Genomic DNA, 84,974 nt, shown 5'->3' with positions numbered 1-84,974 from the left:
ATCAAACTCTCCAATAAAGTTAGTTTGTCTAGCATCTAAAAATAAAAATTGACGTTTCACGTTGTTTGTTTCGTTCAGTTTTCAAAGAACTAAAAGCGGGTGAAGAGAATCGAACTCTCGACCAGAGCTTGGAAGGCTCTTGTTTTACCACTAAACTACACCCGCGTGGTCGGGAAGACAGGATTTGAACCTGCGACCCCCTGGTCCCAAACCAGGTGCTCTACCAAGCTGAGCCACTTCCCGTTATGGCGCGCCCGAGAGGAGTCGAACCCCTAACCTCTTGATCCGTAGTCAAACGCTCTATCCAATTGAGCTACGGGCGCTTATTCATGATGTTTTTTCGTCGTTGTATTTTGGCGACTCAATTATCTTATCATACTACATTTTTAAATGCAAGTATTTTTTTAAGATTTTTTTTTTGATGCGGCCGAGAGGACTTGAACCTCCACGGGGTTTCCCCCACTAGGCCCTCAACCTAGCGCGTCTGCCGTTCCGCCACGACCGCGCGGAAAAAACAAAGAGTGAGCCATGAAGGATTCGAACCTTCGACCCTCTGATTAAAAGTCAGATGCTCTACCAACTGAGCTAATGGCTCGTAAATGGCTGGGCTAGCTGGATTCGAACCAGCGCATGACGGAGTCAAAGTCCGTTGCCTTACCGCTTGGCTATAGCCCATCGAAATAGTTATGTTCTTTTCAAAGACAAATGTTATTGTACCATAATGACCAATAAAAAACAACTGCTATACAGCAGAAGTTAAAATGGCGGTCCCGACCGGGGTCGAACCGGCGATCTCCTGCGTGACAGGCAGGCATGTTAACCACTACACCACGGGACCATTTGGTTGCGGGGACAGGATTTGAACCTGCGACCTTCGGGTTATGAGCCCGACGAGCTACCGTACTGCTCCACCCCGCGACAATATTATTCATATAATTTATATGGTGGAGGATGACGGGATCGAACCGCCGACCCCCTGCTTGTAAGGCAGGTGCTCTCCCAGCTGAGCTAATCCTCCGAAGTGGTGACCCGTACGGGATTCGAACCCGTGTTACCGCCGTGAAAGGGCGGTGTCTTAACCACTTGACCAACGGGCCAATATGTATGGCAGAGAAGAAGGGATTCGAACCCTCGCACCGCGTTAGCGATCTACTCCCTTAGCAGGGGAGCCCCTTGAGCCACTTGGGTACTTCTCTGTATGGCTCCGCAGGTAGGACTCGAACCTACGACCGATCGGTTAACAGCCGATAGCTCTACCACTGAGCTACTGCGGAATAATAAAGACAATTTGTATCTTATAAAATTTCTCATCGTAAGTCAAGAAGTTTTTTCACACCATCTTGCGCAAACGTGACATGTTTATAATATACTGGATTGCGTTTTTACTGTCAAGATGTTTTCGTTATCGGTTTTAGTTTCCCTTTACACTTTCCACAGACATATCTTTTTGTATTTATTTGACGTCTTCTTACATATCGAAGTGAACACTCCATACATTCATACGTATAAACTTTTGTTTCCTTCCCTCCATTAATCATTCGTTTACAAAAACGCGGTGCACCTACCTTCTTTAGCAACTCACGAAAGTCTCTATCTCGGTGCTTATATCCCCTTCCTTTGATATGCAAATGATAATGGCAAAGCTCATGCTTAATAATCCCTACTAACTCTTCTTTACCATACATTTCATAATATCGATAATTCAGTTCTATATTATGACTCTTCAATAGATAGCGTCCACCGGTTGTACGCAATCTATTATTAAACATCGCTTCATGTAAGAAGGACGTCCCAAAGTATTGTAACGACACTTCTTCAACTAACCGTTGAATTTCTCGCTCATCCATTCTCATTCCTCCTAAACTAAAAAATAATTTTACACTTTTCTCCCTTCTTATACATATAGTAAATAGTACATATACCCATCCTCATTCAAGAAGCGTGATTTCTAAAAATGCAGCATTGATAGAAATCCACTCACCAACCTCTCATCAAAGTTACCTTAACTAAAAGGAACTACTTTTTTGAGAGCAGGATTAAACAAGGAGGGATTCCTATGCCCACGTGGCTAAAAAAGCAAATGCAACGTGCATATTTTGAGAAAAACCGGTATCAAATCAAATTGTTAAATGAATGCTGGTTTTATTATAGCAAAATACATCAAAGCTCATAATCAATTAAACTTTCCAGTTCATAAAAAAAGAGCAGTTTCATCTGCTCTCTTTTCTTACTATTCAATCGGTAACATTGATAATGCAACACGACCTTTTTTTGTATCAATATCATCTACCCATACCTTTACAATTTGTCCCACGGATACGATATCTAATGGATGCTTTACAAATTGTTTGCTTAGTTTAGAAATATGTACTAAACCATCTTGCTTCACACCAATATCAACAAAGGCACCGAAATCAACAACATTGCGAATCGTTCCCTCTAATTCCATACCACGCTTTAAATCTTCTAATTTTAAAATCCCCTTTTTCAAAAGTGGCTTTGGCAACTCATCCCTCAAATCTCGTTCTGGGCTAATTAAAGCATCCATAATATCAACTAATGTCGGCTCACCAATCTCCGTCTCTTGAGATAATTTAGAAATATCTACTCCTTCTAAACTCTTTTGCAAGTTTGGTTTCCCCACATCACTCTTCGATAACCCTAAGCTCTTTAATAGCAATTCAACATTTTTATATTGTTCTGGATGAATCCCTGTGCGATCTAACGGATTCGCTCCTTCTAATATACGTAAGAATCCGATACATTGTTCATATGTTTTTGCACCTAAACGCGGGATTTTCTTTAACTCAGTTCGCTTCGTGAATTTTCCATCTTCCTCACGCTTAGCTACAATATTTTTCGCAACTGTTTTCGATAACCCCGAAACATATTGCAGCAGCGCAACTGAAGCTGTATTTACATTAACACCAACTCGGTTAACTGCTGTCTCTACCACAAATGTTAATGATTCATTTAATCTCTTTTGAGATACATCATGTTGATATTGTCCAACCCCAACAGATTTAGGGTCAATTTTCACAAGCTCTGCAAGTGGATCCTGTAGACGTCTCCCAATTGAAACAGCACTTCTTTCTTCAACCTGTAAATTCGGAAACTCCTCTCGAGCTACATCCGATGCGGAGTACACACTAGCACCCGCTTCATTTACAATAATATAAAATACATCTCGTTCTACATTTTGTAATACATCTACTATAAATTCTTCCGTTTCCCTCGAAGCTGTACCATTTCCAATCGCTATCATTTCAACTTCATATTTATCTATAATTGAGAGGATTTTCGTTTTTGCATCCTCATATTTACGAACAGGGGGATGTGGATAAATAACATCTATGTGAAGAACTTTTCCTGTATCATCTACTACTGCTAATTTACAACCAGTTCTATACGCTGGGTCTACCGCTAACACAACTTTCCCTTTCATCGGAGGTTGTAATAATAAATTACGTAAATTCTCAGAGAAAATATGAATCGCTTGTTCTTCCGCTGTTTCCATTAACTCTTTACGAATTTCTCTTTCTATTGAAGGTTGAATTAATCGCTTATATCCATCTTCCATCGCTAATTGTACATAATGCGCACTTTTAGAAGCTTCATCAAGAATCATTTTTTTATGTAAAAACTGAAGAATTTCTTCAATTGGCGTGATAATAGAAACTCTTAATACATCTTCCTTTTCACCACGGTTCATTGCTAGTACACGATGTGGCACTACTTTTTGCAACGGTTCTTCATAGCCATAATACATTTCGTATATATTCTTTTCATCTTTTTCTTTATCTTTTACAGATGAAGACATAATCCCTTTTCGGAAAGTAGTATTACGAATCCAGCTACGATATGCCGCATTATCCGAAACAAGTTCCGCAATAATATCTTGTGCACCTTGCAACGCATCTTCTGCAGATGCTACTTCTTTTTCCACACTAACAAATTCCATGGCCTTCTCTGCTGGATTTTCTTTTTTATATAATAATAGCCACTCAGCTAACGGTTCCAATCCCTTTTCTTTAGCGATTGTCGCTTTCGTTCTTCTTTTTTCTTTGTAAGGACGATATAAATCTTCTACTTCCTGTAGTTTGGTTGCAGCAACAATATGACGACGCAACTCTTCGGTTAGTTTGCCCTTTTCACCAATAAGACGAAGAACCTCTTCTTTCCTATCTTCAAGTTGCATCATATATTGCCATCTTTCTAAGATTGCACGAATTTGCACCTCATCTAAAGAGCCTGTCCATTCTTTTCGGTAACGAGCAATAAATGGAACTGTGTTACCTTCTTCTGTTAAATGAATCACATGACGAACTTGCTTTTCGGTAAAGCCTAATTCTTTCACTAACATTTTCATTAACGCTTGTCGATTATCTACCATTTCCATATCCAACCGTAACCTCCTCTATAATAAAAAAAAGTTGCCCTTTAAAGAGAGCAACTTAAACTGCCGATTTAAAAATCTATTAGTCCTAAACTAATTTGTAACGCTACATCTACACGACTCATCATCACTTCATCCAAATGAGTGATTTTGTCCGTTAAGCGTTGCTTATCGATTGTTCGAATCTGCTCAAGTAAAATAACAGAATCTCTCTCAAAACCGTACTTTTTCGCATCAATTTCCACATGAGTGGGTAATTTCGCTTTTTGAATCTGTGCAGTAATAGCCGCTACAATCACAGTCGGACTAAAACGATTTCCGATGTCATTTTGAATGACAAGAACCGGACGAACGCCTCCTTGCTCAGAACCAACAACTGGGGAAAGGTCTGCAAAATACACGTCGCCGCGTTTTACAATCAAAATATTACCCCCCGCTAACTAAGCGTTCTACTGTATGAGCTGCTTCATACTCTGCTAAGAAAGCTTCAGATGCAATACCAAGATTAATTTTTCCCATTTCAATATACCCACGTCGCATTGATTCATGTTGGTAGCGTTTCTTCGTCTTATGTTGACGCAATAACAGTTGTGTTGCCTGGCAAATTAGTTCATGGCGATTCTTATTCTCTTGTTTTCCAATTCCGTCCAATTCCGTTACCATTTGCTTTGGCAACCGAACCACGATTTCAGTAGTTACACTTGATTCGGACACAAAAATACACCTCCACCGTCAACTACACACCCAAATATATATATGACACCTATTGTAATAATACCATTGTATGGAGCCCGTTGCAAAGACTTCCTTATTCCATGCTTATGTTTTCCAATTCATAAACAAAACATTCATCTTCTTTTACTTTTTGTCTCTTTCAAACAAGAATTAACGGAATCTTTCCCGCAACATGTAATTGTAACTTATGTTAAAAACGATTATAAAAAGATGCTTCTCATCGAGAAAAGAGCTTATTCTCTACCAGGGAAAAGTCCCCTCAAATGACAAGAAGCGAATAATAATACCTTCTATATATTGTTTAAATAATTTATTACTTCTACAACTTTACCGTGTCGTATAAATATTCTCGGCACACGGAAGCTTATCGTTGCGATAATTTCATAATTAATAGTTCCGGAATATTCAGCAACCTCAGTAGCGCTAATATACTCATCACCTTGTCTCCCAATGAGTGTAACTTTCGTACCAAGTGGCACTTCCCAAGGAAGAAGTATCATGAATTGATCCATCGTTACTCGCCCTACAATCGGTACCCTCTCTCCATTTACAAGCACTTTAAATCCTTGCAATCTTCTAAGCCAACCATCTGCATATCCAATCGCAACTGTTGCAATCCATTCTTCAGTTCTCGTTCGGTAAGTGACATTATAACTAATCCCATCCCCTTTAATCATTTGCTTAATATGAGCAACCTTCGTATGAAGCGACAACGCTGGCTCCAATTTAAACGGTAAAAACGGCCGTATTTCTACAGACGGCGTTAATCCATACATCGCAATACCAATTCGTACTGCATTGAATGTAATCCCTTGAAACCTTAACGTTGCAGCACTATTGGCTGTATGGACAAATTTAGGGTTCACTCCAAACTCTTTCAACCAACTTAACTGCTGCAAAAACGTGTTGTATTGCTTATCAAAGTAAGAAGTCTCAACCTCATCTGCTGTCGCAAAATGTGTATACACCCCTTCAAGTTCTAAAAATGGCGCACCTTCTAAACTCTTTAAGAATCCTTTTAATTCTTTACGCTCGCGTATTCCAATCCTCCCCATACCACTATCAAAATTAATATGGAATTTCATTATAAACGAACCATCCCAGAGTTTTATCGCTTCGTCCACCCATTCCTTTTGAAAAACGGTTAATGCTACATCATTTTCAGCAGCAACATTTACATCACGGGGCGGGGACGGACCCAATACTAAAATCGGCACAGTAATACCAGCCCTTCGAAGTACTAAAGCTTCATCTAAAAAAGCAACTGCTAATCTTGTTGCTCCTGCTTCTAATGCAGTTTTAGCCACCGGTACATAATCGTGCCCATATGCATTCGCTTTAACTACAGCAAAAATCTCTACATCACTTGGAATGGACTCTTTAATATGCGTAATATTATTATAGATCGCGTCTAAATCCACTTCCACCCAAGTGTCACGGTAAAATGGTGCTTCTTCCATAAATACACTTCCTTATAAACGATATGCGAAGCTTATTCTTTTATATGCTTCTTTTATGAAATCTACCCCTCAAACTAAGAAAAGACGTGGTGCACATATACCACCACGTCTAAGAAGTTTACTTTACTTGCTTCGCTGTAACTGAACGAGCGACCATTAACAACTCATTCGGCTCTAAACCTTTAGACACGAGCATATACTCTACTCCGTTATGCGACCACGTTAAAGAGTCTTTCGTCAATGCACCAATCGTGAAACCGAGATCAACTAACTCACCACTTACACTTACCGCTGACGAAGCCTCTGCAACTTTCGCCTTTTCTTGTATTAAAGTAAAGGATTTCTTACTTCCAGTGTATGTGAGTATCGCACGCTTGCCACTGTCTGTCTTCAACTCCTTTTCGTCTTTCAAAGTCATACCTTGCGGCGTATCACTTGGATACAAAATAGCAAACGGTTTGTCTTCTTTCGCTGCCGTCTGAACATCCACTTGTGCTCTAGACATATTTTGTTTCGTATCAAATGCACCTTTATCAAACTTTGCATCGAACTTTACTTTAGTGAAATCTACTTTTACAAGGACATTTTGATCATTATCCATCAGTTTCACAGAAACTGGTGTTAAATCACTTTTATTCAGCTTAATTTCTTGTTTCGGCAACATATTTTGATGTTGATAATTTGTTTTTGTTTTAAATACATAATACTTATCTGTTTTCTCGAAAGAGAGATTTTTCTTGTCTTGCAAAATATCCCTTACAAGTGATTCATATAAATAAGCCTGACTACTATTTTGCGGCCAATCGCTTTGAAAACGGAAACTCTTATTAAGCGCCGGTGTTAATACAAATACACCTTCATCATTTCTTAAAATAATTTGACTCTGATCCTTTTTCGCATTCTGCAAATTCACACGATAATACGAAGGTTCTTTATGCCAAATCTCTACGTTGTACTCCTGAGGCTCATTTCCTGTTTTAATAGATAATTTCGCTTCAGCTTGATAACTCTTCATGCTTTTAACTTTCGATTCTAAATCTCTCACAACATCTTCCTGTTTCTTTTCCATACAACCCGCCAACACAAAAACGGTCAATAAACCGATAAGAACTAAAAACAGACGCCTTTTCATCACTTCAGCCCCTTTGCCCCTATAAATGAATGGAAGATATGCCTTCCTTATCGCTACCTCAAATATATGAGACAAAGATATAAAATATGCAGACTAGCGTGACGAGCTTTCCAAAACAACTTGAGCAACGGCAAATTCTTTACTATGACTAATTGATAAATGAACAATATGCTCTGTATTTGTAATGATAATCGGCTTACCTCTATCATCATTCCTTACTTCAATATCTAAAAAACTCACTTCTTTCCCGATACCGGTCCCTACTGCTTTAGAATACGCCTCTTTTGCTGCAAATCTTCCAGCTACGAATTCTGTAAGACGACTTCCTTTCAGCCCCTCGGCAACACCACGTTCTCTTTCAGTTAAAATACGGTCCATAAATTTAAGCTTTCCATCTAGCATTTTTTCAATTCGATTTAACTCAATAATATCGATTCCAATCCCTACAATCATTTCAAAATCCCCTTCTTCTATTTAGCTTTCTTCATTCATATTGTAAGAATAACAGAGAATCTTTCTGATGCAAAAGGAGTGATACTAACAACATGCTAATACCATCCACTCGCATTTCCTTACAACCGATCATCATCTCTTTACTTCTTATACAATTAGTCATGATTATGTTAGGCGACTTTTCTCTCTTTCCCATGGCAGCCTCTAATGAATATATCGCTAAAGGAGAATGGTGGCGTGTCATAACTTCCCTACTTGTACACGTAGATTTACAACATTTTCTTTCTAATAGTATTTGTTTATTTGTGCTTGGTTCTTCTATTGAAAAACAACTAGGGCACTTTCCTTTCATTATTATTTTTTTCCTTTCTGGCATTCTCGGAAATATTTCTTCTTATATTATTATGCCCCTTGAATATATTCACGCCGGATCATCTGGCGGTATTTTCGGATTACTAGGTGCCCAATTATTTTTATTGTATAGTCGATATCGTTCTTCAAAACCAAGAGACATTACTATTTTTTCAATAATGATACTTATATTACTACTATTTACTTTCTTTAACCCCTCTGCCAATCCTATAAGCCATTTAACAGGATTGATAATTGGCGGCATTTGCACACCTCTTTTAACAAAAAAATTCGATGGTGCAGAGCTTATTTAATATAGAAGCTCGCACCATCGACAATTTCCACATCTGTTTGTTTACTTAAATCTCTCATTAGTTGAAATAAAGACTCATCCTTCTTCTTCGCCTCAATCATACAATCAATTTGCGGAACACTCCCCTTTATCTTTTTCAAAAAAGATAAGAAGCTATCTACATCAATAAAATCTGCATGCGCTCTCGGGTCTTTTCCATCTCTAGGACTAGAGATGTGCATTTTAACTGGTAACAAAGACGATTCCCACGTATGGACAACACGCGCCCAATCTTCATGCCAATCTTCTCGATCATTATTCATCATATGATGATGCAAATCAAACACGACGGGAATGTCTAATTTCTCACCTAAATACAATGTTTCTTCTAAAGAAAAGGTCGTGTCATCATTTTCTAATATAATCATCTCTTGAATACCCCTTGGAACACTTGACCAATTTTCGATAAAACGCTCTAATGCGAGCTCTTTATCTTTATATCCCCCGCCCACATGTAGTACACACCGTTGCTTATGTTCAATCCCCATACCCTTTAACAACTTTTTATGCATCTGCAATGTCTTTACAGATTGTTTAAAAATACTCTCTTCAGGTGAATTTAGTACAACAAAGTGATCTGGATGGAAATCAATTCGCATATTCATACGAATTGCATACTCACCTAACACTTTTAAATTTTCTTTTAACGGGCGAATATAGTTCCACTCTAACAACTCCTCATGATTCGCTAAAGGAATAAGCTTGGAACTAAGCCGAAAGAAAGATATATCATGCCCTTTATTATGCTTTAATAACCGTAAGCAATTTTCCAAATTCGAATTAGCAATTCTCTCGAGTTTACGAATCGCAGCCTCTCGATCATCAATTCGCTGAAACTGTGCATATGTCATCGTTTGAGATGGAGATGCATTCTTCAAATGTACGCTCATCGCAACATACCCAAGTCTTACAAGCATATAGCACCTCTTTTCTATACAAGTTATTATGTAGTATGCACAATTACAGAAATAAAAAAAGAGAATGCCCACAAAGGGGCATTCTCTTTTTTTATTAAGCTTGTGGACGGCTATGATGTTTTCTTTCGCCGCGTCCGTTTGAAGATCCTGGGCGACCTTGACCTTCACCTCTACGACCACGGTTACCATCACGGCTACCACCATCACGATTACGATCACGGTTACCGTCACGATTACGACCATCACGGTTACGGTCACGGTTACGACCATCGCCGCCACCGCGTCCATCACGACTACGATTACGGTTACCATCACGGTATCCGCCTCCGTTACCACCGCGTTTTTTAGAACCGCCACCTCTTGAAACAACTGGTGGTTCTGATGTTAAAGCGATTGGAGTTGTATCCGGCTCTTTTGTCATCATTTTTAAAGCAGCAGCTACTACTGTTACAGAGTCATTCTCTTCTAACATTTCTTCTGCAATACGCTTGTAGTATGATAAGTTTTCATTTTGGATTGTGCTTTGAAGCTTTTCTGCGATTAAACGTTGTTGACCTTCTAATGCCTCGTCAAGTGTCGGTGCTTCCATACGATCAACCTTACGTTTTGTTGTACGCTCGATATTTTTTAATTGTCCTGATTCACGTGGTGTTACAAATAACATTGCAATACCTTTTTTACCTGCACGGCCAGTACGACCGATACGGTGAACGTATGATTCTGGATCTTGTGGAATATCGAAGTTGTATACGTGTGTTACGCCTGAAATATCAAGACCACGTGCAGCAACGTCCGTTGCAACAAGAACTTCAATAGCACCTTCTTTAAATTTACGTAATACAGACATACGCTTCGCTTGTGTTAAGTCACCATGAATACCTTCTGCTGCATAACCACGTAAGTTTAATGCTTCTGATAATTCATCAACACGACGCTTTGTGCGACCGAATACGATTGCAAGCTCTGGAGATTGAATATCTAGCAAGCGTGTTAACACGTCAAACTTTTTCTTTTCTTGCACTTCTAAATAGAACTGCTGAATGTTTGGCATTGTTACTTCTTTTGCTTTTACTTTAATGTGTTGAGGCTCAGTCATGAAACGCTCAGCAATACGACGGATTGGATCTGGCATTGTCGCTGAGAATAATAATGTTTGATGTGTTTCTGGCACATCTGTTAAAATCGCTTCAATATCTTCAATGAAGCCCATGTTTAACATTTCATCCGCTTCGTCAAGAACAACCGTCTCTACGTTTTGTAAGCGAAGTGTTTTACGGTTAATATGATCTAAAATACGACCCGGCGTACCAACAATAATGTGTGGGTGTTTTTTTAGAGCACGAATTTGGCGGTTAATATCTTGACCACCATAAATTGGTAGAATACGAACACGTTTATGTTTACCAATTTTGTATAGCTCTTCTCCAACTTGAATTGCTAATTCACGCGTTGGCGCGATAACAATACCTTGAACTGCTTCTTTATTTGTATCCACTTTATCTAATAGTGGTAATCCGAATGCTGCTGTTTTCCCTGTACCTGTTTGCGCTTGCCCAATAATATCCTTACCTTGCAATGCATGTGGAATTGTTTCAGCTTGAATCGGCGTAGCCTCTTCAAAGCCCATACTTTCAACAGATTGCAGTAAAGACTCACTTAATCCTAATTCTCGAAATGTTGTCAATGTTACTTCTCCTTTTCTATCCTATACTTATCATTTAAAAAAAGGCGTTTTCCGAACTTGCGGAAAAGCCCTTTTCCTGAATGCTCACGTATATAACCGGGCGTATATTCTTCACGAAAATACTTCTAAACGTTATTACACTTTATCAATTATAAGTTTTGTATGTGTAAAAAGCAAACCCCAACTGTTACCTTATTTCATATTCAGAGCTTTTTTCTTTACTTTTATTTTTTTATCATTTGCTGTAAGCGCTTATTATAAGTTTCCACTATTTTCGTGGCTATCATCCCTATTTATATACACCAATTATTTCAACATCGCTATAACTTCTTCTAATTTCATACCGCGAGACGCTTTTACTAACACAACATCTTTCGCATCAACTACTGTTTGTAAGTCTTTTACAAGTTCTTCTTTATCATCATACGCTTTAACACGTTCTTTAGGGAAATTAATTTTTGCTCCTTCAGCAATTTGAGCCCCTAATCTACCATACGTGAATACATATGAGATTTTTGCTGGATCAATTAATTTACCTACTTCATAATGAAATTGCACTTCTTGATTTCCAAGTTCTAACATATCACCAAGCACAACAATTTTTTTTGCAAATCCATCTAAACCATTCATTAGGTGGAACGCAGCTTCCATAGCCGTTGGACTTGCATTATAAGCATCATTGATAATTGTTAAACCACTATCTGTTTTTACAATTTCCATACGCATGCCTGTCATTTGAAGCGTTACTAAACCTTTTTTCATTTCTTCCCACGTTACACCAAAATGTTTCGCAATTGCCATTGAAGCAAGTGTATTATATACATTATGCTTTCCTAGTACCGGCAGATAGAATGCCAAAGTTTCATCCCTGTTCATCTTAAAGTGTGTTCCAGTTGCCTGTAATGTTACAGTAGTTGGATAATAATCATTTGCTCTCGCATCACCAAATGTAACTGTTTCAGCTGCTAAATTCATTTCTGGAACACGATTCGTTAATAGCGGCTCATCTCCATTATATACGAACACTCCACCTTCTTGTAAACCTGCAACAATTTCTAACTTCGCTTCAGCAATCGCCTCACGAGAGCCTAAATCCATTAAGTGTGCCTCACCAATGTTCGTGATAATAGCCGCATCAGGACGGGCTAACTTAGATAGAAATTCAATTTCACCCTGGCTTGACATACCCATTTCCAATACAGCTACTTCTGTATTTTCTTCTAGGTTTAAAATAGTAAGAGGTAAACCGATATGATTGTTGAAATTACCTTCTGTTTTTTGAACTTTAAATTTAGTCGCAAGAATACTTGTTACAATATCTTTCGTAGATGTTTTACCATTACTACCCGTTACACCAACAACTTTTACATCCAATTGATCACGATAGTTTTTCGCTAACATTTGTAAGGCCGATAGCGTATCTTCTACAAAAATAACAGGAAGATTTGCAGGTGGATTCGCTACATCTTTCATCCATAATGTGGCAATAGCCCCATTTTCAACAGCTTTATCTACAAAAGCATGTCCATCGAAACGTTCACCTTGAATCGGAACATATAAATTCCCTTTTTCAATTTTTCTCGTATCAATAGACACTCCTTGTATAGTAATTCCCTCATACTGCTCTGCTAATCCCGTACCATTTATCATCTGTTCTACTTGTTTTAACGTTCGATTTATCATGAAAACACTCCTTACATAGAGGAAGCACTATTCCCTCGAATAGTGCTTCCTCCTTTTTTGTTAGATTGTATATTTAATTTTTTGTTTTTCTTCGTGACGCTCAATCGCTAAGCGAATTAGCTCTTCAATTAATTCTGGATACGGTAATCCAGTATGTTGCCATAATAGAGGGAACATACTAAACGGCGTGAATCCTGGCATTGTGTTTACTTCGTTAATATACACTTCTCCATCTTTCGTTAAGAAGAAATCAGCTCGTGTTAAGCCAGAACCATCTAATGATTGGAATGCAATAATTGCATCTCGCTTAATTACATTAGACTCTTCTTCTGTCATTTCAGCTGGAATAATTAACGCTGTATCACCATCGATGTATTTCGATTTGTAATCATAAAAATCTTTTTTCGGTACAATTTCGCCTACAACTGAACATTTCGGCTCATCATTACCTAATACACCAACTTCTACTTCACGACCTACAATATTTTCTTCAACAATAATTTTACGGTCAAATTGGAACGCCTCTTCGAATGCATTCTCAAGCTCTTCACGATCTTTACACTTATTAATACCAACACTTGAACCAAGGTTTGCTGGTTTTACGAAGCAAGGATAGCCTAACACTTCTTCTACTTTTTCATACGCTGTTTCACGATCTTTTTCCCATGCACTACGAATGAAAGATGCATATTTCGCTTGTTTCAATCCAGCTTCTGCAAAGATATTTTTCATAACAACTTTATCCATACCAGCAGCTGATGCTAATACACCGTTACCCACATATGGAATGTTCATTAATTCTAATAATCCTTGTACTGTTCCATCTTCACCATTTGGTCCATGTAATAATGGGAAAATAACATCAATTGCATCTTCTTGCTTAGAATTTGCAGTTGGGATAATTTCTGCACTTAATGATACAGGAGAAATTGCATTTTCTTCTCCACTCATTTGTAATGCTTCAACCGTCGTTACTTCACCTTCAATACGCTCACCGCGCATCCACTGACCTTGCTCTGTAATATAAATTGGATGAATCTCGAATTTATCTTGATTTAATGCTTTAATAGCAGCAAGAGCCGTTTGTAACGAAACTTGATGCTCAGCTGATTTTCCACCATATAGTAAACCTAATTTAATTTTTGTCAATGAAATCACCCTAACCAATTGTTTTCATTTTTCTATTTTAGCACTTTTTATAAAAATAGGTAGTTCCTATTTGAAATAAAATGTAACTTCCACAAATAATTAAAAGACACCACTTATTGGTTTTCTACACTTTTCCTACCTAATTTTCTACATGACTAAACAAAATTAAACTTTAAAGTAAGAATGCAATCTGATCTAGTTATGTACCTAAAATATGTAGAAATCCACTTTTTTGTGTATGTCATCTATATTATCCCACCATTTGTGGAGGATGAAAAAATACTGATTAAAGTTTCACTTCATCAAGAAGACTGTTTTGTAAGCGTATCTTTTTGCCTCTGCTCAACAAGACGGTCTAAAGAAACGTATACAAAACCTGCAACTACACACCCTACACCTAAAATTGTAAATAAGAAATGACCAAGCAAACGATCCAATAGAAAACCACCAAGAAGTGGGCCAAATGCATTTCCTGTAATCCACTGTAAACTTGCCGCTCCCATGTAAGTCCCTCGTAAATGTTCTGGAGCTAAATTTGCTACAAACGTCATTTGTACGGGGGACATAATCATCTCACCTAACGTATATATTGCGTAAACAAGCAGTAACGTTATTAAAATCATCGTAGCATTGGTGTCTAATCCTCCAAACCACTTCGGTAACCATCCTATAAAAAATAAACCAATTCCGAACAAACACGCTCCGTACAACATTGTCTTTCCAACAGGTTTATCTGTTGCCCATTTTGAAATTTGAAATTGAAACAAAACAACTAATAGACCATTTAATGCCATTAAATATGGGTATGGATTGTTAGCTCCAAAAATATTCTTCATTTCGTTATCAAAGTGAAGCGGTAACATACCTTCTGTTTGAGAAAAACCCATAGAAATAATAATACCCGCTAACAAATAAATCATTAACGCCTTATCTCTCATTAAAATTTTCCAAACTGCTCCGGATTCCTTCTCTTTATTTCTTTCCGTTACTTCCGTAATTTTCGGCATTGTTTCTTTAATAAGTACTAACATAAGTAGTGCATAAAACAGCATAGCAGACGAAGCAATAATAAACACGAGGTTCTTCGATAAAACAACTACCGATGCTCCCATTATCGGCCCAATTGCAGCTCCAATATTGTGTCCCATTCGTAATAAACCATATGCTTCTGTTCTTTTTTCTGGCGCAGTTACATCCGCAACCATTGCTGATGCCGCTGGATGAAATAGAGAATTACTTAACCCTAAAAAAATAGATAAAATGGCGTACGGGATAAATCCTTCTATAAATAAAAAACCGAGCATTAATAATGCATTACTTGCCATCGAAAATATCATAATCGGCTTTCTTCCATATATATCCGCAATTCTTCCTCCTATAAGCGAGCCAAAGCTTGCGGCAATTGGAGAAAGCGCCATAATAACACCAACTTGCAGTAAAGAATCTACCTTATCTTTTAAATATAATGCAAAAAACGGCATCAACATCATCATCGCAATTCCATTCAATGTCTCACCGATAAATCGAATCCATACGTTACGATCCATCTCCCTTAGCTCACGCCAAGTGTTTTTCATATTTCCACCCCTTTAATTTGCCAACAATTATCTTATAACATATTCAGAAAAATGTAAATTTTCAAAACAAAAAATCCATTCTAATAGAATTAGAATGGATTTTTCCACTTATAAATTTGCTACATCTTCTTCTTTATTATCATTATTTAAAGCGCTATGCTTTCGGCTATATAAAAAGTAAACTGCTATACCAATAACCATCCATACTCCAAAACTAATCCATGCTGTTCCGGATAACTGAAGCATTAAGTATAAACAAAAAATTACCGTTAACGCTGGTAAAAATGGTACGAGCGGCGCCTTAAATGCCCTTGGTAAATCAGGGTGAGTTCTTCTCATGACAATAACTGCAACTGCTACAAGTGCAAAGGCTGACAATGTCCCCATATTTACAAGGTGTGCTAAAACATTTAAATCTATTAATCCTGAAATAAGTGCTGCAATAATTCCAGTTGTCCATGTATTTAAAAATGGTGTTTTAAATTTCGGATGGACTTTAGCAAGGCGCTTTGGCAACAGCCCATCTCGGCTCATCGCATAGGAAACACGAACTTGCCCATACATCATAACTAGCATTACAGTTGTAATTCCTGTGATTGCTCCTACTGAAATTACTCCCGCTAAACTATCTTGTCCAATAAATTGAAGTGCAAAGGCAACTGGATCTGATATATTTAGCTGTCCGTATGGAACAATCCCTGTCAAAATAAGTGAAACAACGATATAAAGAACTGTACAAATTAATAACGATGCGATAATGCCGATTGGTAAATCACGTTGTGGCCGTTTCACTTCTTCTGCAGCTGTTGAAACTGCATCAAACCCTATGAATGCGAAGAATACTGTAGCAGCTCCAGCCATTACACCATCTAAACCAAATGGCATAAAAGGTGTCCAGTTTTCAGGTTTTACGTAATTAAAACCAGCAAAAATAAAGATAAGAACAACCGCTATTTTAATAAACACCATAATATTATTTACGCGTGCACTTTCACGAACGCCTCTAGATAAAAGAACTGTCATAACTAAAATAATTAGAACTGCAGGTAGATCAATTATTCCACCCTTTCCTGTACCAGGGGCCGAGGAGAGAATGGTCGGAATATGAATTCCAAATCCCTTTAATAAAGATTGAAAATAAGCGGACCATCCGTTTGCTACTGCGGATGTAGCAAGTAAATATTCAAGCATTAAGTCCCATCCAATTAAAAAAGCGAACACTTCCCCCATCGTCGCGTACGTATACGTATACACACTGCCCGAGACAGGAACTGAAGAAGCAAATTCAGCATAACAAAATGCAGCAAATGCACAAGCTAGCGCGGCTATCGCAAATGATAATATAATAGCTGGTCCAGAATGTTTTGCTGCTACCACGCCTGTTAGAACAAAAATACCAGTTCCAACAATTGCCCCAATGCCAAGCATCGTTAAATCCAATGCGCCCAATGTTCTTGCTAATGTCTTTTGCTTACTTTCTTGCATTAACTTTGCAATAGGCTTCTTTTGAAAAATTTGCTTCATAGCATGCTCCTCCAAGTTTTAAATTTTCTGAAAATTTTTAATTCGCATTTTCATTTTACTCATAACGCTTTTTACAGTCAATACTTTTGTCGAAATAAGCGGAAATATTTCAGAATATGCAATTAATTATTTTTGTCATTCTTTCTAAATAGAAGACTATCGTCTATTACAAAGAAAAATTCGACAAATATAAAAAAAACACGAGATCACATCTATATATCTTTTCATATTTTTTTTTGGTATTATTATACATGTCGATTCCAAAAAAGAGGCATGCTCCTTTATTGAGCATGCCTCTTTTTACTTATTTCACAGTATATGAACCTTCTTCAATCCAGCTATACATGTACTTTTCATCTTCCGTCTCATGTGCTTGTTTTACAATACGAAGCGGACGGAATGTATCTATCATAACAGCCAGTTCAAGTGTCTCTTTCTTCCCTATACTCGCTTCTGTTTTCCCTGGATGTGGCCCATGCGGAATCCCGCTTGGATGAAGCGTAATAGAACCTTCCTCTACACCTTTTCGGCTCATAAAGTTACCTTCTACATAATAAAGTACTTCATCACTATTCACATTACTATGATAATATGGTGCCGGAATTGATTCAGGATGATAATCATATAAACGTGGTACGAAAGAGCAAATAACAAAATTATGTCCTTCGAACGTTTGATGTACTGGCGGCGGTTGATGAATACGACCTGTAATTGGTTCAAAATCCTCTACATTAAAGACCCACGGATATAAATATCCATCCCATCCAACAACATCTAACGGGTGGTGCCCTAAAACATGCTTATGCATATATCCTCTGGACTTTGTCATTACGACAAACTCACCTTTTTCATCATATGTCTCCAATTTCTCCGGACCACGAATATCTCTTTCACAAAACGGACTATGTTCTAACAATTGCCCATATTCATTGCGGTAGCGATGTGGTGTTGTAATTTGGCTATTTGCCTCTACAACAAGAAACTTAGTCTCTCCTTCATCTGGAATGACACGATAAATTGTTCCAATTGGAATCGTTACATAATCACCTTTTCTATAGTGAATCGTTCCAAACATCGTCTCAATTTTCCCTGTTCCATAATGAACGAATAACATTTCATCGCCATCACCATTACGGTAGAAATAATCCATTTTTTCCGTTGGACTTACTACTCCAATTAACAAGTCTTCATTCCCAAGTATGAAATTTCTCCCACTTATTGCATCGCCAGTTTTTTTATTTTCTTTCGTGCGAAAATGACGATGAGCAAGAGCAACATCCTCTTCATACTGTAACTGACAAGAATGGGATAATGCTGCATGTCCTACTTCTGTTGGCATATAATGATGATACAAAATAGACTGCGTACCAGAAAAACCTTTTGTCCCCATTACCTGCTCACGATAAAGTGATCCATCTTTTTTACAAAATTGTACATGTCGTTTATGAGGTAGCTCCCCCATGTGACGATAATACATGCCCATCACCTGCTTCCATTTCTTTTTTTACCGTATTACGTAATGTACCTAAACCAGTAATCGTAAGTTCTACAACATCACCATCTTGCAGCCACTCTTCCGTACCAAGCTCTAAAATACAGCCCGTTCCTACTGTTCCAGACCCGATAACATCTCCTGGATATAACGTAACATCTTCCGAAGCACGTTCAATCATTTCAGCAAATGTATAGTAAATATCTTGGAAATTCCCCTTTGATAACAGCTGTCCATTTACATGAGCAGTCATCTCTAAATCATAACGATCACCGTTACGATAAACGTCTAATTCCTCTTTCGTAACGAGATACGCTCCTAATGAAGTTGCAAAGTCTTTCCCTTTCGCTGGACCGAGCCCCACTTTCATCTCTGTCGCTTGTAAGTCTCTTGCACTCCAGTCGTTCATAATACAATAACCAAAAATATATTCCTCCGCTTTCTCACGAGAAATATTGCGTCCTTCTTTTCCAATTACACAAGCAATCTCTAACTCGTAATCAAGCTTTTGAGACTTCTTTGGACCAGTAACAAAATCATCTGGTCCAATAACAGCACGGTGGTTAGTAAAATAAAAAACCGGGATATCATACCATTCAGGTATAACATCTAACCCTCTTCTCCCGCGGGCTGTTTTTACATGCTGTTCAAAGGCATAAAAATCTCGAATGCTACTCGGATTAGGAATCACCGCTGCCAGTTGTACTTCCTCTAAAGGATATATACCCTTTTCTGGATTTCTAATATTACGCACTACTTCTACATACGCATCCGCTTTCTCTAAAAAGGCGAACATAGAGGAAGGTAATTTCCCATCACTAGCAAGATTCATATCGATTACTTTGTCACCTTCAAGCCAGCCAGCTCGCATTTCTTTCGAAGGGAGACGAAATGTAACAAATTTCATCATGATTCCTCCCTATGAAAAATGAAATTTCCACCAACAAAGGAATTCTTGCTGGTGGATATAAATTTTATAAATTCCCGCGACGCTCTTGTTCTCTTTCAATTGATTCGAATAAAGCTTTAAAGTTCCCTTCACCAAATCCACGAGAACCTTTACGTTGGATGATTTCAATAAATAAAGTTGGACGATCTACAATTGGTTTCGTAAAGATTTGTAATAAATAACCTTCTTCATCACGGTCTACTAAAATCTTCAATTCTTTTAATTTATCAATTTCTTCATCAATTTTCCCAACACGTGCTGTTAACTCATCGTAATACGTATCTGGCGTATCTAAAAACTCCACGCCATTTGCACGAAGCACTTCAATTGTTTTTACAATGTCACTTGTTAATAAAGCAAGATGCTGTACACCCGCTCCGTTATAGAACTCTAGATATTCTTGAATTTGTGATTTTCTTTTTCCGTCTGCTGGTTCATTAATCGGAAACTTAATACGGCTTCCATTCGTCATAACTTTTGACATTAATGCCGAATACTCTGTGCTAATATCGTCATCATCAAAGTGAATCATTTGTTTAAATCCCATGACGTTCTCGTAATAGCTAACCCATTCTTCCATTTTTTCAACATTACCAACGACATGGTCTACAGCAATTAAACCTGACTCTTCAAATGGAAGATTAAACTCTACCTTTTGGAATCCCGGCATAAATGTTCCTTTATAATTTTTACGCTCTACAAGCGTATGAATTGTATCACCATACGTACCAATAACTGCTTTTTTCAATGTACCTTCCTCATCTGTTAACTCTTCAGGAGGAGCAATTGCAACAGCACCACGTTTTACCGCTTCAGAGTACGCTTTATCAACATCATCAACAAGAAGGGCCACATCCTTTACTCCATCACCATGGGTCTTTACAAACTCTGCAATGCGATTATCGCTACTTAAAGCTCCAGACACAACAAAACGCATGTTTTTTTGCACAAGAACATAAGATACCTTTTCACGGTTTCCTGTTTCTAATCCCGAATAAGCTACAATTTTGAATCCAAATGCTCTCGCAAGATAATAGCTCGATTGCTTTGCATTTCCTACGTAAAATTCAATATGATCTACATCACGTACCGGAAAAAAATCCTCCATTTGTGCAGCTAGCGTATCCATAGATTTTTGTTTCATAAATTCCTCATCCCCCTATAAATAGATTAAATGGTCCATACTTAAACCTAACCGAAAACGCTTCCAACATTAATTGATAGAAATTAGTTAGCAAGCTAACGAATTCTGACTTTTAAAATTTTCTATCTTTTCTGTCAAATTCCTCTTTTTTTCTTACATATAAAATTCGACTTTTTTCTCTTTAAAATAAAATGAAACTTTAGTCAGTCGGGGTTTTGTTCATTCCCCACTGATTATTAGCCCACACCAATCGGGCTTTTACGGGCAGTTAATGCGGGATAAGGGGATAATATCAATACTTGAGAGGATATATGGGAGGAAAATAAAAAAGACCCCAACATATTAACTATTTACTAATATGCTAGAGTCTTTATTTTTTTAGAATAATGGTACGTAAGGTGTATAAAAACTTATTGTTATCAATATTCATCATACTAATACATTTGTAAGGAATACAATAAACGCTGTCAATACGGCTGCTCCACTTGCTGATCCTAAAACATCCCTTTTTGTTACCTGTAATACTTGTTCCTTGTTCATATTCCTCATTCTCCCTTCTCTTGTTTTTGTTACAAAACTTTTATTATACTAATACGCTTGATAGAAATACGATTAATGCTGTTAATACTACCGCTCCGCTTGCCGATCCTAAGAAGTCACCTTTTGTTACGTTTAATACTTGCTCGTTGTTCATAATTTTCATTCTCCCTTCTCTTATTTTTATTACAAAACTTCTATTATACTAATACGCTTGATAGAAATACGATTAATGCTGTTAATACTACTGCTCCGCTTGCTGATCCTAAGAAGTCACCTTTTGTTACGTTTAATACTTGCTCGTTGTTCATAATTTTCATTCTCCCTTCTCTTACTTTTATTACAAAACTTCTATTATACTAATACGCTTGATAGAAATACGATTAATGCTGTTAATACTACCGCTCCGCTTGCTGATCCTAAGAAGTCACCTTTTGTTACATTTAATACTTGCTCGTTGTTCATAATTTTCATTCTCCCTTCTCTTATTTCGTTATAAAACTTCGATTATACTAATACGCTTGATAGAAATACGATTAATGCTGTTAATACTACCGCTCCGCTTGCTGATCCTAAGAAGTCACCTTTTGTTACATTTAATACTTGCTCGTTGTTCATATTATTCATTCTCCTTTTTTATAAGTTATCTATATGTAATTTCTAAGAAATGATTAGTTCATAGTTTTTATGTTAACGTTACATTAAAATTAATTACGTAACGTTTGTAACATTAATGTAACATAACTATTATTACGTTGCAATATAATTACGTAATTTTTATTACATTTTTTTTACGTTTTTTATCAACACATCCTAAAAACCTTTATTTATAGCGTTTTTCAACACTTACATGTTTGTAATATTAATGTAACATTACAGTTACAAATGGAAATATAGCATTATATCTACTTAGTTTTGTTACAAAATCATTCTTAACTATATAAATAGGAAAATTTACTCAAGCCGTGTATATATGTTTCCTTTTCATAACTATGTATAATGAAAACAAAGAGGTGGTCATTTTGAAATTAATCGCACTAGATATGGATGGTACATTATTATCATCTAATCTTGAAATCTCCAAAGAGAACTTACAAGCTATCCAAACTGCAAAAGAAGCCGGTCATATTGTAATGATTTGTTCTGGTCGTGCAAAAGAGGATGCTTTAAAACTATTGGAAGAATATCAACTCTCTCTTCCAGTTGGGGCAAGCAATGGGGCAATTGTTTATGTGGATGGAAAGGTAATTAACTCGCGTTGTTTACAAAACGATAAAGTGTACAAGCTTGCAAAGTTACTAGAATCTGAAGGATTTCCATATAAGTTGTACACAAATAAAGGGGTTTATTCTCCTTATACATGGCAAGACCAAGTGATGCAAGCGTTCGAAGAAAACAAGCATACACTAGATGTTACACTTGAGGATCTTGAAAGAATTACAGAAAAACAAAAGAAATCAAACCTAATTACCGACTTCCAAAAAATAGAAGATGTCGTAAATAATCCAGAATTAGAAATATCTAAATTCTTCATTTTAACATTTAATGCTGCCCATCGTTCGCAGCTATTGCAAACTTTACAAGAAGATACGGACATTTCAGTTACGGCATCGGCCCCTACTAATGTAGAAATTATGGATAAGCATGGTCATAAAGGAAACGGACTACAAGAAATGGCAGCTTATTTCAATATACCAATTGAAGATACTGTTGCAATCGGTGATAACTTTAATGATGTGCCAATGTTACAAGTAGCTGGCTTATCAGTTGCAATGGGTAACGCTGAAGAGGACGTAAAAAAATTATGTGACGTTGTTACATTAACGAATAATGAAAACGGTGTTGCTCACGCAATTGAGCAATTTGTATTGAAACAAACTTCATCAAGTAAATAAAAAAAGGGCTCTTTCACATTTTGAAAGAGTCCTTTTCTTTTACACATGATGACAAGCAACAAAATGATTTTCACCAACATTACGAAATTCCGGTACAGCTTTTTTACAAACCTCTGTTGCAAATGGGCAGCGTGTATGAAAACGGCAACCTGAAGGTGGATTCGCTGGACTTGGAATATCCCCCTCTAAAATAATTCGCTCTCGTTTCACCGTTGGATCTGGTATTGGTACAGCTGATAACAATGCTTTTGTATACGGATGAAGTGGATTTGCAAATAATTCATCACGAGGCGCTGTTTCCACAATCGTTCCTAAATACATAATCCCAATTTTCGTACATAAATGCTCCACAACACTTAAATCATGCGAAATGAATAAATAGGATAATCCCTTTTTCTCCTGTAATTCACTAAACAAATTAATGATTTGTGCTTGAATAGATACATCTAATGCCGCAACAGGTTCATCAGCTACAATAAATTCTGGATCTAATACCATTGCCCTTGCAATAACGATACGTTGACGTTGTCCTCCAGAAAATTCGTGCGGATATCGGTCAATATGATACGGAGCTAAACCACATAACTCCAGTACCTCTATCACCTTTTCACGGACATTTTCTTTCGTTGCTAGTCCGTGGGCCAACATCGGTTCCCCAAGTGCTTCTCCAATTCTCATTCTTGGATTTAATGAACTAAATGGGTCTTGGAAGACAAGTTGCATATTAGGACGATGCTTTCTTAGTTCCTCTTTTGATAAACTATGAACATCTTGACCTTTAAATTTCACTTCACCTTCTGTTTTTTGAACGAGACGGAGAATTGTTTTCCCTATCGTCGTTTTCCCACTTCCAGATTCCCCTACGAGGCCAAACACTTCTCCTTTATCGATTGTAAAGCTTACTCCATCTACCGCTTTCACATGTCCAATCGTTCTACTAAATACGCCGCCTTTAATCGGAAAATATGTCTTTAAATTTTTCACTTCTAATAATGGTTCACTCATTATTCCGCACGCTCCTCATATAACCAGCAAGCCACTTTATGATTCTCATCATGTACATTCAGATTTGGTGCTTCGTTTTTGCATATTTCCATGCAATGCTCACAACGACCGCTAAAGTAACAAAACTCATCTAAGCCAACTAAATTCGGAACTTGCCCTGGAATAGAATAAAGTTTATCTGTTCGTTTCCCCATTACTGGTTTTGATTTTAGCAACCCTTTCGTATATGGATGTTTAGGATTTTGAAATAGCTCTACTACTGGCGCTTCTTCAATGACTTTACCACCATACATAACAACAACGTAATCGGCCATTTCCGCTACAACACCTAGATCATGTGTAATTAATAAGATAGACGTTTTAAATTCCTCTTTTACTTGTCTTAATAAGTCTAATATTTGTGCTTGAATCGTAACATCAAGAGCTGTTGTCGGTTCATCTGCAATTAATAACTTTGGATTACAACTAAGCGCAACAGCAATCATAATACGTTGTAACATTCCACCGCTCAGTTCGTGAGGATAAGAATGTACAATTTCATCAGCACGAGCTATACCGACTTTACGAATTAATTCAATTGCTTTTTTGTATGCTTCGTTTTTGCTAAGTAGTTCATGCTCCCTTAACGTCTCAACAATTTGCTCTCCGACAGTGAAGACTGGATTAAGCGATGTCATCGGTTCTTGGAAAATCATCGCGATATCATTTCCTCTTAAACTACGAAGTTCTTTCTCTTTCATTCCTAAAAGGCTCTTTCCTTCATAAAGAATATCGCCACCAACGATGCCACCAGATTCAGCAATAAGTCCCATAATAGATAAGGCCGTTACACTTTTCCCGCAACCTGATTCGCCTACTACACAAACTGTTTCACCTTCTCGAACTGAAAAGCTAACATGATTGACAGCCTTTACTGTACCTTCTTCCGTCTGAAAGTGTGTTTGTAAATCCTTTAGCTCTACTACTGCTTTACTCATGCTTCCTCACCTACCGCTTCATCTTTGGATCTAATGCATCACGAAGTGCATCGCCAAGTAAATTAATTGATACGACTGTTATAAAGATTGCAAAACCAGGCGGAATCCATAACCACGGACGTTTTTGGAAATCGATTAATGAGTTTGCTGCACTAATCATATTTCCCCACGATGGTGTAGGTGGAACGACACCAAGGCCTAGGTAGCTTAGTGCAGACTCCCCTAAAATAGAACCCGCAACACCTAATGTTGATACAACAATTAATATTGGCAAAACATTTGGGATTAAATGATATACGATTTTCCGGTAATCTTTTATCCCGAGCACGTCAGCAGCTTGCATATACGATTGTTCTCGAAGCGATAAAATTTGACCTCGTACGAGACGGGCAAGTCCTGGCCAACCTACTAAACTTAAAATAATCATAATGACATAAAGACGATAATCAGATGGTACTTTCCATTCTGATAAAATAGCCCCCATTATAATAAGTAACGGTAATCCTGGCATCGACATTAAAATATCGGCAAGACGCATTATAATATTGTCGACGATACCACGGTAAAAACCTGCAATAGCTCCTAATAAAGCACCTAGTATAACTGATAAAACCATTGAGGCTAAGCCAATTGTTAACGAAATCCGCCCCGCTTGCATAAGCCTCGTTAAAATATCCCTTCCTAATTGATCTGTACCAAGCCAATGAGAAAAACTAGGTGGTTTGTTAATTAGCGTAACTTGTATTTTTCCTGATGCATACGGTGAAAAGAATGGACCGATAAAACAAAATAAAAACATAAAAATTAATGCATAAAACCCTATAAGTGCCATTTTATTTTTCTTTATCCTTTTAAAAGCTTGTCTCCACGGCGATGATTCATTCCGTCTTTTCTTTTTTGCTTTTTTCTCTGTAATTGCTGTAACAGTTTCCATCTCTCTCCCCCCTTACTTCAACCGAATACGTGGATCAACAACGGCATATACAACATCCGCTAAAAAGTTTGAAACAATTGTCAAACAAGAAAGAAACATCGTAAATGCCATTAATACTGTATAATCACGGAAATTAAGTGCTTCCAATTGAATATTACCGATACCTGGCCAGTTGAAAATTTGTTCAATAATAATTGCCCCTGAAAACAACCCTGGTAACTCAAATGCAAGCAATGTAATAGCCGGTAAAATTGCATTTTTTAATGCATGTTTATAAATAACGGTCTTCTCCTTTAAACCTTTTGCTCTAGCCGTCCGAATGTAATCTTGTCTCACAACCTCTAACATACTCGTTCTAAAATAACGAGTTAATGAACCCACTCCAAGAAGAGTTAAAATAAACACTGGTAAAACCATATGCTTTGCAACTTCTATTACGTAAGTAATCCCAGTTGAGTTACTCCCAACATCAATCATTCCGCCTATCGGTAATAACTTAAAGTCAACCGCGAACACTTTAATTAAAAACAAACCGATAAAGAATGAAGGGAATGACATCGCTGCAAAGACACCAATTGTTACAAGCTTATCAAATAAGGAATGTTGCTTTGTCGCGGAAAATACACCGATAATAAGTGCAATTAGCCAAATAAAGAACAATGCAATAACCGCTACAATAAAAGAATTCCAAATAAATTTATTTAATAATGACGTTACAGGTTCTTGATATTGAAGCGAAAAACCAAAATCCCCTTGCAATGCATTACCTAACCAATGAAAATAACGCTCAACGATTGGCTTATTTAATCCATATAATTCCCTAAGTTCAGCTGCCCTTTCTGGTGTAATCTTTGGATTTGAATCAATATAATCCCCTGGAAGAAGCGCGAACAAAAAAAAGATAATAACTGACGTACCCAACAGTGTAGGAATCATTTGTAACAACCTACGAACGATATATGTTTTCACCCTTTTTCTCTCCAATCTTATGCCTAAAATAGAAGAACATTTTTTCAAAGCGGTACATTACTAACCGAATGAAAAAATGTCTTCTACTTATACATTCTTATCGTTATTTTTCAATAGATAATACTGGTAAGTTTGCACTAATACTATTGTATTTTTCAGGGTCAATTCCTTTTATATTCCCGTTGTATCCAGTAATTGTTCTACGATAGTTTAATAGAATTACTGGTGGATCATCACTTAACTCTTTATATAATTCTTTATAAATCGGTTTACGTTTTTCAATATCAACTGTCTCAATACCTTTTTTAATTAGCTCATCTACTTTCGCATTTTTATAACCAAGACTCTTCTCATTGACACCAGATAAATATTCACCAGCTGTTTCACTTGGATCACTTGTAATCGGTGTCGAAACAGAAGCCAAATCATAATCACCTTTGTTTACCTTCGAAAGCATAGTATTAAAGTCCATAAATTCAGGATTAAACTCTACACCTATCTCTTTATAATTCTCTTTCGCAATTGGAATTAATAAATCACTATCTTTAGCCGAACTTGGACCGAAATAAGAAAGCTTTAATTTTTGACCATCTTTTTCACGCACTCCATCCGAACCAACTTTCCATCCTGCTTCATCTAATAATTTTTTCGCTTTTTCTTTGTCGTATTCATATTTATTAACCCCTTCTTCCGTATAGGCCCAAGAAGTTGGATGAATTGGTACATTAGCTACCGTACCGTATCCTTTTAATGCTGTATCAACATACTTTTTACGATCTAATCCGTAAATAAGTGCTTGGCGAACCTTTTTATCCTTTAAATACGGCTTATTATTATTCATATAAATATAACTAAATGATGCCGCCGTTTCGATTTGAATGTTCGCGAATTGTAAACCTTTCGCCTGCTCAAGAATTTCATCACCAGTACCTAGGCCAGTGTAGTCAACTTCGCCTGTTTGGAACAATTGTAGTTTCGTATCACCAGCAGTAATTTTATAAATGAAGTTTGGAATTTTCGGTTTACCTGCATAATAATTTTCATTTGCTACAAATCGAACTTCTTGGCCTGGAATATACTTTTCGAATTTATATGGGCCCGCAGCTATCGGTTTTCCATATAACTCTTTTAAATAGTCTAAACTTGTATTTTGTTTATAGTCTTTTCCATAATAAGCTTTTGATAACACTGGACCACCTAAAGCAGTTAGTGTTTGAGAGTTAACTTTTTCAGTCGTAATTTTAATTGTCTGTGGATCTATAACTTGAAGGCCTTCAATAGAAGTTGCTTTTCCTTCTTTATATTCTTTACCACCTTTAACCGCATATTGAGAAATGTCTATTTCACCTTCATATGCCTTATCATGTAAAAGCGTCAATGTGAACGCTACATCATCTGCTGTTAATGGCGAACCATCACTAAATTTTAAATCTTTACGTAAATGGAATGTATATGTTAACTGATCAGAGGAAACATCCCACTTCTCAGCTAATTCTGGAATTGGTTTTCCTTGTTTATCTGTTGATACAAGAGATGCAAAAATAACAGACGTTACGTTTCCATCCCAACCATTTTGCTGGAAGTATGGTAAAAAGACACCACCTGGTTTATTAATTCCAACAACTAACGTGTCTTTTCGATTTTTTGCTTTATCAGGTACTTTCGTCTTATCTGTAGCAGCAATCTTTTCGATTTTTATATTCTTTAAATCTTGCTGTTTAACTGGTTCTGTAGAAGCCGTATCTTCCTGTCCCCCACAAGCAGATAACACAAACGAACTACTCAGTAATACTGAAAATACACCAGCCCATTTTTTTGTCTTTGTCTTCATTGTCCCCACCCTAACTTTTTTTAATAATTACACTTTATGAACTGCTTGCCTTATGTATGCCTCCCACAGCAACATTTTATAGCCAATCGGAAAAGTCGGTTTTAAACGTAAAAAAACAGATGTTTTTGAGGGGTAACAATCTTATTCCGACCTTTCCGGTAGACTTTATGGTTATTAGCTTATATCGTTCACTATATTTTGTCAATTCTTTCTATATAAATATTTTTAAGAATTTTTTTAAAATTATTGATCAATCTTTAATTTAGGTAAACTTAGCAAAAAATTCATTCTATTATCTACTAGCCCAGCATAGAATAATAACAATTAACTACCAAAAAGGGGGCGAAAATATAGACAACCTATTCCAATATGTCCTGCACTATGTGTTATTAACAATCATGATAGTCGGGGCATTATTACTATTCCCGTTCTTCCCAAAGTTCGTCCTCTTTTTAGCTTTTTTCGTTATGTTAGGGATCGCAATTATTATCTCTATGAAAGAAGACGATACACAAAAAGAAAGCAGAGTTCAGCGCTTAAAGCTGTAACTCTGCTTTCTTTTTTTCAGTCGTAACGTATTCTCGTTAAACCAATTACGAAAAATACTCCTGCAAATAAACTGAGTATACCAATATATCCTCCTATATCTGCTAATGTGCCTCCCCTTACAATTAGCTCCGTAAAGCCACGCATCGCCCACGTTTGCGGAACAAAATTTGCCGCCGCCTGCATCCATGCCGGCTCAATTTCGATTGGCCAATAAAGACCACTAATCATACATGTTGAAATTACAACGATATTACCTAGTGCGGACTGCTGTTCTGTTGTTTTTACGATACTTGCCAATAATAAAGCTAGACCAATGACGGCTAATAACAATACTGAAACGAGTGTAATAACCCCTAATAAATTTCCCCACTGCACATCAAATAATGAATGCGTTAATATCATTAAAACACCAAATTGAATCCACCCTATTAAAAAGAAGGAAAGGATATATCCTGCTAGTATTTGAACTTTTGAAACTGGCACTCCTAATAAACGAGACCAAACACCAAGTTGTCTAGCTTTCAAAATAGTTCCCGTCGCACTTAACATGACAATCATGACGAATAGAATTGAAAAACCTGCAGCTCGCCCTGTAACGTTATTTAACTTTTGATCATCATGTAAAATCGATTCTTTTTGAATCGAAACAGGATCTACTTTTGTATAAATTGTTTCATACATCGTTTCCCACGAAGTGTTACTTTTCTTCTCAAAATCTCTTGCTGCACTAACTTCTATCTCCATCTTTTTTAATGCACTTGCTAATACTTGCTCTACAGAAGTTCCACCAGTAAAATCAGCACTAGCTTGAAATTGAATATTTTCTACCTTTCTATCTAGCATACTCTTTTGAAAATCCTTCGGGATGATGATTATACCAGATGATTTCTTGTTTTCGATCCTCTGTTTCCCTTCCTCATACGTTACCTTTTCTATAGAAATTAAATCACTTTTCTTTATTTCCTCGTAATACTTGCTAGATAATACAGAACCATCTTTATCTACTAAACTAATATTTACTTTCGCATTCCCACTTCCACCTAAAAGCCCGCCGAAAATGAGTGTGAAAATAATAGGCATTCCAAACATGAGTATATAACTTTGTGGCCTAATTAAAATTTGTTTTAATTCTAGCCAACAAAGTGCCCAAACCTTCTTCATCATTTCCCCTCCTATCTCGTACGTAAACGTAACGTTCCAATCATAACGGAGATAATTCCTGCACTACATAAACTTAAAATAACAGGAAGTAGCACATCCCAAGATGTTCCCGACATAATATTTAAGAAGCTCGTAAGCGCCCATTTATTCGGAGCAATATTCGCAACTGTTTGAAGTGTATCGGGAAATACGTAAATCGGTAACATTGATCCCCCTAATATAGCTAGTATTTGAATACCCATTCCCCCCATTAAATCTGCCGTTTTTTCCTCACGAATAAAGGCCGCAATTAACATAGATAAACCAGAAACACAAATTGCATAAGAAATTCCCAACACTACTATTTGAGACACGTCTTCGCCCCATTCCACATGAAACATAAAGTGTGTAGCAACTATAAATATTCCAAATTGTATACAGGCAAATAGTAATGTACCTAAAAACTTCCCGAATAAAATTGAAAATGAGCTCGTCGGTGTACTAAACAAACGCGCCAACGTTTCAGTTCGTTGTTCTGTTACAACTGACTTTGCACCTACTGTTATGTTATATAGTAAAAACATGACTAACATCGCTGCTGCATAATATTGCATCGCCGCAACTGTTTTTTTACCTATCGTTCCTCTTTCGATGTTATCCGCACTTGTAGTTGCTATCGTCTGTAGACTTCCACTTACCTCTTTTGCAACTTGTGCTACATCACCCTGCTGAGATTTTGCTAATTCTGTTACAACACTTTTAGTAGATACTGCGACTGTTTGAACACGTTCTGAAAAAGAGTGGATCATTGACTCGGCAATTTTTGCTTGTATATCTTTTGATGGGTCTATAAGCACCTTTGGTTCTTTTAATTTTCCATCTTGTACTTGTTCGCTCCATTTATTTGGGATGACAATTCCTACATCGATTTTCTTTTCCTTTAACATATCTTCAAGCTCTACCTGGGAGTTAACTACCTTTACTTTCACATCATCTTTTATTTCCTTAGACTGCAATACATCTTTTTGAAAGACATCTGCAAACTCATCCGTTCCCTCTTGATAATAGCCAATTACTGTTTTCGGTAGTCCACCACTATCAAATACATTACTTAACGCTGAACCTAAAATCGCTGTTAATAAAAGCGGCATAAGTATCATCATCATAAATCCGCGGCGATCAATTAAACGGATTTTTAAATCTTTCCATGCAATAATGAAACTTTTCATCTCGCACTAACCTCCTTAATCACGCAGTGAACGTCCTGTTAATTGTAAAAAGAGTACCTCTAAATTCGGTTCTTGCACTTCAAGTTTTAAAATTTGAGCGTTGTTCTCAACAACTACTGACACAACCGTGCCAATTGCCTCTCCACCGTTTAGTCCAATGTCAATCGTGCTATTATCTTCGTCAAAAATAATACGCTCAACAACAGGTAGTGCTTTCAACTTTTGTAGCAGTTCCGTACTATAGCGATTTAATTGCAATTTCACTATAAACCCATCTGTCAGACGATTGCATAACTCTCTTTTCGTTCCTAGTGCAATTACCTTTCCGTGATCAACGATGGCAATTCGCTCACATAAATACTCAACTTCTTCCATGTAATGACTCGTATAAATGACCGTCATACCTTTTTCATTTAATTTTTTAACCGTCTCTAAAATATGATTTCTCGATTGTGGATCAATTCCGACTGTCGGTTCATCCATAATTAATAACTCTGGTTCGTGCATAAGTGCTGCACCAATATTAATACGCCTTTTCATTCCACCTGAAAATGTTTCAATTTTATCTTTTCCCCGATCCTGTAAACCGACGTACGCTAACACTTCCTCTGCCCGCTCCTTTGCAGCTTTTCCATTTAAACCGTACATCTTTCCCCAAAAAATCAAATTTTCCTTTGCTGAAAGTGTCGGATACAGCGCAATGTCTTGCGGGACAATACCGATTTTCTTTTTTGCTTCTAATGGATACTCTTTTACAGATTTCCCACCAACTTTTATATCACCACTATCGTATGGAATTAACCCGCAAATCATTGATATCGTCGTTGACTTCCCCGCTCCATTTGGACCAAGCAATCCAAATGTTTCACCCTTTTTCACTTCAAAAGAAACACTCTTTACAACTTCCTTCTTGCCAAATGATTTCGTAATATGATCAATGACTAACATATTGATTCAGCCCCTTTGCATTCATCTACACTTTCATTGTAGAAAAATTTCTTCTTCTCTCCATCAGTCTTGAGATAGAAATACAAAATAAAAAAAGCAGCAAATTTTGCTGCTTTTTCACACTTATATATGCCAAAAGTCATGTGTATGTCGTAACACCATATCTTACTGCGTATATTGCTGCTTGTGTTCGATCTCTCAGTTCGAGCTTACTAATTAAATTAGAAACGTGATTTTTTACAGTTCCCTCTGTAATGAATAACTTTTCAGCAATCTCTTTATTATTTAAGCCAAGCCCAATTTCCCTTAAAACATCTACTTCACGCTCAGTTAATTGTTCTAGTTGTTCTGGTGGGGGGCACTCTACTGCTACTTTTGTCTTTTTTAATTCCTTTACAATTTGCGCTGTTATATCTTGAGGAAGCACAGCGCCTCCACCGTGTACCGTTAAAATAGCTTGAACGATTGCATCCGTCTCCATGTCCTTCAATAAATATCCGCTCGCTCCTTGCTCTAATGCTTCAAAAATAAGCTCACTATCACTAAAAGTCGTTAACATAAGAACCTTTATATGAGGAAACTTTTCTCTAACTAAACGAGTTCCTTCAACACCATTCATACGAGGCATCCGAATATCCATCAAAATAATTTCAGGCTGTAATTGTTTCACCTTTTGTACGACTTCATCCCCATCACTAGCCGTCCCCACCACTTCCAGTTCCGGACGTAAATTTAATATCATTGCCAATCCATCACGAATCAGTGATTGATCATCAACAATCATAATTCGAATCATAACGCTCCCCCTATTATCCATGTTTTTTCTCGGAGCGGGAATTCGATTTTTAGGCGAAAACCTTTTTCTATTTCACTCTCAAATTGAATGATTCCACCATGCTCCTCTACACGTTCTTTCATATTAAGTAACCCAAACCCAGGGCTTACTTCATTGACTCCCATACCATTATCCGAAATACATAACTTAACTTGTTCCACTGAACAAACTAAACTTACTTCACATAAACTAGCTTTCCCGTGACGTTTTGCATTCGTTAAAGACTCTTGCATAATACGAAGTAACGTAGGCTGTAGTGACAACGGAATCACAACCGGATCCCCTTGTAATTGAAAAGATACTTGTACTTTCGTCGCTTTAGAATATCCATGTAACATTTCACGCATATTCTCTATTATGTTCCCTAGTTTACTTTCCTCTTTTAAGGCATGCACAGAAGTTCTCACTTCTTGAAGTGATTTTCTAGCTAACCCATGACATGTATGTAAAACCTCTTCCGTAGCGTCCGATTTTTGTTTCCATAAAGCCTCCGCTAGTTGTAACTGAACAAGTAAAGCTGTCATATTATGACCAACGGTATCATGAATTTCTCGGGCAATATCATTCCGCTCCCGAACGGCAGTCAATTCTTCCACCTCTTTAGCATATAGCCGTAATTGTTCATGTGCTTCTTTTAAAGCTGTATGAGATAATGCTAATTTCCCATATTGCTCATCTACCATTTGCCGAGCAGCTGTAAGTTTTTTTATTAAGTTTCCAGCTAAAGCACTGAAAACGATGAACATAAAGTTAATTGCATTACTCTCCAATTCCAGACTCCCTGTATGTTGGTACGTATGCATTATATTTATAAACCAACAAAGAAAGAAAAAAGCGATAAAAAAATAAGTCGTACTTTTACGCCAATCATGAATAAATAATCCTATTGCATCAATTCCAAATATAATTAAATACAAACATGTCTCGGGAAATAAAAATCCTAATAACGCTGTGACAATACCGTTTGCGATCAAGGTATAAAAAACGAGTTTCCTACCCCCTTTTTCTTTTACAAGTAAAATATGATTCACAATATAAATGAAAAGTGCAATGCCAACAAAAATTTGTAAATTTGCTGTTTCACGTGAAACATGATTTGCGTAAACTAAACAAATCATGACGATTGTAGCAATCCGCGCGTATCCTAACATAAAATTCTCCTCACGTTTCCGTAGCATAAAGCTCATTTTCTTATCATCGCGATAAGAAAATTATACCAATTTTTATCTCTTCGTTATACAAAAAAAAGAGCAAGCCCTCCCTCAAAATATGAGAAAACAACTTGCTCTTTTTCATTCTATTTTCTTTACTCCACAATATTCTCTAACTCATTATATAAATCTGCTCGTAACAACTCTTTTTTCGTTTTTTCTTCATACAATTGTTCAAGCATTTCAACATCAACTACATTTGCCATTTTACATTCAAGTGCATATATATCTTCTTCTATATGCATTAACTCGTTTTCAACTTTCTCTAAATTTCTAGACTCCTGCTTTTTTATAGGTATCATTTCTAACGCTTTACTCCCTTGCTGCTTCTGTTTCACTACTTGTTTCTCAATTCTTTCTTCCCACTTTTGACGAGCCCATGCATAATTCCCTGCAAACTCAAATAATTTGTGCTCATCAATCCAATATGTCTTTTCAAATAATTTATTTAAGAAATAACGATCATGTGAAACAGCTAAAATCGTCCCATTATATTGTTCAAGTGCTTCCTCTAAAACTTCCCTTGATTCAATATCAAGATGGTTTGTCGGCTCATCTAAAATTAAAAAATTGATGTCTTGATACATAAGTTGCGCGAGCCTTAACCTCATTTTTTCTCCACCACTAAGTTGCGTGACTTTCTTAAAAACAGCTGGACCATAAAATAAAAATCGAGCTAATATGTGTCTTGCTTCTCCCTCTGTTACAGCTACACACTCTCTGAAAGCTTCCAGTACATTGTTCTTCATATTCCCATACGCGTGCTGCGATAAATAACCGATTTTCACACTACTACCAATCCGAATTTCTCCAGCATCTTGCTGTATTTCTTCTAGTAGTAATTTTAATAACGTAGTCTTTCCTGTACCATTACGTCCAACGATAGCTGCGCGCTCCTGAAAACGAATATGCAAGTTTGCTTTCTCGAATAAAGCTCTGTCAGCAAATCCTTTACTAACTTCTTTCATTACAACGACATCTTTTCCGCTTCTCTCTTGCCCTTCAAACTGAAGTCCCATCTGTTTTCGTTCTAAAATCGGTCTCTTTAATTTCTCTATACGCTCTAATGCACGTTCCATATTTCTCGCTCTCTTATGCAATCCTTCATTCGGAGGATTCGCTTGATTTGCCCATTCACGTAGACGCTTAATTGCTTCTTTCATTTTCTTTATTTTCTTTTGTTGTTCTTGATAAGCTTGAAATTCCTGAAGCAACCTTTCTTCTTTTTCCTCAATAAACTGTGAATAGTTCGTATGATATACGTGAATTTCTCCATCCTCTAAATCTAAAATTTTCGTTACAACTTCATCAAGAAAATACCGATCATGCGAAATGACCATGACCGTCCCAACATATTCTTTTAAAAACTGCTCTAACCATTCAACTGCAAATAAATCTAGATGATTTGTTGGTTCATCTAATAAAAGTAAATCTGGTTTCTGCAATAGCATATACGCAAGACTTACCTTTGTCTGTTCACCACCGCTTAATTCCGTAAATAATCGAGAGCATAGTTCCGTCACTTGTAGGCCATTTGCTACCTTCATAATATTTGCTTCTATTTCGTAACCACCGAGAAATGCGAATCTTTCTTGAATTATTCCGTATCTCTCCATTAATTTTTCTAAAGCAAATGGTTCCAGCTCTTCCGCCATATTCTTTTCTAAAGCATGCATTTCCCTTTCTAATTCCTTTTCTGCTTTAAAAGCAGAACTTAATACATCATATACGGTTATTCCATCATCAAACTTTGGAATTTGTGCCACATGACCAATACGTGTTCCTTTCTTCATATGGATAGCTCCTACATCCACATTCTCCATCCCTGTTAGAAGCTGAAAGATCGTCGTCTTCCCACTTCCGTTACGACCAACTAAACCAACACGTTCACCATTCTTTATTTCAAGCGATATATTTTCAAATATGATGTTTCCACCAAAGGATTTCGTTATATTGTTCACGCTACAAATTGTCATTTTCCGTACTCCTTTCAATATAAAAAACCATGGGAAAGAAACGTTCCCCATGGTTTTTGGCATAGAAAAAGGAAGCTAAATAGCTCCCTTTTCACACGTTTTATCAAAAATGGGTGAAGAGATTTCTATCGTTCAATAGCTACTATGCAATTGTTAAAAAAGGGCATACGTATCCCGTTAACAACTACATCATGAAAAATCGCACGACAAATATAGATATAATCTAAAAATTTTGCGCGCGTAGCTAAAGAACATTTCATCTCATTCACTCCTTTCGTACGGAATTTAATACTTACTTCTTTATTATACTTTCCCATTTCATGTTTGAATAGTCATTTTTCTGAAAATAATGAAGATAGACTAAACATTTCAATAAGTGACATCAAATCTTACAAAACTGTTATGTTCACGTAATGGAAAGCGATAGTACGAAAAGATGCCTCCCTATACAATAAAGATGTAAACAAGAGAGACAAATAAAGGAGGAAACAATCATGATGAAAGAAATCGTAAAAGCAATCTTTGAGGTATTAGTGAACGGACAAGCAGTTGTAAAAGAACTAAACGAACTATAAAAAGGAGTGAAGAGATATGATGAACATGGTAAAAATGATCTTGCATGCTTTAGTTGATGCGAAAGCAGTTAGCCAAGAATTAAATGAACAATAAAAAGGGGTATATGAATATGAAGAAAGCCATTATTGTAATCGCAAGTACAGCAATTGCTTTATACACAATGAAAAATAGAAAAAAGAAACAAAATGAAAATACTCCATATTATCCATACACATTATTAAAGAAAAAATAAAAGACAAGGTACCCTATTGTAATGAGGATATCTTGTCTTTTATTTTTTGCTCTGTTTCCTTTAAAGGATTTCCCCCTCCCTTTCCCGAATGTATTAGACGGCAGTTTTACACACATTTTAAAGGGGTATAGAGAAATGGATACACAACAACTTTATTTTTTGAATGATATCGGCAAACAAAAACCAGAAAGCATTCGTAACAGAAGCGCTGCTTGTCCTTTTTGCGACAGAGAAAATTTAACTGATATTTTAGCAACCGAGGGCTCTATTATTTGGTTAAAAAATAAATTCCCTACATTAAAAGATACATTTCAAACTGTGCTAATCGAAACCGATAATTGTGATGATCATATCGCAACATATACAGAAGAACATATGAGATCACTAATTCGTTTCTCCATTAAACATTGGTTAGACTTACAGGAAAGTAATGAATTCACATCCGTTATTTTATATAAAAATCACGGCCCATTTTCAGGCGGAAGTTTGCATCATGCACATATGCAAATCATCGGAATGAAATATGTAGACTATCTAGAAAACGTAGAAAAGAAAAATTTCCAAGGGGTAATTGTACAAAAAAACGAGCGCATTGAACTTAATATTTCAGAGCGTCCCATTATCGGTTTTACTGAATTTAACATCATCATTGAAGATATTTCATTTATAGATGAAATGGCAAATTACATTCAGCAAACTGTATGTTACATATTAACAGATTTCCATAAAGGGTGTAGTAGTTATAATTTATTCTTCTATCACCTGAATGGAAAAATCATTTGTAAAGTTGTTCCCAGGTTTGTAGTTTCACCATTGTATGTAGGATATAAAATACCGCAAGTTTCTACAAAACTTGAAAATGTGAAAATACAACTATCGCAGTATTTCACAAGACAAAAGGATTAAACTATTCAAAAAAAACAGAGTAGGTATAGAAAACCTACTCTTTTATTACGCCTTTATTTCGATAGTATACATCCTCTAATCCGACGTTATACTTCATATTGTTATCCGTCCACTCTGGTCCTAAATTCCCTGGCCATCCAGATGTATTCGCTATATATTTTAGTAATGCAAAATCAGTCAAACCTTTTTGCACCCCACGTTTGTACCCTTTCATTAAATGCGGCATTGCAATTTGTGCATTTGTACGTGGATCTTTCAACTCTTCATCTGTTAAATGATCTGGCGCAAGCCCACCACCGCGATGTAATTGAAACAACCCGAATGAAGTCCCGTTATCTCCAACGCTTCTTGGATTTAACCTACTTTCATGTTCGGCAATTGTAAGAGGTATCCATTCCGGGAGATTTACTTTCTTTGCTTCCTCTATAATGATCTGTTTCATCTGTTTTGCTTCTTCTGAATCAACATAGCTTGTCTCATTCATTAGCTTATCCATTCCTTCAGACTTACCTTGGAAATATAAATACACTCCAAGAACAACTAAAAATCCTACAAAGAATTTCTTCACTACCTCTACCTCTTTCTCCGCTGAAATTTGTCCCCTTTCAGCCTTCCCTTTACAATTACCACACTCTATCACTCTCTTACTCTTTAATCATAGCAAATAATTGTACATATTATCATCATGCTTTAGACCGATTTTGTGAAAAAACATATGATAAATACGTGCAAAAATGTAACTTACATAGACTACAATTATTTTTTTGTATATAATTGTAAATTGAATTACATATATAGAATAGGAGCATACAACATGAAAAAATGCCTAATATTCTTGTTCAGCATTTTACTACTCATCCCTATACACACCTCTGCACAAACGTCATCAAAACCAAAAGTACTTATTTTGTATAGTACAGAAGACGATAAAATTACAAATAATATACAAATCCTTAATACTCAGTTAGGACATTTTACAAATGATATAACAGTAAAAAGTTTGAAGGAAGTAAAGGAAGGTACCGAATCATCACCTTATACACATATTGTTTATATCGGAGAGAAAAAAGAAGATTTTTCTATTGCAGCAAAACAATTTCTAGAAAATTTCTCAGGTCCAGTATTAGTTTTAGGACAAAATGTTGAACAATTATCTAATCGTTTTTCTTTCATTACATTGAGAAATGATGATATACGAGTTAATAAAATTGAATATCCAGCACATAAGCTGAAAAACATATTAGAAGAAGAACGGTTAATTCAAACGCTTGATACAAATGGAACAGTTCTTGCTAATGCTTTCAGTTCAAATGGAACCCACCCATTAATCATTCAGCAAGGAACATCTTATTATGTTGCAACTCCAAACCTTTTTGATTGGATGTCCCATTACGTCGGTGAAATGTTATTTTCTTATTTCGGACAAAAACCTAAAACAAATAAAACTTCAGCTTATTTACGTCTTGAAGACGTTCATCCAGCTGCAGATGTAAAGCAATTAAAAGAAATCGCTGAATTACTAAAAGAGAAAAAGCTTCCTTATATGATTACTGTTATCCCTGTTTACAAAGATCCAGACACAGGAAAAACAGTACATTTAAATGATAACTCTGAATTAATTGATGTTTTACAATTTATGCAAGATAATGGTGGCTCTATCGTTATGCATGGTTACACCCATCAATTTTATGATAGTGAAACTGGAGAAGGTTTTGAATTTTGGGATGTAAAAACTGATCAACCAATTCGGCAACCGAACCATGAAAAGCCAAAAACAAAAGACGATTTTCAATCTACAGAGGACTATAATAAATACGTGGAAAACGGAAAAGCTTTTGAAGAAAAGTATATTAAAGAGCATATTGAAAAAGGGATTACAGAGCTTGTAGAAGCTAAATTGTATCCAGTTGCTTTTGAAGCTCCACACTATACAATGTCTCAAAAAGGATACGAGATACTTTCTCAATATTTCTCTACTTATGTGGGACAACTACAACTAAACGATACAACTTGGAAATCTATGCATTCACCAGCTTATACGAGTACACCATCATTTTTACATGGGATGAAATTAATGCCTGAAACGGTTGGATTTATTGAAGAAGGTAAGCCACAAGATATTGATAAAATGAAAGAACGTGCTTTATCTATTACTAAACTATCCGATGGAATTATCGGCGCATTCTATCATCCTTACTTAGGCGTTCAACCATTAAAAGAAGTATTAAAGGAACTTGAAAGCATTCCAAACGTAGAGTGGATTAATTTACAAAAAGAAACGAATGAAGTAAAAATGAAGGATATTCATATTACTACTAATAAAGACGGTATTCACGTCGACAAGCCAACCACTACGGATGACGTAATTGATTATGTAAAAAAATATGGATTCTTCCTTATACTTGGGTTCATTATCATTGTCTTTCTATTGTTATTAAGACGTGCGAAAAAATTAGAATCCTAAAATAAAACCACCAAGCAAAATGCTTGGTGGTTTTTTTAGCTTAAACCAAAACGTGGCATTTTATTAATAACCCATTGATTATTTTCATAAATAAATTCAACTTCTACTTTTTCCGTTACATTATCATAGTCATTATACGTTTCTACCTGCGCTTTTATTTTTCCATCCTTTAGCTCGGCAGAAATAATTTTTGTAAATTTAGTTCCTGCTCTTGACCCTGGGTCTCCAATAACATAGTGCATTTTCCCATTTAATTCTTTAAGGTACTTACTCTTCATATACTCTGCTATAAATGGTTTTGAGAAGTACGTAGATAGCGTGGTCTCTAAAGTGTCCTTTGTATTATAAGCAGGATTCACTAATTCCCCGTACGAAAAATCCCCTACTCGTTTTGGGTTTCCTGTTAGTGCAGCCATTTGAATATTAGTAAGTTCCTTCTGTGCATTCCATACTTTCTGTAACATAACTTCATCTGCTAGCTTCTTATCTTGTACTTCATTTGATTTCTTTGTATCTAGATTTAAGATAGTTCCATTATCCGTATAAAGATACATATCTCCTGCTACAAAATATAAATAGGATTTAGTTGGTTCAACCGCTTTATTATAAATTACTTTTTCATTTCCACCATTAATTTTCTTCTTATACACTCCGTCCTTTTTTAAATAATAAAAAGTATCCCCTTTCACATTCATCTGCAAGGCATCCTTTACCAATAACTTTTCGTTATTTTGTTGAATGTCTATTTCATATATGCCATGCTCAGCTTGATTTGTTTCAAAAGGTAACGAAAAGTCAACAACAGCATATAATTTTTCATTATTATAAGTAGCGCTAGATATTGTTGCATAACCTTCTTTTGACCAAGTTTTATTATCTTTTGTTACTTGTGTTCCACGATTTTTATTCCAATGTAGAATACTATCGTCTATCGTCCTGGACCAACCAGAATTTTTAAATGCCGCTTCTTCTTCCTGTCCCGTTTTTAAATCCATTTTTACAATCCCTACAATATCAAAACCACCATGCTCTGAATATTTTTTCGGATAAAATAAAGTTTGGTCTTTTATATAAACATAATTTGTATCTGCTTTTAATGTATCTAGCTTTTTGCTAGGTATATCATACTTCATTAAAGAAGATAATCCCGCATTCTTCTCTTCATCCGTATGAATAAAATATAAAGATTTGTTTTTTATATTTATGTAAGAAGCATTCACACCTTTTACTACAACCTCTGATGTTTGAAATTGATCTTTCGTACGATAAATGCCTCCTGTATTTTTATCACCATTCACCGCATAATAAACCCATCCATCACTTTCTGCCATTTTCCCCTTGTTAGAACTGTTTCCAACCGTATTCCCTTTTTTCTCATTTTCTTTCATCTGTTTTTCAACTTCTGGATTAATTTGTTCTTCCTTTTTTTCTTGTGCTACGTTTGTATTAGTCACTTTTTTTTCAGGTTCACATCCAAACACTGCAAATGAAAGCGCCCCAGCCATAATCGTAATAGCTATTTTTTTATATACTTGCCCCATTTTCTCCCCTACTTCCCTCATCAAATTAAGCATATGATAAATTATAGAAAATATTAGAAAAAATATCCATAATAAAAAGGATAAGAGTGACTCTCCTATCCTTTCAGATAAAATTGAATTGTATTTTCATATATTGTTTCCGCAACCTTATCAACGGATATATTTTTTATGACACTGATTTCTTCTAGTACCTCTCGAATTATCCTTGGGTGCGTCATAACATCTTTTTGAAATTCCCACGGTCCATCTGTTTCTACCATCATATATTCAAGCGGATAATACGAAACGATTTTTCTAATTTTTTCCTTATGCAAAACATCCGGTGTGATAGAAATATAATAACCATTCCTCATCATCCGTTTCATTGTCGCTTCACTTCCCTTAAACCAATGGAAATGTGCACGTGAAACTTTATATTCTTCAAGTAAGTCACATACAATGTCAGCATCTTCATAAACTGCGTGTAATACAATCGGCAAATCATACTCACTAGCTAGTTCTATAAATCTTTTCAATACTGATATGTATGAATGTATAGTAATACCCTCATCTTCTTGCCTTAAATAATACGGTAGTCCCACTTCGCCAATCGCAACGATTTCCTCAACATGAGCTTCAATTAATTTAAATATACGCTCACATTCTTCTTTATGAATCGGTTGCTCCGGATGAAATCCTATCGCTGGGTGTATAAAGGGATATTTCTTTGCTAATGATAAAATTTCCTTACATGATTGATAATTCATAGATACTGCAACAAGCCCCTTTATCTCTTTACTATTCTCCACATCTTTAAGTAATCTGCTTTTCTCTCCATCTTTGTATTGATCAACATGTATATGACTATCAATCCATTTCATCTTTATGCCCCCATAAAAAAAACAAGAAAGGATCTCCCTTCTTGTTTTTCATCTATATTATTTAACAACTAAGTTTGTTATTATATCAAATAATCCAATACACACTACGGCAACAGTAAAGTAGCTACAGAAATCTTTAATTGGAAACTTCACTACTTCTTCTTTACGCATCCCTTTCTTCTCCCTTCTTACTATATCCCTAATTATTTTATCTATTTGTATCTATTATGCAAAAAATATGACAAAATTACTATCGAATTAACTTACGTAAACCTTACAATATTGTAAGGTTTAAAAAAAGGGCCTCATCTTAAGCTAAGATGAAGGCTATTCAAAGTTAGTTGGTTTTTCGTTCTTCATTAACATTACAAAACAGAAAGTAAAAAATTAAAACTTTATATTTACATTATATTTAGTTTACTAACATCTAACTATCGAATTACATTACAGGAGGCTTACATGTTTGTAAGATATGTGTAATGTAATTCGATAGTTCTTCTTACGTATATTTCGTAAAATAAAGTTAGAAAGCGAACCAAATAAGAAGAGCACTCACATAACCAAATTACATTGCTAGTAGCCTACTCTTCTTATATCTTTCACTTATGCTACTTCAGTGTGTCCCCTTCCCCTTTATATAAAAAATGCCCTAGTTTATATGAACTAGGGCATTTTTTTATGCACAACAAAATACCCCCACCTAGTATTTTACCTTTCGACAAAAAATAGATGGGGGTATATTTTGCTATCTCATCACCAAAAGTTTGCTCTTCGCATTTATTGGAATGCTTGCAGTCTCAATCTCTTCAATCGACTCACCATAGCGGCCTTTTGCAAAAACTCTTAACGCCTCGTCTGTCTTTAACATATGTTTCACTGTTTTCTTTATTTTTTGTTCTCTTCCACGTTCATCAAATGCAATAAATTCATATTCATACCATTCATCACCAACGTGCTGACCAATCGTATTTACAATTGTATAGTACTCTTTCGTCGTATAAAGCGGATTATATTTATCAATAACTGGTCCAAGTTTCGTAGGTAATAACAATACCACTATCGCTATCATCGCTATTACAGTAGTAATCATTTTTTTCTTCATAATATTGATCTTCCTCCTCTGCAGGATACTTATACATCCATTCTAAAGAGCAGGAAATGAGTCTATCATTCAATCCCCTTACATTTTTGTAAGAATAAAAAAAGATGAACGAATTTTCTCGCTCATCTTCTAACTCGCTTTAAAGCCACCGCCAAGTACATCGCGTACATCGTGAATGACAACGAAGGCATCTTCATCGACTCGACTAATAACTTGCTTTAACTTAACAAGCTCTTGCTTATTAATAACAACATATAACACTTCTTTATTTTTACCAGTATATCCGCCGCGCCCTTCCAATACAGTAACGCCGCGTGTCATGTTGTTCGTAATGGTCTCGCGAATTAAATCTGGTTGATTCGAAATAATCGTAACAGCCGTTTTTGTATCCATACCTTCTACAATGAAATCAATCACTTTCGCTCCGATGAATACAGCAACAAGTGTATACATTGCCTTTTCTTGTCCTATTATAAATACAGAACCAACAATTACAACGATATCAATAATAAGCACACCTTTACCAACGCTCCAACCTAAATATTGGTTTGCTAACCGTGCTAAAATTGCTGATCCTCCTGATGTACCTCCAGCTTTGAACATACATCCTAATCCGATACCTACAAATACACCAGCAAATAAAGCTGCTAATAATGTATCACCATTCACTTGATACTGAATGTGCTCTGTAACATATAAAAACAAAGATGTTTCCACAATACCTATAATTGTGTAAACCATCGTTTTCTTATCAAAAAATTTATAACCTACAGCTAATAAAATTGCATTCAAACCAAAATTCACAATTCCTGGTGACCAATCAAATAAATAATAAGTAACAACCGTTAGACCGATGATTCCGCCTTCTGATAAACGGTTTGGAATTGCGAAGTAATTAATACCAATTGCAAATAGTAATGAACCGATTGTAATTAATGCGATTTCCTTCACACGTTGATTAACCATAGTTCATACCTCCCCCCATTTGACATTGTATCACTATCTCCTAGAGGTTTAGAAGTGGTTTTTATTACGCGTTTTTTCTCATAATGACCACGACATTATGTTTAAACAAGGGGGTGATTAATTATTCATATTTACTCTAACTGTACGAACAAATCGCTCCACGTTCCCCTTCTGAATATACTTAGCTCTAACCATTTCATGATTACAAGTAAATTCGAAACATGGACGGAAATCTATGTCATCTATATGCAAATACGAATACTCTTCAATTATTGCAGGATAGCACGAAAATTTCCCGTAAAAAAGGAGACGTCTAGTAGTGGCTGCGAAAATCCCATGTCGGTAAGCTAAAGTGAAATCATCCTTCTCAAATATCCCTACCACAAAAGCTAAAATCTTTTCGTCATCCTCTACATATTTTTTCATACTCGATAAAAGCTCATTCATGCATATTCCTCCAAATTCTATTCATTGTTTTAAACACTTGAAAAGAATCCATGGATTATTACAGACCGGTTTAACTCTTTTATAAAGTATGAAACGCGTTTCCTGTCAAAGGCATTTCAAAAAAATAATCCGTTATGCGATTATACACATAACGGATTCCAGCTAAACGGTTGAGCGTTCCACAAGTTCATACGGAATTTCCACCTTTTCTTGTTTAGAACTCTCGTCGCTCACTTGCCGATAAAACATTTCAAAAGCTGTTTTACCTATCTCCTTTAAATTTTGATCAATAGTTGTTAATTGTAGCACTTGTGAGATCGGCTGATTATCAAAGCCAATAATCGCTAAATCTTCAGGAACTTTTATACCTAACTTTTCAACTTCTGTCATGATTCCAATAGCAACTTCATCTCCTGCTACTATTAATGCTTCAGGGCGACTCTTCATCTCCTTTAACCTATAAGCCACTCTTACACCATCTTCCAATGTAAAGCATTCTGTAAAAATCCATTCTTCAATGACTTCCTCATCTATGGATTGCAATTGCTGTTTATAAACATCAAAACGCTTTTGACTACTCGGCCCTAACTTTCTTCCCGTGCAATAACCAATTTTTTTATAACTTTTCTCAATAAGATAATCCATTCCTAATTGAAAAGCTGCCGAATGATTTGTATATACACTTGAGATATTCGGAATATCATTATCTTCACAGGCAATAATTGTCCCATAAGAAGCATAGGGCTCGATCGTTTCCCAATCATTTGCACGCGAACAAATAATAAGACCATCTAATTGCTTTGTTTTCAACATATGTAAACTTTTCATTTCTTCTTTTTTGTTGTAATTCGTTTGGCAAAGAAGCACTCGATAATTGCGAGCCAATGCGACCTCCATCATTCCACCCACCATCGCATCAAAACATGGGTGATTAATATAAGGTAAAATCACACCAACAATATTCGTTTTCCCTTTTGATAAATGGACAGCATTTGCATTTTGTGAGTAATTCAATTTCTCAACTATTTCTAAAACAACTTTCCTTTTTTCTTCGCTTACATATGGATGATCATTTAACACCCTTGAAACAGTCGTAACTGAAACCCCAGCCATCTTTGCAATATCTTTAATATTAGCCATACACTCACCTCTACTTTTAACTTAATGAATCCCATGAACATATGTCAAATCTTCTAATCATTACACCTCCATTCGTTTTTCTTACAAAAGTGTAATTTTCCTGTAAGCTAATTCGATAGTGACTCTCCGTAATATTTCATACAATTAAGTCAGAAACAGGGCAACAACCATTTGAAAAGGAGCGGATCTATATGATGAACAAAATGAAAACGAACAATTTCTTAAATACAATGGGCATGATATTATCCACTCTTATCGATGCAAAATCTGTTGCTTCTACATTAAACAAGTAAGGAGAATTCACAATGAATAACATGACTTTTAACAAATTAGATTTTTTAGGACTAGCTAGCGGCTCGATTCTTCTTACTGCTTTCATTTACGCTGCTACGCTTATATAATTTTGTGTCCCCTTTCCCCTTTATATAAATAGTAATAGAAAAGACGACCGTCTATGCCCGGTCGTCTTTTCTTATTTTTAATTTGTCTGCAAAATTCCCTTTAGTTCTTCAAACTTTTCATTTAATTGATCTGTCATCATTTTCATAGCTGTTTTTCGATCCACTTGTTCTCCAGCATCGATTTGAATTGGGTCCCCAAAAACTAATCGCGCTTTTTTTCCTTTTATCAATTCTTTTACACTCGATGGACCAATATAAGCCGCTGGTACTAACGGGACGTTAGAACGCATTGCAATCGTAACAGCACCCGCTTTTAATGAAACGTCTTCTGATGACCTCGTCCCACTTGGAAAAATCCCTACTACTTTTCCTTCTTTTAATAAACGTGAGGGGATTTTTAGTGTACTTGGCCCTGGATTCGCACGATCTACGGGGAATGCATTTACATTTTTAAAAAACCAATTTTTGAATTTACCTTCAAACAATTCTTTTTTTGCCATGTAATGAATTTGGGTTGGATACATTCCTGCCGCTAACATTAGAACATCCATAAAACTTGTATGTGTGCAAGCAACAACATAAGGGCCACCTTCCGGTAATTTCTCTCTCCCTTGTACTTCTACTTTCCCAGCCATTTTAAATATATATTTCAACGAAAATGTAATTGGTTTATACATTTGTTTCGTTCCTTTCTGAATATCCGAAGTATAATCATTTTCTTATAACGATTATAACACTAAGTTTTAGGAGTTGGTAATAAAAATAAGTATTTATTGTTAAATTTCAATTCTTACAAAAGTGTAATTTTCTTGTAAGCTAATTCGATAGTGACTCCCTTCAATATCTTATACAATTAGGTCAGAAAGTAACAACAACCATTTGAAAAGGAGCGGATCTATATGATGAACAAAATGAAAACGAACAATTTCTTAAATACAATGGGCATGGTATTATCCGCTCTTATCGATGCAAAAACTGTTGCTTCTACATTAAACAAGTAAGGAGAATTTATTATGCAAAACATCACTTTTAACAAATTAGATTTTTTAGGATTAGCTAGCGGCTCGGTTCTTCTTACTGCTTTTATTTACGCTGCTACGCTTATATAAACTTTGTGTCCCCTTTCCCCTTTATATAGAAGAAGACGACCGTCTATGCCCGGTCGTCTTCTTAAATTTTTCTTTCCTTTAATTCTTTTAGAAGCTGTATCAGTTCAGCTTGTTGCTTTATCTTCTTACGACCATTTCGATTAATTGCTGCAAGCTCGCAAGCAACTCCAACAGCAAAGAAAAACAATAAACTTTCTAACATGTAAAATCCTCCAATTGCCTATTAAACGGCTTGGCGTAATTGCTCTTCTTGTAAAACTTGCTTACTTATATTTTCTTCTTTTCTTTGACAAACGTTATTACGAATAAGCGCTGTAATAACAAGTAATGTTCCTACAATATCAAACATTGTTATTTTGTATCCTTGCATCATCATAATAACTAACGTAGTAATTGGCACAAAATTAATAAATAAAATCCCATTAATTGATGATAAGATTTTTACACCGTAGTTCCAAGCAAGTAGCGCTACAATACCTGGTAACGTCATCATAAATAACAAATCATATTTCACAATAGAAATCGTTCCCATGCTTGGAATTGATACATATCCAAGTGCCGTAATGATTATTGTTATAACCCCTGTAACTGCTGTCCCAAATACACAAGTTAACGTTGAGTAACGTAATGTTGACCAATCGCTACACGTTTGACCACCCATCGTATAAATAACCCATCCTACAACACCAATAAATATGAATGCTAGTGAAAACATGTTATCTTTCAATGTTAAAAAGAAACTCATGTCACCTTTGGTAATAACAAATATAGCCCCTACAAACGCGATAATCATGCTCGTTATCATATACTTTTTCGGTTTTATATGCTTGTATCCCCATAAAATACAAATTGAAATCATTGGCATAAGTGCTTCCATAATAGAAGCTACCATTACACCTGGCTTTCCCATTAACATTTGTCCTAGAAAAACTAATACATTATATACAGTAAACGCCATTGTTCCAAAAAAGACGAGTAACTTCCCTCTTCCTTCTAAGCGAAATGCTTTCTTCCCTTCTTTCAGCAGCAATAATACAATCAGTACAATTGCTACCGCCCCATAACGAATAGACGAAAAATAAAATGGATCTATGTATTCTAGTGCGTGATCAGCAACAGGAAACATCGCTCCCCATGACATACTCGCAATTAAACATGCTAAAGCACCTATTATCATTTGACCTTTTCTCACCACAATCCCCCGCTTCTTTCTTTTTGCACAAAGAGAATTGTAAAAGAAAAAATATATCACGTAAAATGATTCAAAATGATGTTAACTATCATTTATAATGATAGTTAACATCAAGGAGGAGCATAAAATGGAATTACGAGACTTACAAATCTTCCAGAACGTTGCCGATCGCGGTAGTGTAAGCGGCGCAGCAAAAGAATTAAATTACGTACAATCAAATGTAACAGCACGCATTAAACAATTAGAAAATGAGCTGAAAACACCGCTCTTTTATCGTCATAAACGAGGCATGACTTTAACAGCTGAAGGAAGAAAAATGCTTGTTTATGTTAATAAAATTTTGCAAGATGTCGAAGAACTAAAACAAGTATTTTTAGACAGTGAAACACCATCTGGTATATTAAAAATCGGTACAGTCGAAACAGTCAGTACATTGCCTACCATCTTATCTTCTTACTATAAAAGCTACCCAAATGTCGATTTATCATTACAAGCTGGTCTAACGGAAGAACTTATTAGAGAAGTACTCGATCATCAATTAGATGGCGCTTTTATATCAGGTCCTATTAAACATCCACTAATTGAACAATACGATGTTAGTACCGAGAAATTAATGCTTATTACACAAAATAAAGCTTTTCATATAGAAGAATTTACTACGACGCCCCTACTCGTTTTTAATCAAGGATGTGGATACCGTTCCAAGCTAGAACGATGGCTTAAAGATGAAGGTTTGCTGCCAAAAAGGATTATGGAATTTAACATATTAGAAACAATATTAAATAGTGTGGCGCTCGGTCTTGGGATTACACTTGTCCCCCAATCTGCGGTGCAGCACCTTTCTACAGCAGGTAAAGTGCATTGCCATCCAATTCCCGAAAAATACGGCAGTATTTCAACTGTTTTCATACGCCGTAAAGATAGCTACATGACCAATTCGATGCGTAGCTTTTTAAAAACAATTACGGAGCACCATCATATCAATATGCTTTAAAAGACATTCTTACACGAATGTCTTTTTTTCTTACAAAAGTGTAATCCTCTCGTAAGCTAATTCGATAGTTGCAACTACCTATATTTCATATAATTAAGACAGAAAGCAGGGCAACAACAATTCGAAAAGGAGCGGATACACATGATGAACAAAATGAAATCAAACAAATTTTTTAACACAATGGGCATGGTGCTATCCGCACTTGTCGATGCAAAGGCTGTTGCAACTACATTAAACAAATAAGGAGAGATTATGATGAACAACATTACTTTCAACAAATCAGATTTTATCGGACTTGCAAGTGGAGCAGCTCTTCTTACGGCTTTCATTTACGCACTTGCTCAAAGTCTCGTTTAACAATTTGTTTCCCCAAACCCCTTTATATATAGAAAAAGTTGCTCGTCTTATAGACAAGCAGCTTTTTAGTTTGTTTCATATATAATTTGGCCTGTTTTGCTTATATCATATCCACCAATTGCTTTTAATTCATTATGAAACTCTTCAGATTGCAAAACTTCTTTCATAACCTCAATAAGTTCCTCATTTTCTTTATTCTTCAGAAGTACTAAATCATATTGTTCTTTCCTTATCGGAATAAAGTCTACGTTTACAATTTGCGAAAACTTTTCTGATCCTACTCCAACATCAGCCTTTCCATTCGCAACTTGCGAGGCAACACCAAGGTGATTTGATTCTCCCCATTCATATCCGCTAATATCTTCTTTATTTAATTTTTGAATTCGCAATTGCTCATCCACTAACACCCTAATACCAGAACCTTTTTCTCGATTTACAAATCGTATAGATGACTGAGATAAATCAGCCCATGTTTTTATATTTTTGGGATTTCCTTTTTGCACATAAAACCCAACATTTCTTGCTAATAAATTAATCATAATACATGGTTGTCCAACTAAAATACGTTTTACGTAAGGAACATTATATGTACCCGTTTCACCATCAAACAAATGCAAACTAACGACGCTTCCTTCTCCTTGGTACATCTTCACTAAACTCGTTAAACTACCTTGATACGCCCTTAATATATTAGAATTTGGCAAACGATTTTCTATATGTTTTGCCAGCATATCTAACGTTAGTTCTTGACCACTAATGATGCGTGTATTCGAACTACTAATTTCGTCCTTCTTTACAGGAGTAACTTGTACCTTACCTGTTTTCATTTGCTTTATATATTGTTCTAGATCCGCTGCATCAATGCGCATTTGTCTACCAACCCTATAAGAAGGGAGTTCGCCCTTTTTAATTAAGTCGTATACAGTTAATTTTGATACTTTTAATCGCTTTGCTACTTCTTCCGTTGTGTAGGAATGATGATCCATAGACGATTCCTCACTTTCTCCCTTCATTGTAACAAAGAAAAGAATATTTCTCCTAGTTTTTAAAAACAATCACATATTTCTAAATATGTTCAATTATAACTATTTATAATTAAATATAATTAGTTATAATTAATATGGTAAACGAAAGGGGATTTTTTTATGAACAAATTCACATTACGATCCATTAGGGTACTTATACTTTCTTTTCTTCTTATATTCAGTGCAGCTTGTTCAAGCGGAGAAAAGAAAGAAAGATCAGTTGCTAAAGAAGGAAAAACAGTAGAGCTTACTATATCAGCTGCTGCAAGTTTACAAGATGCATTAAAAGAAATTGAAAAGCAATATAAAGAGAAAGAACCAACTATTAAGCTTTCTTTTAACTTCGGTGCTTCCGGTGCACTTCAGCAACAAATTGAACAAGGTGCGCCTGCTGATTTATTCTTCTCTGCAGCAGAAGATAAATTCCAAACCCTCGTTAAAAAAGGATTCATTAATGAAAAAGAAGGAAAAAATCTTCTTGGAAACGAACTAGTTCTAGTCGTTCCAAAAAATAGTTCTCTTACAAAATTTCAAGATTTAAAAGATGAGAAAATCAAAAAGTTAGCACTCGGTACACCCGAATCTGTACCTGCAGGAAAATATGCAAAAGCTTCTCTCACACATGAAAATCTTTGGAATGACGTTCAAAATAAAATCGTATTTACAAAAGATGTTCGCCAAGTGTTAACATATGTAGAAACAGGTAATGTTGATGCCGGTATCGTATACAAAACAGACGCTCTCGTTTCAGACAAAGTAAAAATTGGAGAGGCGGCAGCAACTGATTCTCATGAGCCAATCCACTATCCTTTAGGTGTTATAAAGGAATCTAAGCATAAGAAAGAGGCGACTTCATTCTATGAGTATTTGCAGTCAAAAGATGCACAATCTATCTTTAAGAAATATGGATTTACAATCCTGTCATAATTACTATGAGCTTTGATACAATTTTGTCACCTGTCTTTCTATCCTTACGAGTAGCTGCATGCGCCACCGTTATCGTTACGATTTTGGGAACGATTATTGGACGGGCGTTAGCACGCTCCTCGTGGCGATATAAAGTACTACTAGAAACCATCTTTTTATTACCGATGGTACTTCCACCAACTGTTATCGGCTTTTTTCTCATTATCATTTTTGGAAATAACAGTCCCATTGGAAAGTGGATTGAATCATTATTTCAGCAGTCCATTATGTTTACATCTACTGCTGCTATCATTGCTTCTACAGTCGTTGCATTTCCACTCATGTATCAATCAGCAAAAACAGGATTTTCTATCGCAAATGTACAAATTGAAGATGGCGCGCGCGACCTTGGTGCAAGTGAGTATCAAGTTTTTCTACACGTTACACTCCCGCTTGCATTCCCCGCACTACTTAGCGGTATGATTTTAAGCTTTGTTCGCGCACTCGGTGAATTTGGTGCCACTTTAATGTTTGCAGGAAATATACCTGGCAAAACACAAACGATTCCAACGGCAATTTATATGGCTATCGATGCAAGTAATATGCAACTCGCTTGGACACTTGTCATCATAACGATTAGCATGTCACTTCTATTTTTATTATGTATTCAACTCATTAATAAGCGAATTACCACTTCCTAAAGCAGCTTTCGACAAAGGCTGCTTCTTTATTTCCTAAGAAATAAAATATATCGCTATAAAATAACTGAATCTTATTTTTTATTAAAATATACATTCTATTTGAATTTACTTTCTAAAATAGTCAATTTCCTGTTATTATATGGAGGTGTTTCAAAAAATGAAGAAATGAAAACGCATTTATATCGTAAGTTCTTCATCCTGTTTTAGCGATCGGTAATCTTCTACTCTATTAGTGGGGCATTACCGATCGTTAGAACGATATGTAATTATATTGGTATAGAAAACCGAAGGGAGTCTTGTAATGGACATTTTATTAGCGCTTCTTCCTGCAATCGCATGGGGAAACATCTTATTAGTAAGCGTAAAAATGGGCGGTGGTGCATATAGCCAAACGGTAGGTATGACAATCGGTGCTCTATTCTTCGCAACAATTATGTATGTATTTACTCAACCAGCTTTAACAATGACAATCTTGATTGTTGGTTTTATTTCAGGTTTATTCTGGGCTTTAGGACAAGTAAACCAATTAAAAACAGTTGAAAAACTAGGTGTTTCAACTACTGTAACTATTTCCACTGGTATGCAACTTGTTGCAACTTCTATCTTTGGAGTTATCGCTTTTCGTGAGTGGACTACTACTACAACGATCGTTCTGGGAACGATTGCAATCCTATTAATCGTAGTTGGTGTTGTATTCACATCACTAGATGATAAAGAAAATGCACAGCCACCAGGACAATTGAAAAAGGGACTTCTTACTTTAATTGTTTCTACTTTCGGCTATCTTGTATATGTAATTATTATTCGTTGGTATAACATTGATGGTTGGTCTGCTATTTTACCACAGGCAGTTGGTATGTTTGTTGGTGCAGTTGTACTGACATCTAAACATAAACCATTTAACAAATACGCAATTCGTAATGCTTTATCTGGTTTACTATGGGGAACAGGAAACTTATTCTTACTTCTTTCACTACCACGTGTCGGAGTAGCAACAAGCTTCCCATTATCTCAAACTGGAATCGTTATCTCAACATTTGGTGCGATTGTCTTCTTAGGTGAAAAGAAAACAAAACGTCAATTGATCTTTATTGCACTAGGTAGTGTTTTAATTATCGGCGGCGCTGTATTACTTGGTATGACGAAATCATAAATTTATACTATATTTAAACCCCCTGAAGCGTATATGCTTCAGGGGGTTTTTCATTGCAATTATTTTTTAAATATAATTATTTATATAATTTTGTTTTTATAGCTTCTCTTCCATTCTAGCAAGCCATCAATACATAAAAACAGATTAATAACAGATAATATTAGCATGACGTATAAGCCAGTTGAAATATAAATCACAATGCTAACTATGTTATACAAAATCCATAAATGCCAATTTTCTAAGACTTTTCGGCTTAGCAAAAGCCTTTTCTTTTTACAAGAAGCTCTTAAAAATGGTATCGTTTTTTATAACATTTTCTCATTAGAAAGGAATAAAGGATATGCCTAATAAACATCGAATTTTATTTATTGGTGCCGGCCGTATGGCAGAAGCTATATTTTCCGGATTACTCAAAACTAGTAAAGAATACATCGAAGAAATTATCGTTTCCAACCGAAGCAACGTAGAAAAACTAACGCAATTACAAACTCAATATGATATATCGATTACAACGGATTGGAAGCAGCATATTAAATCTGTAGATACAATTGTTTTAGCAATGCCGCCTGCTGCACATGAACAGTTATTAAAGGAGTTATTTCCTCTTCTAACCGACCAATTTGTCGTAACAGTTGCTGCTGGAATCGGACCATCTTACCTAGAAGAAAGGCTTCCTCAAGGGACACCTGTTGCCTGGATTATGCCAAATACAGCTGCTGAAATTGGAAAGTCTATCTCCTTATATACGACGGGACATTCCGTAGATGAAACACATCAAGAAACGTTACAACTTCTTTTAAAAGGCATCGGTACCTCGCGATCTTGTACCGAAGAGGAAGTTCACCAACTTACCGCAGTTACTGGTAGTGCACCTGCTTTTCTCTACCACTTTGCTGAAGGGTTAATTGAAGCAACGAAAAGCTATGGAATTGATGAGGAAACAGCGAAACACCTTGTCATTCAAATGATTGCTGGCTCTGCCGCTATGCTCCAGCAAAATCAGGATCCAGCTGTGCTCCGCGAACAAGTAACAACACCTGGAGGTTCAACCGCCGAAGGCTTAAAAGTTCTATATGAAAATAATTTTTCAGAGGTCATTCAACAAGCAATTGAAGAAACCAATAAAAAAGCTAGGGGGAATTAATATGACTTTAACAAGTTTAAACGACTACACAACATTACATAATGGCGTGAAAATGCCTTGGCTCGGTTTAGGTGTTTTTAAAGTAGAAGACGGATCAGAAGTAATTGATTCTGTAAAAGCAGCTATAAAAAATGGATACCGTAGCATCGATACTGCTGCGATATATAAAAATGAAGAAGGCGTTGGTCAAGCAATTCGCGAATCTGGCATCCCTCGTGAAGAACTATTCATCACTTCAAAAGTGTGGAATAGTGATCAAGGTTACGAGTCAACATTACAAGCATTTGAAACTACATTAGAAAAATTAGGTCTAGAATATTTAGATTTATACTTAGTACATTGGCCTGTAAAAGGAAAGTACACTGAATCATGGAAAGCTTTAGAGAAGCTTTATAAAGATGGTCGTGTTCGTGCTATTGGTGTGAGTAATTTCCATATTCACCACCTGCAAGACGTATTTGAAATTGCAGAAATTAAGCCAATGGTTAACCAAGTAGAATACCATCCACGTTTAGCGCAAGAAGAATTGCATACTTTCTGTAAAGAGCATGGCATTCAGCTTGAAGCTTGGTCACCATTAATGCAGGGACAACTACTGGATAATCTAACATTACAAGAAATTGCTGCAAAATATAACAAATCAACTGCACAAGTGATTTTACGTTGGGATCTACAAAATGAAGTTGTAACAATTCCTAAGTCTATTAAAGAACACCGTATTATTGAAAATGCGAATATCTTTGATTTCGAATTAAGCACTGATGATATGAAAGCAATTCAAGCTTTAAATGAAAATCATCGCGTTGGTCCAGACCCAGATAACTTTAACTTCTAAATAGGAGAACCGCTGTACATATGCAGTGGTTCTTTTTTAAAAACTGAAAATTTAAACTATTTTACATTCAATTGACACCTCATTCTCTAAGGTGTAAGATTTCGAATTATCAAAGAAACAAAAAAATGAATATAGTCAATTTGTTTACTCATTGTATCAAGAGAGGTGGAGGGACTGGCCCTTTGAAACCTCGGCAACAGGTTCATTTTGAATACTGTGCCACTTCCTGCAAGCTTTATGCTTGAAAGATAGAATGAGGGACTTCGTTTATATACGGGTGCATAACTTGTACGTAAAAATCCCTCTTTCTCAATACGAAAAGAGGGATTTTTTATTTTTCATTCCCTCATCATCATCCAATCTTATTAATTATTTAGGAGGAAAATCAAATGAAAAAGAAGTTTGTACCCGGTATTGCATCAGTTGTAGGAGTAAGTATTTTATTAACTGGTTGCGGTAGTTATAAAAACGAAGCGAGCGGAGCAAATGCAAAAGATGAGGCACCTAGTAAGCAAGTTTTAAACTTATCTTCCCCTACCGAGATTCGAACAATGGATACGGCTCGTGCTACTGATACTGATTCTGGTCAAGTAATGAGAAATGTATTTGAAGGTTTATATAATCTTGGTGAAGGTAATAAACCTGTTCCTGGTGTTGCAAAATCTCATGAAGTAAGTGGTGATAAAACGAAATACACATTCCATTTACGAGATTCAAAATGGTCGAACGGCACACCTGTAACAGCGAAAGATTTTGTCTTCGCTTGGCAAAGAGCTGTCGATCCAGCAACAGCCTCTGAATATGCTTTTTTATTCTTTGATATTAAAAACGCTAAAAAAATTAACAGCAAAGAGCTTCCAGCCGATCAACTTGGTGTAAAAGCAGTTGATGACCATACGTTTGAAGTAGAATTAGAGCGTCCTGTTCCATACTTTATTAGCTTAACGGCGTTCCCAACATTTCTACCAATCAACGAGGAATTCTTTAAATCACAAGGTGATAAGTATGCTTTAGAAGATAATAAAATCTTGTACAACGGAGCTTTTACACTAAGCGATTGGAAGCATGAACAAAGCTTTAAATTTAAGAAAAACCCTACTTATTGGGATAAAGATAATGTCAAACTCGAAGAAATCAATTTCAACGTTGTGAAAGAAAAATCAACGGAAGTAAATTTATTCGAATCGAAACAATTAGACCGCATAAAATTAACATCTGATTTCGTTGATAAGTATAAAAAGGATGGAAACTTTAAAGAACGTCCAAACGTAGGTGTACAATTTCTACGTATGAATCAACAAAACAAAGTACTTCAAAACGTCTCTGCACGTCAAGCAATTGCTCAAACAATTGACCGGAAATCCTTTGTAAATACGTTATTAAATGATGGCTCTATACCAGCTTATAGTCTCATTCCGAAAAATTTTGCAAAAGGTCCCGATGGAACAGACTTCCGTGCTGCAAACGGCGATTTAACAAAAATCGATACAAAATCTGCACAAGAATTATGGAAAAAGGCAAAACAAGAACTTGGATCTGAAAAAATAACATTAGAACTATTAACAAGTGATGGTGACCTTGAGAAGAAAACAGGGGAATTTTTAAAAGGACAATTAGAAAAAAACCTAGATGGCTTAACGATTAATATAAAACCTCAGCCGCGTAAGCAGCAGGTTTCATTATTATTGAAAGGTGAATATGAAATTGGAATTGACGGTTGGAGCCCTGACTTTGCTGATCCAATTACATTCCTTGAACTATTTACAACAAATAATCCTTACAATTTAGATCATTACTCTAATAAAGAGTTTGATGACACAATTGAGAAAGTCAAAACTACTTTAGCTGGTGATGAAAAAGCCCGCTTTGAAGCATTACTAGCATCAGAGAAAATATTATTTAAAGACTCTGTTATCGCTCCTCTCTATCAAAAAGGAGAATCTTATCTTGAACGTTCTTATGTAAAAGGAATTGTGCAAGTTGACTTTGCAGGCCAGTTAAACTTCAAGTGGGCAAAAATCGAAAAATAAATTCATAGAAACAGATTTAGCCGGTGATGAAAAAGCTCGCTGGGAAGCAATGAAACAAGCTGAAAAAATCTTATTACAAGATGGTGCTGTTGCTCCTTTATATCAACAAGGTCGTTCTTACCTACAACACGGATTTATTAAAGGACTTGTAACAACTGACTTCGGCGGTGAGTTTAACTACAAATGGACAGAAGTTGCAAAATAATAAAACCTAGTAAAAAAGGTATCCATATGAAGGATACCTTTTTTACATATAACAATTACTACTACCAGTTGTGTAACTAAAATAATAAACAATAATGAAATAATATTTTTCTCTAAACTAACTCCGTCGAATATTATTGTATAATAACCATTTGCTGCGTATGTTGCGGGAAATAATCTCGGAGAGTATACCTGTATTTCCAAATACAGTGATAAGCATTTGTTTTAATAATAAGAAGACAAAAAGGACTATTGTCAGCTCTCTTTTTGTATTGAACTAAAACTCATAATAAATATAAACATCAAATATGTTTTCCATATCAAAGAAGGTATATGTCCTGACCAAAGATAACTAATTAAATAGTTGATTCCCATAATGCACGAGGATACTACTAAGCTAATACTTATCAGTTTCACACATTTGAGCATATCTTTTCTCCCTACTTTTTATTTTTCTACTTCTTCAAATTGCAGATTTGCCAGCTCTTCTAAAAGCGTTTCATAAAAGCTTTCTGCCAAATCCGTTACACTCATCCCGATATAACTTTGAAAAATACGATGAAAATGATACATCGATACTGCTACCACTCTTTCTGTCGTAAGCTCTTCATGCAAATGATTCTCTATATATTCGATTGCTTTTTTTATCATCTCTTTATACTCTTCATCCATTTCAGTACCTTCCCACAACTTCAATTTACCATATACATACAAATCCTTTTTGATTTAAATTGCGGATTAATCCTTGAAGCTAGAAGAAAATAATTTATTTTCAACACATACATAATTACATGAAATTGGGAAAAACTTGTATAGAACGAAGTTACATTAAGGAGGAATTTATGATGAGAATTTTACTATCAGCTTTATTAGCTCTTATGCTAGTACCTGCATTAACAGGATGTAAAGCTCCTGCAAAACAAGATACAACTTCTAATAAGAAGACGACAGAAGAGGCAAAGAATGAAGCTCCTGCAGATTTAAAGCTAAACTTTAATGAATTTGATTTAAAAGCAGACTATCAAGATACGAAGAAAGACTACGAAGCTGATTATAAAAATGTAGCAGCAGATAAAAAAATGGAAGCAAAAATTGAAGACCATAAAACAGATGTAAAGTTCACAGGCGACGAGGCTATTACAAAATTAAGCCCTCTTCTACAAGAATTAAAATTTGATAAAAACACACCAGATCAAGAAGTAATTGATCAAGTAGTAAATGTATTCAAACTTGATAAAGACTATCAAAAATTCGATTTAAAAGTTGTCTTCTCTGATGGAACGAAAAAAGAATATAAAAGAGAAGTAAAATAAAGAAGTAGGCGGTTGCCTACTTCTTTATTTTTGCATATCTTAAATCTGGCTTGAATCCAACATAATATTGAAGTCCCGGTACTGATCCTTTTTGTAAGTAGGAATCAGAAGGGAATATAATTGGGATTAACGGTGAATCTGTAAACATGATATCTTCTGCTTTGTGCAATAAATCAAAGCGTTTATCTTCATTTTGTTCAACTTCTGCTTCTTTTACTAAAGCGTCAAATTCTTTATTATGCCATTTTGCATAGTTATTCGGGCCATCACCTGCATATAAATCTAGTTTAGTGATTGGATCTAAAAGAGAATCGACCAAACAATTTCAGAATTTCACGAAGAGCAGAAAGTATTAGTATGCGAGGATGAAGACGGAGATGGTAAAAAGAAAAAATAACCTTGCGCATGCAAGGTTATTTTTCCGTTTCTGTTTGAAAACGTTTATAGTATGTCGATGCTGTTGAAAAATTAATTTCTATATCACGAATTAGCGATGAGTCTTCTTCTTCTGCTAACTTCTGCAATTTTTTCATTGCTTGTTCTGACTCATTTAAGAAGCCCACATATAATTCATGTTCTTGTTCTTTCGACTTCGGTACACGAATTTCTTTACGCATATGATCAATATCTTCTAACATGCCCGTTGTTACCTTTTGCACGTCTTCCTTATATTTAGCAGTAGTTATTTCCTTACCGCCCTTTTCTTTTGCCACTTCAAATAACTGTAACGCTTTATTAATTTCTTTGTTCATCTTCACATCATACTTTTCATGTACCTCGCGATACACTTTCATATCTTCTGTCTGTTCAGTAGATTGCTCTACCTTTTCTTTCGGTTCTTTCGTATCTTTCGTGTCTTTATTTCCATTACATCCCGCTAGAAGGAGCATACTCCCAAGCATTGCAATACCGAAAATCTTCTTCATCTCTTATTCTCCTTTTATCTACATCTACTACAAATTACAGTTTCTCTTATCTCCACTTGTTTTATTATACCGAGAACATCCTAAATTTTGCACTTAAGATGATTTCTTAATATATATACCAACATTTTTGTCACAGTATCGTCACTTTATTCAAGTAACTTTTGCACCACTTTACTATGCCACCTTACAAAACTGTAAGCACACATAGAGAACAAAGATATAGATATAAAAAGACCCGGTAATAACTTTACCAGGTCTTTTTAAACGGAAAATTTACTATGTATCTTTACCGCTTCTTATTTATTCACATTCATACGACTACGTTTATATACGAGAACACTTCCCGCCAGCATAACAACACCCACTAATGTAAGTAAATTATCATTTTGTGAAGCACCCGTTTTTGGCAAAGATACTTTATCACTCACTTTTACTGGTGTTGGTGTTACTTTTGTTGGTGTTACTGGTGTCGGTGTTACTGGTGTTGGGGTAATTTGATTCGGTTTATCGATTACTTGATTTGAATTTGGCCCTTTTGTATTAGGTGTATTATTTCCAGTTCCTTTCCCTTCACCATTATTATTTCCTGCTGTATTTTTATCATCTTGCTTTTTACAATCTTTATTTTCTACTTTTTCAATCGCTACTTGTTTCTTTACAGTTTGATCTCCACGTTTTGCAGTAAAGGTCACTTTTAAATCTTTTAAATTCTTAGCCGTTTCACCAACAATTTGGAAGTACAATACAGATCCTTCTCCTGCTTCCATTGCTTGCACTGGGATTGTCGCTATATTTCCGTTCCATTTAATATCTAGCTTCATTGCCCCTTCACGAAGCCCTTCTTGTAAAGAAGCATCCTTTAAATAGTCAGGAATTTCCGCTTGCTTATAATGATCAGGAATTGTTAATTTAATATCTTTTGGAACATCAATTTCCACATCAAATCCCTTTAAGTCCTCAATTGTTAAATTCTGAGTTGTTAATAAGAAATCTAGTGTAAATTGATTTTCCTTTAAATTCTGTACACATGTTGTTGCCTTTACCTTCCCTTCAAAACGTATATCTTTGTTCATTTCTGAGAAATCAATATTGGCACTTCCTTTAATTTTTCCAAGAGGCTCATATTCATTATTCGCATGATCAATTAAATATAATTCGATATCTTTACTTACTTTTTCACCTGCTACATTTCCTAGAACAGGTATCTTAATATTTTTTGTAACTGTTTTGCCCGCATCCATTTCTGGCAATTGAATTGCAATCGCCTTAGAACCGTCCTCAAGTTCTACTCCATGGACATCTTTAAAATCTCCATCTAACCCCTTTGGTATAGCTATACCAAGATAAAGGTCAATTGCCTTTTCCTGAGATTTATTTGTTACTGTTGCTGTTATATCTAATACATAATGATTTTCTTTCGGGTCCCATTTCGCTTTTCCTACTACATTCCCACTAAAATTAGATATATCTATTGCCTCATCTTCATCTATTTTTGAAGAAGGTGGCGCTAACGGTTTATTAGTAACTTGCTCTGACGGTGTTACCGGTTTGGCAGGTGTTACATTTTTTTGTCCTACATTCTCTTTCTTTTGTCCTTGTTTATTTTCTTCTACTGGTTCCAATTTCTTTTCTATACTAGGTTTTGGTTCTTTTAATTCTTTCTTTTCTTCTGGTTTTATAGTCTGCTCTATTTCTTTAGAAATTTCTTTATTTCCTTGATTCTGATCTTTCTTTTGTTCTGGTTCTTTTAATTTCGCATCCTTATTTTCATTTCCAGTTCCCTGATCTACTTTTTCCACATTTACTTGCTTCACATTATTACCTTCCGGTGCTGCTAACGCTACAACGGGCGATAAAGCTAAAAGTGATACAAGGGTTACTGCACTTACCTTTTTAAACATAAAAAATATTCCTCCCCTATTATTGATACCATTCTATTATCTGTATCCCCTATACTCTTTATAGAATATAAGACGGACCCAATATCCATTATAAGTAAAAAATAAACTGAAAACAATAAAATTACCGAATAATCAGTTTTATGATTTTAAAATAAAAAGCAATGACAACGTGTCATCACTTTTTATTTTCCTATACTTCTATATTTGACCCTTTTTGCAAATCAAATTGTTTTTCACTTCGTTTCGCCATAAATAAATAACATAACACAGCTCCCACTTCACAAAGTGCAATAACAACACCCATCGGCAATGCTGTATTACTTCCACCAATACCTACTAACGGCGCAACAAGTGCTCCTGAAATGAACTGTAATAAACCTAGTAAAGCTGATGCTGTTCCTGCTGCTTGTTTTTGATTTCTCATCGCTAACGAGAAGCCAGTTGTTGATACAACCCCAACACTTGATACAACAAGGAATAACGAGCATAAAACACCAATTAGACCTATTCCCAATACGATTGTAAGTAGTAACGATAGACCACCAACAGCCGCAATAACAATACCGAAAACAAATAAAGTTTTCTCATTGACTTTCCCTGCTAAGCGGCCAGTAATTTGGCTAGCAATAATAATACCAATACCGTTAATCGCAAAGAACAAACTAAACTCTTGCGGTGATGCCCCGTATATATTTTGCAACACAAATGGTGAACCAGAAATATAAGCAAACATTGCAGCCGTTACTAATCCTTGCGACAATGCATATCCCATAAACAAACGGTCTTTCAGAAGCTTTCCGTATGTTGCCAACGTTCCTGACAATCCACCTGTCTCTCTTTCTTCAGGAGGTAATGTTTCACGTAATACGAAAGTAGCTGATATTAGCATGAATACACTAATTGCTCCAAGAACGATAAAAACGCCGCGCCATGATGTGAACTGTAATAATTGTCCCCCAATAATCGGTGCCAAAATAGGTGCCGCTCCGTTTACTAACATAAGTAGTGAGAAAAATTTCGTCATTTCAGAACCTGAATACATATCACGTACCATTGCACGTGATATAACAATCCCAGCAGATCCTGAAGCACCTTGTAAGAAACGTAAAAGCACTAAACTCCAAATAGATGGTGCTACAGCACAGAGTAAGGAAGAAGCAACATAAATAATAAGAGCGATAATAAGAGGTTTGCGCCTTCCGTAAATGTCACTAATTGAACCAACAAATAATTGTCCTACTGAAAGCCCAAGCAAACATGCAGTTAATGTCAGCTGCGCGAGAGATGCTCCCGTTTGTAAATCATCCGTTAACTTTGGTAAAGAGGGCAAGTACATATCAATAGATAATGGCCCAATTGCCGTAAGTGTCCCTAATACAAGAATCATCCATAACCTGTTTGTCTTTACAGGTTTATATACTTCGTGATTAACTCCATTCACCTTTTCCATTCACCCTTTCATATAAATGTCGAATCGTAACAATTATAGTTACAACATAAATATACGTCAAGTATCCCGTATTTTCCTGTTTAATAATGTAAAAAAAGCGATAGAATTTCTATCGCTTTACTTTTTCAAATTGCTATTTGTAAATTTAGATACGGATGACATCGCCTCTCCTGTATCTAAATATGTGATTTGAATTGGATCCCCCACTTCTGTAAACATAGCATATGGGAATTTTTTTACAGGTATCATAAATACTTTTTGTTCATTCTCTAACAGTACGTACACAATCGTATTTTCACCTGATTTTTCTTTATATACACGTTGAACAGTACCTTCTTTTTGCGCTTCTTTTCCATTTGAAGTCGGTCTAAATGAGTCACCACTTCCGCTCAGCGCATTTTTATAATTCTCAAGTGCTTCTTTTTGAGTCGAACCTGTCGCAAATACTTTTGCATTAGAAGCATATATAACAGTATGAGCACGTACTAATCCCCCGTCATCAATAACCGGTACAATCCAAGAAGGTTTACCGTATACGTTATAAATAACCGGCATCGTTCCATGCCATTTCTCTCTCTTAAAGGAATTATCCACTACTTCTGTAGCAGCCGAACCATCCATAATTCCCTTTACTTCTTTTCCGTTATAATAATACAGCTTTCCTGTACGTGCATCGACTAATGAGTAACCGAGGGCAGAATCTACTCCTTCTTTCGGAGAGGTGAAATCAGTAAAGTAATATAGAGTTCCATCCTTACCGAAGATTGGTGTAACACCTTCCTTCGTCCCCCACTCAGTCGGAATCTTCATATCAGTTTGTGAGAATTTCGTATTCCAAAATCCGTGAATATATTTCCCGAAGTACGTATTTAACGTAGATGCTGTTTCATGATTTAATACACCATCAACAAATTTAGGTGCATTCCCTTTATCATATCGCTTTACATCACCTGTTTGTGCGTCAACAACGACAACGCCTTCTACTTCAAATCCTGATCTTCCTGAAATAAACTCACCGTACGTCATTGTATAATACGGTTTCCCTTTATCATCAACTTCAAATTTTGGCTTTCCTTTAAAAATCAAATCTGGCTCTGCTTTTCGAACGACACGTTCTAACTTATTACCGAAAAACATGCTTGGTACATACTTCATTTTATATCCAAGATGTAATTTCGCTTCCGCATCAGGATTTGTACCTGACATCGTTACGTAACCTGGTATTGTTCCTGCCTTACGCGCTTTAAAGAAACCTGACACTTCAATTGGTGCTACATACAAGGCTTCACCATTTACCATTTGTGGTGTTAATTCCCCTAGCTCAAAATAAGCTACTTTCGGAATATCACCAAATACCTTTTTCATTTTATTTTCCGCTGTTTTAGGCGGCACTGTAAACGGTTGATCATTTTCAGTAAATGGCTCTGAAATATCTTTCTCTACCTTCACGACAGAATCATATTTCTTTTGCGAGATTACTATATCATGTAAATAACCAAAATAGCCGTAACTTACGAGTAACACAAACATTAGAAGTCCCTTTAAAGTACCTTCTAATTTCCCTATCTTACCTTGTGAAAATAAGACAATCCCAATCAAAATCGCTACTGCAACAGAATAATGAGTAAGAATTGAATCTACCCGATCATCAATTAACCAAAAATATTCATAGATTGCAATACCAATCCAAAATAAAACTGGAATAACTAAAATAGATGATTTCTTACCCTTTACAACCTTCTCATCTCCCCCTTTATCCACCGCGCGAAGTTTATTACCGCTTCTTGTCCATGGAATCAAAAACAAAGTGAGAATAGCTAAAACTAAAAATTTCATCAAAGGCAATGTCCCCTTTTCTTTTGTCTTCTCCATAAGTATAACAAATAAAGGGGAATCAGGTAAAAATGGGAATGATTATATTTTTTTACTACTTAACACAAATCCACTCACCATATACAACACTGAGGCAATATAAAAAATTGTACCAATCGTAAAGAAATCCACTAAGTAGCCAGTTACGATAATTGCTACTGCTCCCCCAATTGATGTCCATACATGGTACTTTCCAATTTCATAACCCGCTTCCTTATGCGCTACCTTTCGTGCTAACGACGTCTTCTCGGTATTACGCTGCACAGCACCTAAAACACCCATTAAAATTTGGAGAATATATACATGCCAAACTTCTGTTGCGATTGGGAAACAAAGCATCAATATAGCCATAGACCAAGCGTATATAATTAATAACTTTCTATCACCTACTCTATCGGAAATTCTCCCAACTAACGGATATACTAGGGCTGAAGTTAAAGCAAATAAGCCGTACGCCCAGCCAAACTGCGAGAAACTATTTCCAACATTCCGAAGCAATAGTATATAAAACGGAAATACCATACTACCAGCCATCATAATAATGCTTTGTGAGGCTACAAATCTTCTATATGTCATTTGCTATACTCCTTATAAAATAAATTCACAAATCTTTCCCCCGGGTCTACTTCTTTCTTCTTTTGAAGGAATTCTTCTATGCGAGGATACGCTTTCTTTAGCTGCTCCTTTGCCGGATAAGAATAATACGGCAAATAATAACTTCCATTATGCTTTAAAGTAACATCGATCATCTTCTGAATAACTACTTTTGTTTTCTTTATTTCATCCTCAGAACGTCCTTGATTAATTAGAAGCACAAGCGCAAACATATCATCTTTCGCATAAGATAGCACCGCATTCTCATTCTTTTCTACATAGCGAATTGTAATGTTAAGAAGATTTAATTCCTCTTCATTTAAAACACTTCGTAAATCATCTATATACTCTGCAAAACCATCTATTGGTACAAAGTACTCTTGTAAAACTTCGGTCAAGTTTGGATTATCGTATTCCATAAAAGCACTATCAGATCTCATTACATTATTCCGAGTTTCGTACTTACCATCTGTACGTTCAAAATAACTTCTTTGTATATCCCAAAATACATTCTTTCCCCAATCACTATAACGTGATAATCCAAGCAAAAATTTTGGTGCAGCTATAATAGTTTCCTCTTTTAATTTACTGTACTCTTTCAGCTTCTGTTGATCTTCTGCCAATACATAATCTGTCACATACATTTCTTTCAAGAACGAATTCGAGGCCACAGAAATACGTCCTAAATGCATCCGTATATTCTCGTCCTTTTTCACCTTCTCCTTAAAATATGAAGAGTACTCCTTATAATCTATTACCTTCGTATGCGTTTCATATAATTCATCATTCGTTAACTTGAGCGTCACATCTAAAATCACGCCAAATAATCCATATCCCCCAATTACATACGGAAACAAGTCAGCATTTTCTTCTCTACTTACATTACGTACCGTACCATCTGCCATTAACAATCTGAACGACTCTACTGTATCAATCAATGCTTCATGACGAATATCACGCCCATGTACATTTACACTTAACGAACCGCCAACAGTAAAAATATTTTGAGATTGCATCACCTGAACCGCAAGGCCGTATGGATTTATTTTCTTCTGAATGTCATTCCATGTCACACCGCTTTGTACCCTAATCCTCTTCTTCTCCGGATTAAACTCTAATATTTCATTATAGCCTTTCATATCAAGCATCGTACCGTTCGGATAATACGTCTGTCCGCCCTGGCTATGTTGCATACCTGCAATGGAAATCTTCTCTCCAGAAACATTTGCATCTTGCACCAGCTTTTTTAACGAACTCTCATCCTCAGCATTTTCAACACGTTTAATCTTTGTTGGAAGCAACTTCCCTACATCGCTCATAATAGGATGATCCAATTGCTCTTTATATGTATGTATAGATGTCGCGAGCAACGCTGTATACGCTACAATTACAACTGCTATCTTTCTTTTTTTCAAATGACACTCTCCTCGTTTGAAATTCTAACCTCACTAGTACTTCTCTTTATTTTTATTGTACCTACTTTCTTAAAAGGAAAATACTACACTGTAAAAAAGAACTATCTTTCTTTTACTTATTATGAAGTGAAACTATAAGCATGATTTAAAAAACATTTAAATATGCTATAGAGGAAAATAACTTAATTCAGGAGGTCGCTATGAAAGCAATTATTTGCACAAAATACGGGCCACCTAACGTTCTCAAACTTCAAGACGTAAAGAAACCTACTCCTAAAAAGAATGAAGTATTAGTTAAGATTCACGCAACAAGTGTAACAACTGGAGATTGTAGAATGCGAAGCTTTACTAGTCCCCTTTTATTTTGGATTCCTATGCGAATTATATTAGGTTTTAGAAAACCGAGAAAGCCTATACTCGGTGTAGAGTTATCTGGTGAAATTGAGGAAGTAGGAACAGATGTAACTCAATTCAAAAAGGGAGATCACATCTTTGCATTAACAGGACTTAACGTTGGTGGTTATGCTGAATACACATGTGTACATGAAAGCGGATTGATAGCATTAAAACCTACCAATGTGACGTATGAGGAAGCTGCAGCTATTCCTTTCGGCGGAACTTCAGCATTACATTTTCTGAGAAAAGGACGCATAAAAAACGGGCAACAAGTACTTATATATGGCGCCTCCGGATCAGTAGGTACCGCCGCTGTGCAACTTGCTAAGCATTTCGGCGCGACTGTTACAGCTGTTTGTAGTAATTCAAATTTTGAGTTGGTAAAATCTTTAGGGGCTGATAACGCAATTGATTATACGAAAGAGGATTTTACTGAACGAGGCGAGCGCTACGATATTATATTTGATGCGGTTGGAAAGCATAAAAAACAACATTGTAAGAAGACACTAGCTCCTAACGGTAAATACGTGTCAGTCAACGGAACGATGGCAAAAGTGAGCAAAGAAGATATGCTTTTACTAAAAAAGCTAACCGAAGTAGAAAAACTAAAGTCAGTTATTGATAGAACGTACCCATTAGAAGAAATTTTAGAAGCTCATACGTATGTGGAAACAGGACGTAAGAAGGGAAATGTCGTGATTACTATAGGAACATAAAAGTTTTCGAGCTAGATTTCATCTTTATCCCGCATTTGTAGGCAGTAAGACTCCTACCTCAAAATTCGGCTGGAGCAAAGAAGTTAGGTGGGAGATCAACTGCCCGTAAACGCCCGATTGGTTCAACTAATAATCAGTGGGGGATGAACAAAACCCCCACTGATTAAAGTTTCACTTTATAAAATACCCCTTTAGACCTATCTAAAGGGGTTAAAAACTTATCTTTTAAATCCACCTTCTGAATGAATAACTTGCCCTGTAATCCACTCTGCTTCTTCGCTCACTAAAAACTTAATAAGCCTCGCTGCATCTTTCGGTTCACCTATTCTACCGAAAGGAAACATCGGTTTTAATCCTCTTTTTATCTCTTCTGTCATCCATCCCGTATCAGTTGGACCTGGATTAATTGCATTAACAGTTATACCTAAATGGGCTACCTCTGCTGACAAAGTACTAGTGAGAGCATCAATAGCTCCCTTCGTTGTTGCATAGGCTAGCTCTCCAGCCATAGATCCTTGAAACTGCCCCGAAGTAATATTAACGATTCTACCGCCAGATTTATTCTTAAATCCACGTGCAAACTTACTACTTAACAGTGTAGTCGCACGAACATTTACCATGTAATGCTTATCCAACTCTTCGGCAGTCAAATTAGAAAAATCATTATTCGTAGAATAAGCTGCATTATTAATTAATATATAAGGGTACCCCATTTGTTCAGTAACTTTATTTATAAGCTGTTCTGGTGCAGCATCCCTAGTCAAATCTAACTCCACACTTGATACTTTAACACCATTTTGCATTAGCTCTTCTTTTAATTGTATTTGTTCATTTTGATCAACGCCCCAAGGCATCTCTTTATCATAATTCGTCCAATACGTAAAAAATATATCGTATCCTGCTTCAGCTAATTCTTTACAAATAGCTGCTCCGATACCATCCAGGCGACTTACGCCTGTAACAACTGCTACTTTATTTTTTAATTGATTCATAATATACTCCTCCAGGTTAAAGGACGCATATTTTATATAAGAAATATAAACTTTCCCACAAAAAAAGACAGATACATAAAATAGGCATCTATCCTTACAAAAGGGATGTACAAGCCAAATATGCAGTCCTTGAATGATTTATAGATAGCTAAATAAACCCTCACTAATGAGAGAGAAAAATTCATCGATCCAACTTCTAATCATTACAAGTTCATCCACATATCTAGTCTTTATCCCCTTTCAATATATCTCTATTTTTCATTCTAACAAAAAGATGGAATATTTCAAATAACAAAGATGATTTCACTTCTCCTGTGACAAAAAAATTGTGATTTACCTACATATAAGCTTTGACTATGTTTCTATTCACAATAACCATTAAGATATTAAAATAACAAAAATAACCAGAAAATCCTGGTAAATAATGGCTTGTTTTTTTATAATAAAACATGGGGCTAATGTGAGATATGTTGTAAATGGTCTGATTATACAGACTCATCTAGTTTTAAACAAATAGGGGGAAGAGAAATGTCGAAAAAAGTAATTTCTTTATTTTCTACAGTAATCGTAGCAGCCTTTCTAATAACTGGCTGCGGTCAAAGCGATACGACAAATAAAGAACAAAAAGAAAATGCAACCAAAGAAAGCAAAACAGAAAAAACGGGTACAACGAAAGAAAATAAACCTGAAGATAAAAAATCCGAAGATAAAAAGACTGAAGATACAGCTACTAACTCAAGCGATTATTCCAAGCTGATCTCCTATATGGAGAAAGAAACAGGTGGTAAAACAAAAGTTCTTTTTGAAAATAAGGAACCACAAATCTATAAAGCAGAGGATATTTCAGTATCACTTAATAGTTATACATTAGTTGAATTAAATGGCTTCCATACAGACTTTAACATCCCTTTTAATAATCAAACAGACGGTGGAGTTATTCTCGCAAATTATAGTGTGAAAAATAATTCAACTAAAGATATTTACTATATGCCGGCATTGGACATGTCATTTACTGGTGCTCAGAAAGTATATAGTAACTATAAAGATTTAATCCCAAAAGAAGACCAGCTACCATCCAAGCTTGCTCCAACAAATGATTATTTAGTAAAAGCAGGCGAAACCATTTCTGGTTATATCGCTTATCCATTTGGAAAAGATGATTTAACAAAAATTTCAACCCTATCAACAGTCTCCGTCAAAGTTCCAACTGCACAGGCTAATAAAGGAAAATTTGATGCCCCAATCGGTAGCCCTGGAAACTTTTCGTTAAGTTTGAACAAACAAGGCACTGAAAAGGTTGCAGCAGATAAAACTTTCTACCAAGATAAAGCTACCGCTAATAACATGGGCGATAAAAAAATGTTAAAAGAGAAATCAAGTATTAATAATAGTCAAGAATTAGGTGCTGTTAATGTTACATTAGATGGATACCAATTTACTCAATTCACACCAAATTCCGTCGAAGCTCCACGCTTTGCAAATTTCAAAAATGGTATTGTTCTATTAACAGTAAAATTCAAACTTGATAACAAAGATGCTCAAGACGTTGCGCTATCTCCTATAAGCTCTACATTAAGAGTTAATGATGGTACACAATATACGCTTAGCGAAGGCATGCTTTTAAATTATGACTATAACGCTTCTGTTAAAACTGGAACATCTGGAGAGTTACTGCAAGTATACACATTAGATCAAGAACAATATGAAAAAATTTGGAAAGACAAAACCTTTGAGATTGAGTTAGGACCTATGAGAAATAAAGAGGCAAAAGATATTTCACAAGGTAAAAAAGCTAAATTTACATTACCTAAATAAATTACTAAATATATAATAGAAAAGGCATATAACATATGAATGTTATATGCCTTTTCTATTTTTATAAAAACAAGTCTTAACACAAATTTTTTATTTAAGCCAAACTTAAACCTTTAGCGAACCACGAAAACCTCTTGCAGCATAGTAACATTCTGCCCCATTGTGATACACGAAAACATGCCCGAAGCGATAATCGCAAAAAATGGCACCGCCGAGTTCTCTAATATCAGAAGGTGTTTGTACCCAACTCGATGATTTCATGTCGAATTTTCCAAGCTTTTGCAAATCTCGATATTGTTCTTCGTTTAATAGTTCAATACCCATTGCAGTTGCCACATCAATAACGTTATTTTCTGGTTTATGTTTTTTTCTTGACTCTAGCGCTTCAAGATCATAACAAAGGCTTCTGCGACCTTTAGGACTTTCCGCTGAACAATCATAGAAAGTATACTCGTCCTTCTCTTTATCATAACTAACGACATCTGGTTCGCCACCCGTTATTTCCATTTCGTTAAGTGACCATAATTTCTCAGTATTAGCATTCAGCTTCGCTTCAACTTTAGCCCATTCAAGACCTTCATGGCGATTCATGTTCTTCTCAAAACGAGCTTTCAATACATTAAATAACTCTTCACGTTGTTCTACTGATAGCTCATTTTTATTCTCTGTCATATTAGTCCTCCGAATTGTGTTTACTTATAATGTTTTATAATAAATTTGCTCAATAATTGTTTGAATGCAGTTTACAATAAATTATATAATTTATTGAGTCTCTTTTTCAACAATCTGTCCTTTTAACGAAACAACTCGTTGTCACTTAAAACTTCCTTATATATCCTATGAGAATATCCATTATAAAGCCCTAAAATCCTTCATACTTTCTCCAAGAATATAATGTGAAAACCACATCAAATTCTGCTTCATAATAGCCACATGAATTCCTGGCTGGTCAGAACTATATGCCATTCCTTTAAATATAATTAATTCTGTATCAATTTCCATATCCTTTAATCCGTGATATAGCTCATATGCATTTGTAGTTGGAATTCTTGCATCCTTTTCACCATGTTGGATTAGGGTAGGCGTACAGGCCGATTTAATATATGTCATTGGTGATGCTTTAGCATATATATCTGAATCATTCCATGGATTATCTCCTAAATACATTCTAATAAAGTAAGGTATATCTGTATTTACATAATGGGTGCTCCAGTTAGTAATTCCGCCTCCAACTGAAATCGCCTTAAATCTACTACTAAATGTAGAACAGAAAGCTGATATATATCCCCCGTTGCTCCATCCCATAACCCCTACTCTATCTTTATCTACAATCCCTTCTTCAACTAGTTTATCCACTCCGGATATAACATCCTCGTAGTCAGCAATTCCCTGTTTTCTATAGTTTGCTTTTAAAAATTCATTGCCATAGCCAGAACTTCCCCTGTAGTTTGGTTCTAAAACTATAAAGCCTTTTTCAATAAACTGTTCAATAGGATATTTCTCATTAAAACAGTCTGAAAATATCGGAAAGGATGCCCAAGCCGGACCACCATGGATTACCACTAATAAGGGATATTTTTCACTTGCGTCAAACTCTACTGGGGTTGATAAAACACCCTCTATTTCAAGACCATCACTACTTTTCCATGAGATTATTTCCCTATTACTTTTAAGCTTACCTTTGAAAAAGCTGTTTTCATTCGTTATTTTTTTATCGTCTAAATAGATTTCGAAAATCTCATTTGCTATCGCCTTATTATAGGATATATGATTTCCATCCCTTGTTATAGAAGCATCCATTATAAAGCTATCTACTTTTTCGCTTAACATTTCCACAGTGCCATCCTCAGATAGCAACCCAATAAGATAATTAGTTTTGTTCTGCCATCCAATTAAAATTCCTTTAGCTGTCCACCGTAACGGAATAACCGTGCTATCAAAATCTGCTAAAGGTTGAATTAACTCTCCACTATTAATATCATATATCTCTAACGTACTGTCTTGTATATGAGTCTTATAGTAATCCTTCTCCCTTATGCTTGCTGAGTAACATATTTTGCTGCCTTCAGGAGAAAAACAAACGCTCCCTCCCAATAACTTATCTATATTCAGCTTTTGTAACTCTCCAGCTTTAATATCTAATATGTATAGATCACCATTTATATAATCTCCCATATTTGAGCTTGGTGTAGCCATAAATACAACCTTTTTCCCATCATTTGAAATATCAAATTCATGGATATGAAAATCCTTTCCATCAGTTAGTTGATAAAAAACGCTATTTTCATGTTCATATTTATCATTTTGTATCACTTTTTCTATTTCAATGTAGTATAAACAATTATTCTGGCATTCCTTACCTATATGATGGAAGTCTCCATATAGTTCCTTGCGTTTCTTTATCACCTCACATTCTTTTGACTGTGCAACATAATAAAAACCCTTGCCAGTAGGCTCCCATTTGAAATTACTAACCCCTTCTTTCTCATCAGTAATTTGAACCCCACTATAACCATCTATTGACTTAACAAAGATCTGATTTTTATTATCCCCGTCACCAACTGGGCTAAGGTATGCAATGTTCTTAGAATCTGGAGACCATAATGGGTGTGTACTATCTATATCCCCAGTTGTTAGTGGATAGCTCTGCTCCTTATCTTTTTCATATATCCATACATGATTCCTATATGTATTGTCTGTCCAATTAGCTGTCTTTTTAACAAATGCTACGTTTTTGCCATCATCACTTATGTTTGTACCTGATAAGGTTGGTAATGAAATAATCTCTTCTATACTTAAATATGTTTTTTCTTTCACTTTCATTAATAAGCCCCCTTGTAACGCTTAGTCAATCAATGCGCCTATGCTTAAATAATAACGAAAAATTCAGATAAATAAAAGCGACTCTGTTCCTCTATCCACTTTAATCCACTTATCAATTTTAGATGTTCTTTTTCTTTTCAATACAAAAACACCCCTTTAGATAAAAATATCCAAAGGGGTGTTTCTAATAAACGTCACGACTTTATTTTAAATCAATACTATATTTATTAACCTACCAATCTCCTACTCAACCGTAACAGATTTAGCTAAGTTACGTGGCTTATCAACGTCACACTCGCGGTGAAGTGCTGCGTAGTATGAGATAAGTTGTAATGGAATAACTGCTACTAGCGGTGCTAATGCTTCATGTACAGCTGGTAATACGAAGCTGTCGCCTTCCATTTCTAAGCCTTTCATTGAGATGATACATGGGTTAGCTCCGCGTGCTACTACTTCTTTCACGTTACCGCGAATTCCAAGGTTTACGTGCTCTTGTGTAGCAAGGGCGATAACTGGTGTACCGTTTTCGATTAAGGCGATTGTACCGTGTTTTAATTCTCCTCCAGCAAAGCCTTCTGCTTGGATGTAAGAGATTTCTTTTAGTTTTAACGCACCTTCTAAACCTACGAAGAAGTCTACGCTACGTCCAATGAAGAAGCAGTTACGCGTTGTTGCTAAAAATTGTTTTGCTAATGCGTCCATTTCTTCTTTTTGATCACAAAGTACTACCATTGCGTTTGCTACAAGTCCTAATTCATGTGTTAAATCGAACTCAAGAACTTCACCTTTTGCTTTTGCAATGTCAGCCGCTAAGATTGAAAGCACTGCAAGCTGAGCTGTGTATGCTTTCGTCGATGCAACTGCGATTTCTGGTCCTGCGTATAATGGAAGTGTATAATCAGCTTCACGAGAAAGCGTAGAACCAGGTACATTTGTAATTGTTAAAGCTTTATGACCCATTTCATTTGTTTGCACAAGTACTGCACGGCTATCTGCTGTTTCACCACTTTGTGAGATGTAAATGAAGAATGGTCTTTCTGTTAATAATGGCATGTTGTAAGAGAATTCACTTGCTACGTGTACTTCAACTGGTACTTTCGCAAATTTCTCAATGAATTGCTTTCCAACAAGACCTGCATGATAGCTTGTTCCGCATGCAATGATATAAATACGATCGCTATCTAAAATTGCATTACGGATATCTGCATCCAGTTCAATCTCGCCATTTTCACCTTGGTACTTTTGAATAATATTACGGATTACAAGTGGTTGCTCATCGATTTCTTTTAGCATGAAATGAGGATACGTTCCTTTTTCAATATCACTTGCGTCTAATTCCGCTGTATAAGGTGCACGTTCAATCGTTTCACCTTGTAAGTTTTTAATTGTAATACTTTCTTTTGTTACGATTACGATTTCTTTATCCATTAACTCGATAAATTGATCTGTAACTTGTAACATCGCCATAGCGTCGCTCGCCACAACATTAAAGTTGTCACCAACACCTACTAATAGCGGGCTTTTGTTTTTAGCAACATAAATCATGTTTGGATTTTCAGCATCAAGTAGTCCGATTGCATAAGAACCATGTAAAAGAGATAATGTGTTACGGAATGCATCTTCTACACTTAGTCCTGTGCTTACTTGTTGTTCCATAAGCTGTACGATAACTTCTGTATCTGTCTCACTTACGAACGTTACATCTTGTAAATATTCCTTTTTCACTAACTCATAGTTTTCAATTACACCGTTATGAACTAGTGTAAAGCGTTTTGATGTACTTTGATGCGGATGCGCGTTTACTTTGCTTGGAACACCGTGTGTAGCCCAGCGTGTATGACCGATTCCCACACTTGCCGCTACGTTCTCATCTACGATTTCGCGAAGTTTTGCAATACGGCCTTTTTCTTTGTATACAACAACACCGTTCTCTGCTTGTACTGCAATACCTGCTGAATCATATCCACGATATTCTAGCTTTTCTAAACCTTTTAATAAAATTTCCTTTGCATCTTGCTCTCCAATAAATCCTACGATTCCACACATGTTTAGTCGCCGTTACAAATGCTTACACTGCTCTGCGAACATGTAACGACATAGTCCGATACCATTTATTTATATTAAAAAAACGGATTACATATTGCTAGCCCTGTAAGCTTGTAACGGCTTTCACCTTCCTCTCAATTGGGTTTAAGTCCGTATACACTTATACAGCTAGTTTTCATCCGTTCCTTTTCTCTCATCACACTTTCACCTTTGTCCACTAAGTCACCTTAATGTTTTAAGTAAAAGCTTGCGGTTGTGATAAACAACCGGGAGTCATCCGCCGAAATCTCGATAAACTCCACCTCGTCAACTACACTACTTGTAGTTCTGGCGCTTTTATAATTTACAATATTTACTTTGAGAAAAAGAACAAGACCATCTTATAACAAACAATATAAACCGTCAATGAATTTTTTTTCATTGTCTATAAAACATATGAAAAAGGAGCACTTCTTGTGCTCCTTTTAAAACAAATTCAGCAAATTATTCGGCGCCAACTTCAGCTTTCACAACTTCTACAATACGGTGTACATAAGCATCACAAACTTCTTGTGTTGGTGCTTCTGCCATTACGCGAATAAGTGGCTCTGTTCCAGATGGACGAACAAGAATACGACCATCGCCGTTCATTTCTTCCTCTACAACACGAATAATCTCTTTAATTTTTTCATTTTCTAATGCTAGTTTTTTATCTGTTACACGAACATTTACTAGTAATTGTGGGAATTTCGTCATCTCACCTGCAAGCTCAGATAATGGTTTTTTCGTCATTTTCATGATGTTTACAAGTTGAAGTGCACTTAACATTCCGTCACCAGTTGTAATGTAATCAAGTAAGATAATGTGACCTGATTGCTCTCCGCCCAGATTATATCCACCACTCTTCATTTCTTCCATTACGTAGCGGTCACCAACTGCTGTTTTATCACTTGTAATACCGTTTGCTTCAAGTGCTTTATAGAAACCTAAGTTACTCATAACTGTTGAAACAACTGTATTATGTTTCAATTGACCAGTTTCTTTCATGTACTTCGCACAAATGAACATAATTTGATCGCCATCAACGATGTTTCCTTTTTCGTCTACTGCGATTAAACGGTCTCCATCGCCATCAAAAGCAAGTCCGATGTCAGCACCTTTTTCTTTTACTAATTCAGCTAATACTTCTGGATGTGTAGATCCTACGCCTTCATTAATATTCATACCATTCGGTGAAGTTCCCATTGTTGAAATGTCGGCTTCTAAATCTGCAAATAAATATGGAGCTAAAGAAGATGTAGCACCATGTGCACAATCTAAAGCGATATGTAGACCAGAGAAATCTTCCTCTACAGTTTGTTTAATGTATTGTAAATATTTTTGTCCACCTTCAAAGTAATCACTCACTTGTCCAAGGTTAGTGCCTGTTGGACGTGGTAATTCGTCAACTTCTTTGTCTAATAACGCTTCAATTTCTGCTTCTTGCTCATCCGTTAATTTAAAACCGTCTGAACCGAAGAACTTAATTCCGTTATCTTGTACTGGATTATGAGATGCAGAAATCATAACACCTGCTTGTGCATCTAACGCCTTTGTTAAATAAGCCACACCTGGTGTAGAAATAACACCAAGACGCATTACTTCTGCTCCAGTTGATAATAGACCTGCTACTAAGGCCCCTTCTAACATATGTCCAGATACACGTGTATCACGGCCGATAATTACTTTTGGACGGTCTGTATCTTTTGTTAATACATAGCCTCCAAAACGTCCAATTTTGAACGCTAATTCAGGTGTTAACTCCTTATTTGCAACCCCGCGTACTCCATCTGTACCAAAATATTTACCCATTATGATTCGCTCCTTTTTCTTGCTCTTTTTGATTATCTACTGTTGGTTCTTTGCTCGGTTCTTGACCAGTTTCTTTGTCTTTATCTTTATTTTTTTCCTGATCCTTTTCTGGATCTGGTTCAGGATTTTTTGGCTTTTCAGTTTGATTTCCCTGATTGTTTGTTGAATCCGGGTGTTCAACATTACCCTGTACTTCTTTATCTGGCTTTTCTTTCTTCACAATTGTAACTTTAGCACTTTTTTGTTTTGGCTCGATCGAAATATTACCAGGGCCGCTTACTTGAATAGAAATATCTTTTGTTCCCGGAGATGCATTTTGTAGATTAATCACCGCTGTTATTTGAGCAGCTGTTATTTTATCTACTATACTTGCTTCTCCTGAAATATCAACGCTTATCTTCCCATCCTGCGGCGAAAGTAGCTGAGCAGTAACATCGTTCGGAATTCCATTTTTTTGAATCGGGATACCATCAATAGTTTTACTTTTCGTTTGCTTTACTTTTTGTACCCCTACCGAAACCTTCACTTGATTTGGTTTTGCACTTGTGACACCCTTTGGCAATAAAACAGAGGCATCGAATGTTGTAGAATCCGTCAATTGACTAAGATCTACCTCGACCCCCTCTATAGATTGTATATTATCCAAAATGTCTTTTGGACCAGCTATCGTTACTTCTCCTGGTTCAACGTTAATATTTGTAACAGCTAAACCTTCTGGTAAATTCCCTTTTTTCGCATATGTTAAAGGAACTGTTTTTTCTACGTTATTTGCTGTAGCTTGTGTCGCTACATTCACTGTTACACTTATTTTAGATGGATTCGTTTTTACATTTAAACGTTTTCCTTCTTTATTGTACAATGTAACCTCCGCTGTTTTTGTAACGGTTTTATTAACACCTTTTAAATCTATATATGCCTTAGCAGATGAAATACTTTCTATTTCTTCTTTTGTTCCAACTACTTCAACAGTGTCAGGCTTAATACTTGATTTCTCAACAGTAGCACCTGCTGGCATCTGATCTTCATTGGATAATTTTAAATCTACATGAACATACTTTTTCGCTTTTTCATGAAGAGTGACTTTAATTGTTGATGGTTGAACTGTCCCTTTCACTTCATCTGGAAGCCCGTTCGCTTTTAAAGAAACTTCATAAGTTCCTTTTGGACGGCCTTCTAAATCAACTGGTATATCAAATTGTCTTTTGTTTTTTGTTGCAGCAACCGCTGCTTTGGGACCTTCTAATTTTACCTTGACTCCCTCTGCTGGAATACCACTTACAATATACTTCTCTTCGTCATACTTAAGGTTAATAGCATAATTAGTTAATGTTTCTTTCCCTTCATTTACGAAAGGTAATACACTCGATGTCGTATTTTTGTCAGTTAAAGTTGCTGACATAAAAAGCATACACGCCAATAGTAATGAGATTCCTTTTAAAAACCAATGATTCTCCATTAACTTATCCATGACGCTTTCTCCTCCAATTCCATAAAGACGAAGAAGTCGTTTTTTCGTTCCCACTAAATTCTGCTAACAACATATCCTTCAGCTGTTCTGTCTTCAAATCACGATGTAACTTACCGTTTTTCGTTAAAGAAATTTGACCTGTTTCTTCCGACACAACTACTGTAATACTATCAGTGACTTCACTAACTCCCATTGCAGCGCGATGTCGTGTTCCTAACTCCTTCGAAATAAAAGGACTTTCTGATAACGGAAGATAACATGCTGCTGCTTTAATTGTACTTCCTTGCATAATTACTGCTCCGTCATGAAGAGGGGTATTAGGGATAAAAATATTAATGAGTAATTCCGATGACACATATGCATTCAGCGGAATACCCGTTTCTACATAATCACCCATCCCAGTCTCTTTTGACAAAGTGATTAATGCACCAATTCTACGTTTTCCCATATATTCCGTTGCTTTCGCAATCGCTGTTGCAACAATTTCAGGTTCATCTTCCTCGTGAGTTCCCACACGCGAAAATAAGCTCCCCCGTCCTAGCTGCTCAAGTGCTCTTCGTAATTCTGGCTGAAAGATAATAATAACGGCTAAAAATCCCCACGTTAATACTTGCTCCGTTAGCCAATATAGCGTATGCAATTCAAGTAAAATACTAATCATCCGGACGACAATAATAACTGTAATACCTTTTAAAAGTTGCACAGCTTTCGTACCACGGATTATAAGAATTAGCTTATATATAATAAACCATACAACAGCAATATCTAATGCCGTACTAAGATATTTCAAAATGGTCGTATCTTCAAAAGGCATGCTAACCCTTCCTCCTACTTACGAGCAATTCTATCCATATATTGAAATATTATTTTATGCTCTATCTGTATGTATTTCCAACAACTAGTTAATTATACCATACATGAAACAAACAACAATTACAAACGACCCCCTTCAGCTTAAATTGGTAAGATGTCAAACTTTCTTATCCTACAGTATAATATAAGTCATTATTATACGCCTATTTTCAAATAAAAAAAGCAACTTCTCAGTTGCTTTTCTTACATTTATTTTAGTTTTTCACCGAATAAAGAACCCATTAAAGCAACCGCTGTTGTCGCTGTTCTGTTTCTCTCATCTAAAATCGTATTTACTTCAACAAATTCAGCAGATGTAACAATATCAGCCTCTGCTAACATCTCCATCGCTAAGTGGCTTTCACGATAAGATAGACCACCAATTACAGGCGTTCCAACTCCTGGTGCATCATGAGGATCAAGACCATCTAAATCTAATGATAAATGAACACCATCAGTATGAGATAAATACGCAATTGTTTCTTCCATAACAGCTGTCATACCCATACGATCAATTTCATGCATTGAGAATACTTTAATACCTTCATTACGAATAAAGTCTTTTTCTCCTTCATCTAATGCACGTGCACCGATAATTACAACGTTCTCTTTTTTCACCTTCGGGTATGCCTCGTATAAATTTACAAGTGCAGGATGTCCATAGCCTAAACTTGCAGCAAGTGACATACCGTGAATATTTCCAGATGGTGAAGTTTCTTCTGTATTTAAATCACCATGCGCATCATACCAAATAACACCTAAATTTTTATAATGTTTCGCTACACCAGCCAGCGTACCGATAGCAATACTATGGTCACCACCTAATACAAGTGGAAAACGACCTTCTTCTATAATATGATCAACCTTAGTTGCTAACTCGTTACATACAGTTGCAACTTGTGTAAGGTTTCTTAGTTTTGTATTTTCATCTACTTCTTTTTCTCTCTCTATACATATATCTCCCATATCTTTTACGTCATATCCAATTTGTTCAATTCTTTCAACTACCCCTGCATAACGGATCGCGCTTGGTCCCATATCAACCCCACGACGCATCTGTCCTAAATCCATTGGAACTCCAATAACTGAGATTTCTTTTTTCATAGATAGTATCCCCCTTTTATGCCTTCACTAAATATTTTAAATCTTTTATATAGTCTGACTCAACTCGACATTTTCCTGCATGGATATACAATTTATGCACTTATATTTGCGTTGAAATCCAAATTTTAAGACTATTCTATGCATAAAATTAACTTAATGAAACAACTAGCTTCTCTATCAACTAATACAATCAGCTAATAATCAGTGCGTTTTTCCATCCCTCACTGATTATTAGCTCTCACCAATCGTGCTTTTACTAGCTGTCCGCAAATGGAAGGATAAAAAATAACGCTTCTACATTTAGAAGCGTTTTTCTGACGCTAATTTCCACACTGCTGCAATATTTTTCGCTGTCATTTCGATATTCTCTTCTGCTACTTTATATGCCTCTTCTAATGTCATTGGACTTGCTGTAGTACTAAATACTGCATCAATTCCCTTTTCATAAACAGTTGTATAATTCGGAGATACTGATCCACCAATAGCAATTACAGGAATATGAAGACCTTTCGCACGCCCCGCAACACCAACAGGTGCCTTTCCATAAGCCGTTTGTTCATCTATTCTGCCCTCACCAGTTACAATAAGATCAGCACCTTCTATACGCTTATCAAAATTTGTATAATCTAATACAATTTCAATTCCTTTTCGTAGTTTTCCCTTTAACACTGCAACGACAGCTGCTCCCATTCCTCCAGCTGCTCCAGCACCAGGCATTTCAGATACATCAAAAGATACATACTGTTTAAGTATATTAGCATAATGTTTTAAATTCTCATCTAGCTCTTTCATCATCTCTACATTCGCACCCTTTTGTCTCCCAAATACAAAAGACGCTCCCCTCAATCCAACTAACGGATTGTCCACATCACATGCTGCCTCTATCTTTATGTTCTCTAAGCGTGAATCAATCCTAGAAAGGTCAACAGCAGTAATGAACTGTAATGTCCCTCCAGAAGGCTCTATTACTTCACCTTTCCCATTTATAAACCTTACTCCTAAAACTGACAGCATACCTGCCCCACCATCATTTGTAGCACTTCCTCCAAGTCCTAAGATAATATGTTTGGCTCCTTGATCTAGCGCATGCAATATAAGTTCTCCTGTCCCTTTCGTCGTTGTAATAAGTGGGTTTCTCTTTTCAATCGGAACGTGTTGTAGTCCTGATGCTGCTGCCATTTCAATAAATGCTGTCTTCTTATCCTTAGACATACCGTAAAAAGCCTGTATGCTCTCTCCAAGTGGCCCTGTCACATTAAGTGATATAATTCTCCCCCTTGTAGCATCAACAAGAGATTCGACTGTTCCTTCACCTCCATCTCCAATCGGCACTTTAACGTACTCTGCCTTAGGAAAAACCGCTGCAAAACCTCTTTCAATAGCTTCACATACCTCCATAGCTTTCAAACTTTCTTTATATGAATCAGATGCAATGACAACTTTCATAATTATCCCCCGTTCCTTATTTACGCCTTTTCTTCATTTTAAACGACAAATACGAAAGTTGCCTTTCCCAGTAAAATTTAAGCACAAAAAAAGCTTACATCATTTGATGTAAGCTTTCTCTATTTAGATGGAGCCTAGCGGGATCGAACCGCTGACCTCCTGCGTGCAAGGCAGGCGCTCTCCCAGCTGAGCTAAGGCCCCTTAGTAATTAAGCGGAAGACGGGATTCGAACCCGCGACCCCAACCTTGGCAAGGTTGTATTCTACCACTGAACTACTTCCGCGAAAATGGTGAGCCATGAAGGATTCGAACCTTCGACCCTCTGATTAAAAGTCAGATGCTCTACCAACTGAGCTAATGGCTCGTAAATGGCTGGGCTAGCTGGATTCGAACCAGCGCATGACGGAGTCAAAGTCCGTTGCCTTACCGCTTGGCTATAGCCCATTAATATTTACTAGTATGGTTATCTTTTCAAAAAAATAAACCTTCTCAGGTTATTTTAAAGAAAATGGTGGAGGGGGGCAGATTCGAACTGCCGAACCCGAAGGAGCGGATTTACAGTCCGCCGCGTTTAGCCACTTCGCTACCCCTCCGACATTTTAAAATATATGGTGGAGGATGACGGGATCGAACCGCCGACCCCCTGCTTGTAAGGCAGGTGCTCTCCCAGCTGAGCTAATCCTCCAAAAGTGGTGA

80 protein-coding genes, 18 tRNA genes, 7 pseudogenes and 1 riboswitch are annotated in these 84,974 nt (G+C 36.0%); of the genes and pseudogenes, 22 read left to right on the top strand and 83 right to left on the bottom strand.

The window, feature by feature from the left end:
• Window positions 1-94: 94 nt before the first annotated feature.
• The 13 genes from MR109_RS23155 to MR109_RS23095 all read right to left on the bottom strand — a co-directional run bounded on the left by MR109_RS23155 (window position 95) and on the right by MR109_RS23095 (window position 1,847).
• Window positions 95-165: transfer RNA gene (locus MR109_RS23155), tRNA-Gly, on the bottom strand.
• Between the two features lies 1 nt (window position 166).
• Window positions 167-243, bottom strand: a tRNA-Pro gene (locus tag MR109_RS23150).
• A 3-nt stretch (window positions 244-246) separates the two neighbouring features.
• Window positions 247-323, bottom strand: a tRNA-Arg gene (locus tag MR109_RS23145).
• 99 nt (window positions 324-422) lie between these two features.
• Window positions 423-505: transfer RNA gene (locus MR109_RS23140), tRNA-Leu, on the bottom strand.
• Window positions 506-522: 17 nt separating this feature from the next.
• A tRNA-Lys gene (locus tag MR109_RS23135) sits at window positions 523-595 on the bottom strand.
• 5 nt (window positions 596-600) lie between these two features.
• A tRNA-Gln gene (locus tag MR109_RS23130) sits at window positions 601-675 on the bottom strand.
• An 87-nt stretch (window positions 676-762) separates the two neighbouring features.
• Window positions 763-838, bottom strand: a tRNA-Asp gene (locus tag MR109_RS23125).
• A gap of 3 nt (window positions 839-841) precedes the next feature.
• Window positions 842-918: transfer RNA gene (locus MR109_RS23120), tRNA-Met, on the bottom strand.
• A gap of 24 nt (window positions 919-942) precedes the next feature.
• Window positions 943-1,018: transfer RNA gene (locus MR109_RS23115), tRNA-Val, on the bottom strand.
• A gap of 4 nt (window positions 1,019-1,022) precedes the next feature.
• A tRNA-Glu gene (locus MR109_RS23110) sits at window positions 1,023-1,097 on the bottom strand.
• Between the two features lie 8 nt (window positions 1,098-1,105).
• A tRNA-Ser gene (locus tag MR109_RS23105) sits at window positions 1,106-1,196 on the bottom strand.
• A 3-nt stretch (window positions 1,197-1,199) separates the two neighbouring features.
• Window positions 1,200-1,274, bottom strand: a tRNA-Asn gene (locus MR109_RS23100).
• A 114-nt stretch (window positions 1,275-1,388) separates the two neighbouring features.
• A complete protein-coding gene (locus MR109_RS23095; protein ID WP_098304433.1) occupies window positions 1,389-1,847 on the bottom strand; it encodes a SprT family protein in 459 nt (152 codons plus the stop codon).
• Between the two features lie 209 nt (window positions 1,848-2,056).
• Here MR109_RS23095 and cmpA point away from each other — a divergent pair, with 209 nt between their 5' ends.
• The gene (gene cmpA / locus MR109_RS23090; RefSeq protein ID WP_001143642.1) at window positions 2,057-2,173 is read left to right on the top strand and encodes a cortex morphogenetic protein CmpA; all 117 of its coding nucleotides are present in this window, start codon (window positions 2,057-2,059) and stop codon (window positions 2,171-2,173) included.
• A gap of 57 nt (window positions 2,174-2,230) precedes the next feature.
• Here cmpA and MR109_RS23085 read toward each other — a convergent pair whose 3' ends face one another.
• The 7 genes from MR109_RS23085 to MR109_RS30270 form a co-directional block, all read right to left on the bottom strand.
• Complete coding sequence (locus MR109_RS23085; RefSeq protein WP_242274008.1) at window positions 2,231-4,399, bottom strand: Tex family protein; 2,169 nt, start codon at window positions 4,397-4,399, stop codon at window positions 2,231-2,233.
• A 68-nt stretch (window positions 4,400-4,467) separates the two neighbouring features.
• Entirely contained in the window at window positions 4,468-4,818 is a 351-nt protein-coding gene (gene ndoA / locus MR109_RS23080; protein WP_071717830.1) for a type II toxin-antitoxin system endoribonuclease NdoA, read from the bottom strand.
• 4 nt (window positions 4,819-4,822) lie between these two features.
• On the bottom strand, window positions 4,823-5,110 hold the full coding sequence (locus MR109_RS23075) for an antitoxin EndoAI (RefSeq protein WP_000004570.1): 288 nt from the start codon (window positions 5,108-5,110) through the stop codon (window positions 4,823-4,825).
• Window positions 5,111-5,421: 311 nt separating this feature from the next.
• Window positions 5,422-6,591 carry an alanine racemase gene (gene alr / locus MR109_RS23070; protein ID WP_242274005.1) on the bottom strand — a complete coding sequence of 390 codons (1,170 nt, stop codon included), beginning with the start codon at window positions 6,589-6,591 and terminating at the stop codon, window positions 5,422-5,424.
• 118 nt (window positions 6,592-6,709) lie between these two features.
• Window positions 6,710-7,660, bottom strand: a complete 951-nt coding sequence (locus MR109_RS23065) for a LolA family protein (RefSeq protein WP_048376305.1) — start codon at window positions 7,658-7,660, stop codon at window positions 6,710-6,712.
• Between the two features lie 156 nt (window positions 7,661-7,816).
• On the bottom strand, window positions 7,817-8,176 hold the full coding sequence (gene acpS / locus MR109_RS23060) for a holo-ACP synthase (RefSeq protein WP_002175336.1): 360 nt from the start codon (window positions 8,174-8,176) through the stop codon (window positions 7,817-7,819).
• Window positions 8,177-8,207: 31 nt separating this feature from the next.
• A complete protein-coding gene (locus tag MR109_RS30270; RefSeq protein WP_002175337.1) occupies window positions 8,208-8,420 on the bottom strand; it encodes a hypothetical protein in 213 nt (70 codons plus the stop codon).
• Here MR109_RS30270 and MR109_RS23050 point away from each other — a divergent pair.
• On the top strand, window positions 8,326-8,841 hold the full coding sequence (locus MR109_RS23050; RefSeq protein WP_242274007.1) for a rhomboid family intramembrane serine protease: 516 nt from the start codon (window positions 8,326-8,328) through the stop codon (window positions 8,839-8,841). The two genes, MR109_RS30270 and MR109_RS23050, sit on opposite strands and share 95 nt — an antisense overlap.
• Here the strand turns inward: MR109_RS23050 and uvsE are convergent.
• From uvsE to MR109_RS22980, 14 genes are all read right to left on the bottom strand, one after another.
• Window positions 8,834-9,796, bottom strand: a complete 963-nt coding sequence (gene uvsE, locus MR109_RS23045) for a UV DNA damage repair endonuclease UvsE (protein WP_242274003.1) — start codon at window positions 9,794-9,796, stop codon at window positions 8,834-8,836. The two genes, MR109_RS23050 and uvsE, sit on opposite strands and share 8 nt — an antisense overlap.
• Before the next feature lie 94 nt (window positions 9,797-9,890).
• On the bottom strand, window positions 9,891-11,480 hold the full coding sequence (locus MR109_RS23040; protein WP_025151095.1) for a degradosome RNA helicase CshA: 1,590 nt from the start codon (window positions 11,478-11,480) through the stop codon (window positions 9,891-9,893).
• Between the two features lie 306 nt (window positions 11,481-11,786).
• Window positions 11,787-13,163: a UDP-N-acetylmuramoyl-tripeptide--D-alanyl-D-alanine ligase gene (gene murF, locus MR109_RS23035; protein WP_242274001.1), complete on the bottom strand. Its 1,377-nt coding sequence runs from the start codon at window positions 13,161-13,163 to the stop codon at window positions 11,787-11,789.
• A 60-nt stretch (window positions 13,164-13,223) separates the two neighbouring features.
• Entirely contained in the window at window positions 13,224-14,312 is a 1,089-nt protein-coding gene (locus MR109_RS23030; protein ID WP_098789407.1) for a D-alanine--D-alanine ligase, read from the bottom strand.
• Window positions 14,313-14,614: 302 nt separating this feature from the next.
• Complete coding sequence (locus MR109_RS23025) at window positions 14,615-15,889, bottom strand: MDR family MFS transporter (protein ID WP_098789406.1); 1,275 nt, start codon at window positions 15,887-15,889, stop codon at window positions 14,615-14,617.
• Between the two features lie 108 nt (window positions 15,890-15,997).
• A complete protein-coding gene (locus MR109_RS23020) occupies window positions 15,998-17,413 on the bottom strand; it encodes a branched-chain amino acid transporter BcaP (protein WP_071717843.1) in 1,416 nt (471 codons plus the stop codon).
• A 304-nt stretch (window positions 17,414-17,717) separates the two neighbouring features.
• The gene (locus MR109_RS23015; RefSeq protein ID WP_242273999.1) at window positions 17,718-18,890 is read right to left on the bottom strand and encodes a homogentisate 1,2-dioxygenase; all 1,173 of its coding nucleotides are present in this window, start codon (window positions 18,888-18,890) and stop codon (window positions 17,718-17,720) included.
• A complete protein-coding gene (locus tag MR109_RS23010; RefSeq protein ID WP_242273998.1) occupies window positions 18,856-19,812 on the bottom strand; it encodes a fumarylacetoacetate hydrolase family protein in 957 nt (318 codons plus the stop codon). The genes MR109_RS23015 and MR109_RS23010 overlap by 35 nt, the downstream gene beginning before the upstream one ends.
• A gap of 67 nt (window positions 19,813-19,879) precedes the next feature.
• Window positions 19,880-20,998, bottom strand: coding sequence for a 4-hydroxyphenylpyruvate dioxygenase (gene hppD, locus MR109_RS23005; RefSeq protein ID WP_025151089.1), 1,119 nt, complete (start codon window positions 20,996-20,998; stop codon window positions 19,880-19,882).
• A 429-nt stretch (window positions 20,999-21,427) separates the two neighbouring features.
• The gene (locus tag MR109_RS23000; protein WP_048376287.1) at window positions 21,428-21,547 is read right to left on the bottom strand and encodes a DUF3948 family protein; all 120 of its coding nucleotides are present in this window, start codon (window positions 21,545-21,547) and stop codon (window positions 21,428-21,430) included.
• 34 nt (window positions 21,548-21,581) lie between these two features.
• Window positions 21,582-21,692: a DUF3948 family protein gene (locus MR109_RS22995; RefSeq protein WP_001058532.1), complete on the bottom strand. Its 111-nt coding sequence runs from the start codon at window positions 21,690-21,692 to the stop codon at window positions 21,582-21,584.
• 43 nt (window positions 21,693-21,735) lie between these two features.
• A complete protein-coding gene (locus MR109_RS22990) occupies window positions 21,736-21,855 on the bottom strand; it encodes a DUF3948 family protein (protein ID WP_002074222.1) in 120 nt (39 codons plus the stop codon).
• A 34-nt stretch (window positions 21,856-21,889) separates the two neighbouring features.
• The gene (locus tag MR109_RS22985; protein ID WP_002074222.1) at window positions 21,890-22,009 is read right to left on the bottom strand and encodes a DUF3948 family protein; all 120 of its coding nucleotides are present in this window, start codon (window positions 22,007-22,009) and stop codon (window positions 21,890-21,892) included.
• A 33-nt stretch (window positions 22,010-22,042) separates the two neighbouring features.
• Window positions 22,043-22,153 carry a DUF3948 family protein gene (locus MR109_RS22980; protein WP_001058532.1) on the bottom strand — a complete coding sequence of 37 codons (111 nt, stop codon included), beginning with the start codon at window positions 22,151-22,153 and terminating at the stop codon, window positions 22,043-22,045.
• Window positions 22,154-22,557: 404 nt separating this feature from the next.
• On the opposite strand from MR109_RS22980, the gene MR109_RS22975 reads away from it, so the two are divergent.
• Window positions 22,558-23,430, top strand: a complete 873-nt coding sequence (locus MR109_RS22975) for a Cof-type HAD-IIB family hydrolase (protein WP_002175353.1) — start codon at window positions 22,558-22,560, stop codon at window positions 23,428-23,430.
• A 39-nt stretch (window positions 23,431-23,469) separates the two neighbouring features.
• On the opposite strand, the gene MR109_RS22970 is transcribed toward MR109_RS22975, so the two are convergent.
• The 5 genes from MR109_RS22970 to MR109_RS22950 all read right to left on the bottom strand — a co-directional run bounded on the left by MR109_RS22970 (window position 23,470) and on the right by MR109_RS22950 (window position 29,146).
• On the bottom strand, window positions 23,470-24,435 hold the full coding sequence (locus tag MR109_RS22970; RefSeq protein WP_242273997.1) for an ABC transporter ATP-binding protein: 966 nt from the start codon (window positions 24,433-24,435) through the stop codon (window positions 23,470-23,472).
• Window positions 24,435-25,412: an ABC transporter ATP-binding protein gene (locus MR109_RS22965; protein WP_098304421.1), complete on the bottom strand. Its 978-nt coding sequence runs from the start codon at window positions 25,410-25,412 to the stop codon at window positions 24,435-24,437. The genes MR109_RS22970 and MR109_RS22965 overlap by 1 nt, the downstream gene beginning before the upstream one ends.
• 10 nt (window positions 25,413-25,422) lie before the next feature.
• A complete protein-coding gene (opp4C, locus tag MR109_RS22960; protein WP_242273995.1) occupies window positions 25,423-26,346 on the bottom strand; it encodes an oligopeptide ABC transporter permease in 924 nt (307 codons plus the stop codon).
• Between the two features lie 12 nt (window positions 26,347-26,358).
• On the bottom strand, window positions 26,359-27,315 hold the full coding sequence (locus MR109_RS22955; protein WP_002175357.1) for an ABC transporter permease: 957 nt from the start codon (window positions 27,313-27,315) through the stop codon (window positions 26,359-26,361).
• A 103-nt stretch (window positions 27,316-27,418) separates the two neighbouring features.
• Window positions 27,419-29,146: an ABC transporter substrate-binding protein gene (locus MR109_RS22950; RefSeq protein ID WP_002175358.1), complete on the bottom strand. Its 1,728-nt coding sequence runs from the start codon at window positions 29,144-29,146 to the stop codon at window positions 27,419-27,421.
• Between the two features lie 350 nt (window positions 29,147-29,496).
• On the opposite strand from MR109_RS22950, the gene MR109_RS30265 reads away from it, so the two are divergent.
• Window positions 29,497-29,694 carry a hypothetical protein gene (locus tag MR109_RS30265; protein ID WP_033719971.1) on the top strand — a complete coding sequence of 66 codons (198 nt, stop codon included), beginning with the start codon at window positions 29,497-29,499 and terminating at the stop codon, window positions 29,692-29,694.
• Window positions 29,695-29,710: 16 nt separating this feature from the next.
• On the opposite strand, the gene MR109_RS22940 is transcribed toward MR109_RS30265, so the two are convergent.
• From MR109_RS22940 to MR109_RS22910, 7 genes are all read right to left on the bottom strand, one after another.
• Entirely contained in the window at window positions 29,711-30,856 is a 1,146-nt protein-coding gene (locus MR109_RS22940; protein ID WP_242273993.1) for an ABC transporter permease, read from the bottom strand.
• 11 nt (window positions 30,857-30,867) lie between these two features.
• Complete coding sequence (locus MR109_RS22935; RefSeq protein WP_098475725.1) at window positions 30,868-32,064, bottom strand: ABC transporter permease; 1,197 nt, start codon at window positions 32,062-32,064, stop codon at window positions 30,868-30,870.
• A gap of 15 nt (window positions 32,065-32,079) precedes the next feature.
• The gene (locus MR109_RS22930; protein WP_242273992.1) at window positions 32,080-33,012 is read right to left on the bottom strand and encodes an ABC transporter ATP-binding protein; all 933 of its coding nucleotides are present in this window, start codon (window positions 33,010-33,012) and stop codon (window positions 32,080-32,082) included.
• A 139-nt stretch (window positions 33,013-33,151) separates the two neighbouring features.
• Complete coding sequence (locus tag MR109_RS22925) at window positions 33,152-33,808, bottom strand: response regulator (protein ID WP_002175363.1); 657 nt, start codon at window positions 33,806-33,808, stop codon at window positions 33,152-33,154.
• The gene (locus tag MR109_RS22920; RefSeq protein WP_071717852.1) at window positions 33,805-34,998 is read right to left on the bottom strand and encodes a sensor histidine kinase; all 1,194 of its coding nucleotides are present in this window, start codon (window positions 34,996-34,998) and stop codon (window positions 33,805-33,807) included. The genes MR109_RS22925 and MR109_RS22920 overlap by 4 nt, the downstream gene beginning before the upstream one ends.
• A gap of 155 nt (window positions 34,999-35,153) precedes the next feature.
• Window positions 35,154-37,085, bottom strand: a complete 1,932-nt coding sequence (gene abc-f / locus MR109_RS22915) for a ribosomal protection-like ABC-F family protein (RefSeq protein WP_242274006.1) — start codon at window positions 37,083-37,085, stop codon at window positions 35,154-35,156.
• 74 nt (window positions 37,086-37,159) lie between these two features.
• Window positions 37,160-37,294: an RAxF-45 family protein gene (locus tag MR109_RS22910; protein ID WP_002139888.1), complete on the bottom strand. Its 135-nt coding sequence runs from the start codon at window positions 37,292-37,294 to the stop codon at window positions 37,160-37,162.
• A gap of 419 nt (window positions 37,295-37,713) precedes the next feature.
• On the opposite strand from MR109_RS22910, the gene MR109_RS22905 reads away from it, so the two are divergent.
• Both MR109_RS22905 and MR109_RS22900 read left to right on the top strand, forming a co-directional pair.
• A complete protein-coding gene (locus MR109_RS22905) occupies window positions 37,714-37,842 on the top strand; it encodes a spore coat protein B (RefSeq protein ID WP_242273990.1) in 129 nt (42 codons plus the stop codon).
• Window positions 37,843-37,977: 135 nt separating this feature from the next.
• Entirely contained in the window at window positions 37,978-38,748 is a 771-nt protein-coding gene (locus MR109_RS22900; RefSeq protein WP_242273988.1) for a DUF4931 domain-containing protein, read from the top strand.
• Window positions 38,749-38,782: 34 nt separating this feature from the next.
• On the opposite strand, the gene MR109_RS22895 is transcribed toward MR109_RS22900, so the two are convergent.
• Window positions 38,783-39,316, bottom strand: coding sequence for a transglycosylase SLT domain-containing protein (locus MR109_RS22895; RefSeq protein WP_071717877.1), 534 nt, complete (start codon window positions 39,314-39,316; stop codon window positions 38,783-38,785).
• Between the two features lie 246 nt (window positions 39,317-39,562).
• Here MR109_RS22895 and MR109_RS22890 point away from each other — a divergent pair, with 246 nt between their 5' ends.
• Window positions 39,563-41,212, top strand: coding sequence for a DUF2334 domain-containing protein (locus tag MR109_RS22890; RefSeq protein WP_242273987.1), 1,650 nt, complete (start codon window positions 39,563-39,565; stop codon window positions 41,210-41,212).
• A 35-nt stretch (window positions 41,213-41,247) separates the two neighbouring features.
• Here the strand turns inward: MR109_RS22890 and MR109_RS22885 are convergent, their stop codons facing one another.
• The 6 genes from MR109_RS22885 to MR109_RS22860 form a co-directional block, all read right to left on the bottom strand.
• Window positions 41,248-42,753: a DL-endopeptidase inhibitor IseA family protein gene (locus tag MR109_RS22885; RefSeq protein ID WP_242273985.1), complete on the bottom strand. Its 1,506-nt coding sequence runs from the start codon at window positions 42,751-42,753 to the stop codon at window positions 41,248-41,250.
• A gap of 95 nt (window positions 42,754-42,848) precedes the next feature.
• Complete coding sequence (locus tag MR109_RS22880) at window positions 42,849-43,613, bottom strand: TatD family hydrolase (RefSeq protein ID WP_242273983.1); 765 nt, start codon at window positions 43,611-43,613, stop codon at window positions 42,849-42,851.
• A 745-nt stretch (window positions 43,614-44,358) separates the two neighbouring features.
• On the bottom strand, window positions 44,359-44,715 hold the full coding sequence (locus MR109_RS22875) for a YxeA family protein (RefSeq protein ID WP_002175379.1): 357 nt from the start codon (window positions 44,713-44,715) through the stop codon (window positions 44,359-44,361).
• A 129-nt stretch (window positions 44,716-44,844) separates the two neighbouring features.
• Window positions 44,845-45,681, bottom strand: coding sequence for a YitT family protein (locus MR109_RS22870; protein WP_242273981.1), 837 nt, complete (start codon window positions 45,679-45,681; stop codon window positions 44,845-44,847).
• Between the two features lie 117 nt (window positions 45,682-45,798).
• The gene (locus MR109_RS22865; RefSeq protein WP_071717858.1) at window positions 45,799-46,128 is read right to left on the bottom strand and encodes a PH domain-containing protein; all 330 of its coding nucleotides are present in this window, start codon (window positions 46,126-46,128) and stop codon (window positions 45,799-45,801) included.
• A gap of 162 nt (window positions 46,129-46,290) precedes the next feature.
• Complete coding sequence (locus MR109_RS22860; protein ID WP_242273979.1) at window positions 46,291-47,268, bottom strand: LacI family DNA-binding transcriptional regulator; 978 nt, start codon at window positions 47,266-47,268, stop codon at window positions 46,291-46,293.
• A 305-nt stretch (window positions 47,269-47,573) separates the two neighbouring features.
• Here MR109_RS22860 and MR109_RS22855 point away from each other — a divergent pair, with 305 nt between their 5' ends.
• Entirely contained in the window at window positions 47,574-47,669 is a 96-nt protein-coding gene (locus MR109_RS22855) for a DUF3948 family protein (RefSeq protein ID WP_002124767.1), read from the top strand.
• Between the two features lie 77 nt (window positions 47,670-47,746).
• Here MR109_RS22855 and MR109_RS22850 read toward each other — a convergent pair whose 3' ends face one another.
• Window positions 47,747-48,346, bottom strand: a complete 600-nt coding sequence (locus MR109_RS22850; RefSeq protein ID WP_002175384.1) for a lysophospholipid acyltransferase family protein — start codon at window positions 48,344-48,346, stop codon at window positions 47,747-47,749.
• Between the two features lie 336 nt (window positions 48,347-48,682).
• Between MR109_RS22850 and MR109_RS22845 the strand changes: the two genes are divergently transcribed.
• On the top strand, window positions 48,683-48,778 hold the full coding sequence (locus MR109_RS22845; protein WP_071717859.1) for a DUF3948 family protein: 96 nt from the start codon (window positions 48,683-48,685) through the stop codon (window positions 48,776-48,778).
• 61 nt (window positions 48,779-48,839) lie between these two features.
• Here MR109_RS22845 and MR109_RS22840 read toward each other — a convergent pair whose 3' ends face one another.
• Both MR109_RS22840 and MR109_RS22835 read right to left on the bottom strand, forming a co-directional pair.
• Window positions 48,840-48,980: a YrzO family protein gene (locus MR109_RS22840; RefSeq protein WP_002115427.1), complete on the bottom strand. Its 141-nt coding sequence runs from the start codon at window positions 48,978-48,980 to the stop codon at window positions 48,840-48,842.
• Between the two features lie 21 nt (window positions 48,981-49,001).
• Entirely contained in the window at window positions 49,002-49,970 is a 969-nt protein-coding gene (locus MR109_RS22835) for a DMT family transporter (RefSeq protein WP_242273977.1), read from the bottom strand.
• Window positions 49,971-50,097: 127 nt separating this feature from the next.
• On the opposite strand from MR109_RS22835, the gene MR109_RS22830 reads away from it, so the two are divergent.
• Window positions 50,098-50,964 (top strand): LysR family transcriptional regulator, encoded by an 867-nt coding sequence (locus MR109_RS22830; protein ID WP_242273976.1) that lies wholly within the window; start codon window positions 50,098-50,100, stop codon window positions 50,962-50,964.
• Between the two features lie 255 nt (window positions 50,965-51,219).
• Window positions 51,220-51,321, top strand: coding sequence for a DUF3948 family protein (locus MR109_RS22825; RefSeq protein WP_016103331.1), 102 nt, complete (start codon window positions 51,220-51,222; stop codon window positions 51,319-51,321).
• 65 nt (window positions 51,322-51,386) lie between these two features.
• Here the strand turns inward: MR109_RS22825 and MR109_RS22820 are convergent, their stop codons facing one another.
• Entirely contained in the window at window positions 51,387-52,334 is a 948-nt protein-coding gene (locus tag MR109_RS22820; RefSeq protein WP_025151066.1) for a helix-turn-helix transcriptional regulator, read from the bottom strand.
• Between the two features lie 132 nt (window positions 52,335-52,466).
• On the opposite strand from MR109_RS22820, the gene modA reads away from it, so the two are divergent.
• The 3 genes from modA (at window position 52,467) to MR109_RS22805 (ending at window position 55,106) form a co-directional block, all read left to right on the top strand.
• Window positions 52,467-53,273 (top strand): molybdate ABC transporter substrate-binding protein, encoded by an 807-nt coding sequence (gene modA, locus MR109_RS22815; RefSeq protein ID WP_242273975.1) that lies wholly within the window; start codon window positions 52,467-52,469, stop codon window positions 53,271-53,273.
• Between the two features lie 5 nt (window positions 53,274-53,278).
• A complete protein-coding gene (gene modB / locus MR109_RS22810; RefSeq protein ID WP_025151064.1) occupies window positions 53,279-53,953 on the top strand; it encodes a molybdate ABC transporter permease subunit in 675 nt (224 codons plus the stop codon).
• 301 nt (window positions 53,954-54,254) lie between these two features.
• Window positions 54,255-55,106 carry a GRP family sugar transporter gene (locus tag MR109_RS22805; protein ID WP_002175392.1) on the top strand — a complete coding sequence of 284 codons (852 nt, stop codon included), beginning with the start codon at window positions 54,255-54,257 and terminating at the stop codon, window positions 55,104-55,106.
• A 66-nt stretch (window positions 55,107-55,172) separates the two neighbouring features.
• On the opposite strand, the pseudogene pnuC reads toward MR109_RS22805, so the two are convergent.
• Window positions 55,173-55,372: pseudogene (pnuC, locus tag MR109_RS22800) on the bottom strand (nicotinamide riboside transporter PnuC); the annotation flags it as partial.
• 74 nt (window positions 55,373-55,446) lie between these two features.
• Here pnuC and proC point away from each other — a divergent pair.
• From proC to MR109_RS22780, 4 genes and pseudogenes are all read left to right on the top strand, one after another.
• The gene (gene proC, locus MR109_RS22795) at window positions 55,447-56,250 is read left to right on the top strand and encodes a pyrroline-5-carboxylate reductase (protein ID WP_242273974.1); all 804 of its coding nucleotides are present in this window, start codon (window positions 55,447-55,449) and stop codon (window positions 56,248-56,250) included.
• Between the two features lies 1 nt (window position 56,251).
• Window positions 56,252-57,085, top strand: a complete 834-nt coding sequence (locus tag MR109_RS22790; protein WP_242273973.1) for an aldo/keto reductase — start codon at window positions 56,252-56,254, stop codon at window positions 57,083-57,085.
• Window positions 57,086-57,235: 150 nt separating this feature from the next.
• Window positions 57,236-57,340, top strand: a riboswitch (SAM riboswitch).
• 134 nt (window positions 57,341-57,474) lie between these two features.
• The gene (locus MR109_RS22785; protein ID WP_242273972.1) at window positions 57,475-59,115 is read left to right on the top strand and encodes a peptide ABC transporter substrate-binding protein; all 1,641 of its coding nucleotides are present in this window, start codon (window positions 57,475-57,477) and stop codon (window positions 59,113-59,115) included.
• Between the two features lie 4 nt (window positions 59,116-59,119).
• Window positions 59,120-59,320: pseudogene (locus MR109_RS22780) on the top strand (peptide ABC transporter substrate-binding protein); the annotation flags it as partial.
• Here MR109_RS22780 and MR109_RS22775 read toward each other — a convergent pair.
• Together MR109_RS22775 and MR109_RS22770 are read right to left on the bottom strand one after the other, a co-directional pair.
• A pseudogene (locus tag MR109_RS22775) lies at window positions 59,293-59,578 on the bottom strand (hypothetical protein). The pseudogenes MR109_RS22780 and MR109_RS22775 sit on opposite strands and share 28 nt — an antisense overlap.
• A gap of 260 nt (window positions 59,579-59,838) precedes the next feature.
• A pseudogene (locus MR109_RS22770) lies at window positions 59,839-59,991 on the bottom strand (AraC family transcriptional regulator); the annotation flags it as partial.
• 173 nt (window positions 59,992-60,164) lie between these two features.
• On the opposite strand from MR109_RS22770, the gene MR109_RS22765 reads away from it, so the two are divergent.
• Window positions 60,165-60,632, top strand: a complete 468-nt coding sequence (locus MR109_RS22765) for a YusW family protein (RefSeq protein ID WP_025151059.1) — start codon at window positions 60,165-60,167, stop codon at window positions 60,630-60,632.
• A 16-nt stretch (window positions 60,633-60,648) separates the two neighbouring features.
• Here MR109_RS22765 and MR109_RS22760 read toward each other — a convergent pair.
• Window positions 60,649-60,942: pseudogene (locus MR109_RS22760) on the bottom strand (peptide ABC transporter substrate-binding protein); the annotation flags it as partial.
• 6 nt (window positions 60,943-60,948) lie between these two features.
• Here MR109_RS22760 and MR109_RS30565 point away from each other — a divergent pair.
• Window positions 60,949-61,029 (top strand): annotated as a pseudogene (locus MR109_RS30565) (DUF3951 domain-containing protein); the annotation flags it as partial.
• A gap of 16 nt (window positions 61,030-61,045) precedes the next feature.
• Here MR109_RS30565 and MR109_RS22755 read toward each other — a convergent pair.
• From MR109_RS22755 to MR109_RS22730, 6 genes are all read right to left on the bottom strand, one after another.
• The gene (locus MR109_RS22755) at window positions 61,046-61,558 is read right to left on the bottom strand and encodes a hypothetical protein (protein ID WP_002175401.1); all 513 of its coding nucleotides are present in this window, start codon (window positions 61,556-61,558) and stop codon (window positions 61,046-61,048) included.
• A 296-nt stretch (window positions 61,559-61,854) separates the two neighbouring features.
• A complete protein-coding gene (locus MR109_RS22750) occupies window positions 61,855-63,459 on the bottom strand; it encodes an LPXTG cell wall anchor domain-containing protein (protein ID WP_242273971.1) in 1,605 nt (534 codons plus the stop codon).
• A 190-nt stretch (window positions 63,460-63,649) separates the two neighbouring features.
• Window positions 63,650-64,909 carry a multidrug effflux MFS transporter gene (locus MR109_RS22745; RefSeq protein WP_029953135.1) on the bottom strand — a complete coding sequence of 420 codons (1,260 nt, stop codon included), beginning with the start codon at window positions 64,907-64,909 and terminating at the stop codon, window positions 63,650-63,652.
• 117 nt (window positions 64,910-65,026) lie between these two features.
• Window positions 65,027-66,745: a DUF3981 domain-containing protein gene (locus tag MR109_RS22740; RefSeq protein ID WP_071717867.1), complete on the bottom strand. Its 1,719-nt coding sequence runs from the start codon at window positions 66,743-66,745 to the stop codon at window positions 65,027-65,029.
• Window positions 66,746-66,823: 78 nt separating this feature from the next.
• A complete protein-coding gene (locus MR109_RS22735) occupies window positions 66,824-67,357 on the bottom strand; it encodes an MFS transporter (RefSeq protein ID WP_071717868.1) in 534 nt (177 codons plus the stop codon).
• Window positions 67,354-68,790, bottom strand: a complete 1,437-nt coding sequence (locus MR109_RS22730; RefSeq protein WP_242273969.1) for an FAD-binding oxidoreductase — start codon at window positions 68,788-68,790, stop codon at window positions 67,354-67,356. Before MR109_RS22730 ends, MR109_RS22735 begins: the two co-directional genes overlap by 4 nt.
• Window positions 68,791-68,990: 200 nt before the next feature.
• Here MR109_RS22730 and MR109_RS22725 point away from each other — a divergent pair, with 200 nt between their 5' ends.
• Entirely contained in the window at window positions 68,991-69,902 is a 912-nt protein-coding gene (locus MR109_RS22725; protein ID WP_242273967.1) for an NAD(P)-dependent alcohol dehydrogenase, read from the top strand.
• Between the two features lie 218 nt (window positions 69,903-70,120).
• Here the strand turns inward: MR109_RS22725 and MR109_RS22720 are convergent, their stop codons facing one another.
• Window positions 70,121-70,894: an SDR family oxidoreductase gene (locus tag MR109_RS22720; protein WP_242273965.1), complete on the bottom strand. Its 774-nt coding sequence runs from the start codon at window positions 70,892-70,894 to the stop codon at window positions 70,121-70,123.
• Window positions 70,895-71,422: 528 nt separating this feature from the next.
• Between MR109_RS22720 and MR109_RS22715 the strand changes: the two genes are divergently transcribed.
• The gene (locus MR109_RS22715; RefSeq protein WP_242273963.1) at window positions 71,423-72,709 is read left to right on the top strand and encodes a DUF5068 domain-containing protein; all 1,287 of its coding nucleotides are present in this window, start codon (window positions 71,423-71,425) and stop codon (window positions 72,707-72,709) included.
• Window positions 72,710-72,814: 105 nt separating this feature from the next.
• Here the strand turns inward: MR109_RS22715 and MR109_RS22710 are convergent, their stop codons facing one another.
• The 15 genes and pseudogenes from MR109_RS22710 to MR109_RS22645 form a co-directional block, all read right to left on the bottom strand.
• Window positions 72,815-73,381: a DUF4256 domain-containing protein gene (locus MR109_RS22710; protein ID WP_242273962.1), complete on the bottom strand. Its 567-nt coding sequence runs from the start codon at window positions 73,379-73,381 to the stop codon at window positions 72,815-72,817.
• 180 nt (window positions 73,382-73,561) lie between these two features.
• On the bottom strand, window positions 73,562-75,532 hold the full coding sequence (locus tag MR109_RS22705; RefSeq protein ID WP_242273960.1) for a S9 family peptidase: 1,971 nt from the start codon (window positions 75,530-75,532) through the stop codon (window positions 73,562-73,564).
• A gap of 243 nt (window positions 75,533-75,775) precedes the next feature.
• Window positions 75,776-77,578, bottom strand: a complete 1,803-nt coding sequence (gene glmS / locus MR109_RS22700) for a glutamine--fructose-6-phosphate transaminase (isomerizing) (protein ID WP_002175412.1) — start codon at window positions 77,576-77,578, stop codon at window positions 75,776-75,778.
• A gap of 12 nt (window positions 77,579-77,590) precedes the next feature.
• A pseudogene (locus tag MR109_RS30445) lies at window positions 77,591-77,775 on the bottom strand (hypothetical protein).
• A gap of 286 nt (window positions 77,776-78,061) precedes the next feature.
• The gene (gene glmM / locus MR109_RS22695) at window positions 78,062-79,408 is read right to left on the bottom strand and encodes a phosphoglucosamine mutase (protein WP_002175413.1); all 1,347 of its coding nucleotides are present in this window, start codon (window positions 79,406-79,408) and stop codon (window positions 78,062-78,064) included.
• The gene (locus MR109_RS22690) at window positions 79,401-80,876 is read right to left on the bottom strand and encodes a CdaR family protein (protein WP_071717875.1); all 1,476 of its coding nucleotides are present in this window, start codon (window positions 80,874-80,876) and stop codon (window positions 79,401-79,403) included. Before MR109_RS22690 ends, glmM begins: the two co-directional genes overlap by 8 nt.
• Entirely contained in the window at window positions 80,869-81,690 is an 822-nt protein-coding gene (gene cdaA / locus MR109_RS22685; protein WP_002175415.1) for a diadenylate cyclase CdaA, read from the bottom strand. The genes MR109_RS22690 and cdaA overlap by 8 nt, the downstream gene beginning before the upstream one ends.
• A gap of 248 nt (window positions 81,691-81,938) precedes the next feature.
• Window positions 81,939-82,832: an arginase gene (rocF, locus tag MR109_RS22680; RefSeq protein WP_002175417.1), complete on the bottom strand. Its 894-nt coding sequence runs from the start codon at window positions 82,830-82,832 to the stop codon at window positions 81,939-81,941.
• A 300-nt stretch (window positions 82,833-83,132) separates the two neighbouring features.
• Complete coding sequence (locus MR109_RS22675) at window positions 83,133-84,278, bottom strand: glycerate kinase (protein WP_071717876.1); 1,146 nt, start codon at window positions 84,276-84,278, stop codon at window positions 83,133-83,135.
• Between the two features lie 128 nt (window positions 84,279-84,406).
• Window positions 84,407-84,479: transfer RNA gene (locus MR109_RS22670), tRNA-Ala, on the bottom strand.
• 10 nt (window positions 84,480-84,489) lie between these two features.
• Window positions 84,490-84,561, bottom strand: a tRNA-Gly gene (locus MR109_RS22665).
• Between the two features lie 5 nt (window positions 84,562-84,566).
• A tRNA-Lys gene (locus tag MR109_RS22660) sits at window positions 84,567-84,642 on the bottom strand.
• 5 nt (window positions 84,643-84,647) lie between these two features.
• Window positions 84,648-84,722 (bottom strand) — tRNA-Gln (locus MR109_RS22655).
• 65 nt (window positions 84,723-84,787) lie between these two features.
• Window positions 84,788-84,871 (bottom strand) — tRNA-Tyr (locus tag MR109_RS22650).
• A gap of 16 nt (window positions 84,872-84,887) precedes the next feature.
• Window positions 84,888-84,963: transfer RNA gene (locus MR109_RS22645), tRNA-Val, on the bottom strand.
• Between the last annotated feature and the right edge of the window lie 11 nt (window positions 84,964-84,974).

This window comes from Bacillus cereus group sp. BfR-BA-01310 (assembly GCF_022664325.1).
GTDB lineage: Bacteria > Bacillota > Bacilli > Bacillales > Bacillaceae_G > Bacillus_A > Bacillus_A paramycoides.
This window is presented reverse-complemented; position numbering and strand designations above follow the sequence as displayed.

Bases quoted from the DNA above. Each gene is read 5' to 3' on its own strand.
- MR109_RS23095 (WP_098304433.1), bottom strand. From the start codon at position 1,847: ATGGATGAGCGAGAAATTCAACGGTTAGTTGAAGAAGTGTCGTTACAA.
- cmpA (WP_001143642.1), top strand. From the start codon at position 2,057: ATGCCCACGTGGCTAAAAAAGCAAATGCAACGTGCATATTTTGAGAAA.
- MR109_RS23085 (WP_242274008.1), bottom strand. From the start codon at position 4,399: ATGGAAATGGTAGATAATCGACAAGCGTTAATGAAAATGTTAGTGAAA.
- alr (WP_242274005.1), bottom strand. From the start codon at position 6,591: ATGGAAGAAGCACCATTTTACCGTGACACTTGGGTGGAAGTGGATTTA.
- MR109_RS23065 (WP_048376305.1), bottom strand. From the start codon at position 7,660: ATGGAAAAGAAACAGGAAGATGTTGTGAGAGATTTAGAATCGAAAGTT.
- acpS (WP_002175336.1), bottom strand. From the start codon at position 8,176: ATGATTGTAGGGATTGGAATCGATATTATTGAGTTAAATCGAATTGAA.
- MR109_RS30270 (WP_002175337.1), bottom strand. From the start codon at position 8,420: ATGACACGCCACCATTCTCCTTTAGCGATATATTCATTAGAGGCTGCC.
- uvsE (WP_242274003.1), bottom strand. From the start codon at position 9,796: ATGCTTGTAAGACTTGGGTATGTTGCGATGAGCGTACATTTGAAGAAT.
- murF (WP_242274001.1), bottom strand. From the start codon at position 13,163: ATGATAAATCGAACGTTAAAACAAGTAGAACAGATGATAAATGGTACG.
- MR109_RS23025 (WP_098789406.1), bottom strand. From the start codon at position 15,889: ATGAAAAACACTTGGCGTGAGCTAAGGGAGATGGATCGTAACGTATGG.
- MR109_RS23020 (WP_071717843.1), bottom strand. From the start codon at position 17,413: ATGAAGCAAATTTTTCAAAAGAAGCCTATTGCAAAGTTAATGCAAGAA.
- MR109_RS23015 (WP_242273999.1), bottom strand. From the start codon at position 18,890: ATGTATTATCGTCACATGGGGGAGCTACCTCATAAACGACATGTACAA.
- MR109_RS23010 (WP_242273998.1), bottom strand. From the start codon at position 19,812: ATGAAATTTGTTACATTTCGTCTCCCTTCGAAAGAAATGCGAGCTGGC.
- hppD (WP_025151089.1), bottom strand. From the start codon at position 20,998: ATGAAACAAAAATCTATGGATACGCTAGCTGCACAAATGGAGGATTTT.
- MR109_RS23000 (WP_048376287.1), bottom strand. From the start codon at position 21,547: ATGAGGAATATGAACAAGGAACAAGTATTACAGGTAACAAAAAGGGAT.
- MR109_RS22995 (WP_001058532.1), bottom strand. From the start codon at position 21,692: ATGAACAACGAGCAAGTATTAAACGTAACAAAAGGTGACTTCTTAGGA.
- MR109_RS22990 (WP_002074222.1), bottom strand. From the start codon at position 21,855: ATGAAAATTATGAACAACGAGCAAGTATTAAACGTAACAAAAGGTGAC.
- MR109_RS22985 (WP_002074222.1), bottom strand. From the start codon at position 22,009: ATGAAAATTATGAACAACGAGCAAGTATTAAATGTAACAAAAGGTGAC.
- MR109_RS22980 (WP_001058532.1), bottom strand. From the start codon at position 22,153: ATGAACAACGAGCAAGTATTAAATGTAACAAAAGGTGACTTCTTAGGA.
- MR109_RS22970 (WP_242273997.1), bottom strand. From the start codon at position 24,435: ATGAGTGAACCATTATTAGAAGTGAAAAATTTAAAGACATATTTTCCG.
- MR109_RS22965 (WP_098304421.1), bottom strand. From the start codon at position 25,412: ATGAGTAAAGCAGTAGTAGAGCTAAAGGATTTACAAACACACTTTCAG.
- opp4C (WP_242273995.1), bottom strand. From the start codon at position 26,346: ATGGAAACTGTTACAGCAATTACAGAGAAAAAAGCAAAAAAGAAAAGA.
- MR109_RS22950 (WP_002175358.1), bottom strand. From the start codon at position 29,146: ATGAAGACAAAGACAAAAAAATGGGCTGGTGTATTTTCAGTATTACTG.
- MR109_RS22940 (WP_242273993.1), bottom strand. From the start codon at position 30,856: ATGAAGAAGGTTTGGGCACTTTGTTGGCTAGAATTAAAACAAATTTTA.
- MR109_RS22935 (WP_098475725.1), bottom strand. From the start codon at position 32,064: ATGAAAAGTTTCATTATTGCATGGAAAGATTTAAAAATCCGTTTAATT.
- MR109_RS22930 (WP_242273992.1), bottom strand. From the start codon at position 33,012: ATGTTAGTCATTGATCATATTACGAAATCATTTGGCAAGAAGGAAGTT.
- MR109_RS22925 (WP_002175363.1), bottom strand. From the start codon at position 33,808: ATGATTCGAATTATGATTGTTGATGATCAATCACTGATTCGTGATGGA.
- MR109_RS22920 (WP_071717852.1), bottom strand. From the start codon at position 34,998: ATGTTAGGATACGCGCGGATTGCTACAATCGTCATGATTTGTTTAGTT.
- abc-f (WP_242274006.1), bottom strand. From the start codon at position 37,085: ATGGGGAACGTTTCTTTCCCATGGTTTTTTATATTGAAAGGAGTACGG.
- MR109_RS22910 (WP_002139888.1), bottom strand. From the start codon at position 37,294: ATGAAATGTTCTTTAGCTACGCGCGCAAAATTTTTAGATTATATCTAT.
- MR109_RS22905 (WP_242273990.1), top strand. From the start codon at position 37,714: ATGAATATGAAGAAAGCCATTATTGTAATCGCAAGTACAGCAATTGCT.
- MR109_RS22900 (WP_242273988.1), top strand. From the start codon at position 37,978: ATGGATACACAACAACTTTATTTTTTGAATGATATCGGCAAACAAAAA.
- MR109_RS22890 (WP_242273987.1), top strand. From the start codon at position 39,563: ATGAAAAAATGCCTAATATTCTTGTTCAGCATTTTACTACTCATCCCT.
- MR109_RS22885 (WP_242273985.1), bottom strand. From the start codon at position 42,753: ATGGGGCAAGTATATAAAAAAATAGCTATTACGATTATGGCTGGGGCG.
- MR109_RS22880 (WP_242273983.1), bottom strand. From the start codon at position 43,613: ATGAAATGGATTGATAGTCATATACATGTTGATCAATACAAAGATGGA.
- MR109_RS22875 (WP_002175379.1), bottom strand. From the start codon at position 44,715: ATGAAGAAAAAAATGATTACTACTGTAATAGCGATGATAGCGATAGTG.
- MR109_RS22870 (WP_242273981.1), bottom strand. From the start codon at position 45,681: ATGGTTAATCAACGTGTGAAGGAAATCGCATTAATTACAATCGGTTCA.
- MR109_RS22865 (WP_071717858.1), bottom strand. From the start codon at position 46,128: ATGAATGAGCTTTTATCGAGTATGAAAAAATATGTAGAGGATGACGAA.
- MR109_RS22860 (WP_242273979.1), bottom strand. From the start codon at position 47,268: ATGGCTAATATTAAAGATATTGCAAAGATGGCTGGGGTTTCAGTTACG.
- MR109_RS22855 (WP_002124767.1), top strand. From the start codon at position 47,574: ATGAATAACATGACTTTTAACAAATTAGATTTTTTAGGACTAGCTAGC.
- MR109_RS22850 (WP_002175384.1), bottom strand. From the start codon at position 48,346: ATGTATAAACCAATTACATTTTCGTTGAAATATATATTTAAAATGGCT.
- MR109_RS22845 (WP_071717859.1), top strand. From the start codon at position 48,683: ATGCAAAACATCACTTTTAACAAATTAGATTTTTTAGGATTAGCTAGC.
- MR109_RS22840 (WP_002115427.1), bottom strand. From the start codon at position 48,980: ATGTTAGAAAGTTTATTGTTTTTCTTTGCTGTTGGAGTTGCTTGCGAG.
- MR109_RS22830 (WP_242273976.1), top strand. From the start codon at position 50,098: ATGGAATTACGAGACTTACAAATCTTCCAGAACGTTGCCGATCGCGGT.
- MR109_RS22825 (WP_016103331.1), top strand. From the start codon at position 51,220: ATGAACAACATTACTTTCAACAAATCAGATTTTATCGGACTTGCAAGT.
- MR109_RS22820 (WP_025151066.1), bottom strand. From the start codon at position 52,334: ATGAAGGGAGAAAGTGAGGAATCGTCTATGGATCATCATTCCTACACA.
- modA (WP_242273975.1), top strand. From the start codon at position 52,467: ATGAACAAATTCACATTACGATCCATTAGGGTACTTATACTTTCTTTT.
- modB (WP_025151064.1), top strand. From the start codon at position 53,279: ATGAGCTTTGATACAATTTTGTCACCTGTCTTTCTATCCTTACGAGTA.
- MR109_RS22805 (WP_002175392.1), top strand. From the start codon at position 54,255: ATGGACATTTTATTAGCGCTTCTTCCTGCAATCGCATGGGGAAACATC.
- proC (WP_242273974.1), top strand. From the start codon at position 55,447: ATGCCTAATAAACATCGAATTTTATTTATTGGTGCCGGCCGTATGGCA.
- MR109_RS22790 (WP_242273973.1), top strand. From the start codon at position 56,252: ATGACTTTAACAAGTTTAAACGACTACACAACATTACATAATGGCGTG.
- MR109_RS22785 (WP_242273972.1), top strand. From the start codon at position 57,475: ATGAAAAAGAAGTTTGTACCCGGTATTGCATCAGTTGTAGGAGTAAGT.
- MR109_RS22765 (WP_025151059.1), top strand. From the start codon at position 60,165: ATGAGAATTTTACTATCAGCTTTATTAGCTCTTATGCTAGTACCTGCA.
- MR109_RS22755 (WP_002175401.1), bottom strand. From the start codon at position 61,558: ATGAAGAAGATTTTCGGTATTGCAATGCTTGGGAGTATGCTCCTTCTA.
- MR109_RS22750 (WP_242273971.1), bottom strand. From the start codon at position 63,459: ATGTTTAAAAAGGTAAGTGCAGTAACCCTTGTATCACTTTTAGCTTTA.
- MR109_RS22745 (WP_029953135.1), bottom strand. From the start codon at position 64,909: ATGGAAAAGGTGAATGGAGTTAATCACGAAGTATATAAACCTGTAAAG.
- MR109_RS22740 (WP_071717867.1), bottom strand. From the start codon at position 66,745: ATGAAATTTTTAGTTTTAGCTATTCTCACTTTGTTTTTGATTCCATGG.
- MR109_RS22735 (WP_071717868.1), bottom strand. From the start codon at position 67,357: ATGACATATAGAAGATTTGTAGCCTCACAAAGCATTATTATGATGGCT.
- MR109_RS22725 (WP_242273967.1), top strand. From the start codon at position 68,991: ATGAAAGCAATTATTTGCACAAAATACGGGCCACCTAACGTTCTCAAA.
- MR109_RS22720 (WP_242273965.1), bottom strand. From the start codon at position 70,894: ATGAATCAATTAAAAAATAAAGTAGCAGTTGTTACAGGCGTAAGTCGC.
- MR109_RS22715 (WP_242273963.1), top strand. From the start codon at position 71,423: ATGTCGAAAAAAGTAATTTCTTTATTTTCTACAGTAATCGTAGCAGCC.
- MR109_RS22710 (WP_242273962.1), bottom strand. From the start codon at position 73,381: ATGACAGAGAATAAAAATGAGCTATCAGTAGAACAACGTGAAGAGTTA.
- MR109_RS22705 (WP_242273960.1), bottom strand. From the start codon at position 75,532: ATGAAAGTGAAAGAAAAAACATATTTAAGTATAGAAGAGATTATTTCA.
- glmS (WP_002175412.1), bottom strand. From the start codon at position 77,578: ATGTGTGGAATCGTAGGATTTATTGGAGAGCAAGATGCAAAGGAAATT.
- glmM (WP_002175413.1), bottom strand. From the start codon at position 79,408: ATGGGTAAATATTTTGGTACAGATGGAGTACGCGGGGTTGCAAATAAG.
- MR109_RS22690 (WP_071717875.1), bottom strand. From the start codon at position 80,876: ATGGATAAGTTAATGGAGAATCATTGGTTTTTAAAAGGAATCTCATTA.
- cdaA (WP_002175415.1), bottom strand. From the start codon at position 81,690: ATGCCTTTTGAAGATACGACCATTTTGAAATATCTTAGTACGGCATTA.
- rocF (WP_002175417.1), bottom strand. From the start codon at position 82,832: ATGAAAAAAGAAATCTCAGTTATTGGAGTTCCAATGGATTTAGGACAG.
- MR109_RS22675 (WP_071717876.1), bottom strand. From the start codon at position 84,278: ATGAAAGTTGTCATTGCATCTGATTCATATAAAGAAAGTTTGAAAGCT.